The sequence below is a fragment of the Streptomyces sp. NPDC001933 genome, from assembly GCF_042890955.1.
Classification (GTDB): domain Bacteria; phylum Actinomycetota; class Actinomycetes; order Streptomycetales; family Streptomycetaceae; genus Streptomyces.
The window spans coordinates 1-115,343 of record NZ_JBIASS010000018.1 but is presented as its reverse complement, the minus strand read 5'-3'; the positions used below and the strand labels follow the sequence as shown (position 1 = coordinate 115,343).

Genomic DNA, 115,343 nt, shown 5'->3' with positions numbered 1-115,343 from the left:
TCTGCGAGAAGGGCGAGGCCGACTTCCTGAACGGGTTCGCCAAACCGGTGGTGCTCGGGACGATCAGTGACCTGGCGGGTGCCACGGAAGAGCTCGCCGGCCGGATCGGCACGTCCATGGCCGCGGTCTTCGAAGGCGGTCCCGACGCCGGGCACGCCAACCACATGCTCATGGCGGCGCTGCACGACCTCATCGAACTCAAGCGGGCCCGCCCCGGTGACGACTTCGTCACCCGGCTGATCACCCACAAAACCGAGCTCACTGATCCTGAGCTCGCCGAGCAGCTGGTGACACTGTTCGGTGCAGGTTACGAACCGCTGACGAACACCATCGCCAACACGACACTGAGGATCCAGTCCAGCGCGCACGTCATGGACGGTGTATTCAGGGGATCCCTGAGTGTCCGCGAAGCCCTGTACGAGGGACTGTTTAACGACCCGCCGATGGCGAACTACTGCCTCTCCTACCCCCCGCAGCCGGTGGTGATCGACCATCAGGTACTGCTCGCGGACCAGATGGTCATGATCAGTCTCGCCGCCTGCAACAACGACCCCGCCCTCGGCAGCCCCGAGCGCAGGCTCGGCAACCGGGCGCATCTCGCCTTCAGCGCGGGTCCCCATGCCTGCCCCGCCGCGGACATGTCCATGGTCATCGCGAAGGCCGCCCTCGATGAAGTCCTCGAAGCGCTGCCGGACATGCAACTCGCCGTCGCCCCGGACCAGGTCCGCTGGCGTCCCGGCCCCTTCCACCGGGCATTGGCCTCATTGCCCGTGTCCTTCGCACCCACAGCCCCCCTGCCCGACTGAGCACACACGGAGGAGACCCTCATGGACAGCAGCGTCTACGCACTGAACCCCCAGGCGCCCGACCGTACCGGCGAAGACCGCGCGCTCAGGGAGCGCGGCCCCATCACCCGCGTCGACGTCCTCGGCGTCGAGGCCTGGGCCGTCACCGACCCGAAGTGGCTTCGGGAACTGTTCAAAGACCCGCTGGTCTCGAAGAGCGCGCGGGAGCACTGCCGCGACTTCGAGAACATCGTGGCCACGTGGCCGCTAGCCCTGTGGGTCAGCGTTGAGAATATGTTCACGGCGTACGGCACGGACCACCGGCGCCTGCGCAAGCTCGTCCAGAAGGCCTTCACCGCCCGCCGCACGGCGGCCATGATCCCCGTCATCGAGTCGATCGCCGACGAACTCCTCGACGACATCGACGCCACACATACCCCCGGTGAACCCGTCGACCTGGTCGCCGCCTACGCCCGCCGCCTGCCCATCCTCTTCATCTGCCGGCTCATGGGCCTGCCCGAAGAGGAACACGACCGCGTCCGGCACCTCGCCGACGTGATCTTCTCGACCTCATACAGCTGGGAAGAACAAAAGGCCAGCCAGGCAGAGCTCTACGCGCTGCTGAGTGACTTCGTGGCACTCAAGCGCGAGAATCCCGGCGACGATCTGACCAGTGCCCTCGTTGCCGCCCGGGACGACGAGGACGGGACACTGAGCGAGAAGCAGCTCACCGACACACTCCTGCTGATGATCACCGCCGGATTCGAAACCACGGTCGGGCTCATCACCAACGCAGGCTTTAACCTCCTCACCCACCCCGAGGAACTCGGCCACGTCCGCGCGGGCCGCGCCACCTGGAGCGATGTCGTCGAAGAGTCACTTCGCCGTGACGCCCCCATCGCGAACCTGCCGATGCGCTACGCCATCGAGGACATCGACCTCCCCGACGGCACCGTCATCCGCGCCGGGGATCCGATCCTCCCCTGCTACAGCGCGGCCGGCCGTCACCGGGGCGAGTACGGGGCGGACGCCGACCAGTTCCTCGTGCTGCGTGTGAAGAAGGACCACCTCGCCTTCGGACACGGCGCCCACCTGTGCCTGGGGGCACCCCTGGCACGCGCCGAGGGTGCGATCGCCCTCTCCAAGTTCTTCGAGCGCTACCCCCACGCACGTCTCGCCGACAGCCACACCCGCACCCCGGTGCCCAGCTTCATCTCCAACACCCTTACGCGCCTGGACGTCGTCCTGGAGCCCCTCCCCGAAGGGGACACACAGTGAGCACGCTCACCGAGGCCGTCACGGCACGCGACCCCGCCCCTGTCACCGCACCGTCCGTCGCAAAGCTCACGCACTGGCTGCTCGGCGGCAGGCACCACCTTCGCGCAGACCGGAATCTGGGCAAGCAGGTCCTTCGCGCAGCCCCCTGGTTCGAGGACGCCGTAAAAATCAACGCCCTCCACGCACACCAGACGGTAGCGATGCTCCGCGCCTCGGGTATCAGGCAGTTCGTCGACCTGGGCAGCGGCCTGCCGACCTCCAACCCGCGCTTCCCCCACACCGCCCTGTCCGCCGGACCGGACACCACAGTCATCCACGTCGACTGCGACCCGGCCGTCATCGAACACGGACCCCAACTCCTTAACAGCCGGCGGCCCACGAACCACCGCTTCATGCACGCGGACCTGCGGAACATGCTTTACATCCTGCGTGAAATGCCGCTTCACGGCCTGGACCCGTCCCGGCCGACAGGATTCCTGTGCCACGACGTCCTGCCCTGGATCCCCGACGATGCGGACGCCCGAGCCAGCATGAAAGCGATCCTCGACTGGGCGCCGCCCGGCAGTGCCCTCTCGCTCACCCACTCCACCGCCGATCTGTGCCACGACGGAACTGCCGCAGCCGCAGCACACTGCTTCACCGCGGCGGGGCTGCCCGTACAACTGCGGACCGCCGAGGAGATACGCGATCTCACACAGGCCACCGCCCGCCCCTGGCACATCCGTTCCCCCGGCATCGTGCCGGTGAGCACGTACCACCCGGCCCGGTACCGCATGCCTGTCCCGGATCACCACAGCGGCGGCTACGCGGCCATCCTCATCCACCCGGAGCACGCACACCACTGACCACCCCGGCCAGCCGTGTCCACGAGGACAGACCCTCCTCACGGACACGGCTCCCCCAGGGGTCCTGTCCGGCCGGTACGGCCGCCGCAAGGCCTCACGGCGAAACCGGCACCGGACAGGACGGCGCAACCCCGGGGGCGGGCTCGACCCCTCGCGTAGCCCGCCCACAGCCCTGCGCCCCGGCTGCCCCCTGGAACCAGCCCCAATCCGGGGGCAGCCGGCCCCAACCCCTTACGCAGAAAAAACCTCGTGATCGAAGAACAGACTCCCCACCACCGCATGCCTGACTCGCCTGACTGGGCGTCTGTGCCCAGCAGCGCCCGGATCGCGAACCTCTTCACGGGCGGGACCAACAACTACGAAGTGGACCGCCTCCTGGCCCAGCAGCTCCGGCAAGTCGTGGCCTGGCTGCCACAGATGCTGCTCATCAACCGCCACTTCGGTCAGCGGGCGGTCGAGCACATGGCGGGCGAGCTCGGACTCACTCAGTTCCTGGACCTGGGGTGCGGGCTGCCCTTCAACCCGGACGCCAGGCCGGAGAAGCCGCTGCACACCTACGATGCGGCCAGGCGCTTCTGCGACCCGCGGGTCGCATACATCGACAGCAACCCCATGGTGCACGGGCACGCCAACGTGTGTCTGGCTGAGCATCCGGGCACGGCTCCGGTGCATGCCGACATGCGTCAGGTCGACCACCTCCTGGCCAACCCGGCCCTGCTGTCCGTGGTCAACGTGAGGCGCCCGGTCGCCGTGCTGGGCAATGATCTGTTCGCCTGGATGAGCGACGAGGACGCCGCCCGCTGCATCGCGGACCTCCATGACCGCCTCGCGCCCGGCAGCGCCCTGTCCGTGTCCCACGCCTCCACCGACACGGACCCCGACGCGATGACGGCGCTGACCGACATCTACGCCGAGCACGGCATCGTGTTCCGGCCCCGCACACGAGAGCACATCCGCCGACTCCTCGGCCCGTGGGAACCGGTATCCCCGGGCATCGTCGCGACCGCGCACTGGCCGAAGGCCCCGCAGTCGCTCCCCGGCGCAGACCAGTCGCACTCCTACGCCACCGTCGCACGCCGTACGGACGTCTCATGACCGGCCGCAGCGACTGGGAACTGCCCGACGTTCCGACCGGTCAGATCATCGCGGGCAACTACGTGCGCTACCTCCGCGACAACCTCGGACTCAGGAACGCGGACGTCTGCGGGCTGGCCGGACTCTCGCACACGTCGATGAGCTGTACCGAATCGGGCGCCAGGCCGCTGTCCCAGGAAGAGGCCGAGACGCTGCTCGCCGGCCCCTACCAGGTGCCGGAGTCCGGGCGTCGCGGGTTCGCCCGGTTCCTCTCTGAAACGGCCTTCGCCGTCAGGTTCCGCGAGGTGCTGCCCCTCGATAAGGCGGTCGACCACACCACGGGATGGCCGGACCGGCTCGCTGCACTCGAACACCGGGCCACGAAAGCATGTGTCTACGCCCCGCGGCTCGTCCCGGGGTTCCTGCGGACACCGGGCTACAGCGCGAGACTCATCGACCAGCCCGACCCCACCGATCTGCAGATCGCACGCCCCACCACCATCGGCACACACACGACGGTGGTGCTGGAAGAGTCCGTGCTGATGCGGATCCTCGGCGCCCCGCCCATGTTCGCCGAGCAGATGCAGTACCTCATCGGTGCCGCCGCCGAGCAGCTCATCACGCTGCGCGTCCTTCCGCTGGACTCAGCCGTCCACGGCGATTTCCCGGAGCAGCTTGCGGAGTTCGTGCTGCCCAGCGGGGCCAGAGTGTATGCCGCAGAGAGTGACCACGCGACGTACTACAGCGGGCTGACCGAAGAGAGACGGTTGGGCGGCTTCCTTGCCCGTGTCACCGAAGCGGCCCTGCCGCAGGACGCGTCACTGACGCGTCTCAGGCTGGCCCGGGACAAGGCGCTCGGCGGGAACCGGCTCCGCCTGCACTGACACACCCTCCCGCCCATAGTCCCTTGCCCCGACCCGCCCGCCCCGTGCCCGAAATGGATGACATGCACAGCCTCACGCCGCCGGACGGACCCGTGCCGACCGGGCCTTCACACACCACGGCACCCACGCCACCCCCCGGACCAGAACTCAGCCGCGTACGCGGCCATCGCGCTCCACCCGGAACCCGTACCCCGCTGACTCCGCACACCGTGTCTGAAAGCTCCTGCCGGCACGGCCTCCCCGGGACTCTCCGTCACGCACCGCCCGCCCACAGCCAGCGACGCAATGACGGCCAGAGCAGCCCGTCTGTCCCCCTCCCAGCCCCCCGTCTCTCCCCGGAGCTGTCCGTGACGTCGACCCGACCCGACGAAACCCTCGAAGCACTGGCCGGACTCCGCCAGTTGTTCCTGGCCTCAGGTATCTACGCTCCTCACGTGGTGGTGGACGACCACACCCCGGCCGACCAACCGTCCATGCACATGGAGGGACTGTCCGGCAACGATGCGGCCAGGCTGAGCGAACTGCTGCGCGCCGTACTGGATCTGCCCATCGCGGATGCCCGGCCAACGGAGCAGTCGAGCTCTTGGTACATGCCCTACGAGGAAACCGTCGCCGTGCGCGACGACCTCCACCAGGTGCTGGCCGTGGCCGGGATCAGTGGACTGACCCACGTCGAGACCCACCCCCGTGGCGGGCCCCCGTTCATGCACCTCAACCACCTGGCCGTCTCCGACATCGCCAGGCTGAGCTCCCTGCTCTCTGAAGCCCTGCGCGAGCACTTCGCGACGGCTGACGCCCTGCTCGCCGCCTTCCGTGCCCACAATCTCGACGCCGACCGCACCCTTCCCGTACCTGCCGTCGGAGACCTCAGTCTCTTCCTCGGCGACGTCAGCGTTCATACGGCGCTCGCACTCGGCACCCTCCTCGGCGCCCCGCCACTGTTCACGAAGCTCGCGGATTTCCCCGACTATCCCGAATCGATCGCGGTCATGGATCGCCTCCACGAAGCGGTGAAGAACACGGCTTTCGGCTTCATGGATGTCCAGCTCCACCCGAACTGCATGAAGTGCGGCCATGCCCCCAGCATCACGCTCGGAGCGCTCGAACTGGGCACGGCACAACGCTTGGTCGCGGCACTCCAGTCCGCCCGGGTCACGGCACAGAGAGATGCGACGTGACGACCGGCAGGGCCCTGCCAAGTCCCGCAACGACGCGCAGTCCCGGCCGCAGGTGGAGCTTCGCACCGGCCAGGGTGGCACCGCTGGTGGTGAGCAGACGCTGACGGCCGCCTGTCTCGGCCGCGAGCCGCTGCACCGCCTGTGACCTCACCACCCACGCCGGCATCTCCTGGCCCCGCCGGCCACTCATGCCCGTACCACAACTTCTCGAATCTGCACGTGACTTGGACTGGAATGCGTACCGATACTCTTTCAGCGACGACACGCGGCCGAAGCCTGCCGGACGGCGGCTGCGCGCCGCACCCGCTGGACGTCGGCCATGTGCCCTACATCGCCCTGACCGAGGGCGAGAAATGTCTGGCCACGCCGGACCTGGTCGTTGGCCGCGATGGGTGGATCGAGTACCGGCAGCCCGGCCCGTGGGACCGCCACCCCCGCTACGAGGTCCTGCTCGCCCGCACGGTCGGGACGCCGTCGGGGCGCCCGGACGGCAACCAACTCTCCCCGCACCGACAATTCCACTGCCAGGACGGCCTGCTCTGCCAAGGCTGCGCCGCCCCGGCCGCACGCAACCCGGCAAGCCGCCCCGCAGTGTTGTGGGTGCTGCCCGCCACAAACCCGGACGGTTCGTCGGCCGGGTTCACCGGGCACAGCGACATGCCTCCGTCCTGCGCCCGGTGCGCCCTGCACAGATGCCCGGTCCTCAAGGAGCGCGGTCGGCGGTTCCTGTGGGTGGCCGAGTGCGACGCGGTAGCGGTGTGGGCGGATCTGTACCTCCCGCCCAAGGGCACGCGGGCGCCGGAGAGGTTGGTGCCCTTGACCGACGAGCGGCGGCTCTCGGCCGCGGTGGCCACCCGGCTGGTGCGTGACCTCCGCGAGGTCACCGAGGCGGACCGGGGGCAGATCGAGGAGCTCGCCGCGGCACAGTCACCCGCCGCTGTGCGTGGCGGATCCGCGCAGATGGCGGGATGGCACTGATATGACAGCGACCCTTGAGTTCACGGCGCAGGAGCGGCATGCGGTGGAGCTGCTCGCGCAGGGCTACACCCCCGTCGAAGCGGCCCGGATCATGGGAGTTGCGTCGGTGGCAGGTCTTGTCGCCAGTGCCATGGCGAAGGTCCGGGTCCGCACGGTCAGGGCCCTGGTCTATGTGAGCCAGGCCCGGGAACGGATTGACCGCCCCGGCCCTCCCCTGCCCTGCGACGTCGATGACTTCCAGGCTCTGGTGTGGGCGGGGACGCGTCTGGACGTGCCGGATGCGCAGCTGGCCGCGACGGTCGCGGCTGCGGCCCATGTCCCCAGGGTCCGGGTCGAGATCGCACTCGCCGACCTGTGCGCACGGTTGCAGACCAACCGGTGCGGGCTGATCCGTCAGGCATTCAGGGCCGGTGTCCTGTCGGGCATAGAGGGGCACGAGCTCGGTGTGGCGCCCCTGCCCGCGGTGAAGCCGCAGTGGGCGGCCAAGGGGCGGCCGCTGGCCGTGCTGAAACTGACAGCGTCCGGGCTCGGGATCAAGGAATGCGCGGGAAGGCTGGGAATCACCGCCCCGACGGTCGTCCGGTACCTGCGCCAACTGATGAAGCGGGCCGAAGTGCTCGCCTACCGTCCACTCATCCACTCAGCGGTGCGTGCGGGGATCCTGAAGACCATGCCCCGGGTGGGCCCGCTGCTGTCCGCGGAGCTGGTGGCGGTGTGGCGCGGGCTGGTGCTGGATGTGCCGGACGGCGAGCTGATCGACGAGATCGTCCGCATGACCAGGTTCACCCGTCCCGTGGTGGCGGAAAGTCTGGCCCGGCTGCGGAACAAGGGGATTCCGGACTGCCGCCTGGTCGTGCTCGGCTGGGAGTGCGGTGTGATCACCGCGGCAACCAGGACAAACCCGGTGCACCGCGACGGGCCCCTGGCCCGCCGTCGCCTCGTAGCCGCCTCGCCCTCCCGCCGGCCCGCACGGGGGTGGACCAGTGACCCGCTCAACCTGCTCCCGGCAGGCTCCCGTCTGTCCAATGTCACGCTGGATGCCTCCCAGAACCTGACTGGTGTAGTAACCACTGGCAGGGAGTTCGACCTGGTCCGGGTCAGCCCCGCCGTGTGCCACGAGGTCCTCGATCAGACGCGCCCCGAACAGTGGGGCCCGGTGCTGGGCATCGTCTCGGCACGCACCGCCGTCCTGATCACCAAGGCCGGGGCACTCGGCCCCGCCTGGCGGGGGCGGCACGGGCGACTGTGGGTGCCCGAAGCCCAGGTGAGTCTGCCTGCCACGGACAAGACATCAGGCACGAGCAGCTCCTACTGGGCAGTCACCCGCCATGCCCGGCTGTGGGACGGGGCCGTCCTGCGCGGCCTTCTGGACCCCACCACCTGCCTGACCGGCCGTGACCGCCCGGCTGCCAGGGGGCGGGTATGACGAACCGACAACCACGCCCGGCCGCGCTGATCACGGACACAGACCAGCGTGATGCCCGCGCCCGCCGCACCGTGCCCGGTGCAAGCGTGGCAGGGCTCCGCGCGCACCGACCGTCCAGCGCCGCGGCAGCGATCAACGCCGATGACACCGGCGCGGAATCCCCTGACCCCCAGCTGCGGCGCGCCACAGCACCCAGGAGGCTGTGATGCCCCGACCCTCACGTCTCGTGCTGCTGATCCTGTTCGTCCTCCTGGTCCTGGGATCCATCATCACCGCCGCCACCACCCCCCCTCTCGGCTGAGACCGGCCCTGCCGGCCATGACGCTCCGCCGCCGTCCGGCCTTGGACATCTCGCCGATCACCCGCTCCCGTTGGAATGCGACACCGCCTCATGACCACCAACCGCACTGCCCCCGCTTCCGGGCCCGCCGAGACCGGCACCTGCCATACCAGGCAACCTCGCGCCGCCCGGCAACGCATGGCAGCCACCGCCCTCGGGCCAGGAACGAGCGGAGTTGGCCCGAAGCTCGCTGTTCAGAGCCCGCTCTCGCGGTCACACAGCGATCCCGACCCGACCGCGCAGCCGGTCCAGAGAGGGCACCTCACCGCCGGATCCTCCCCGCCACCGGCAGCCGCCCCACCCCATCCGGATCCCGCTCTCGCGCCCGAGTTCCGCAACCAGCCGTCCCGGACCACCTGGAGAGACCACCGGTGCACACCGATCCCGATGACATCAACTTCCAGTCCGAAGAGCTGGCCCAGGCACTGATCGGCCTGCCTACCTCCCGCACCCCGCGGCTCGCCGGCTCGCCGGCATCCGTCGCACGTGGGTACGAGACCGCTCGGGACATCGTTGATCCCTGGATCCCTCCGGCCCGCACGTACCGACGTTCGTCTCAGTCCCCTGCGGAGCAAACGCGATGGGACAGATTGGTCCAGTCGGTCTCGCATCCACGCGCACACCGGCCGACCCTTGAGGGACTGATCATGTTCACGGGCAACGCTCGCGACTTTCTCGGGGCGCTCGTTGAGGCGGGACACCCCGGGCCCCAGGCACACGAGATCTCCGAGCATCTCCTCATGGCGGTCAAGGACGGGACCTACAAGAAGGGCAGCGCACTCAGCGCCAAGAAGATCGCGGCCACCCTCCAAGCCCCTGTCACACGGGTCGCACTGGCGCTCGCTGACCTCGCACACGCCGGATACATCAACATCACCGCAACCGGCAGGGCGACCGTCGCCGGTAGAACCCCGCCGTCCGTAGACCGGGCTCTCCAGCATGCCAGTGAGGCCGATCCGGCGGCCATTGCCGACCTCGCGCTGCAGCAGGCGGAGCAGTAATGACCGACACCACCGTGGCTCTCCGCACAGGAGACCTCCTCGATCTGCTGGCCGCCGGTGCCACGCCGGACGAAGCCGCCCGGATGCTCGGCGTCACCGACACCGTGGTGCGGGCCCATGTCGATGGGCTGCTCTCCCACGAAAGGCTGAAGACGGTGCGGGCCCTGGTGTACGAACACGAAGCCGGACTCCGGGCGGACCAGCCCGCCCCGGGCGGCGTACTCGACCTGGACCCGGTGACCGAGGCGGCCTGGGCCGGACTGCGACTGGATGTGCCGGACCAGTTCCTCGTCCCGGAAATCGCCACCACAGCCGGCCTGGATCCGGCCGAGGTCGGCACCGCGCTTGAGCAGCTGACCGCCCACCACGCGACGACCTGGCAAGGCCTGATCCGCCTGGGCTACCGCCACGGCGTGCTGTCGGGACTGGAGGGCACCGCCCCATCCGGTGTGTGGGTCGGCCGGGGCGGCGTCGGCAACTGGTGGGAGCTGCGGCCCATCCGGCTGTGGGTCCTGGAACTGACAGCTTCAGGGTGGGGCACCGAGCGGTGCGCGCGCAGGATGGGCATCTCGCAGTCCGCAGTGTGCTCCCACATTCGCGCATGCGCCCAGAAAGCCGGTGTCGATTCCCGGGCCGCCCTCATCCAGGAGGCGCTGCGCGCGAGAGTGCTCGCTCCACCCGAGCCCCGGCCCGTACTGGGTCTGTCCGACCAGACGGCCGCGGTGTGGCAGGGCATCGTCCTCGACGTCCCGGCCGCCGATCTCGCGAGCGCCATCAGCCGGCAGACCGATCTGCCGGTCCATGAAGTCGCCGCGGAGCTGAAGCGTCTGCGGAACACGCACAAGTCCGACTGCCGCCTGGTGGTGGAGGGCTGGGCGGCCGGAGTCCTCGACGACCAGGCCACCGTGTCGGCCCCCGCGGACAGAAGGCCCCGCCCGGCCAACGCCTACCGTGGCACCCGCCACGGCACCTTGGCCGCCCCTGCGGCCCTCAAGCTCACCCGTCGTGAGCGGGATCTGCTAAACCTGGTCGTCGTCCAGGGCCACACGGTCGAGCAGGCAGGCGTGTCCATGGGCATCGGCACCTACGGTGCCAGCAGGTACCTACGCACCTGCCTCCTAGCAGCAGAGACCGACTCAGTGCGCGTGCTGGCACACAAGGCGTGCCGCGCCGCCGTGCTGTCGCCGGAGAAACCACCGACGCCTCGGGTCGTATCGGACGACGTCCTCGCAGTGTGGCGGGCCCTGGCCCTGGACACCCCCGACGTGCGCCTGGTCCGTGACATCGCGACCGTAACTGGTCTGTCCCCGCACCGTGTGGAGGAGTGCCTCACCAAGCTGCGGTCGACCGGGCTGACGGACGGCCAGCTCGTACTCGAAGGCTGGGCCCGGCACATCCTGGACGGGCAGACAAGCCTGGCACCACCACGCCCCCCGGTACGTGCCACAGCTCCGGTCCCGCGCCGTGCGTCCCGGCCCGCCCGCAGACCCGGCGACCCGTTGGGACTCGTCCCCGAAGGCCTCAACCCCGACCACGCCCCCGAACATCTGGTCGGCTGCGCCGCCCTGGAGGGCGGGCAGGTCGCCGGGGACACCTTCGACTTCATCCGGGTCACTCCCGCGCGATGCCGTGAACTGCTGCAGAACACCGTCATGGACTGGTGGGGTCCTGTCCTGGGCCTGCCTGCCGCGGGCATCGCCGTGCTGGTCACCGAAATCGGTGCCGGTGCTCCCGAAGTCCGGGGGCCCGGAGTCCGGCGGTGGGCACACGGCGGCGCGGTGCGCCTTCCCGAGTACGGCGGCCGGCCCACGGCCGACGGTGCGTACTGGGCGGTGCCCGCTGGCCGGCCGCCGTGGGCACCCGCACTGATCGCCTCGCTCTTCGGACCTCACACCGGGAGGCCCTCATGACACCCTCCCCGGAATTCTGTCCGGCAGTTCACGTGATGGGCGGTGTGCACCGCGATGGCAGCGAGCACCCGCTCAGCCTCCCCGGACAGGCGGCCGACGCGCTGGACGTGCCCGGCCCGGACCCCCGGCATTGTCCGGCCGCCCCCGGCACGACAGGAGCACCGTGATGCCCAAACGCGCCCTGGTGATCACGTACGTGGTGACCGGCTTGCTCGTGATGATCTCGATCACCTGCGCAGCCACGTTCGGCCCCTTCTGACCACCCCCTTCGCTGATCGGACCCACCATGACTTCTCTTTCCCCGCCCGGACAGCCCCTGGCCGTGCACGGCACGGCGGGCCCCGACCCTGCCGTGGCCGAGGCGGTCCGGGAACGGATCGCCGGAGGCCTCTACGTTCCCGGTTCCTGGCTCAGTCTGCCAGAGCTGACCGGCTACACCGGCTACTCGTCACCCGAACTGCGCCTCGCCCTGCAGTACTTGGCCCGCACCGGGATCGTCCACGCCAGCAACCGCCGGTGGCAGGTCCCTGGTGACCAGCCCGTCACCCGCACACGCCGCCTCCTCACCGCGCTGATCGACCATCGCGCCTACCCTCCCGGCACCGAATTCCCCGCACCCTCACGCCTCGCGCCCGTGCTCCTGGCCCGCCCGGCCACGGTCCGCGCTGCACTGGACGGCCTGACGGCAGACGGAGTCCTGCTCTCCGGCGGCCCCCGCCCCCGTCTGCCCCAACTGCCTGGCCCCGGGCCGGTGGGGGCGCTGTGGCCGGCCTCTCAGCAGGACGTGCAGGAGGCGCTGCCCGAACCGAGGGACACCCTGAACACACGCGGCTTGCAGGAACTGCACGAGATCCGGGACAGGGCCCAGCAACGATGGCGCACCGGGGTGTGTCTTCCTGCGGACGTGATGAGCGTGCAGGAGGCGCTGCAGGGCGACATTCTGCGCCGTCTGGTCCTCGCCGCCCTGCACCAGGTGAGCGACCGGCCCGGATTCGCGCAGCTGAGGGCGACCGCGGGCCGGGCCATGGCCTGCGCCTCCCTGCCCATGACCGGGCCGCCGTACGAACGGTTGTTCCGGATCGCTGTTTTGGCCGACGCGCTGGCCGCGCTGGGCGACGAGGCCGCCCGGTCCCGCCCGGTCGCCCTCAGGCCTCCTGTACCGGTGCGCAGACCGTCCCCGGCACGGGCATGGACAATGCCAACCCCGCCCACCCCGCCCCCCGTGCACGCCCGGAAGGACGGTCTGTGATGGCTGGCTCGGAGCACCCCGTCACGCTGTCCGTGGACGAGTATCTACAGGACACTCACGGGCAGCGCCCCGGCACTCTCGCCGGAGCCCCCCGGATATCCGTGGCCGTCAAAGCCAGCGACCCGCTCATCCTGTCGGGGCTCCACGAACAGTTGCGCCCCCGGCCGGAGATCCTCCTGTGCCGGGACAACACGGCGGAGCGACCGCAGGTCACGATCGTGGCCACAGACACCCTCGACGAGCAGGCGCTGGTCGACCTGCGCCACATCCAGCGCACCAGCACCTCCCGCCTCCTCATCGTCGTCAAGACCATCGACGAGCAGAGACTGGTGAGTGCTGCGGAGTGCGGTGCGGCCGGTGTGGTCAGGCGCTCCGAGGTAACTCCGGAGCATCTGGTGGAGGTCATCAGCACGGTGGCGCGGGGTGACGGCCATCTTCCGCCGGACCTCCTGGGACAGTTACTGAAGGAAGTGGGCATTCTCCAGGGCCAGGTCCTCATCCCGCGCGGCCTGCACTTCACCGGCCTCGCGGCACGTGAGGTGGATGTGCTGCGCCTGGTCGCGGAGGGGTACGACACCGCCGACATCGCGACGAAGCTGTCCTACTCCGAGCGCACCATAAAGAACGTGCTGCACTCGGTGATGACCAGACTCCAACTACGCAATCGGGCGCACGCGGTGGCGTACGTGATGCGGCAAGGACTGATCTAAGCCGGCCGGGGCACGTCGGCCGTCGGCTACGCGGTGGGACCCCCGGCCCGATGACCTGCCCGCACCCGGCCATCGTCATCCTCTCGATCGAACCACCACACCTCCAAGGATCCCCCATGTACGTGTTGCGACGTGCCTGTCAAAACGACCTCGATGCTTGCAGGAAACTGTGGGCGGACCGCTCCGGCTGGGCCGCCCGGCGCGACCTCTGCCTGCCGATCTGTCAGTTGACCGATGCGGAGTGCGCTGCGGCCGAGGTCCTCGTCCTCAGCGCGGAAGACTGTGTAGTCGCGGCCGTGGCGGTGATCGACCAGACCCCCGGAGCCGGATGGAGTTCGACGCAGACACAGCAGGAAGCCATCGGGCTGGCCCTCATGGTCACCTCCCCGTTCCAGAGGACCACCAGCCTCAGCCGGCTCCTTGTCCGCTGGGCGGCGGACCGGGCTGCCCGGACCGAACGGGAGCATGTCCGCGCAGCCGTGTCCTGTGAGGGACTCGCAGGACACTTCCAGACCCGACACGGATGGGAGCGGACGGGCACCCACACCCGCAACAGCTCCAGGACCGCGCTCCTGCAGCGCCCGGCCGCATACGACAACCAAATACGGGCCATCCTCGACGACCAAACCGCTCAGATTCCCGACCTGAACGACACTCTGACCGCGCGTGAGCTCATCGGCGCTGCCACACCACCGCACCGCCCACCCACACCAGGCTCAAAGAACCGGCCCTCCCGGGCTTCGGGCGCAGAGGGTCTCTACGTGCGCGAGGCGCCCCAGCCCACCGATCCGCCCCTTCCGCCCACTGACCAGCACACCGCGGCCGAAATGACCCCCCCGACTGTGAAGAACCTCGGCCTTCCCCGCATTCCCAGAAGCAAGAGGCTGACCGGAGCGGAGGCCGAGAAATTCGCCGACCAAGTGGTGCACGCCTACCTCGTGCGCAGGGCCCCCACCCCCCTCATCTCTCACGCCACCGGCCGGTCTGGCAGTGCCATTCGCAACGTCCTGCGCCGCCGAGACGTCACGCTGCGCTCCAACGGCTTCCCCCGCCCGGTCGTGACGCCCAAGCCCGAAGCACAGCCGCGCAAACCCCACGAATCTGCGATCCAAGCGGTCAGCTACACCGCCTGCGGCAAGAGCGTCGCATGGACCAGCGACCACCTGGGCGTGTCCGCCGATGCTGTCAGGGTGAGGCTGCGCCAAGCCTGGCGCTGGCTCGGTGGCACAGGCCCCGTCTCACGGACACGCCTGATCCGCCTCGCGGTCCAGGCCAGTCTCATCGATGCGCCCCCGGACCCAGGTGTCCGTCCGACCGACATCGGCGCGAACCACTTGGCCATTTTGCACGGAAGTGCTCGGGGCATGGACGAATCCCATATCGCAGACGCCACACAATTCACGCGAAGCCAGGTCACCAGAATGCTCGCCGCACTGCGCAAACAGTTCGGCGCCAAGAACGCGCCCCACCTCATATACCTCGCATCGTCGCTCATCGATAGCACGGCCGCCGACTACGCCGAACCCGGAATCCGATCATGAACTACTCCCCTCTACTCATTCAGCGCGATCCGGTCCAAGCAGAACAACACCGCCGCCACACGAGACCTCCACTGCAGGCTCGAACGCCTCGGCTGACGTCCCAACCTCGCACGACTAACAGCGGCCTGACTGCCCCTCCCACCCACAACCACACCGTGGGCGATGAGAGGCCAGCCGCTGGATTCGGCATGTGCGCCCAGGTTCCCGGGCCGGTGGTCGCCCATGCCGCGTAAGAACCGACCCGACAAGTGCACTTCGCCCGGGATGGAGCCCTTCATCGCGTGGCTGCGGACCTGCCGGGACACTTCCGAGGACGAGGCCCTTGCCAGTTGGGAAGCAATGGTCGTCAGGAGTCCCGAGCTGGCGGCAGAAGAGCTCCAGTGCATTCGCGCCGTCGCCGAATTGGAGCCGCCCGACCTCGTTCCCCTCATGCAGGAGCACGGCCTTGTGTACCTGCACGAATGGAAGAAGCACCATCGCTTCCAACTCCCCTACAGCGCATACCTCACATGGCTGCGGAAAAGGGTCGCCCAATTCTCGGAAATCGCAGAGAAGCACGGCTTGCCGAACCTCACACCTGTAGAGAAGGAGGCCGGAAGCTGAACACGAACCAGTCGGACGTGACCCGCCGGGTGGAATTGTCCACCTGCACAAACAACACACTGACCGGGACCAACAACGTCGGCACCAGTATTCAGGCAGGCGCGATCCACGGAGGGGTCTACTTCCACTACTCTCCGCCCGAACTGCCCCTTCCCCGTCAACTGCCACCGCTGCCCGCGGCTTGGGTGGACCGGGAAGCGGACCTCGCGCTGCTCCATGACCGCTCGGACAGCCCGCCGAACTTCGGCAGCCGGCTCATCGTGCTGAGCGGGCAGGACGGGATCGGCGCCACGACACTGGCCTCCCGGCTCCTCCACGAACAGCAGGCCAGCTTCCGGGGCGGAGCTTTCTACATCAATCTTCGGGGCTACGCACCCGAAGGCCCACTGCCCGTCGGCAGAGCACTCGGCCACCTCCTGCGCTCCGTCCAACCCGGCAAACTGCCCATGGACATCGAGGAACGTGCGGCGTGGTGGAGGTCTGCGACCGCGAGCCGGGAACCAACTTGCCTGCTGATCGACAACGCGTCCCGGGCCGCCGACGTCCGGGCCTTCCTCCCCGGGGGCAACGGTCACCTGGTCCTGGTGACCAGCCGGCACCCGCTGAGCGAGCTCGCCGGCGAAGGCGCCTTCCTCCACAGCGTGGGCCCTTTGCCACCCGACGCCGCCCGCACTTACCTCACCGAACGCGTGGGCGCCGACCGCCTGCAGGCCGAACCCGAAGCAACGGAACTGCTGATCCGACTGGCCGCCGGATACCCCGCCGCGCTGGTCCTGACCGTCGCCCAGGTGATGCTCCACCCACGACGGCCCCTGTCCACAACCGTGCAAGCGCTGATCAACAGCCGCCGCACCACCCCGTGCCCGCCCGCCCTCAACTTTCCTGGAGCAACCATGACCGCCCATCACGATGCCGCGTACGGAGGGCTGCCCACCGACGTCGCCCTCGCCTACCGACACCTCAGCCTCCTGCCCGTCCCTGACTTCGACACCTCCCTGACCGCCGCTGTCTGCGCCGCCACCCCTCAAGCGGCGACGACCACCCTCCGATCCCTGGGCGACGCACACCTGCTGGAGGACATCGGCGACCGGGAACAGCGCGGCACCGTCTACCGCTTCGGCAGCGCCGCACTCCACATGCGGGCCCGGGACATCGCGTGCGAGGACGGTGATGCCATTCAGCGCCTGTTACGCGCACTGGGCTGGGCCCTGGCCGCCACGGCTTCGGCCGACGCCCTCATCACCCCAAGCCACAGCCGCACCCTCAACCTCGACCCCGCAGACCTCCCTCACACCCCTGGGCATCCCGTCCACCACACCGACCCCGTATCCGCGCTCAGCTGGCTGAAGGACCAGGCCGAGAACCTCCTCGCCCTGGTCCGTGCCGCGCACCGAGCGGGGCACCACGCCTACGTCTGGCGCATCGTGTACAGCATGTGGCCGTGGTGGCGGTCCGAGAGCCGGCACGCCGAATGGATCGAGCTCCACACTTTGGCCCTCAAATCGCTCCGCCACGACCCGGACAGGACCGCGCTGGCCGAACTGCACCTGCTCAACACCTTCGGCCTGGCCCAGCGCGACACCGGATCCCCCCAGGCCCTCAAGACGTTCCACCGTGTACGGAGCATGGCTCTGCAGGCCAAGGACCCCGGCGCCGAAGCGCAGGCGCTGCACGACCTGGGGGCCACCCACCTTCAGATGGGCGACGTATCCCAGGCAGCCCCGTTCCTGGTCCAGGCGCGGCGTGCCCGCGAGGAACACGGCTACCGGCGCGGGGTGGCACTGACCGACATTCTCCTCGGCCAAGTAGCCCTGATCCTCGGTCACATCAGCCAAGCCCTGACCCGTTTCACGGATGCCCGAACAGCTCTGCTCGCCGAGGCGGACACCCACGATGCTGCCCAGGCACTGGCCTGGCAGGGCCGGGCCCTGACTCAGGCGGGCAACATCCCGGCGGCCGAATCAGCACTGGACACCGCCCGTCAGGAGCTCATCACCGCACAGGCCCCCCGCTTGGCCGCGCAGACCCTGGAATGGCTCGGCGCGGCCGCGGAAGCGGACGGCCGGCTCGAGGACGCCCGCGCCCGCTACACCCAGGCCATCAGCGGCTACCGGCTCGTGAGCACCGCGGACGCCGACCGTGTCCGCATTCACCTCGCCGGCGTGTCCTAGCCACGCCTGCCCGTCCGGGACATGCAGCACCCTTCTGTCCCCGACGGGCCCCTTTCCGCCAGTCACCTGACCACCTTCCGGGGGCACCTGTGCACGTAATACGCGAGATGCATCTGGCCGACCTTCCCGCCGTCGAGTCCCTGTGGGGGGCGCGTGTCCGGTGGGCCGTCGAGCGCGGCATCGGAACCATCCGCCCCTCCGGCCAACTGATGCTCAGGAGGATCGTCGCCATGTCGGGAATCGTCGGGGGCGCACCGAGCAGCGTGCGGCCGGTCCGGGACGAGGCACATTGTGCCGTGGACGTTCTTCGCGAGATCACGGATCCCGCTCCCACCGGGATCTGGCTCAGCTGGATCCTCACTTCCTCAGGGGACGGTTCGCGCTCCGCCTCAGGCCTGTGGGCGGTGGGCCGGTGAGTGCTCCGATGATGCGCCCATATCAGCGCGATGCGGTCAAGGCGATCGTGACAGGGCTGCAAGCCGGCCGTCAGGGGCAGCTGCACGCAGCATGCGGATCCGGCAAGACGGTCATGGCCCGGCGAGTGGTGGAGGAGCTCGCGCCGGGATTCGGTCTGATCGTCGTACTGATGCCGTCGCTGGCGCTGGTCGGGCAGACCTTGCGCGAGTGGCAGGCCATCAGCACGGTCGAGTTCCGCGCAATGGCGGTTTGTTCGGATGAGAATGTGGCTGATGCCCCGGTGCGCACCAAGGATCTTCCGGTGCCCGTCAGTACCGATCCGGATGCGATCACATCCTGGTTGGGCCGCGGCGGGCGCCAGGTGATCATCGGGACGTATACATCCGCCGACCGAGTCGGTGAGGCTCTACGGAGGGCCGCGGTCGAGGCCGACGTACTGGTCTGTGATGAGGGCCATCATCTGTTCGGCAAGAGGGATGCCGTGCGGCGCCGGATCATCACCGATTCGGATTTCCTGCCCCATCATCGCCGTCTGGTGATGACGGCCACCCCGGATGTGACGGCCTGGCGGTCGAGCGATGCGCTGAGCTGGCGGGACGAGGAGTTGTTCGGGCCGGTGCTGTACCGGTACTCGTTTCCCAGGGGAATCGCCGAGGGGTATCTCAAGAACTACCGACTGCTGGTGCTGGGCGTCAGCGATGCCGAGGCCCGTGCTCTGCTCGCCGACAGCGCATCCGACTACGTCGACGGCGAGGTCGCCTTGCGGACGGTTGTCGCCCAGGCCGCGCTGGCACACTCCCGCCGCATGTACGGCATCGAGCGCGCCATCACCTTCCATCCGAGAGTGCAACAGGCCGCCGATTTCGCGCGCACGCTTCCGGTCACCATTGCCCGCCTGCCCGCCGCCAAGCGGCCGTCGGGGTCTGTGTACGCAACCCACATCAGCGGAGCGATGAACGCCCGTGAACGGGAGGTCATCCTCGACCGGCTGGGCACTCCGCCCGCCGGCGGATGGACGGTCGTCTCCAACGCCCAGTGCCTGGCCGAGGGCGTTGATGTCCCGGCTGTGGACACCATCATGTTCACCCACGCGTCCCGGTCCGTCACGAAAGTGACCCAGGCCGTGGGCCGGGCACTGCGCCGAAGCAGCGGCACTGCTGACACGGCCACGATCATCGTGCCGATCGTCGTGCCGGATGCCACCACGGAAATCAGCGACCTCGATGCCGGCGAATTTGAAGTTCTCTTCGAGGTCGTCCGTGCCCTGCGGGCGCACGACGAAGGCTTCGCCGCCGAACTCGACCGGGAACGCTGGACCCAGTCACTGGGCGTCACAGGAGAACGGGATGCGGGAGCTTCTGGGCTACCGGAGAGAGTCACGTTTCATCTGCCAAAGGGCACGTCCGACCGGATTCTCGACCAGCTGCGTCTGCTGACGGTACGCAGCAGCACCTCGTCGTGGTGGGAGGGATACGCGGACGCGGTCGCCTTCTACCGCGAGCGTGGTCATCTGAACGTGCCGGAAGGGCGCAGCGGCGCCAGTGGCCGCAGGCTGGACGTGTGGGTGCGTGACTGCCGCCAGTATCGGCGCAAGGGTTGGATGTCCCAGGACCGCATTGACGCTCTGGACCGTATCGCCATGGTGTGGGATCCGTTGGAGGCACAGCGGCAGCAACTGCTCAGCGACGCCCGCGCCTACCACAGAGACAACGGCGACCTCGATGTCCCGCCCGACCATGTCACCCCCGAGGGCCGGCTGCTGGGATCGCAGTTGAAGGCGCTGCGGGTCGCCTACCGCGAAGGCCGCGTGCCCCAGCCCCTGATCGGCACACTGAATATGTTGGGGATGCGCTGGGAGCCACAAGCCGCCAAACGGCAGGAACTGCTGGACGCCTGCGACCGCTACCGTCAGCGCTTCGGACACCTCGATGTCCCGGTCAAATTCGTTGACGACAAGGGCTACCGACTCGGATCTGCCCTCTCCCACGTGCGCTCCGTCGATCAGGGAACTATCACGGACCAGGATGGAAAGCCCCGGACGCTGGACGCCGACTATCGGGCCGAGTTGGCAAGACGTGGTGTGAAGTTTGCGCTGCGGGTCACGGCCATGAACGCGGATCTGAAGCAGGCTCTGATCAAGAAGGTTCAGACAGGTGCACGGCTGAGAGACGCCTGTGAGGCACTCGGCCTCAGCCGGTCCACTGTCGAGACAGCTCGCCGAGCCGATGATCTGTTCGACGCCCGCCTGGGATCCGCTCTTCAAGCCCAATGCCGAACCCTGAACGACTCGGAAAAGCAAGCCCTTATCGAGAAAATCGCAGCCGGAACTTCACTCCGACAAGCCCTCAAAGACCTCGGCCTGTCCCGCGCGGTCATCGAGACAACACGGCGCAATGACGAACAGTTCAACGCCCGCCTGGGATCCGCTCTTCAGGCGAAATACCGAACCCTGAACTACTCGGAAAAGCAAGCCCTTATCGAGAAAATCGCAGCCGGAAGCTCACTCCGACAAGCCCTCAAAGACCTCGGCCTCCGTCGTTCAACGGTGGACACCGCACGGCGCACGGACTCCGACTTCGACAGCAAGCTGGTCAATGCGTCGGATGGCCGGATCACCAGAGCAGCGGCTCCTCGACAGCCGAGCGCGGAACCAGCACCGCGCAACGGCGGCACCCGCGCGACGAACCCCGAGGAGCGCGACCGCGCGAACTGATCTGAACCATGCCGTCGAACGGCACACCGAACCTCCGGTTCGCCCACACCCAGCCAGAAAGATCGCCCTTCATGTACGTGATACGCCGCACCCGCTGCCACCGGCCATCGTCTCTGGGCTGCTCGGTCCGCCTTGGCCCGCGGTCGCGGAGCCGATTTGCACGTCCTGCCCCTGACGGATGCGGAGTGCGCGACATCAGAGGTCTTCGTGCTCTGCGCGGATAGCCAGGTAGTAGCGGCCGTGGAATTGATCGGCCAGTTCCCCGGGCCCGGGCGGACGGACAGGGAGGGACGGCAGGGGGACTGTGGGACTCGCTGCCATGGTCACCGACGGTGCCGGGCTCGCCGGGCGGGGCCGCCCGGAACACCAGCGTTGCTGGTGAACTCTATGTTCGCGAGTCGCAGGTTGCGGAGGCCGCCGGTGCGCTGGAGGACAGCCTGCCCATCCGAGGGGACCGATGATCGATGACCGACGACAACGAACTGGGCTGGCGCATTCTCCGCGAGATCGAGGAGACCAGGAGTGGCGTGAGCAGAATCCCGCGCTCTTCTTCGCGGAGCTCTGCGAAGACATGTGGGGCACGACGCCCGACGACGAAGCCCTGGAAGTGTTCAAGATCCGGGCCAGAAACGCCGGTTGGTGGGCTTCCGATGTCGTCGACTGCGTGGAGAGGGTTGTGGCCGAGAAACCCGATTGGGCCGCCCGCACACTGGAGCACTCCGCCGACCTCTGGTTCGGCAGCCCGGCAGAGGAGACACCGAAGCCGTACCTTGATTGACTGGCCGAGCAGGCGGTCGAGCTGCGAAGCGTGTGCGAGGGACCTGCGTGACACCGCTGGAGTCGGCGAACGGGTCGCGGCCGACGGAGCGGAGAGGTATCTGGCCAGGGGCTGCGGCATGTCGTGTCTGGTGGCCGCGGCGGTGAGCGAACGGGCGAGGTGGTGGGTGAGGTTGGCCTCGTCCCAGTGGCGCGTGTAGTCGGCGATTGCCAGCATGGGCCCCATCGCGTACCCGGTCCAGCAGTGCGCGGTAGGCGGCCGGGTCCGGGTTGCGGGTGTCGGTGTCGGCTATCAGCACGATCTCGGCGGTGGCGATCTTCGGGCGTTGGGCTGCGGAAAGGAGATGCCGACGGCGCACCTGTGCCGACGAGCGTACAGAGCTCTTGTCGCGAACCCCCTATTAGGGGACAATGTCAATATCCTCTCTTTAACATCTCGAATGTGTCAGAAATGGGAACTTCGGACGTAGCTCAGTGCGATTCTGATTCGCCTGCGAATACCGAGAGCCTGCCCAGACATCTCAGCCCGAGCCAGCAGGCCCGAAACGTGCGTGCCTTCAGCGCGGTAGTAGCCAAATTCCGAGAAGCTCTCCTCGAGAGTCCAAAAGCTCTCTCATTCGCCCGCGACCTCGTCGGCGCGTTCGCCAGCAGCGAGACGTCCGGAGGGCCGACCAAGAACGAGGTGTGGACCCTGATCACGCAGAGGCATACACCGCAGTACGGGCAAGACTTTTTCGATTCCCGATGGGCAGTCTTTGAGTACTACGACGCGATCCAGCCCTATCTCGCGAAGAAGCATCAGCAGCGCTACGCCTTGCACCCAGCAGTCGGCCCAGCGACGCTCGTGCACGATCGGTTGCGCAGACACCGGGGAATCGACGAGTTGGTGGGGCTGCTCGACGAAACCCAGTCTCTCATCGGCCAGCCGACCCGTGACAGGACCAGGATCGAGTTCAACCTGCTGGACTGCCAGCAGATGCTGACCCTGTACGCCATCCACCTGGAACGCCTGGTCGCGGTGGCGAGCATCCGGGACCTGGCCGAGGAGCAGCGGGAGCACAATCACCCGGGGCTGAGCACGCGGGTGAAGCATCTCAATGAGGAGGTTTCCGGCTTCTTCCCGGGTGATCACGCGCTCGACCACCAAGCCGTGGCGCTGGTGTCAGCCGAACAGCGTTACCAGAAGGCGCTGACGGCGGCCGGTCAGCGCGTGATTGAGCAAGGCGGCCGGAGTCTGGACTTCGAGGTACTCAGCGCGGAGGAATACCTGGAAGCGGCGCGGCACGCGCCGCTGGCGCTGCTTAGCCAGTTCGGTGCTGACCTCGTCGTGGATCCTCCCTCCGTCTGGCTTGACGCCGGGGCGCTGATGGAGACGGTCGAGGACTTCGCGCCCCGTGTCAGGGTTCGAAGCCGGCCCCCGATGCCTCAGGTGGTGCAGGAGCCCGACCCCGTCAGGCGCATGGTCGAGGTGCGTGCCCGTGAGCGGAGCCGCCAGGAGCATCTTGCTGAGCGTGTACTGCTGGAAGGCGACGAGGCTGACCTCACGGATGAGCTGCGGCGTTCTCGCTGGCGCACCGCGGCCCGCCTGCTGGGCGATCTGATCGGGCTGGACGCGGATCCGTATGCGCCGTATCAGTTGCGGATCGCTATCGAGGTGATCGTCGACCGTATTGGATGGGTGACCTATCTCCACCCCGTCTACCTTTCCCGACAGGCTGGCGAACTTTATGGGCAGCCACTTCGCAGACGGGAGCACGGACATCATGACGCTGTCTGATCCTGCCTATTTTCTGACTTCGGCCCGGGCCCAGGGTTTCTGTGACCTGGCTGATGTTCCCGCGCAGACGGTCGAAGCCGCTCAACGCCTCGCGCTGGCCTGCGGTCGGCGGCTGGTCACGAGCGAGGGCCCCTTGCCGACGCCAGCCGCAGCCGAAGGCCAGCCTGGTGATCTTCGCCCTGGGCTGACACTGGGATGGTCGGTGACGCCTGTGCCTGAGGACTCCGCCTCATACCTGGTTCGGAGACTCAGCGCAACGCAATCGGTCACCTTCGCTGTCTGCCTCGGCGCCGCGTGGCCCGACGTCCGTCAGAACCCCTACCCCGGAGTGCGTTTCCGGCGCGCGGACGTCGTCGACACGCTGAGGGAGATCGGCGCAGATCCCCGAGCTGTCCATGCCGCGATCGACACAGACCTGCACCTGTTCCTGCTCATCTGTCACAAGGGCCGCTACCTGCGCTTGGGCCCTGCGGTTGCCGCCCTGCCCGACACATTCGCAGAGGCCCTGCGTCGCGTGCACGACCAGCTCCCCCGGCCACTTGAGTCCAGCGCCAAATGGTCAGAGGAGGAAGAGCCATGACCGGCGTCTTGTCAGACCGCGAGGAGACCCTTGTCCAGGCGGCGGTCGGAGCTGTGGAGATCTCAGAGGGCATCGTGCCGGGCGAGGCGTTCCCTGCCCTGTCCGACGACGCGTTGCGCGCCGTCGTCGCTCATCGCCTCAAGGACTCCGGCCGTGTTCTGCTCCCACGTGAACACCGTGGCGTTACGGGCTACACCAGCGGCTACGACGACGCCGCTGCTCACCGCATGGCCTCCAACGGCATCGGGATCCTCCCGGAGGCCGATCGTGCCGTGCTTGCCATCGCTCTGTTGCGCACCGTCGCGATTCCCAGGGCCGGTGGCCAGCATCGGTCCACGTCCTGGCTCAGCGACGGCCCAGGCACTTCAGCAGCGGAGATCCGTGCGAACACCGACGGCTACTTCACTCGCGACCATGTCAGATTCGCCGTGAGGCGACTCAAGGCGCGGCGCCTGTTGCGCTCGGGCTACCACGGACAACTCCTGCCCGGGCCCGCCCTGCTCCGCCTGACCGAGGCGCAGTCCACCAGGCTCTGGGAGGACCTGGTGCTGGTCACCCTGCCCGACTCGCTGTGGGCCGACATCATCCGCCGCCGACGTGAGCAAGCCATTCCTCCGGCATCGGAGGCCCAGCCGCCACAGGAGCCTGAACCATGACTACCATCCATGCTCCGCTCGTCGAGCCCACCAGCGAGCGAAAGATCGACCTGGGCGTGATCGGTGACCGCCAGCTGGTGTGCGTGCAGCTTTTCGACATCGCTCGCCACCCCTCGGCCGCGGTCGTCTTCGTACCCGGCTGCTTTGTCGCTGTCACCGGCAAGGGCCCCGAGGACTCCAACGAGTCCGGCAAGACGAGCTGGCTGGCCAGTGTGTCGCTCCTGCTCGGCGACCCAGAATGGCGCATGTACGGGCCCGGGCCGGCAGCCGTCGCACAGCTTCTGTTTGAACCGGACACTGCCGGTGTCCCGGCCCAGCGGTATCCTGCGGCAACCTTCGGTTTCATCGCGGGCGTCTTCGCGGACCCTGAGGATGTTCTGGCCTCCGCTCACACGGTCTGGATGCGGATCTCCTCCACCGCCCCCTACGTGCAGGTACGCCACGGTCCCGGCGTGCGCCTGGCCACTTCTCATGATGATGAGGAACGCCACCGCGCTGCACCTGGGATCTTCAAGTCGCTGCCGGGGCCGGCGCTGGGCGCCGTCCAGTACGCTGAGCGACTCTACGGTCCTGTTCCGCGGTGCCTGGCCTACCTCACATCCCGCGGTAAGCACCATGGCGGGCCCTCGCTCCTGAAACTGGAGACCGGCCAGTTCACACCGGCTGGCATCGGATCAGCGCTGATCGATCTGACGGGCCGAGCGCACCTGCTGGAGACCGACCAAGCCGTGCGCCGCGATCTGGCCCGGGAGACAGCGCAGCTCGCAGGGCTGGAGCACGAAAATGCGAACGCGCTCGCCCAGGAGGAGCAGGCTCTCCTCGCTATCGAGCAGCGAGACAAGGCGCGCCGGAACCTTTCCCAGGCACGGGACTTCTGGCGACTGCACTATGCCCGAGGTCTCCTCGATGTCCTCGACGAGCAGCACGAACTATCCGCCGCCGGCGAGAAGCTCCGGCCGATGCTCGCTGAAGCAGAGCGCGCCGTCAGCCGTGCCCGTGAGGATCTGGCCTCGCTGCAGGACACAAAGAAGGTCGACCAGGACTGGCGACATGCCGATGAGAAGTCCCAGCGCGCGGCCAATGAACTGGACGCGGCCCGCGACCGGGAGCGGCTCCTGAAGGTGGACATCGAAAGGACTCAGGAACAGATCCAAGAGGCAGAACGGGAAGCCGCCGGAGCGCACGGCAGCCTGGACGACGCCCGGCAAACCGCAGCAGAAACACGCATGGCCAGCATCGAATCCGAAGTACGGCGCACCGCAGCCGAGGACGCCCACACCAGTGCACTGCGCGACCTCGAACAGGCTGAGAAGGGCCACTACGGCCAGGCCGGACGCACCGTCGAGATACTCGCCGCAGCCGGCATCGACGCTGTCGGGCTGCTCGACGGCCTCGACATCCCGCCCAGCCAACGCTCCCGGTGGGAAGCCCGCCTCTCTCTGTATCGCGACGCGGTATGCATCGACGCGGAGCAGGCCGACCGCGCCACACACGAGCTTGCCGCATTCCCCGGCGCCGTCCTCGTCCTGCGCCACAAAGCCCCGTCAGCACGCTCCCCCGCCTTCGCACCGCCGCCCCTGCGCCCCTTCCTGCACGCCCTGGCCCAGCGCCTGCACAACACCACCGACCCATGCGCAGCGCTCGACGACGAACTCGGACTGCGCATCCTCGGCGGCTTCCCCCAACCGATCACCGGCCGTCAGGTCCTCCTCGAACACCTCCACTGCCTCGCCACCCAGGCCGAGGACACGCTGCGCACCACGGCCGAAGCCGTCCAACGAGCCCATGCAGCTCAGGCGGACGCCGACCTGAACGAAAGGCGACTCGAACACGCGCAGCGAGCCATCGAACTGCGTGCACGACGTCAAACCCTCGAAACCGAACTCACCGACATCGCGCCCCAGGTGCAGCGCCTACAGACAGCAGCCGTTGAGGCGGCACGGGTGAGAGAGGAGGCATTGGTGAAGCAGAGGATGCTGGTTCTGCAGCGCAAGGAGGCCACACGCCAGCGTGATGAAGCCAAATCTGCACAGAAAGAACTTCTCACGCGGGACGAGGAGCTGTCCCGTCAGCGTGCGGCGCTGAACATCGAGTACTGGACGGAACGGGCCGGAGGCCCCGACCAGGCTCGAGCCGCACTCCACCTGCCCTCAGACGGCCAACACCAGGCACCTGACGCACCGCAGCCCGAACGCCGAAGCGAGATCTCCCTCAGGGAGGTGGCAGGCCGCTACTTGCAGCAGGCCATAGCCGATCTGGGGATCGACCTGATCAGCGGGACAGGCGCCCCGAACCCGACCATCACACGGGCCGTGCAGGTTCGGGCAAACCAAGCCGACGAGGAAGGCAGCCGCCAGTTCGTCAGCGCCGAAGCCTTCGAACGGCCCGCCGACGCCATCCAGGACTGGCTCGACACACGGGCAGACAGCGACCGAGGCACCCGCTCCCGCGTCGCAGCCAACCGGGAGGAACGCGAAGTCGCTCTCGCCGCCGCCCAGCAGACCGTCGCCGACCTGAACCAGAGTGTGCGCGCCACGCAGGACAGCATCGCCCTCCGGCTCGACCAGGCACTCCAGGACATCGAAGACGCCCTCGACCGCCTCAACCGCGGAGCCGGCCTATACGGCGCCGAACTGCGGCGCACCCTCACTCCGCCTGCCACAGTCTCCGACATCTGGCGCTGCGAGATCACACCCCACTGGCGTCGCACACCCACCGGGCACATGCTCCCGTACAACAACATTACCAACGCCGCCCAGGAGAAACTGTTCTCCGTTCACCTCGTCCTCGCAGCGCTGCTCGCCTCACCCCACGCTCGTGGAAGAGTCCTCATCCTCGACGAACTCGGCGACGCCCTCGGCTACCACCACCGCCGTGAGGTGCTCGACGCGATCGCCGGTACCTCCGAGGAGTACGGCATCAGCGTGCTGGGGACCTGCCAGGATGCCCTTACCGACGACGCCGCCGACTTCTACGGTGGCCTGCTGTATTTCCACTATCCAAGCCACACCGAGGCGCTCAACACCGCTACCCGGACGTTCGGCTACGACGAGAACAACGAACGTGTCGAACTCACTCTCGACGCTCTTCTTGCAGGACGGACCCTGTGGTGATGGCCGCAGTCCTTCAGCCCCACCACGGGCCGGTGATGCATCTGGCAGGAACTCCAACTGGCCTGCTCGCCCGCACCGTTCAACGCACCCGGCGCGACAGCTCCGGAACCCGGCACATCGTCCTCCAGCGAGGCAGATTCCTCCGTGACAGGCACGTAGATCTCCTGGCCAGCACACCCTTCAACCCAGCCGCCCTAGAAGCCGCCCTGAGCGAGGGCCGCAGAGGAGACCGCAGTTTCATTCTCGGCGCCTCCACGCGGACATGGAGCGCTGTCAAAGCACGCTTCGCCGAAAGCGCCTGGCCCCGGGCCATCGACCTCGCACGCGCCGGCGCCATCACTGTGCGCTGCGAGGTCACCGACGACCTCGCCCTCGGTGCCCCCATCCGCTGGCACCTCACGACCGCAGGACATGGTCAGGCACGTCTGTACCGCGAGGGTCGCACAGCCAACCGCCAGCACAGCACCACCACACTGCAGCGTGCCCGCTACAAAATCAAAGACCTCGACGAGCTCCCCGACGGCATAGACGCCGACGACCTCCGACGACTTGACGAGGCCCTCATACGGGAGCTGGACCGGGCCGTCCCCGCACCGAAACGCAGCGCCATCCTCGCCGCACTGGCCCATGACATCGGAGCCGGACAACGTCATACCAGCCCTCGGGCCTTCTCGCTCGCGCACACACGCAGCACCAAAACATGGGATGACGCGATCCGGATCCTCCGTGAATCAGGCGTTCCCAGTGCCCTGGCCTGGGCGGTCGGTCTACGCGGCCAAAGCCGCCTGGGACTTGCGGGTCCCATCACGGCCCTCGCCGGCGGTCACCACAGACCCCTCGACGGCCTCGGAGTCGTTCTTCTGCCAGCGGCCACCGCTGACCTTCGGCTCGACCTGCACAGCAGAAACCTGATCTTCGTCGAGAATCTGCAAGCCGCGGAGGCCCTGAACGAGGTGCTCTCCCCGAGCGGCCAACCACCCGCAATCCTGTATCACGCCGGGATGCCGAGCCATGACATCCTCAAGCACATCACCGCCCTCGCCGACCAAGCAGAAGGTGTAGCCATCGCCCCAGACGCAGACCTCGGCGGAACCCGGATCGCCACCGCTATCTGGAACTCGCTCACCAAAAGCGCTCAGAAACGAACCGCAATCTGCGACATCGGGATGACCCCGACGCACACGCCGCAAGAACCCTGGCCCCCCGACAGCCCCATATGGGCAGACCTCCGAACAATGCTGTCCAGCCCAGCCGCGGCTCTCGCCAAAGGCTGCCTCACCCGCGGGTACCCAGTCGAGCAAGAAGGGTGCATCGTCGAAGCCATGATCGCCTATCTCGCCACGGAACCTGCGGCCCAGGACTGAACATCAGCCCGCTTCCGACGATTCAGAAGTCTGCAGAACACTGTCGGCCGGGGGCGGCACCGCGCGCGGGCACTGCTTCACGCTCGCATTGGCCCGCGCCTATGCCAGGGCCGGTCGGGCGAGCGGCCTGCGCTGCTACACCTCGTCGTCCGCGGCCGTAACACCCGCCCCGGTCAGGCGCACCAGGTCCTCCACGAACGCGGGGTAGCTGGTGGCCACGGAGTCCCTCCCGGTGATGAGCGTTTCGCCCTCGGTGGCCGCTGCCGCAACGGCGGCCGCCATCGCGAGCCGGTGGTCTCCGTGACCCCCGACGTCCGAGGCCGTCGTCTCCGAGGCCGCGTAGGCCGATGGCGCGTCAGCGCTGAAGGCCAGCGCCGCAGCGAAGACCGCAGACAGAAGTGATGCGCGCACAGGACTTTTTGAAGATGGAGGAGCAACTGACAGCCGAGATCCTGCTGATCATTTACAGCCATTCAGGGAGTATCCTTCCCGTTCGGTCAGATCACCCGGTCGGCGCGGAAGGCCTGGCCCGCTGACGCCCAGCCAGGAGGGCGTGCTGCGGCCGTGAGTTGATGCAGGTCTACCAACCCCCGGCATCAGTGAGATCACTGGCCTGCGTCTCCTCGCCGTTGTCACGACGTCACGTACATGCCCTTCGGCGACAGCGAGGTGGGCAACGCCCGGCGTTCGCCCGTGCCCCGGTCGCCGGCTACGACCGGGACATCTGGGAGGGCGCGGTCTGCACCGCCAGGAGCGCAGGCATGGATGAGTCCGTTAGCGTGCATGCTTAGCGAACGCTTCATGGAGATTAAGCACATAGACGAGTACGCAGCCGCGTTCGAGGAGCCATGGCCGGGGCGGAACGGCTTGGAGGTTGTGACCGCGGCCTACCCCTCGATCACCGTCGACGGTTGGGGCCAAGAGGGGTGGGTCTATTTCCTTCCCGGAGGTCAGGACGGTCCCCTCTATGAGGTCGGAGGGATCGTAGTGGTGGGCGCAAGCGGGTCGCTTCCCGGTACGCGTGTGCAGGGACGGGGTGACCCGCGCGGAGTGGAACGTCATCCAGGAGCCATTCACGTATGGCCAGCAGATGGACTTCGACCAGTTCATGCGCCTCGTCAACGAGAACTGATCGAGCGGGTGCCTGGCCACTGCGGACTTCCCGCTGGTCAGGACAACCTGCGCGCAGCGCTGCTCACCTTCGTCCCGTTCGGACGGTTCGATGAGGTGATCCGAACCGAGGCGATCGTCGCCACCAGGCCATAACCCGGCGTGCTCGTCAACGAAGCCGTCGCGAACTCATGGGGACCAAGCCGCGTCACCGGCATCGTGGCGGGCATGCAGGCATACGTGGAAGGACGTCCCTATCGCGGGTCTCAGAACTGTCAGCCGGAATTCCTCAGGAAGCAAGGGCGCCTGTGCGTACTGCGAACTCCCGCAACCCGGGCAGGCTGCCTGGTGTGTACAGGAGGTCTGCGGTGAGCGTGCGGAGTGCGGGGCGCCGGACTTCTTCGGGTGCGGTGCGTTCGATGGCTCGCAGTGCGCTGAAAGTGCGGCGCCCGTCGCCGAGCTGGTGCCACATGCGGGCGGTATCGGTGAGGTAACGCGCGACTCTCTCGGTGTTGGCTAGCTGTGCCGGTACGACACGCTGTGCGTAGGGAACGGCGTCGTCGGGCGTTCCGAGGGCTGTCAGGCTGCTGATCCGGTACATCGCGACCTCGGCGGGGCTGGCCGAGATGGTGAACAGGCCGGCTGGCTTCCCGTTTTGAGTTCCGGGAATGCGGTTGGCGGTCTCTTCCGCTTCCTGGAGCAGGGCGAGCGCGGTGCTGCGTTGGCCTCCGGAGGCCGCGGTGTAGGCGGCTGTCATGAGGAGGCAGACACGGGCGGCGAGCGTGTCCGTCTGCGGTTGTCCCTTCTCTGCGGTCAGCGAGGTTGCGGTCCTGGCGAGGAAGTCGACGGCGGCGGAGGTGCGTCCGGCGCGGCGCATGGTGATGGCCAGGACGCGTGCGGCGTCGCTGAGGGGGCATGGGTCGCCGCTGTCCCGGGCGGCGGAGAGTGCGCGGTCAGCGGTTGCCCAGGCGGCCTCGGAGTGTTGCTTGACGGCGAGTTCGGTGGCCAGGACGTAGGAGCGGGCGACAGCGGCCTGTGCGCGTTCCCGGGCTCGGCCGGTGGCTGCGTCCCGGGTCGCTTCCGCAGTAGCGATGAGGTGGGGCAGGGCGCTACCCAGTGCGCTGTAGCGGGCGCCGGAGAACAGCCGGCGGGCGGTTGCGAGTCCGGTGGCGAGTTCGCTGAGGCTGGTCGGCCGTCCGGGCACCGGCTCGAACAGGGACCGCTCCATGGCTGCGGCCGGGTTGGCGGCCACCGGTGCTGCGGCAGCGGCCCCGGAACCGCTGCCCGCGATCAGGCCGGCGCCGATTCCCAGCGCACCAGCCATGAGTTCACGACGTCGCACATCGGCCTCCTGCTCCCGCTCGGATGCAGCCACTGTATCGGCCGTGGGCGTGGCGGCGAGCGCATGGTGGCGCGTGGGGCTGTCGGCGTCGGCTGCGTCGTTACCCAGGCCCAGGCGGGCGAGCGGGATGCCCAGGCCCTCGGCGATCCGCGTCAGGACTTCGACGCTCTGTACCTGTCGCACGCCGCGCTCGATCGCGCTGATGTCGGACTGGGCGAGCCCGACGAGGGCGCCCACAGCGGTCTGGCTGGCGCCTGTGTACTGCCGGAAATGCTTGATCACGGCTGAAAGATCGCGTTGAGCGAGGGCGCGGTGAACGTTCTTGCGATCCCACAGATCGGCCGGAACAGCTAACGGGGAACGGATGCGCACGGTGGTCTCCCCCTCATATTGGGGCTGCGGCATGAGGTTTCCTCAGCGTAGAGGCACCATGCCCCCTTGTCAGGGCTTTGGCGCGGGCGCCAGAGGACCGTCCTATAGGGCCGTTGGCTGGGTTTCACGGTCACTTCCTTTCAGTCTGTGAGTGCACAGCGAGTCCCGCGGCGGCCGATGACCGTCCGGGTTCGGAGCTCTCGGCACCAAACCGTGCGTCCCATCCCGGGGTTAGTGCCCGGGAGCACCTCCAACACCGCGGCACGGCCATCGGGCTCCTCCCTGTACGCACACCCCAGGTCCAGATAATCCACTGCCCCGGACACGGTTCGGGGGACCTCGGAAGGGCACACCCATGCCTTCTACTGCCTTACCGCGTCACGCGGTGCTCATCTTCTCCGGCGGCTTGGACAGCGCCGTGACGGCCTACGAGCTCCGCGACGAGGGCGTCAGCATGAGCCTGATCTCCTTCAACTACGGGCAGCGTCACGTCAAGGAACTGGTCCACGCCGCCAACCTGGCCGATCAGCTCGACGCGGCCCACGACATCGTGGACTTGACGTCGCTGGGCCGGATTCTGAGCGGATCCGCCCTGACCGACCCGGCCGTCCCGGTGCCGCACGGGCACTACCGCGCCGAGACCATGCGCAGCACGGTCGTCCCGAATCGCAACGCGATCATGCTGGAGATCGCGGCCGGCTCGGCAGTCGCCCGCGGGGCCGATGCTGTTGCCTTCGGCGCGCACTCCGGGGACCACGCGATCTACCCGGACTGCCGACCGGAGTTCTTCACCCTCCTCCAGGCATCCATCAGGGCCGGGAACGAAGGACACATCGCCCCCGGCTTCCGGCTCGTCGCCCCGTTCCTGGATCACACCAAGACCGACATCGTGCGCGAGGGCGCACGCCTCGGTGTGCCGTTCGAGCTGACCTGGTCGTGCTACGAGGGCGGCGATGTGCACTGCGGTGCCTGTGGAACTTGCGTCGAGCGCCGGGAGGCGTTCGACGAGGCCGGGGTGGCCGACCCCACCGTCTACGCGTCGACGCCGAAGGGAACAGTCCAGTGACCCGCTCCCAGCCTCTCTTCCGGATCGGGAAGAGATTCCGCTTCGAGGCCACGCGTCAGCTGACCGACGGCGACTTCGACGGCCACTCGTTCACCGTGGAAGCAGTGCTGTCCTCCTCGGTGCTCAGCCCGGTGGGCTTCGTCGCCGACTTCGGCGACCTGGCCCCCCTCGACAAGTACGTCAATAGGGCTCTGGATCACCAGCTCATCAACGACTCGGTCAAGGACGTCTCCGACGAGGGGATCGCCGAACACCTCGTTGTCTGGGCACGCGAGAACCTGCCGCCCGACGTCGCGTCTGTCCTGGAATCGGTCCGCGTGCAGACCGGGAGGCCGCAGGCCCCACCGTCGGACGCGTCCATCGCCTTCGGGGCGTCGCACCAGCTGCACGGACTGCGCAAAGGTCACCCGTGCGGGAATCTGCACGGCCACTCCTACGTGCTGAGTGTGCCCGCCTCCGACGTCCCCCGGCTCGGGGACGTCCTTGTGCTGCTGCGCAATCACCTGCACAGCGCCGTGAACGGCAGGGTTCTGAACGAGGTGATCCCCGGGTTGAACCCGACCTCGGAAAATCTCGCCCGGCACTTCTCGCAGTGGCTTGCGGACAGGGCGCCAGAAGGCGGCGTGCGCGCGCGGGTCTCGGAGACGGAAACCAGCTGGGCCGAGTACGCGGACGGGTCCGCGTGAGCACGCTGCCGCGCACCGGTTCACGGATCCGGGTGTCCGAGAAGTTCGGCAGCACGGTCCAGGGTGAGGGCTCCAGCACCGGGGTGCCCGCCTGTTTCATCCGGCTCGCGCTGTGCAACCTCGCCTGTCCCGCGTGCGACACCCCTTACACGTGGGACACCACCCGGTACGACCTACGTGCAGAGGCTCATTACGAAAGTGTCGAGGAGCTCCTGGCGTGGGCTCTGGACCAGCCCGAGGATCTCGTGGTTGTCACCGGCGGCGAGCCGCTCATCCAGATGGCCGGCCTGACCGCACTGGTCCAGGGACTGCGGGCGGCCGGGCGGATGGTGGAGATCGAGACCAACGGCACCATCGCCCCGTCCCAGGACCTGGTGGCAGCCGGACCGTACTTCAACGTGTCGCCCAAGCTGCCCCGGTTCGGCCAGGGCATGCCGGAGACCCGACGGCTCGTCCCCGACGCCCTGCGTGCCTTCGTCGCCACCGGAAGGGCGCGCTTCAAGTTCGTCGTCTCCGAGCCCGGCGAGGTGGCGGAGGTCGCCGCGCTGGAAGCGGCCTACGCACTGACCGACATCTCGGTGATGCCGGAGGGCACGGACCTCGAGACCATCCTCGCGGGGATGCGTGCCCTGGAAGAGGCTGTGCGGACACGGGGCTACCGGCTCGGCACCCGCCTGCATGTGCTGCTGTGGGGTGACGAGCGTGGCCGCTGAACAAGCTGCTGGCAACGGGCTCGTGGTTGTGGCGTGCTGCAAGGAGAAGCGCGTCACCTCCAGCCCCGTTCCCGCGCTCGACCTGTACGAAGGGTGGGTCGTCCCGCTGGTCCGGGACCGGGTTGCCGCAGGCAGCACCGAGCGGAACCGGGTTCTGGTGCTGTCGGCCCGGTACGGGCTCGTCACCGCCGATACCCCCGTCTCCACGTACGAGCAGCCCATGACCGAGGAGCGGGCAAGCGCCCTGAGCTGGACTGCGCCAGGGGTACTGCGCCGGCATCTGGCGCGGTTCCCCTCCACCGAGGCCCTGTTGCTGATGGAACCGCGGTACGCCCGAGTACTGGGCCCGGTGCCGGTAGCGCGGGCTCGCCTGATCACCGATCCGATGGGCCGCCACGGCGATATCCAAGCCGTTCTCGACTCCTGGAGCTGGCCATGACCGAGCGTGTCTTCGAGAACTGCCGTATCTGGCGGCTCACTCACGACAGTTTCCTCTCCGCTGCGTGCCTGATCGCCGACAAGGAAGCCGTGGACGCACCAGCGGCCGTTGTCGGGATCGCCCGCGGCGGGGTCCGTCTCGCTGAGATCGTCGCCGAGCAGCTCGGCGTCCCTGCCGTCGTCGTACGTGCCCGGCACAACGTGAGCGAGGGAATCCAGCAGGCTGCCACCGGCCGGGTTCTCCTCGATGACGACCGCAACAGTGAGGCGGTCGCCGTGCTGGCCGCCGGAGCCCCGCTGCTGGTCGTCGATGACATCTGCGGCTCGGGGGCGACTCTGCGCGCGGTCAAGGACATGCTCACCCTCGCGGTGCGCCCGGCCAGGATCCGCGCCGCCGTGCTCTGCCGCAACAAGGGCTCCGACTTCCCGCTCGACAGCTGGGGTTGGGATGTCGCCGACTGGGTGCACTTCCCCTGGGAGCCCGAGCCGGAATCCGGCCGATTCTGCGAACTCCTGCCCCCGCTCACCAGCTTGCGGGGCCCTTCGATGCCCTTCCCGCCCCGCGTCTGAACAGTCCTCACGCCCGTTCCCCTTCTTCGGATCAAGAGGAGGCAGGCCATGTTCGGCCTGAACCCCGGCGACCGCGTCCTGGCCGTCGCCCCGCACCCCGACGACGAGACCCTCGGAGCCGGAGGCACCATCGCCCGGCTGACCGCCGCAGGGCTCGACGTACACGTCCTGGCCGTGGCGTGTCTGACCCAGCCCCGCTGGGGAACCTCCACCGACAGCCGGCTGCGGTACGAGGAGTTCCACGCGGCCTGCGACGTTCTCGGCGTCAGCGGCCGCACCATCGTCTGGAGCGACGACAGCCGCGCCACCAACCTCGCCGGACACAGCGCGGATCTGGTCCGCCTCATCGAGGCCGGACGGGACCTGTCCCTGACGGCGCTGAAGCCGGCCGCGCTCCTCATCCCGGCGGCCGGATCCGTGCACCAGGACCACCAGGTCGTCCACCAGGCCGCCTACGCGGCGGCCCGGCCCAGTGGCTCCCTGCGGCACTGGCCGCGGATGGTCCTCGGCTTCCACGGCCCGGAGGACCACGCCTGGAGCCCGGCACCGCCACGCGCCACCGTCTGGGTGGATGTCACCAGCACCGCGGCCGTGAAAGACAAAGCCTTGGCCTGCTACGCCCGAGAGCTGCGCGATCACGACCACCCTCGGTCCCTGGAGCGGATCCGGGCGATCGACTCCATGACCGGTGCCGGGTGCGGCACCGAGCGGGCCGAGGCGTTCGTGGCCTACCGGATGGCCTACTGATGGACGGACACGTGCTGGTCGCCCACCAGCCGGCCTATCTTCCCTGGCCCGGCTACTTCTCCCGCCTGATCGGGGCCGGGGAACTGGTCCTGCTCGATCACGTCCAGTTCGCCGAGCGCGGCTGGCAGAACCGCAACCACATCCGCGGCAACGCTGGGCCGGTCCGGCTGACCGTGCCGGTGCGACGCCACTTCGGCCAGAGCCTCGCGAACACCCGGATTGCCGACGGCTCCTGGGCCGGGCGGCACTGGCGCAGTCTCGCCCAGACCTACGCCCGCGCCCCGTACTGGCCCGAGCTCCGCCAGACCCTCGAGGCCGTCTACCGCACGCCGTGGACCCATCTCGCAGGCCTGAACGAGGCCCTGTTGCGGGTGATGCTCGACGCGTTCGGGCTGCCCTTGCCGATGGTCCGCACCAGCGAGCTCGCCCCGGCCGGGCGGCAGACCGACATGCTGATTGACCTCTGCCGCACGCGGAGCGCGACGCGCCTGCGCGTGGGAACCGGCGCACCGGCCTACCTGGATTTCGGCCGCCTGGCCGAACACGCCATCACTGTCGAGGTCGCCACCTACTCCCACCCCGAGTACGGCATCGCACCCGGATGGCGCCCCGGCCTGAGCGCCCTGGATCTGCTCCTGCACGAGGGCCCGAATGCTCTCTCCGTTCTCCGTGCTGGCGCACGGACCGAGACGAAAGTCTTCGCCTGATGACGAGCCCGATCAATCCGTTGCTGCGCCCGCGAGTGGATGTCGAACAGGTTGCCGGCCTCTACCGGCAGCTGCTCCTGGCTGTGGGAGAGGACCCCGAGCGCGAGGGCCTCCGGGGTACCCCGGAGCGAGTTGCCCGCTGGTGGCAGGAGTTCTTCGACCACGACCCGGGCCGCACGGACACCGTCTTCCAAGAGGAACTGTCCGCAGGCACCGACCGGATCGTCATCGGGCGGGGGATCGTCGCCTGGAGCCTGTGTGAGCATCATCTGATCCCCATGAGGCTGGTGTTGACGATCGGCTACCGGCCCTGCGGGAGCGTGCTGGGCCTGTCGAAGTTCGCCCGGATCGTCTCCGCCCACACGCACCGCCTCCAGCTGCAGGAGCGGATCGTGGACGGCGTCGCCGCGGATGTTGCCAAGGCGACCGGATCCGCCGATGTCGGGGTGGTCGCCGACGGCGAGCACCTGTGCATGAGTATGCGGGGCGTGCGCCAGGACCAAGCCCGCACCCTGAACCACAACTTCAGCGGCGCGTTCGCCGACGGTGGAGCCCCTGGGCACCAGTTGCTCGCCATCGTCGCCGGGGCCGGGCTCCGGTGAGTGGCGGTCGGGCGCCCGAACAGGGCCGTCTTTCGCTGGAGGCAAGTCCGCGTGTGCTGGTGAGCGGACCGGTTCTTCCTCCGGGGAACGTGCCTGCTGCCCGGGACATCTCCACCTTAGCGGCCCGGCTCGATCCCGTGGAGTGGATCCGGATATCCGGCGGCCGGGTTCCGGACGGCGAGTGGCACCCCTCCCAGGAGGTGGCTCACTTGTGGTGGGCTGCGACACCGCTGTGCGTGGACGGGCTGCCGGTCACTGGGCTGGCACTGGTCCATGCTGCGCAGCTGGCAGACATGTTCGGCGCAAGGGTTCCGACGTCGGCCGAATGGGAGTGGATGGCTGCGGGAGGCGGCCGCCGCTTCCCCTGGGGCCGGCAGGTGCCCGGTCCCGGGCATGCCAATCTGCGGGGTTTCGGCCCGGGAAGACCCACGCAGGTTCGGGCCCACCCCGCCGGCCGCACCCCGGACGGCATCTGGGACGTGGCCGGCAACGTGTGGGAGTGGACATCAGCGCCGTGGCGCCGCGACCGTGTCGCACTGCTTCGGGGCGGTTCCTACAACTCCCTGGTCCAGTACGCCGAGTGCGCCCACGCCAACGACATCCCGCCCGACATCTCCTCACCGGGAATCGGGCTGCGGCCCGTCCGTGACACCGCCCCCACCCCGCCGACCAGTGGAGCCACCCCATGAACATCGCTCTTGTCCTGCTGACGCACAACCCGGACGAGCCCGCCGGGATCGAACGCTCCATCGCCGCGCTCGCTGCCGGCCTGCGTGAGCTCGGGCACCGCAGCCTGATCATCGCCGCTGGCCCGGCCGCCGCCGACGACGGCGAGGATCTGCTCCGCCTGCGCAGCCTGACGCTGCCCCGCCCGGCGCTGGAGGACGACCTCACCAGGCTCCTCGCCGATCCCGCACCCGTGCAGAACGAAATCCGCCGGCTCCTGGGCCGGCGCGAGGTGGACCTGGTGTGCTGGGTGGACGCGGTGTGGGGGCTGGGATACCTCAGCCCCGCGCCCGCCGGCACGGCGACCGCGCTGATGGTGCACGTCCCGCGCACCGATGCCGCCCTCTACCGGAGCCTGGACCACCAGCCGGGCCGGGTGCTGACGGTCAGTGCCTTCATGATCGAGGAACTGGCCCGCGAAGGCGTGGACACCAGCACATGGGCCGTGGTCCCCAACGCCCTCATGCACGTAGTGGCCCCGCCGTCGCCGTCCGCGCGTGAAGCGCTGCGCGTGCGCGGCCCGGTGCGGATCGTGGCCCGGGCCGAGCCGCACAAGGGCATCGCAGAACTGTTGAGGGCCCATCCGGCTGGTCTGGGCAGGCCGGTGCAGATCGTGCTGGCCGAGGCCGGGTTCGAATACTGGCCGGGCATGCAGAACGACGTGGTCACCGAATGCCGGGAGCTGGCCGCCGGCCTCCCCGGGGTCGAGATCCTCCCTGCTCTGCCCTGGCAGGAGGTTCCGGGCTTCCTCGCGGAAGCGGCCGCCACCATCGTCTCCTCGACCAGCCCGGAAACGTTCGGAAACGTCGCCGCGGAGGCCCTGTCCGTGAGTACCCCGGTCGTCGGCTACGGGCTCGGTCACCTGCCCGCGCTCACCGGCCCGGCCGGGCGAATGACCGCCCTGGAGGACGGTCCCGGTGTGCTGTGGCAGGGCCTCACGGACCTGCTCTGCAACCAAGCTGCCTATCACGCAGCCTCCCAGCACGGCCCGCACCAGGTCGCGGACCACGCCCCGGCGGCTGTGGCCAAGGCCTTCCTCGCCGCCACCACCGGAGCCTCGCAGTGACCAGCCACACGGCCGCGCACTCGCTGATGCGCCAGACCGCCGACGAACGCGCCCTCAAACGGGCCGCCCGCCAGTGCATGGGCCGCACCGGCTCCCCGGGCGCCGACGGCATGACCTGGAAGACCTTCCGCCGTGACATGCCAGCCCGCATCGCCGCACTCTCCACGGCGCTGGCCGACGGAACATGGCAGCCCGGCCCGCTACGCACCGAGGAGTTCGACGCCTGGGGCAAGCACCACACCATCACCATTCCCACCGTCACCGACCGGATCGTCCACCGGGCACTGCGCAATGCGATCGAGCCCGTCCTGGAACGGGACGCCTACCCGCCCTGGATGTTCGGCTGGCACCGGCGGGCCGGGCGTCCCCTCGCGGTCGCAGCCGCCGCCCGCCACCTGGCCGCCGGCCTCATCTGGGTCGCCGACATCGACGTCGCGGCGGCCACCAGAGGCGTCGCCCTGGAGGACGCGGTCACCTCCGTTGCCCGCTTCGTCCACGACGGCAGCGTGCTGGCGCTGCTGCGGCGCATCCTGGACGCGCTGCCGGACCCGCTCGCGCCGGGCAGCGGCCTGAGCCCGATGCTGACCAACCTCCGGATGACCCCGGTCGACCAGCAGCTGGCCGGGCAAACCGCGGTGCGGATGACGGACAACTACACGCTGTTCGCTCCCACCGAGCCCGAGGCCGAGCTCGCCTACCAGCATCTGGTCGGCCTGCTCGCCCAACACGGCATGGCACCAGCACCGGCGAAGTCGAAGATCTGGCGCCCGAACCCGGAAGACCTCTACGCAGCCGGCTGACCCTGACACCAAGGGAGACACTTCCGTGTCCACGACCAAGGCGCTGCTGTACTGCGCCGTGAACGGCATCGCGAACAACACCAACGGCATCGGCCGGCAGACCAAGACCTTCCTGGCCACCCTCGCCCGCCACCACCACCGCCTGAGCGCGCACGCGGGCGCCTTCACCCCGTACCTCGCCGTCCCCGAGCCGGGCCCGGCCACCTGGGGCTACAACGAGTCCGACCTCCGCTACGCCCGCCGCGTCGTCGAAGGGCTCGGCGGCGAGGTGATCACCCTGCCCTACAACGCCCGCCGCCCCTTCTGGCACCCGGACACCTGGCGGCACCTGTCCGGCGAAGCCGCCCGCGCCGCCGGGCACCTGACCAGCCGGCACGAGAAGGTACTGGTCATCGGCGTCGACACCCCCTTCGCAGGTCTCGCCCACCACACCGGCTCCCATCCGGGCGTGGAGGTGCTGCTGGCTCTGTTCTCCACCGCCCGCATCACCGAACGCCCTCACCCCAACCCCGTCCGCATCGCCTGGGAGGAAGAGGCCATCGCCGCCGCCGGCGTCCATCCCCGCGCCTGGGTCGCGGACATCGGCGACTTCCTCACCCGCCACCTCCAAGACCAGTACGGCCTTGATCCGGGCACGCTCCGGGCCTGGCCGTCCGGGCTCGACCTCACCGCCGCCGACCTCGCCCCGCCGACCGAAACCGAAGCCGAACGCATCGTGCGCGCCCTCGGCATCCCCGCGGGCCGCCCGGTCGTCGCCGCGATCGGCCGCACGGACCACACCAAGGGCCTCGACCTCCTCATCGAGGAACTCGCCCCTCTGCGCGAGACCGTCCACCTCGCGATGGTCGCCGTCCCCACCGATGACGAACGCGCCGCCCTGCTGGACTGCTACCGCGAGCGCAGCGCCGAGCTCGGGCTCAGCGCCACCATCATCGGCCGCTACGACCGCGACATCCCCCGCGCGCTGGCCGCCTGGCCCGACACCTGCGCCATGGCCGTACCCAGCCGCGGAGAGACCCTGGCCAACGTCGTCTTCGAAACCGCCCTGTGGGCCCAGCACTCCGGAGCCGTCGTCCTGGCCCCGAACATCGACGGCTTCCCCGAACAGATCACCGACGGCCACAACGGCCTTCTCTACGCCCCCACCCCCGGCGCCCTGACCGCCTGCCTGCACCGGGCGCTCGCCCTGACCAGCGACGAACGCGCCCGGCTACGCACCGCCGCCCACCGCAAGGTCCTCAACCAACGCAACGCCGCAGAACACCTCGCGACGCTGCTGGCCACGTTCTGGCGACCCCGTACCACCCCGGTGGCTACACTCCATGGTCATCCGGCAACGGATGCCCGTACGCCGCGGTCAAAGGCACCCACCAGCACGCACCATCCCCTGGAGGCCACGCCATGACCGCGCCCCTGCTGCTCGTCGACGGCCACTACCTCCTGCACCGCGCATGGTTCGGATTCGCGTCCCGCATCACCAGCCGCGACAAGACCACCGACCGTACCGGCGTCTTCGGCTTCGCCGCGCTCCTACGCAAAGCCCAGGTCCAGCACGCCGACGGCTTCGAGATCTTCGTGGTCTTCGACTCCGAGGATGGCTCCCAGGCCCGCGCCGGACAGGACAGCGACTACAAGGCCCAGCGCCCCGCCCCCGAACCCGGCCTGATCGCGTCCCTCTCCCTGATCAAGAAGGCCCTCGACCTCAGCGGCGTCCGGTGGATCGAACAGGACGGCTGCGAGGCGGACGACGTCATCGCCACCCTGACCACCGCCGCCCGCACCGACGGCCGCGCCGTCGACATCATGACCACCGACAAGGACTACATCCAGCTCCTGGCCGACCCCAGCGTGCGCCTGCTGAACACCGGTCTCGCCCTGGAGCGCCGCTACACTGCCGGCGAGCACATCCTTCCCCGCTACGGTGTCCTCGCCGAGCAGTGGCCCGACTTCCGCGCCCTGATGGGCGACCCGGCCGACAACATCCCCGGCATCCGCGGAATCGGCGCCAAGACCGCCGCCCGGCTCCTGACCGACGCACGCCGCCTCGAGAACATCCCCGTCGACGAACTGCGCCCCACCTGGACGCAGCAGTGGCCGCAGGCACTGCGCTGGCGCGAAATGATCAAACTCGACACGAAGGCGGGCCTCCCCGACGACCTCCTCACCGCTGCCCCTGCCGCGCCGCTGCCCAAGGCCGCGCACGTCCTGGAAGCGCTCGGCCTGTGGTGACGGGGGCCAAGACCGCGATATGGGACTTCGACGGAACGCTCGGCCACCGCCGGTACGGAACCTGGGCCGAGTGCCTCCTGGAGGTCCTGGACGTCCAAGAGCCCGGCCACCGCTGGGCCTTCCCCGCAATGTTCGAGGCTCTCGCCACCGGCTTCCCCTGGCATGCCGCCCAGAAGCCCCACCCGCACCTGAGCGTCCCCGACGCCTGGTGGGATCACATCACCGGCGTCGTCGCCGAGGCACTCACCCGCCTCGGGATCTCCCGTCCGCAGGCCGTGGCTGCCGCGACCCGCGCCGCATACACCGACCCCAGCGCCTGGAGCCTCTACCCGCAGACGCTGCGCGTCCTCGACCAGCTCACCGCGCACGGCTGGACGCACGTACTCCTGTCCAACCATGTCCCCGAACTCCCCGAGCTCCTGTCCGCCCTGGGAATCGGCACCCGGTTCCAGGCGGTGATCAACTCCGCGGCCAGCGGATACGAGAAACCCCACCCCCAGGCATTCCGTCTCGCCCAGGCAGCCGCAGGCCCCGCACACCGGCTCGTCATGATCGGCGACAACCCCCAGGCCGATGCCGCCGGGGCGCGCCGCGCGGGCATCGACGCCATCTGGGTGCGGCGCAACCAGCACACCGACATACCCGATCTGGATGCCGCCGCCCGCATCCTCCTGGCCCCCGAACCTGTCCGGAACGGGCGGCGTCCGGCTCTGCACGAGGTCCCCCCGTTGCAGCCAACCGCCCCCGGGGCGCTCCCCATCCGGTAACCTCGCCGACGTCCGCACCGCGGAAGCCCGGCAGCGCCCCGGTCCATGGCGCACCGGAGCCACCGTGCACGACACCATCCCGGCCCCCGCGCAGGCCGACTGCCTCACCGCCTTCGGAGCCCTTCGCGACGGCGCCGACCCGGACACCGAGACGACGATCGAGCTCGGGGAGGGCTGCAACCGCTTCCCGCCCTCCCCGGACCTCGCCCGCTACCTCTCCACCCTGCTCGACCGCTTCATCCGCGACGGAACGCTCTCCGCGTACGCCGGCCGGAGCCAGGCGGGCGCCCGGGCGGCGATGGCCGAACTCCTCGGCAGCCACCTGAACATGAGGCTGGACCCGCCCGACATCTTCTTTACCCGCGGCGGCACGGAGGCCATCAGCCTGACCATTGCGCATCTCGCCGAGACCGGTCACGCTCTCGTTCTGCCGCTGCCGAACTACTACGCATTCGATGCGTGCGCCGTGCGCTGGGGAGCCCCGGTGACCGGCTACTACCGGCACGATGGCACCCTCCATCTCACCGGCGCATCCCGGGCCCAGCGCACCTGCCTCGTCGAAGTCCTCCCCAACGGAGTTACCGGCGCCCGCCACACCCTGCCCGGTCAGTCCGAACCGGACTTCACGCTCGTCGATGTCCCCTTCCAGATCGGATCCGAAGGGCCGCAGCCCGCCGCGATACTCCGCGACCGCATCCACGGCACCGACCTGAACAGGGCCGCCCTGATCCTCACCGCCTCCAAGGACCTCTCCCTGCCCGGGCTCCGCGCGGCAGTCGTCATCACCAGGAACAGGGCGCTGCTGCGGCATCTGGCCCGCGACCGATTCGAGCGGATGGCCATGAGCGGCGATCCCGTCGGCGAGTTCGTCATGCTCTTCTACGCCTCCCTCCTCACCGTGGTGGAGGCACCCTTCGAGCAGACGCCCAAGCTCGTCCAGATCGCCCAGGACAGCGTGCACCGAGCGGGTCTGCCCGCACTCCCCGGGGAGGAGACGTACCGCCGCGTCCGCGACCACCTGACCGTCATGGCCGAACGCTTCCGCCGCAACGCCCACACACTCGACGGCCCGAGATCTCCCTTGCGACGTGTCCCAGGTCCGGAGCCCGCCGCGGGATACTCCGCCTTCGCCGAACTCCGCACCCCGCAGGAAGGCTTCCTGCCCTGGGTAGTGCAGTGCGGGAGGGCGGGGCTGCGGCTCAACCCGACCGTCGTCCACGGTGGTACCTCCGCGGCCTGGGACGCGCTGTATCCAGGCGGCCAACTCCTGCGGGTCAACCTCTCGGAGAACCCGGTCATCTTCCAGCAGGGCCTGGACATGGTCAGTCACCACGCACCGCGCCCCGCTCCTGCCCAAGGTCTGCGAAAGGACCGCGCAAGCCCCTGATCGGGTGCCGCACGACGTCAACCACTCGAACGTGTGAGTTCAAAAGTGACCAAGCAGGCGTCTCTTGCCCCAGACGCAGATCCGCATTCACGTTCGGGATATTCGCCCGCCCGGGGCCGTAACGGCCCCGGATCCGGCGCGTTCTTAGAGCACCAGTGCCAACCGGCCGCTCAGACGGAGGACACCATGAACACCGGGCCCACGCCCACCCATCGCCGCGAATTCGAACAGCGGCGGCGGTCCTCGCTCGCCTTCCAGCCCTGCGGGAAGCAGCAGCCCGACGTCTACGCGCGCCGCTCAGCACGACTGGATACGAGGTGGGGGGCATGAGCACCGGTGGTGACGCAGACGGCATCCGCCAGGGTGCGGTGCCCGCCCCGCGCAGTGCAGAACTTCCGCTGCCGCCCGCCGCCGTGCCGGCCGGGCCGCATGAGGGTGACATCGCCGACGGCCTGGCGGAGGCGTACTGGTCCGTGTACGACGGCGCCGCGTCCAAGGCCACGGTGGGACAGATCCTCGCGCGGCTGCCACGGATCGTGCGCCAGATCGGCCAACTGGCCTGGAACGCGGACCGGGCCGCGACCATCGCGGTCGCAGTCCTGCAGCTTGCGTCGGCCGCGATGACGGCGTTCGGGCTCATGGCCTCGGTGGCAGTGCTGCGGGAGCTGTTCGCCGAGGGGCCGACCCCTGACCGGGTGCGCGCGGCCATCCCCCAACTCCTGGTCGTGGTCGGCTTCCTGACCGCCCGGGCGCTCCTTGAGGCGGGCGTCGCCGTCGCGCAGGCCAGGGTGACACCGAAGATCCGCACCGCGCTGGAGTGCGAGTTCCTCACCCTGACCGCCCATGTGCGACTGGAGGTTGTCGACGACGCGGACTGGCACGACGAGGCCTACCGGGCCAACGACCGCGGACTGTTCTACGCCCGGCAGATCGTCGGCCAGATCGTCTCCCTGGCCGCAGCACTGCTCGGGCTCGTGGGCACCGCCGGCGTTCTGGGCGTCCTCCACCCGGCCTTGCTGCCGCTGCTCCTGCTGTCCGTGCTGCCGGTCGGCGCGGCAGCCGTTCGTAACGCCCGGGCGCGCTTCCACTCCTTCAAACGGTGGAACACCTTGCAGCGCAGGGTGCGGGTCTTCTCCTGGCTGCTGCTGGAGAGGGACGCTGCCGCCGAGCTCCGCTCGGACACCGCCCAGGGCGCGCTCCTGGAGGAGCACCGCAGGCTGACGACACAGATCGCCGAGGAGGACACCCGCCTGGGCGTGAGCTCGGCCGCGCTGACCCTGGCGGGCCGGACCGTCGGCGGGATCGGCACCGGCATCACCTACACGGCACTCGCCGCCATGCTGATCGCAGGCTGGCTGCCCCTGGCCGCCGGGGCGGGCGCGGTCCTCGCCATCCAGGCCGCCCAGTCCTCGCTCACCCGGCTCGTCGACGTCTCCCACCTGGTCTACGAGCACGCCATGTGGGTGGACTTTACCGACCACGTCTTGAGTGTCCGTGTCCCTCGTTTGGGCGGTCTGTGGGGCCGTGGCGTTCTCATTTACCGCACGTGGCAAGCCTCTCCGTCTCGTAGCCGATGGGGACAGGAGGCCATGTGCGCCGCGTGATGGTCCTTGATGACATCCGAGTTCAGCCGATGCCGCGGGCTGGTGGCGGGGTGACGTACACGATTCTGTGGGCCGATGCTTCGGTCCACGAGGACTCGGACAGCTTCCTGCGCACCTACGAAGGGCGGGGGAGCCAGAAGACGTTCGCGTACTACCTCGTCGATCACATCAGGTGGCTGGTCCGCGAGGGGCTCACCACCGAGACGGTCACGCTGATGGATCTGCAGCGGTACATGGGGGCGGTCGGTGCGGAGGTGCCGATGCCGTGGGGCGAGCCGTGGAGGGTGCCGCCCAAGCGTCCGTACGGCGCGTCGGCCCTAGACGTCGCGGCCGCCTGTCTTAAAGGCTTCTACCTGCACAACTGCACCCGCAAGAACGTGAACGCGGACCTGCGGGACGCCTTGGCGGTGCAGCGTCTGCCCACGAAGGTGGACCGCAGCCGGGCTTTCTTGGGACACACCAAATCCTCGATGCCGGCGAACCCGCTGACGACTGCCCGCCGTGGCAGCGGCCGCAGCCGTCGCCGGCATCCGAAGATGCTGCCGGACGGGGCACGACCCGAGCTGCGGCAGGTCGTGAACACGGCCAGGGACGAGATGGTCGTGGTCTGGCTGTCCGACAGCAGCCTTCGCATCGGCGGCCTGACCGGGCTCCACCTGGTCGACCTGCATCTGCGCGAGAACGCGGCCTGCGGTGAGTGCAAGAGCCCGCACGTGCACGTCTGCCATCGGTGGGGCAATCCGAACCGGGCCGCGGCAAAGATCAAGCCGGACTGGAAGACCGAGGACGGAGTGATCACCGGCGGTGAGATCTACCGCGCCAGCCCGGCCATGGTCAGCACCTACTTCAAGTACATGACGACCGAGTACGCGGGGCACGCGGCCGGACACGGCATGCTCCTGATCCAGCTGGCCGGACCGCGCCGTGGTGAGCCATGGACCGCGGACGCGGCCCGGGGCATGCTCCGCCGGGCCGGCCGCCGGGCGGAACTGCCGGGCCGGATCAAGCCCCAGGCCTTCCGCCACCAGATCACCAACGACGTCATGGACGCCACCGACGGCGACCCGTTCGTCGCCAAGGCCGTCGGGAACTGGGCCTCGGCCAAGATGGTCGACGAGGTCTACGGACACCCTGACCAGCACTCGCCGCAGTTCGTCGCCGCGCTGAAGGCTGTCTGGGGTGAAGACCAGTGACACAGGCCGTTGCCCCGCTGCCCCTGGTGTCCGTGGGACCGTCCCGCGAGGTCCGAGACCGGCTGGAACTGCTCCACGCCCTCATCCAGGCACCGACGTTCGCCCCGGTCTTCCGCAGCGACATCATCCAGGTCCCCCGCGACCATCAGGTCTACGGCTGGGGATGCCACGTCCCGGAGTGCGAACGAACCGCGGAACCCGACCGGGTCCTGTGTCACAACCACCAGCGGGAATGGCAGGCGGCCCGCACCGCCGGCGGGACCAGCTACCCCGAATTCCTCCGCACCGCGGAGCCGCTCAAGATCCGCGCCCGGATCGACGGCGCCTTCTGCATGATCTGCCAGGAGATCCCCGCCTGGAGCGGATACGGCTTGTGCTATCTGCACTCGCTGAGATGGCAGGCACACCGCAGATTCCACCGCAGCCAAGGCCACCAGGACCCGGAACTGCTCACCTGGGTCGCAGGCCAGGACCCCTTTCCCGGATTCGGCCGCTGCGGGGGCGCCGGCTGCCCCTATGGGGCACAGCACCCGCTCGGTCTCTGCCAACGCCACTTCCAGAACTACAGCCGGGAAGGAAGGCCTGGAGGCGCCGCCCTGCCTGCGAACTGGGGCAGGAAGACCTGGGACGGAACCACCAACATCACCTACACCGACCAAAAGCGCTTCCAGCAGTGGCTGCGGGAGAGCGCCCCGATCCACCGCATGGACGGCCACGTCTCGCTCCTGGGCTTGCGGCCCCTGGCCAAGGCCGAGATCCAGTGGGGCATGTTCCACCACACCCAGGTCCCCGTCGAAGGAGCGGTCTGGAACCTGCTCCACATCCGCCAGCTGGCCAAGACCTGCCGAGACCAGAAGGTGAACTCCCTGGCCGACCTTGAGCTCAATGACATCCCAGTACGCGCCCAGAAGGTCGCCCGGCAGATGCTCAAGTACCTGCGGCTGATCTACTTCGTCCGCGAGGACACCAAGGACGCGGGATTCATCGAGACCGAGCACTTCGGAGTCCGTTTCCGCGGAAGCACCGGCCACATCGACCTCACGCAGATCACCCAGCGGTGGCTTCGCGACATCCTCTGGGACCACTTGGTGCATCGGCTTCACACGAGCCCGCCACGGACGCGAGGCCCCTTCGACTCCCTCCGCCGCGGATGCGCCGAACTCTCAGCCTTCCTCGAAGCGCAGGCGCCTGCGGGCGGGCACGACCCCGCCGCTCTCACAGACCAGCTCATGATCGACTTTGTGGCTGACCAGCGGCACCGAGCCCAGCACGGTCTCGCCTTCCTGCGCGGCCCGGTCCCAGGCGCGAAGGGCAAGAAGACGACGAAGGCGTCGAAGGGCTCGGTTTCCAGGCACTTCAACGACGCGCGGGCGGTCCTGCGCAGGGCCCTGGAGCTGGGTGAGGCCGACCGCATCAACCTGTCGCGGGGCTTCATCCTCGCGCTGCCGGCCGGAGGCAACTTCGGAGGGCGCCGACGGCCGTTCCCCGACGATGTCGCGCGCGAGCTGGCCAAGGACTCCAACCTCACCCGACTGGACGAGGCCGACATCGAAAGCCGCGGACTCCGCGACATCTGGGAGGCCCTGGTCGTCACAGGCCGGCGCTGCAGCGAGGTCCTCAACGTCCGGCTGGAGTGCATCGGCCGCATCAACAAGCTGCCCATGTTCTGGCACGACCAGACGAAGGTCGGCAACCTCGATGACGCGATCCGGATCTCCGAACGCCTCTACACCCGCCTCGAAGAACGGCAGGGCATCACGGTCGCCCGCTTCTTCGAGCGCCGTGGACGAGTCCCCACCCCGCAGGAGCGACGCGAGCTTGCGCTGTTTCCCCGGCGCACGTCCAACCGCGAAATGATCAAGGGCGTCAGCTACAGCTGGTTCCACGGCGCCTTCCGCGACTGGGTGGACACCCTCGACATCGGCCACTGCGTCCCCCACCAGGCCCGCCACACCCTGGCCACCAACCTGCTCAAGAACGGTGCCAACCTCGTCCAGGTCAAGCGTTACCTCGGGCAAGTCTCCGACTCCATGGCCGAGCACTACATCCACCTCGCCAATACCGACCCCAAACTCGAAGCAGCCTTGCAGGCCGTCTGGTCCATCTGGGTCGCCGGACCCGGCTCCACGGAGCCCGGAATTCTGCTGACCAGCGGCGAAGCCATGACGCAGGCCGAGGCCGAGGCCATGCTCGTCGACCTCACCCGGCAGTCGACACCGGCGGAGGGAGGCTTCTGCACCTTCCAGCCCGTCGTCAACGGCGACGCCTGCCCCTGGAACATGGACTGCCATAACTGCGACAAGTTCGTCATGTCCGGGGCCGACCTCGTCTACTGGCACCGCAAGCGCGAACAGTGGCGCACGCAGGCCGAACGGGCCCCGGACGGCGCGACCGCCGACTACCTGCACAGCCTCTTCGAGCCGACCGCCCGCGCGATCGACGGCCTGGAGAAGGCCCTGGCCGCCGTCGGTTTGCTTGAGGACGCACTTGCCCTCGACCTGCGCCGCCCCCAGGACTACTTCGGGCGCGTCTGGGCCACCACATTCCGGTCCCAGGAACTCGCCCGGCACGAAGAAGCCGGTGATGCGGCATGAAGCCTTCCCCCACCGCCGCGGCCGTCGCCGCACGACACCAGCAGACACGGACCAAGCTGTCCCAGGTCGAGGCCGCCATCGCCCAGCTCCGCCGCGAACGCGGACGGCTCACCGTCCAGGCCATCGCCCGGCGAGCCGACGTCTCCACCACGTTCCTCTACGACAACACCGAAGCCCGCGCTCTCGTCAGGAACGCGATCGACGACACCCGCAGCCGACACGACCGCGACACCCAGAACGAACACGACCGCATCGAGGCCACCTGGCGCGAACGGGCGCTGAACGCCGAGGAAGAACTCAAACGGACACAGGCAGAGGTCCTCTCCCAGCGCCAGGCGATCGGCGAACTCATGGGCCAGGTCCGGGACTTCGGCCAGATGGTCCCGGGAGAGTCCGTCCAAACCCTCGCCACCGAGAACACCACGCTCAAGAACCGCGTCAACCGGCTCACCCGAGAACACCGGCAACTCCAGGAACGGCTGGAAGGCGCCCGGTCCAACCTCCGCTTCGCCGACAAACGCATCGCCGACCTCGAAGCGCAGCTTCTCGAACAGGACCCCTCATGCCCCTCGACCCCGAACCCGCCCCCGCCACTCTCGACCGTCAGCAGGCCCAGGCGCTCGCCGGAGTCTTGAGGGCCTACAGCGCGATCTTCAAGCCTCCAAGCTGGCGCACTCGAATCGGCCCTGGCAACGTCACGGACACATCCGCAAGGCATCACCCCAGGTCAGAGCCAACCCGGGCAGATCCATGGTCGGTAAACTGGACGACCTGCTGGCCTTCCAGGAACGCTGCCGCGACCTCCAGCCGCGCCGCAGTGAGCTGCCCGCCCCCGAGACAGTCAAGACCATCACGCTGGACGACGTGTCCTTCACCTATCCGGGCAAGGTCACCCCAGCGCTCAACGGCATCTCCATGACGCTGCGCGCCGGTCAGACGGTGGCGTTCGTCGGTGTCAACGGCTCCGGCAAGTCCACGTGCGCACGGCTGCTCGCCGGGCTGTACGAACCCCAGGACGGGGGCACGGTCTGCTGGGATGGTGTGAACGTGCTGGACATGGACGCCGAGTCGTTGCAGGCCCGCGTAGGCTGCGTTCTCCAGGACCCCGTCCGGTTCCCGTTCAGCGCACTGGCCAACCTGACGGTCTCCCGAGGCACCCTCACCGAGGCCGACCCGCAGCGGGCACTGGACGCTGCGCGGGCCTCCGGCGCCGAGCAGGTCATCGCCGGACTGCCCGGCCACTGGGAGGCGCTGCTGTCCAAGCGGTTCCGCGGCGGTCAGGAACTGTCCGCCGGCCAGTGGGCGAAGGTCGCCGTCGCCCGCGGCCTGTACAAGAACGCCCCCGTCCTGCTGCTGGACGAACCGACCGCCAGCATGGACCCCCGCGCCGAGCACGCCGTGTACGAGGCGGTACTGCGGGACACGCCACGCCCCGATCAGATCACAGTGCTGATCTCCCACCGCTTGGCGAGCGTCGTCGCCTGCGACCGCATCTTCGTCTTCGACGGCGGCCGCATCACCGAGAGCGGCACCCACCAAGAGCTGATGGACCTCGGCGGCGAGTACGCCGCCATGTTCACCCTCCAGGCCGCCGGGTACCGCGCCGAGGCGGGGGAGGCGGCGTAATGCCCGACCACGCGCAGTCCCGTCCTGTGCCTGCGCCGTCCGGCGCCTGGCCGGAGAACTTCACCGGCCACCGACGGGGTACCAACTGCCCGATGTGCGCGAACGACTCCGCCGCCGACGACATCGGCTGGGGCCTCCTTGTCCGGCGCGGGGAGGTCAGCAACGCCTACCTGTGGCGCAGCGGTCAGGTCCGCGGGTACGCCGTCGTGATCTACACCGGGCGTCATGTCGCCGAGCCCACCGAGCTGGACGAGAGGGAGGCGGCCGCGTTCTGGTGCGACGTCCTCGCCCTGGGCCGCGCTGTGGAGGCGCTCTACGAACCGCTGAAGATGAACTACCTGCTGCTGGGGAACCAGATCCCACACGCCCACTGGCACTGCGTTCCGCGACGCGAAGCCGGAACGGACTCGGCTCCGGGTGGGCCGCTGCCCTTCGAGGTGCTCGATCTCGGGCGCCAGGACGAGGAGCAAGTGCAGGCGGATGCCCGAGCACTGCGTCAGCTGCTGGCCGACGCGGGCGGCCGGTCGGGTGTGCGGCGATGAGCGGCGCCGAGTCGGACGTGATGGTCGTGGCGGGGATCCTGCCACTGTTCTACCGGATCACCCCCACCGCGGTCGACGAAGGTCCCGCGGGGACCGTGACCCGCAACTACGTGGCCCAGGACAGCGACGGCGGCCGGTGGTTCGTGAAGGCATACCCGGATGACACCGATCTGGACGCAGAGCGCCAGGCGCTGGAGCTCAGCCAGTTCGCGCGACTCGGCGGCATCCCGGTGCCGGCGGTGCGGCAGACCCTGGACAGTAGCCTCATCGCGGCCGCCGGCGGCATGGCGGTGTCGGTCGCGGCGTACGTCGAGAACACGGAGACAGCAGAGGGCGGCCTGTCCGGCGACCGGTGGGCCGCAGTAGGCGAGACGGTCGGCCGTCTGCACCGAACCCTGGCCCGGCATCCGGCCGGGCCTCCGCGCCGCGTCCCCGCCCGGGAGGTCTGCGATGTGAAACGGGCCCGGCAGCGCCTTGACCGGCTGCTCGCCCTCCTCGCCAAGAGGCCACCCGCCTCAGGGTTTCCCGCCTGGGCACAGGAGACCGCCGCCCAACGACTCGACGCTCTGCCCGCCGTGGCCGCCATGGTCAAACGGCTGCCAACGTCCTTGACGGTGCAGACCGTCCACGGCGACCTGGCCTCGCCCAACCTGCTCCTGCGCGGACAGCAGGTCGCAGCATTGATCGACTTCCGGCCGCCCGGTCACCGCAGCCCCGCCTGGGAGCTCGGGCGGATCGTCCTCGACCCGCGGACCGTACTGGCAGAGCCGAACTGGCCCACCGTCGCCGCCTACCGGGCAGCCAACCCGGCACTGCCGGACGAAGAACTCCTCGCCGTACCCCGCCTCGCCGCCGGCTATCTCGCGTGCTCGGTGTATCCCCTGTCCGAAGCCGTCGACGACCCGGCCGCCGTCACCCCCGAGCTTGAGGCGTACGGCCGGAACCGGCAGGAGGCCATGGCCGAGCTGTGCGAGCGCCTGGCGGAAGCCGAGGCGGTGCTCCGTGACCTCCTCGGCTGACCCCTTTCCCTCTCCCGGCGTCCGGCCGTCGCAGTGGCGGCACCGAGACTTCCGCCACTACCTGACCGGGCAGGCAGCCAGCGTGACCGGCAGCTCGATCAGCACCATGGTGATCCCCATGCTGGCGGTGCTCGAACTGGACGCCACCACCGCCGAGGTCGCCTGGGCGCTACATGGAAGCCAAGAGCGGTGGTTCGAGAAGGTCACGGGGAGCGGAGGCGCGCCGGGTAGGGGCTACGTCGGATGCGAGGGGCCTGCTGCCGGGTTTCGGTCATCGCCGAAGTCTCCGGTCGAGCGCCCATCCGACGGGCCTTCCGAACATCCACATTGCGCTCTCCAGGGCCGATGTGCCTCGGTGTATCGAGTCCACGACGGTTTCCCGGAGCGTGTCGTGCTCCTCGGCATCCACGCGAGCCAGCAGACTGAGTGCGGTGCCTAGCCGTACGCCAGCAGCGGGATCGGCCAGCCTGAGCCTCAGCCACTTCCCGACGGACGGTCTCATTGCCTCATCGCTGCGGGGCCCGATCCCCAGATTGGCGACCGCTTCGATGACATCGATCTTCAGCGGCTCCTCCCCCACTTGGCCATAGAGCTCCTGAAGTACGGGAACCAGGTCCTTTCCCTGATCGACCGCCCCGCCCAGAAGAAGAACACAGGCCCCACGGAGCCTGATGTCTCCGACCAGGCGCGCCAGCGTCAGAACCCGAGGCAGCGCATCTTCGAAACTGGCGGAAACAGATTCCTCCCAGGCAACCTTCTCGTCATATACATGTCTTCTTTCGGCGTCGTCCTCATCTCGCACTCTGCGCCAGGTCCACACCGCGGATCGATACGATTCTCCCAAATACCGCATCAGATCGGCCTGAATCACGGTCCTTTCTCCCAGGGCCAGTTCGAGCATCACGGGAATGCACGCGGGTGAATCCCTCTCGAAGACGAGTCCCTGCGGGGTGAGCACCACCTCAAGCCCCTCCAGCGCCCTCCATGCTTCTTCCTCATCAGAACCACTCAACCCCTCGATCAATAGTCTGAGTTCGGCCTTCATTTCCACTCTCCTGCATGCATAAATAAGCAATCATCAGTTCGTCGTGGTCACCTTGAGACCCTGCAGCATAAGGCCACAACTCGGACAGGCCGGATACGCCTTCCCATACCAGCCCCTCTCCCCCTGCTCGTACCTGTCGGCGTGCACCATCTCTATGCCAGTGTTCTCGACGGGCAACTTGTTGGTCTTTTCCCGGTACTCCGCCCGGTACGCCTGACTGATGCAGTGAACTTCGGCGCACCCCAGAGCATGACCGGGTGAATGAGTATGTATGTCCTTCACCGCGCGTGAGTCGAGATCACTGGCAGACCGGCCGGAACTCCACCCCTCGTACTCCCGCGAGTCGACTTTGAGGATGGCGACACAGTTCTTGCCCCGGTGTTTGTCCGCCAGTTTGCGCAGCCTCTCCGAACTGACCCGGTCCCTCGCCTTGGGCCGCTTCACCGGCTCACGGGAACCCGCCCCCTGCTCCTCCAGATCTGGTTCAATGTCGCTTCTTTCGAACCTCTCGCCGTACTTCTCGCAGAGATCAGTGAATTCCCTCATCCTTCTCTCCGCCGCGTCACCACGGGCATTCATCACGCTCAACGCCTTCGCCTGAATCTCTGAAAGCAGAGCAATCTGCGCAGAGTCAGTGACTACCTCCATGGTCTTGTAGACCTTGTCAAGGACTTCCTTCGGATTCAGCGAGGCCATCATCAGCCGACGGGATGGCGTGAGCGTCAGCCGATGAGGCTCGCCCCGCATCGTGAAGTCGACCGTGACCGGCTTCCGCTGCTGCTCCTCTCCCCCTTTCGGGCGGCCGGGTGAGTTCTTGCCGTCGCGTGATGAGGGTTTCTTCGTCGCGCCGTCGTTCTTTTTCTTGAGGTTGTTCCAGAGGGCTTTGCCCTTCTTGACGATGAAGCCCACGATTTTGTCAATGACGCGGTTGACGGGTTTGGCGACGGCGTGGAAGACGGATTTGACCTTGTTGGCCAGGCTGCCGATGCCGAGGAGTGAGGCGAGGAAGCCGATGAGGAGGGGGACGCTGGCGGCGAGGGCGGCCTCGACCATCTTCGGGACGCCGGCCGAGCCGCCGTTGGCGATGGCGATGACGGCGTCGAGGACGGCGTTGACGAACTCCACGATCTGGGCGCCCTGGTTCACGATGAACGTGACGATGTCGATGATTCCCTTGACCGCGCGGACGAAGGCGGAGGCGGGGTTGAGGAGGGAGATGATCCAGGTGATCCCGGCGATGATGACGGTGGGGATCAGGTAGCTGGTGAGTTTTTCGAGGATGGTGGCCTTGAGGTCGCCGGCCTCGGACTCGATTTCCTTGACGGCGCCTGCGGGGCCTTCCGCCGCGAGTTTCTTTGCGACGGGGACGGAGGACTCGACGGCGGTCATGGCCTGGTCGGGGATGCCCTTGCGGGTGATGCGGGCGCGGATGTTGTCCCAGGTCAGGCCGAGGAGGGAGGCGATGAGCTGGATGATGCCCTTGAGGTCGAACTTCTGCGGGAGTTCCAGGCCGGCCTTGACCGCGGTGCCCAGCAGCCAGGAGACGACGCCGGTCTTAAGGTGTTCGGCGATGTTGGTGACGAAGAGCTGAAGCCCGGCGCCGACTGCCTTGACCAGGTTGCCGAGGAACCCGATGGGGTCCTTGATGATCTTCATGATCGCGGAGGCGGCCTTGGCGAGGATGCCGAGCAGGAGGTTCTTCAGCTCGTTGATCGTCTTGATGACGCCGACGATCGCGTCCTTCGCCTTGTCGACCAGGCCCTTGTTGGCCTCCTGGAGCTTCTTGATCTCCTCGTCGACCTTGTTCAGGGCGGCGGTGTACTTCTGGGCGAGGTCCTGAACCAGTTGCTCGGACTTCTCGTTGACCGTGGCTTCGAGGTCGTCGAACTTGCCCGCGAAGTCGGTGGCGGCCTCTCGGCCGAACTCGCGCAGGTCTGCGGGGAGTCTGTCGACCTCGGCCTTCAACTCGGTGCGGCCCTTGGCTATGCGGGCCTTGGCCTTGCCCAGTTCGGTGCCGATGATGTCGGCGACGGACGAGATGACCGTCTGCATCTGGGCCACGTAGAGCTTGCGGGCTTCCTGGAAGAGGTCGTTGGCCTCCTTCGGCATGCCCATCAGCTTGTCCTTGGCCCACTTCGCGCCGCCGAACATGCCTGAGTAGCGCTTGTCCTTGTACTTCTTCATGCGGCGCTTGTGGTCGGCGGTGAACGCGTCGCGGGCCGCCTTCTCGCCCGAGGTGAATGCCTCGTCGACCTTCTTGTCGAGGCCGGACAGGGTCTCCTCGACGTCCTTCTTCGTTCCGTCGTAGACCTTCTGGAGCTTGGCGGTCACCTCGGCGCGCTTCTTCTCGTCCTTGGACTTCGTTTCGCCCTTGCCGCCGTCCACCTGTTTGCCCGCCGAGGCCCTGGTCGCGGTGAGGGCGTTCAGGGCCTGGGCGCCGGAGGCCGCCGCTCCGGCCTTGGCGGTGCTCAGTTGCTGGGCCTCGGCGGCCTTGCCCTTGGCGGGGGCCTTCGCGGAGTCTGCTTCCGCGGTCTTCTTCGTGGACAGGGCCTGGTCGAATTCGGGCTCGTTGCCCTTGGCGAGCTGGTCCTCGGTGACCTCGGCGTCGGCCATCGCCTGGTCGTTGGCGGCCGGGCCCTGGGAGAAGTCGGTCACGGCGGCGGGCTGTTGGGCGGGGATGGCGTCTGCGGCGGAGGGGGCGCCGGGGTTGGCGGGGGGCTGGTCGGGGGTCATCGGGGTGACGGGTTTGTCCTTGGCCGCCGAGGTGTCCGGTGGGGTCTTGGTGGCCGTGTCGATGTCCTTGGCGGAGGAGTCCTTGCCGTCCTTGACCTTGCCGTCGACCTCGTCCTTGATCTGGTCGGCCTTGCCGGACTTGGAGAACTTGTCGGCCTGGTCGAGGTTCTTCGGGGCCTGGGCGTCGATGGCCTTGTTCACCGCGTCGATGAACGCCTGCTTGTTGAACTCGCCGGGCTTCGCGGCGTTCATCTTCTCGGCGTTGGCCGCCTTGCCCTGGGCCTCCTTGTCGTCGGGGGGTGCGACGGCCGCGTCCTGTGCTGACTTGGACTCGGTGGCGGCGGGGGCGTGTGCGGCCAGGCGGACCTTCTTGGCCGCCACGTCGGACTTGACCTTGCGGAATCCGGGGGCCTGGGCGGGGGACGGTTTCACCGGGGCCGTGTAGCGCTGCGCGACCAAACGGGAGACAGCCGCGTTGCCCGCCGCGCGTTGCAGGCACTGCAACGACCGCACACCGGGAGCAGGGGCGGAAGGACGGGGTGCGCCAGCGCGGGTGGACTCGGCAGGAGCCTTGTCCGGAACCGACTTCATCGGCCACCCCTCCGCCTGCCGCCGATCATCCCGAATGCCAGCTGTCAGGGTTCCGCGCAGCGCCGACGTCGGTGAAGGGTGAGAAAGCCATGCCCGGGGCATCGCTGGTGGGTCGTACGGATCTGAGCCGTTGCCTCTCAGGGCAAGCCTCGGTGCGCGAAGGGGCGGCCGAGTGTCCGTTCCCGGTGATCCTGGAAGAGACGAGTTTCGCTGGCGCTCGGTTCGGAGAGTCTGCCTTCGAGCTGGATCCAGATGCGAATCTCTGCCCCACTGAGCACGGAGTGGGCGATGCAGACACCGCCGCTTGTAGTCTCCGCCATCTGCCGCACACAAGGCGCAAGGCCGGTTAGCTCCTACTCACAGGCTCTGGGAAGCCCTGCTCAAGTCCTTCCCCGGGTACGGGGATACCAAGACGGCGCAGGTGAGAAGCGGCGTCTGCTGCTCCGGTGAAGAGCTGTGCCTGCAGTCCGGCGGCCTCGGCGCCACGGACGAATGTGGGTTCGTCATCGAAGTAGGCGAGGGAGGTGGCGGGCATGCCCATGCGTTCTGCGGCGAGACGGAAGGCGTGCGGAGACGGTTTGTCCACTCCGAGCCGCGCGGACGAGCAGTCGTAGTCGAACGTGATGCCGTGGTGTTCGAGGTCGCGGTTGAGCGCATCGGTGCAGTTGGACAGGACGCCGGCGGGTACGTGTCGGCGTACCTCGATCAGGAGTTTGATCATTGCGGGCACGGGGGCGCCTCGGTCCTGTCGCCAGGGGATCAGTGCCTCGCGCATGTCGTTGAGGGGCTGGTGGTAGTCGCGTGCGAGCCGCTGGGTGACGTCGTCGGCCCATGCTGTGTCGGTCAGGATGCCGACGCGTGCCGCGCGGTAGGCGGGGTGGTCGTAGGCGTAACGAGCGATGGTGCCCGGGGGCAGGTGGGCCAGCTTCTCGCTCTGGGTGGCGCCGGTGTTTTCCCAGATGCGGAACAGGCCGTTCATGTCGAAGAGGACGCCGGTGACCGGTGTCATGGTGGGTGCCTTTCTGTGGTGGGTGCTGAGGATCAGCGGTGTGTGCGGGCCCGGTCGTAGAGGTTGACGTAGTGGTCCGTGGTGTGGGCCCAGCTGTAGGTGGACTGGGTGTGTGTGCGGCCGTTGCTGCTGCGCCGGGCGAGTTCGGCAGGGTCGGACAGCGCTGTGGTGAGGGTGCTGGCGAGGTCTTCGGAGTCGTCGGGACGGACGAGCCAGCCTGTTGCTGTTGGGCCGGAGGGGATGATGGTGCGCAGCGGTCCGCCGGTGGCGGTGGCGACGGGTGGCGTGCCGCTGGCCATGGCTTCCACGTAGACCATGCCGAAGGGTTCGTTGACGGCGGGGGCGACGAAGAGATCGGCGCAGTTCAGCCCTGTGGGGAGTTCTTCGTGTCCGCGCCATCCGGCGAAGTAGACGTCCTCCTGGATGCCCAGGCGGGCGGCGAGGTCGGCGGGATGGGTCCCTTCGTATTCGCCGGGGTATCCGCCCCACATCAGCAGGGCGGGGGCGGGGTCCATGCGGGTGCGCAGGGCTGCGAATGCCTCCAGCAGGACGGGGACGCGTTTGAAGTCGAGGAAGCGGCCGACCCACAGGAGCAGGGGGCGGAGGCGTCCTTGGGAGTCGCGGAGGCGTTCCAGGTCCTGGTCGGTGTAGCGGATGGTGCCGGGGGTCTGTCCGGGGCCCCAGCCCTGGGGGTCGGTGACGAGCCAGCGGCGGAGGTGTCGCATGCGTGCGTCAGGGGTGAGGTTGGACGGCCGGAAGCTGGTGGTGTCGACGCCGTTGGGGATGACCGGCGGTGGTCCGCTGAGGTGGAGCAGGCGTTGGGCGAGATCTTGGTCCTGGTCGGAGACGACCGCGAGGTGGCCGGCGTGCTGTGCGGCTTCGCGGAGCTGGGCCAGCCAGTACTCGCAGTGGACCCATTTCGGCCAGTCGGTGGTGGTGAGGAGGGTTGTGTCGGCTTCGTCGAGGGTTGCGTGGCGGGCTAGTTCGAGCGCCTGATCGGGGCCGGGGAGGTGGGCGAGTTCCTTGAGGGAGAGGCCGATGCTTCGGGCGAGGCGGAGGCGGCGGTTCATGCCGTCTATGAGCTTGAGTTCGGTGCCGTGGAGGGTGGTGACGCGGGGGGTGCCGGGGTAGGCGGTGCGGGCGCTGGTCTGCAGGGGGCTGAGGTGGTGGAGGTGGAGCACGGTGGGGGTCTTGCTGCGGTGGCGGGTGAGGTGCTCGGTCCAGGCGTCGGTGATGCGGTCGGCGTCTTCTGGGGGGATGGCGGGGAAGAGGGGGTCGGGGCAGTGCCCGCGGTCTTCGTAGGAGGGGTGGAAGGGCCGGGGCCCTTGTTGCGGGTTGAGGTTGCGGGTGAATCGCTTCTGGGCGTCGTTGTAGTCGTACGGCCGGAGGTTCAGGCCGTGGTAGAAGGTCTCGCCGTGGGACGGCTCTCCGGGCCGGCCGAGGGAGCCGGCGTGGAGAGTGGTGTTCCAGCCGCGGGTCTCCAGTTCGCGCAGGTGGTAACGAATGACCTGTGCGCTGCCGCCACGCGGCCAGAACAGGACTCCAGTGTCCAGGGCCGGCGGGTGTGTCACGGGTGCCATGAAGTGTCCTGTCTGTCGTCGTGCATGGTTCAGCTGGGGTCGACGATGAGGGGGGAGCCTCCGGCCCGGCTGCCGGACCAGTACCGCTCACCGGGTACTTGAGGGGCGCGGACGGTCAGACGGAGGACCTGGGCGAGGTTGTGCTGGTCGCTCAGGGGTACTGCTTCGTGCAGCACGAGGGTGCGGGTCTGCCCGTCGTAGGTGTGCGGAAGATTGTTGTGCCCGATGACGCTGAGCCGTTCGCGGATCTGGTCGGGTGTCACCGGTGCCTGGAGCGGGAGAAGTGTGGCGCACCGTTCGCGTTGCGCGGGCGGGCAGTGGTTGGCGTTCAGGCACGTGGGTGTGTTCCAGATGCAGCTGTGGTCGGCTTCGCCGAGTACGTAGGCCAGGGCGCAGCAGTTGGTCTGGTAGACGGGGTGGGTGTCGTAGCGGCTGGGGCGTTCTTGCAGCCAGTTCCATGTGGCCCGGGGCCAGACGGAGTCGGCTGCCTGGGGGTCGAGTGCGGGGTTGGTGAGCTCGGGCCACAGGGCGTCGATCTGCTCTTTCGCTGTCGGTTTGACCTTGGTGCCGACGGCGACCGAGCAAGCCGCGTACTGGGAGGCGAGGTCCATGACCGATTCGATGACGGCCGGTGTGCTGTTCTGCGGAAGCGCGGGCCGCCAGTAGTGGATGACGGGAATGCCGACGGTATGGAGGCGGGGGAAGTTGCCGCGGAGTGCCTCGTGGTCGATGCCGCGCTCGATGTCCGGTCCCAGCCCCGAGTAGGAGAGGTAGACGATCACGCGCAGGCCCTTGGCCTGGTTGCGGGTGATGGCGGCGACAATGTCGTCGGTGACCGTGCACTTGGTGATGAGACAGATGGGGTTGCGGGCCGGGGAGTCGCCGAGCACGTCAAGAAGTTCGCTGAGGTGGGCGCGTGTGCGGGGGGTGGCGAGTGCGTCGGTGCAGGTGTAGAGGGCCAGCACCAGGGCGGGGTGGTAGTACCGGCTGGCGAGGAGTTGGGCGAGCGTCTGGGCCGGCGTTGCCAGCTCGGTGGGTTTGGCGAGGGTGAGGCCGAGGTCCTGCAGGTAGCAGTACGCGCAGTCCTTGGGGCAGCCCTGGACCGGGTTGACGGCGAGCCAGGTGTCGTGCTGGTCGATGACGGGTTCGTAGGCGGGTGCCACGAGGGGCTCCTTCGGGGCCGGCTGCGCTCCTGGCGGGCCGGCCCGGAAGGAGTGCGGATCAGTTGGGGGTGTCCAGGCTCCGCGCGAGTTCACGCAGGCGCGGGCCGTATTCGGGGTGCCGCAGGGCGGTCGCGAATTGCGCTTCGAGGTATGCCGCGGGGTTTCCGGTGTCGAACCAGCGGCCTTGGATGACCTGTCCGTAGGCTGCGCGGGTGGATGCGTAGGCGTTGATCGCGTCGGTGAGGTACACCTCCACGGTCGTGTCTCCGACGTCGTGCCAGCGCCTGGTCTGTTCGCGCAGCTCATCCACGATGCCGGGGGTGACGACGTATCCGCCGATGGCGGCGTACTCGGACGGTGCCTCGTCCGGCTTCGGCTTTTCGACCAGTCCGGTGATGCGCAGCATCCCGTCCCCGAGGTCTTCCTTGACGACGGGGACGCCGTAGCGGTAGGAGTCGGCACGGTCCATGGGCATGAGCGCCAGTACGGGGCAGCTCGTCGCTTCGTACGCTCGGATCAGCTGTTGGGCGCGGGGGACCTCGGACACGAACACGTCGTCGGGCCACAGCACGAGCATCGGTTCGTCACGGAAGTTGTGGGACGCATTGAGGACGGGCGTGCCGTTGCCGTACGGGCCGTGCTGGTCGAGGTAGGTGATGTGGCCGCGGCGCGACAGCTCGGCGACCTCGTCCACCGCGTCGGCGAAGTGGTCTTTGCCGTCGGCCCTGAGCTGTTCCGCCAGCGCGGGGGACGGCCGGAAATGATCCTGGATGAGGCCCTTTCCTTGGGAGACGACGATGGTGATGTCGGTGATCCCGGAGGCGACGAGCTCGCACACGGTGTGCTCGATGACCGGCTTGTCCCCCACCGGCAGCATCTCTTTGGGAATGGCCTTGGTCAGGGGCAGCAGGCGCGAGCCGATGCCTGCTGCGGGGATGACGGCCCGGCGGATCGTGGTGGGCATCGTGGCCCTCTCTGTGGGTCGGGTGCCACGCCGGCAGGCACGGCACGGGGACGCTACCAATCTGAGGAAGCGGCCGTGCCGGATCCGGCGTGACGCCCGATCCTTTGAGTCACCGGTTGCCGGGCACGTTCAACGGCAGAGGAAACTGCCGGTGAACTTGGTCACGGCGAAGTAGCCGTTGGCGTCGATCCGCCGCTTCACTTCCTTCTCCACCAGTGCGCGCAGGTTCTCGTAGAAACTTTCGTCGAGACGGGGGTCGGGCACCGACGAGGCACAGCAATGGTTGTGCCCGGTCGCGTAGAACTCCATGAATGGCAGGGGGTCGGTGAACCTCAGCTGGTCCTGCCAGGTGACCTTCTTCACGCGGTCGAAGTGCCGCTTCAGCTGGGCGGCGCCCGTCTCCAGTGACAGGCGGCCCTTCGGCGTGGCCTTGAACAGGTCGGCGGGCGCATCCAGGGCACGGAGCGCGGCGAAGTGGACGTCGTACATTTCGACCATGCTGTCGGGCCGGTCCGTGGTCAGCTGGAAGATGCCGCCCGGGCGCATGACGCGGCGTACTCCGGCGAAGCACCTCTCGAGGTCCGGCACGTAGTGGATCATGTAGTTGGCCATGACCCGGTCGAAGGAGTCGTCATCGAGCATGGTCAGGTCGTCAGCACTGGATTCGATCCACGTGCACGGGGTGGCGGTGCCGTGGAGGCGGCGGCGGGCCGCGTCCAGGACGGCCGGGGCGTTGTCCAGCCCGGTGATGGTGCCGTCGGCGAGATGGGGCCGCAGGTGCTCCAGGATGAATCCGTTGCCGCAGCCGAGGTCGAGCAGATCCTCCGTCCCGGTGAGCTCCAGGTTGCTGATCATGTGGTCGACCATGGACCGGGGGTTGGTCCGGAAGGCGTTGTGGACGAGCTGCTTGACGTCGAGCATCCGGGTGTCGGCGAAGAACCGGTCGCGGGCGGTCTCGGTCGGGAACTCGAAGTGCTCCTGGGGGATGATGCGCTGGGCCAGATCGTCGAGTTCCGGGGTGCGGAAGTCGGGCTGGGTCATGATTCCTCCTTGGTCAGACATGGGTGGGAAGGACGGGGGCCGGCCACTTCGTGCCGACGTACTTCGCCGGAAGGAGCTGTGTCAGGGGCAGGATTCGAACCGTTCCGTCCGTAGGCACGCACACCTGGAGGTCCGGGGCGTGGTCGAGCAGGAGCTCGCGGCACAGCCCGCAGGGCGGGACGATGCGGGCCCCGCTCGTCTCCGACGGTTTGGGGTAGCGGACAGCGGCGACCATCACCAGGGGTGCGCTGGTGGCTAGGCGGGCGGCGGACAGAGCACCGGCCTCCGCGCACACCGCGGCTCTGCCGACCATCGCGTCGAGGTGGAGACCGGAATGGACAGCACCTTCCGCGTCGAGCAGGGCCGCGGCGATCTGGTGCCGGTTCTCCACGTAACGGCGGCTGATGGTCTCGAACGCGTGGGCGACCAGGGCCGCGGCCTGCGGATCGGTGATGCCTGCGGACGGGTCCGCGACCGCGGGTGTCACGCCACCACACCCTTGCCGTCCAGATGGCCCCTGGACGCCTGCGGGCCCACCGAGCCCTGATACTTCCCCCGGTAGAGCATCCGCTCTCCCTGGACGCGCATGAACGTGACCTGGCCCAGTACGTCGCCGGCGTGAACGATCAGCGGCTCGACGGCGTGCAGCTGGAATGTCAGCTGGCCGCGGGATCCGACATCGATCAGGTCGGCTGTGACGTGGCAGAACAGGCCCAGGCGGGCGGCCCCGGACCGGGCGTGCAGCATGGGCACGTAGTGGTCACTGCCGACCACCTCGACCGTCGCGCCCAAGTAGATCCGGTCCGGCCGCAGCTCCAGCCCCTGCGACGGGATGGCAAGCTCCGCGGTGGGGTTTTCCGCACGTACGTCGAGGGGGGAGCTCGTGTACACCAGCAGCGTCGGACCCAGCGCAACGTCGTAGCTGTTGGGCTGCACCCGCGCCGGATCGAACGGCTCCAGGCACAGGCGCCCCTCCTGGCGCTCTTGGGTGATTTCGGGTCCGGTCAGGATCACGTGGTGCTCCTCTCCAGCATGGATGTGTCGGACAGCCGGCCCGGCAGAGGGGTCAGGGCCTGGCTGATGTGGCCGAAGAAGCCGGTGTAGGAACAGGCTGTGCCCTCAGTGGCCACGAACATCACCTGGCCCACCGTCATGCCTGCGTAGACGCGGAGCGGCTGGACCACCTTGATCTCCAAGGTCCACCGGTGGCACGAGCCCTGGTTCCCCAGAGCGGCACTGAACTGCAGGAACATACCCAGGCGCCCGAGCGAGGACCGGCCGATCAGCCACGGGACGAACTCGTCACTGCCGATCTCCTCAGCCGTCGTCCCCAAGTACGTCCGCCCGGGCTGCAACTCCACGCCCTCCGGCGGGATCACGAACTCGGACAGGCTGTGGCCGCTCGTCGCCCGGGTGTCGAGCACCGCCGAACGATGCACCCGCAGCGTGTCCCCCAGCCGGTAGTTGACCGAGACCGGGTTCAGCAGTTCCGGGGCGAACGGGTTGATCGTGAGCGCTCCACGCTGGCGTTGCCGCTCGATCTCGGGGCCCGTGAGAATCACCGGATCACCTCCGCGACAAGCATCCGCGCCTGCTCTCTCAGCGCATCCATGTCCCGGTCGTTGTCCACGCACCGCCAAGGCGACGCCGTGAGGGGCTCCTCCGTCGAGTGGGTCTCGTCCCCCGCAGAGAGGTCTCCACGCTGTGCCTTGCGGGCACGCCGGACCTCATCTGGTGCCTTGACCATCACCAACTGGAATCCGAGCCCGACCACGCTGTCGGCGTCCGGAGCCCGCAGGTCGTCGCAGACCAGCACAGCGTCCGGGCAGAGCTGCTCCGCCTGCCGCACACGCTGGGCGAACACGTCGGTCAGGGACGTCGGGTTGATCCGTCGCATCTCCGCGCCGAGCAGGTTCAGTAACCGGCCGTCCTGCTCGTTCCCGCTCACCAGCGGCCGGCCCGCGGCCGCACGTATCAGCGCCTGGAACTCGTACAGCGGGGCTCCCACCCTGAGCCGTCTCGACGGCACACCCTCCGCGCACAGTGCCTCCAGAAGCAAGCCAGCGAATGTGCTCTTCCCGGCGCCCGGTCTCCCGTACAAGGCCAGCCTGGGCATAGCGGTACCCCCTTGAGTAAGTTCCTGAGAGTGAGTTCCCTGCCCGTCCGGCGGACCTCGGCCGGACGGCGGTGGCTTCGTGGCACTCACTATGCCGACCGGTGGACCGCGCAGGAAGGCTCGTCAGGTCGCAGGGCGTCCGCAGTTTTGCGGACACCCTGCGCCGCAGGTCACCGGGGGTAAGGGTTGTCCGCAGTTTTGCGGACACGGCAATATTTCGTGAACGGATGGTGTCTGCTGGGACATCCCACGGGCCCGATGGTCCCTGTTGGTCCCCTCGTCTGGTTGCAGCCATCCCAAGGAGCACTCCATGCCCGACCCGACGTCGTTCTGCGGCCTGATGGCCGCTCTGCGAGCACAGCAGACCCTGACCTTCAGGGCACTCGCCGCAAAGGCCAAGGTCAGCAAGAGCCTGCTCTCCGATCTGGAGACGGGCCGTCGCACGCCTACCGTCACGACCGCTGCGGCAGTGGACAGGGCCCTTGGTGCGAAGGGCACACTGGAAGCAATGGCGGACGCCGAACGCAGAGCTGCGTTATGGGCAGAAGCCGGTGGGCGACGCGGGGAAGAGGATCCGATGCGACGACGCACGTTACTCAAGCAGGGTGGGGGGCTACTGGCTCTGGGGGCAGTAGATGCGCTCAGCAGCAGGCTGTCGGCCAGCGAGAGTGAGCGCATCGGGGCCCATCGCGCCATTCGCGCCGCACACGGACAGATGGACAACCTCGCCGGGGCAGGGTCCATCTACGCCCAGGCACTTGATCACCACCGGTCCATCACCGGCTGGCTGACCTCTGCCACAAGCGCCGACGAGCGAGCACGCATCGCAGCGCTCGCCTCCGACACCGGAGGCTTCGTCGGCTTCCTGACCTACGACCTCGGCAATCCGGAGTTGGCTGCCCACCACTACCGGACCGCCGCATCCCACGCGCGCCTGGCCAACGACCGCTCCCACGCGGTCAACCTCATGGGGCAGCAGAGCCGGATATCCGCCGACCAGGGCCGCCTCGATGAGGCCTTGACGCTCACGGACCGGGCCCTTGAGATCGCCGGGACGCGAGCCCATCCAGCCGTCCGGTCGTGGCTCCACGCAGTACGGGCCCATCACCACGCGTTGCTGTCCCAGGCCGGCGCCAACGACCAGAGCCACGCGAAGCAGGCGGACGTGGACCTCCACTCCGCCTGGACGCTTCTCGACGTGGCACACGACGGCGAGGTACCCCCCTACATCGGGTACCTCAGCACCGCCGAACTCCAGAAATGGACCGGCCACACCATGCTCCGGCTCGGCGACAAGAACGCGCTCAAGCGAGGCCGGACAGCTCTCGATGAAGCCCACACCATCTGGCCGTCGGAGTCTGTACGCGGAGCCGCCGAGATGCTCACCTCATCCGCCTCCATCCACCTCGCCTCCGGAGACCACGAAGCCGCCGACGCCGTCATCACCACCGCGGTGTCCATCGCGACGGCCACCGGCTCAGCCCGAAACCTACGAGCCGCACTCGCCGTGCAAACCCGTCTGGCCACCACGTGACGCGCCCGCCCGGCCCCCTCCTGCCCGTGCCAGGACCGCCTGCCTGATCAGCCGGCCGAGCCGCTGCTCGTCGGGCGCCGTCTGACGGAGCACACCGTGCTCGGCCATAAGCGCATAGAACTGCTGCTCGTTGTAAGGAACATCCGGGGGCAGCCCCGCCACATGCCAGTGAATGTGAGCATTGCCCTGCTGACTTCCCAGCGACAGCAGGTAGGTCCGCTCAGGCGCAACGACATCCTCAACAGCCAGCGCCACCAGCCGCACAACACCCATCAGGCGATGAAACTCCGCATCGTCGAGATCTCGAACCACCTGTTCCACGTGAGCCTTGGGCGCCACCAAAGCCTTCGCCGGAACAGTGGGCCACCTGTCCAGGAACGCAATGTGGTGCTCGTCCTCATACACCACCTCGTGCCGGTAGTCCGGCTTCCCCGCAACAATCGCACAGACGAAACACGGACCCCTGCGGGCTCGAGACTCATAGACACCCAGATCAACGGGTTCCCTCCGATACCCGGCCATCATCCGTGTACCTCAGTCTGCTGCCGCTGCAGATCAGATCCGATCTGAGTTTCCAGATCAGACATCGTTTGTGTGAACGCCTGCTCAAGATCGACGCCATACAGGCGGGCCAGCACTAGGACCGACCACAAGCAGTCAGCGAGTTCGTGGGCGAGAGCGCCGTCCAGCGAAACAGCAGGATACGACCGCGCTCCTTCAATGGCCATCACGATCTTGGTCAGATCGCCGACATCCCCAACGAAGCCGAGCATGAATTCTTCCCGGCTCCATGTACGCCCCCGAGCAGACAGATTGAATTCGTCGTACAAAGCGTGGATCTGCATCGCACGCTTTGTGAAGGACTCCATTTGGCCGACTTCCTGATCCAAGTTCCGCTCCTGGTGCCGCGAAAATGAATATCCAAACCTTCGACAAGGTTGCGTCAATCTCATATGCGCTGACGAGGCTACTGGACTCACAGACCGTTACCCTCGTCCGGCCCGACTAAAGCGTGTTGCAGAGGCAGTGCGGATCCGCGCCGCGTTCCCCGATGTCTTCGCCTTCCCGAAGGGCCTGATCCGTGAACTCGTGGCGCTCGCCCAGTTACTTCAGGGCACCGAACGCGGCGACCACCTGGCCCGGCATGGTGAACAGCTCACCGGCATCCCCGTCCCCCTGCCATCCCCGGCAGCCTGATGAACCCACCGGAGACAGTCCCCTTCCCACCGCGTCCGCTGCCATCTGCGGCAGCAAGAACTCAGCAGAAGGAGACCTCTTTGAGCACCGCACGTGCGCTGCCCGCCCCGCTCACCAAGGGCGACGGATCGGCATCATCACCTCGTCCGCACCCGAACCGGCGCAGCACCCCGATCAGTTCAACCGCGGGCTGGATGCCCTGCGCCCCTGACCACCAAGTCGGACATCGCCGAGACCTGGGCGATCTACGGCTCCGACCAAGTTGCCCGGGAACTGCAGTTGCCGGAGCTGGACCGGTGGGACTGGGGAATCCGGGGCACCGGCCCCGGCACCACGCCACTCGGCGAGGTGGCAGGGCTTCGCGTCCTCGACCTCGGCAGCGGAGCGGCTGGCACGATCTCCCGGCAGCGGGGCGGCCGGAGTGGCTCGGCGGCGTTGGGCCATCGATGTGGACCGGCCGGAAGCGCAGACGTCCGTAGCGGCGGGCGACGAGCTCGGCTCTTGGCCCACCCCGTTCATCTGACTCCGCGGCCTCGCCGCCAGCGAGTTCATGCGGGATGGGGCTGCCGGACCGCTCAGGGCTCAACGCGGTCGTCCGGCCCGGCAGCCTCGGCGGGCCGGGCAGGCACCGAGGCCGCCGGCCGGTGCAGTGGTGCCGGGCGCAGGAGAGCTTTTACGGTGCTGGCTCCGCCGGTGGTTACTGGAGGCCGGAGGACTCCTCCAGAAGGTGCTGGACCCGTAGGGCCTGCTGCTGGCCCTGTGCGGCGAGCGCGTCGAGGAGGCGACGGGCTCGCTCAGCATCGGGCCCGTCCGGTGAATGTCGTTGAACAGGACCCGGGGGAGGAACGGCACACTCTTGTGGGACGACACGGCGACAGTACGCGCGGTCGCCCAGGACGTCGAGTGCGAGAGCCACCTCTTGGCCGTCGAACAGACTGTGGGCATCGAGAACCTCCAGGAGGCGGTCGGCCAGGTGCGTCCGTGCCGCGTGGAGGGGAGCCCACGCGCGGTTGAGACTGCGCGCCTGCGCAGGCTCCCAGAGCGCGCCGGGCGCCGGCAACGGCTGCAGCGCCTGCCCGAGCGCTGTGCTGCCCCGAGCGGGCGGGGGTGGCCGGGGGCCAGTGGTCCGTGTCCGGTGCCGGACACGGACGGGTCAGGTGGGTTGGCAGGCAGCGAGGCCGGCTTCCGCCCGTGCGTACTCGAAGGTGTGTGCTTCGGCGCCGGGGACAGTGAGGGCAGCCCGGAACTGCTCGCGTGCCTCACCTAGGCGGCCCGCGGTGGCGTATGTCTGGCCGAGCCGGCAGCGAATGTCCATCTCCAGGCGGTTGTATTGCGGTTCCTTGAGCGGGTCGAGCAGTTCGTGCGCGGCAAGTGCTTCGTGGTGGAGGGACAGGGCGTTGTCCAGATCGCCGATGCCCTCCTGGGCGGTGCCGAGACGGGCCAGCAGGAGCGCCTGCTCCGCGGTGTCTGCGCTCTGATCTGCGCTCTGTGTGACTAGGTCGAGGGCGCGGCGGAACATGCCTCTCGCCTCGCGGTGGCGGCCCAGGCTGAGGTGGACGTCTCCGATGCAGTACAGGGCCCGGCTCAGCAGGCTGGGCCTGCCACTGGTCTCGGCGTAGGTGTAGGCGAGGCCGAAGCAGTCCAGTGCGGCTTCGGTACGTCCGTGGAGTTGGTGCGCCCGGCCGAGCAGGCTGAGCGACATTCCGGCGAGCCACCTGTCGCCGGCCCTCTCGGCAAAGCTCAGGGTTGTGGTCAGCTGGGGGATGGCTTCCTCGCCCCGGCCCGAGATCAGTGCGACGGCTCCCAGCCCGGCCAGGGCGCGGCCTTCCTCGCGTTCGTCTTCGTTCTGGCGGCTGATCGCGCCGCGCTGGAGGCGTGGGAGCCGTCCGGTTGTTTCGAGGAGACGAGTCAGGCCCACCTCCTGCTGGGGCGCCGGCCAGTGGACTGCGGCCGAGAGGAACAGTCATAAGCAGTCGCGACTGAGAACACCTGCCGCTACCCGTGCGTGCTGCTGTACAGAGCAGCCTTGGACGCGTCACGTCCACCACGAACGCCTCGACTGGCATGAACTCCACGGTGGCCTGCACCCTGGACACGGACAGCGGGCCCGTCTTCCTCAAAGCCGCCGAGCAGGGCCACCCCTGGGCGGCGCAAGCGACGGATGCCGCGATCAACCCCAACGTCACCGCCCTCTCGCCACGCCTGCTGCTGCGCGTCGAGAGCAGCGGGTGGGACGCCCTGGTCTTCGAGTTCGCGCCCGGCCGGTCCGCTGATCTCCGCCCCAACTCGTCGGACCTGGGCCTGGTTGCCGACGTCATGACCGCCTTGGGGGAACTTCGGCGACCGAGCTTCGACCTACCCGTCGCCCAGAAGCACTTCGCCAAGGATGCCGAAACAGAGGATCTGGAACACCTCGCCGGCCAGGACCTGCTGCACCTGGACCTCAACCCCGACAACATCCGTGTGGCGGAGAAAGCCCTGGTCGTGGACTGGGCCTCGCCGACCGTCGGAGCCGCCTGGGTTGATGTAGCCGGGCTGATCGTGCGCCTGATCGACGCTGGGCACACGCCCGAAAGCGCTGACCGGTGGGCGCGCGGGCTGCCGGCCTGGCGTTGCGCACCCGCGTCAGGCATCACCATGCAAGCATCGGTGAACGCCCGCTCGTGGGCCCGGATCGCGCGTCAGACTTCGTTTCCGTGGGCACTGCAGCTGGCGGACTCGGCCAAGCGGTGGCTGAACTACCGCCGCCGAGTCGAACCCAGCGTCGCTCCCGGAGAAGCCCGGTGGTGAAAGTGCATTTACCAGAGAGGGGTTCCAGGGCTGAAGCAGCGACCGCCGTTCCCGACTCAACCAGTGGGGGCGGAACCGTGTCCTCAACGTCCGGGCCACCCTCGCCCTCGGCACACTCCTCCAGATCGTGCCCGTCCTCCTCCTGCTGACCTCCCCCTATCCACCATCCGTGCTCTGCGGGAGATCCCCGTCCGCGCGGCCGTGCCGCCCGTAAAGGAGCTTCATGACCACCGCGTCCACCGCGGCTGTGACCTACTGGGAGCGGCTCTGGGCCAAGGGCCGCCGCTACCGGCAGTTCGACGACACCGAGAACCGGCTGCTGGAGGAACATCTTGGCCCCGGCCGCGCCCGCCCAGCCCTCGACCTCGGCTGCGGCGACGGCGCTCTTGCCCGACGCCTCGCCCAGCTCAACTACCGCACGACCGGCGTCGACTGCTCCCCCAGCGCCGTCGCGCTCGCCGCCGCCCAGAGCACCGGGCCCGGCCATGAACCGGTGTGGCGGTGCATGGACATCACCACCGACGACATCAGCACCCTGCCAGAGCCGGCGTACGCGGTCGTCACCTGCCGCCTGGTCTACCGGTGGATCGAGGACAAAGCAGGCCTCCTCGACCGCGTCCGCCACCTCCTCGCCCCGAGCGGGACCTTCTGGGTGGTCACCGAGATCGCCGGGCGCCGCGCCGTCACCGACCCCCTGCAGGACCTCGGAATCACCCCCGCCCAGGCCGAGATACTCACATCGGGCTGGTCCGTCGTCCACACCGCCGACCTCGACGTCCTGCGCTGCTACGCCCTGCGCCCCTGACCCTCACCCGCCCCGGCTACCCGATGGAGAACCCTGATGACCACCGAGTCGGACACCGCCGAGACCTGGAAGATCTACGGCGCCCACCAAATTGCCCGGGAACTGCAGATGCCGGAGCTGGACCGGTGGGACTGGGGAATCCCGGGCACCGGCCCCGGCACCACGCCACTCGGCGAGGTGGCAGGGCTTCGCGTCCTTGACCTCGGCAGCGGGCTCGGCCGGCACGCCGCCCACCTCGCCGCCCTGGGTGCCGACGTCACCGCCGTGGACGCCTCCCCCACCCAGCACCAGCGCGCCCTCGCCCGCTACCCGCACACCCCCGGCCTGCGCCTGGTGTGCGCAGACGCCGTGGCCCACTTGCGCGACGCCAACCCGTACGACCTCATCTACTCCGTCGGCTCCATGCCGTACCTGGACCCCGACCGCCTTCTGCCCGCCCTGGCCAACGGCCTCAAACAGGGCGGACGCCTGGTCTTCTCCGCGCTGCACACCAACTCGAACGGCACCGGGCCGTCAGCCGATGTGGCTCCGCGGCCCGAGATCCTGCGGCAGCCCGGCACCACCGAAGACCATCCCGTGAACATGTGGGTCCTCACGCCCCGGCTGTGGAAGGACCTCCTGGCCCAGCACGGCCTCACTATGGAGGCGGTCACCGCGATCAACTCCCCGAAGCCGGACAACGCCGTCTCCTACCGGCTGTATGCCGCCCGCCGCCCGCCGCGTGTACCGAGTCGCCCCCGCACCAGCGCTCCGCCTCCACCGAATACCGCGCTGGGGGTCGGTGTGATCGTGCACGGCCCGGACGGAGTCCTGCTCGGACGGCACCGACGCCGTACGTGGGAGCTCGCCGGCGGAACCGTCGAGCCGGGCGAGACCTTCGCCCAGGCCGCCGTCCGCGAACTCCGCGAAGAATCCAGCCTCGTGGCCGAGCCCAGCGACGTTCGGGTGCTGGGCACGCTCCTGGACCAAGTGGGCGACGTCGTCCGCCTGACAGTGCCTGTCATCGTCACCCAGTGGTTCGGCCACCCTCAGCAGCGCGAGCAAGCCATCGGCTCCTGGCGGTTCTGGCCCTTGGACGCACTGCCCAGCCCGCTGTTCGTACCAAGCGCCCAGTGCCTCACCGCCTGGAACCCGGACCTGCCGCTCGACCACCCGCCCGCCGACTTCCAGGCCTATCATGTCCCCGGCCGCGCCTAGCCCAGCGACTACGCCCCACCGCGTTCGACAGGAAGGCGCTGTCACCGTGACTCCACCCGCCCCTACTGGGCGTCTACGCGCATCCAGACAACGAAGCCCTCCTGGCCGGCGGCATCCTCGTGCAGCACGCCGCCGCGGCGTTCTTGGCCGGCTCGCTCATGCCCTGGCGGCGTTGTACTCGGACCGGATCTTCTCCAGGGTGCCGATCTTCTCGACGTAGATGCATACGCACTCGGCTTCCTTGAACGTGCGGACCTGTCCGGCGAGGTCCTGGCCCTTGCTGGAGACACGGGTGGATTCGTTCACTTCCAGTGGCTCTGGCACAACTTCCGTGCAGCGGAAACGGTGAGTGATAGGTGGCCTTGTCCAAGTCCGAGCCGAGCACGGTCTCGTCCGGCCGCGGTGCGGCGCGCTCGGGCTGTGGCTGGAACGCGACGGCAAGATCGAGCTGAAGTCCGACAACGCGATCGAGACGACGGGCGGCAACACGTCGACCTTCACCCGTGTCACGTTCCCCACCCCGTTCCCGCCCGGTTCCAGCGTCGTTGTTCTCCCCCTGACCCAGACCTTCAACGGTCCGGAGACGCCCGGTATCCGCATCCACGACGTCACCACCAGCGGCTTCCTGATCCGCATGAACGAGGTGTACGCCGGCGCCACCAAGAGCGACGGGAAGCACACCACCGAGACCATCGGCTGGCTCGCCGCAAGCGTCTGAGGTACTCCCGTCGGCCGGTAACCCCGGCCGACGGGGCCGCGGTCGGCCAAAGACCGTATGGGTGACGAAGACCCGCATGCCTGCAAAGTTGAGGGAACCGGCCGTCGCGGGTGGCGGGCGCTGACGATACGACGCATAGGGCGGACACCCAGCTTCATTGGTAGTTCCTTCCCACACGGCCCGATGGTGCAGCCCAGGGAAGTCCTTTACGGCGCATCCCGGTCAGCGACACCGGGTTTCAGTCAGTCACAGCCGGCGTGCGCTTCACAGCAGCTGACAAGCACGGCGGCTGCCCGCCGGCTGTCGACGGCGACATGCTCGCCATCGCACTGCGCTGCCGCGACGCGGAGGAGTCCGTCACCGCCATCGCCGCGCACCTCGGCGTCGGGTATGGCCGAGATACGGGTCAGCTGATCACGGGTTTCTGGAGGCGTCCGGGCTCATTCGCTGCCCTCGGCGAGGATGCGGTAAACGGTTGCGACCGAGGGATGTTTGCCCTGGCTCTTGTCCTAGGTAATGACCAGTGACGACACGCTCTCTCGGAACTGCTCATTTCTCCGAAGTGCTCGGGGCTGTCCCTCCCAGAGTCAGATGGGCGAAGGAGACATCTCTGACGGCCGATACGGCGTCCGGAGCGATGTGAGCCAGGGTGGCGAGTGCGTGATGCCAGCCGTCGCCTGCGAGTGCTGCTCTCAGGAAGCGGTGGGACTGGCCAAGATCCGGGCCGGTGCCAGGGGCCTGAATCAAGGCCAGCGCGTGCACTACTCGCCTGAACGAGTCGGAATCGGGCGGAGTGATCGCACTGAACAAGTCGGCGGGGACTCTGGCAAGGCAGGCGGCCACAGACGCCAGCGCCTCGGTGCGTACGGTCGGGACAGCATGCCCCTGCGCAGCACACCAGGCTGCTGTGACGTCGCCGAGCACAGCATGGGCGACTGCACAGCCGACCGCTGCTTCGGGGTACTGATAGGGATTCACCTCCGATTCCAGCCGCCTCAGCTTCCGACGGGCCGAGTCAGGGTGCCTCCGGGCAGCGAGAATGACGATCACCACTTCATCCTCTGGCGACCGAGCTTGCGGAGGGCGGGAGAGTGCCTCTCGAAGAGCCTGCCTCAGCCAGTGGCGGCACGTTCGGTCTGTGGTGCCTGCGGCAACCAGAAGCTCAGCATGCTCAGTTACGAGGCCGCTCCACGCAGACTCGGCCAGCCGCTGCTGCACGGTGGGCGAGGCATCGGAGCGGTCGAGACGGCGAGCGCGATCTTCGTGAGCGGCGAGAAGGTCATCTCGTGCCTCCTGCAACAGTCGTGCCGTCCTGTTGGGGGCATGCATTCGCAGCCCGGCAGCGAGAGCCAGCCGAGCACGCCCGAACGCCGATCTGGCCCCCTTCTCAGCCTTCTCAGCCTCCCCGATGAGAGAGGAGGCTCGGCCGATCTCACCGACGGATGCCAGAGCATGGGCAACAGCGGTCTTCACGGCATCCACGTAGAGGCCGGGGACTCCGTTGAGTATCGAGTAGTCATCGGCGCCCTCCAGGGCCGCGGCCAGGTCAGCTCCCTCGTGCGCGAGCCGCCGCGCCTCGGCACTATGGCCTGCTGTGGCACATGCCGTGGCAACGACGGCAAGTGCCTCCCCTCTGGTCCCGGGGGCACTGATGCTGCGGGCGAGCCGCTCGCCGGAAGCAGGATCGCCGATGGCCGCGAGTGCTCCGGCTAGGGGGATTAACCAGGGCCGCCTCATGCTGACACCCTCGGGAGACTGCGCGAACGACTCCATTGCTTCGTGCAACCGACGCTTCGCCTCGTCCGGCCTGCCCTCTTCCGCGAGTCGACACGCCTGCTGCGCCAGCACCTCCGCAGGCGCTTCCCTCGTCGCCCCGCGAGGGACACCGTCGATCACGGAACGGGCTCCGGCGGGGATGTCCTCGCCGAGGAGGCCCGTCCGCATCGAATCCGGCACGGATGCCACAAGCTCGCGGGCATCATGCGTCGACCCGGTGTCCACCAGGGCTTGCGCGACGCTCGTCAGCATGGAGCCGAGATTCATGAGCCAATCGACGGACTGCGACGTTTCCGAAGCGCGCAGCACGACCCCCAGGTGTCGTCTTGCCCGCTGTGCCAGGGCGGCCGCTTCGTCGGGGAGGTGTCCGACCAACGTCGAGGCGGCGGTGGCGAGGACGGCGGCGGATTGAACGCCGGATGGGCCGGTGTTGGCGTACTCGCTGATCCGTCCGTAGAGCCTGGCCCTCCGCTCAGGGCCGACGGCCCCAGCGATGGCTGACCACGCTGCGATAGGCGAGGTCGGATCCTCGTGAAAGCCGGAAACTATCTCGTCGACGTGGCTCTCGGCCAGGTCCAGCAATTCCTCAGCCAGCGCGGCATTGTGCGGGCCCACGGCAAGAGACGCCTCCACGGTCATCTCGCACCGGAACGTGCCATCGCCGTACGTGTCGGGGCGCAACGAGCCAAGCAATTCGCACCCCTGTTCGTCCTCGCCGGCCGCGATCAGTGCCACTGCGGCTTCGCCCGCTGCGACCTCAGCATTGTGATCGTCTGGCGACCACGATTCTAGGCGGGCACGCCCGGCCCACTGGGCGGCCTCCTTGGCCGCCTGCTGTGCCGCCTGGGTGGCGTGTTCGTGGTCGGTGCCCATCAGCACACGGGCCACTTGTGCCAGCCTGATGGCTTTGCCTGCCGAGTCTGGAGAGGTGAGAGCGAGATCCATGGCGCGCTGTGAGTGGCCCAGCCTGGCGAATGCCACCGGGATACTCGGCGGCATCGCCGCGGCGAGTGCAGCGAGTACTTCTCGTGAAACTGCGAGCGCTGCTAGCGTGCCGAGATCGCCCGGAGTCTCACGCTCGACCTTCTGACGCGTCAGCTCGACCTCGGACACCGCGGTATCAACCAATCCACGGTCCAGCAGGGCTCTCTGACGACGTGGGTCTAGGACGAAGGCAGCCAGTCTCTTGGCGTCACCCTTGCTGCGGAGCATGCCCGTGTAGTCGCAGAGCAGGTAGGACGGGGTGTCCGCAGGCCAACCCTGAGCCCGGTAGTCATCCGCCCAGCTGTGCAGTCGCGCCTCGTACTCTGCCGCGACAGCGTTGCCCAGGCCGTCCAGGGCCGCCTTGAGCAGCTCTGAGTGGCCCAGGACATAAGCACGAGAGCCTGCCTTCGCATGCTGCTCCCCCACGATGTGGCCGCGGTCCTCGGCGACGAAGCTGCGGCCAGTGATCCCCCGCAGCAGCTCGCGGATCTCGTGCGGCTGCACGGCGACCAGGTTGGCCAGGTCCGTGCTAGTCAGTCCGCCCCTGGCCACCGCAAGCAGACCGAGGAGGTGGTTGCCGACGGGCCGGTCCTTCAGCAGCCGCTGCAGCTCCTTCTCGGCTCTGTCCCGGATTACGCGGGCCTCAGGTGCGGTGGTGAGCTGCCGGACAATGCCCGGGTTGCGCAGGGGATGGTCCTCATGAACGTCTTGCGGTACGGGCGGGTTGGGGCGCCCTGTGATCACCACACGCATGCCGGAGGGCAGCTTCCTCGGCAGCAATGCAGCGATGCTGAGCCCGTCGGGACCGGCTCCGCGGTCCTCGTCCAGTCCGTCCACTAGTAGTACCAGCCGCCGACCACGCCTGAGACAAGCCGCCGCAGCGGCCTGGCAGAGCTCTGGGAAGTCTTCCGGCCGAACGCCAGAGGGCAAGGCATCCCGGTCAGCGACAGCGGCAAGCTGCCGAGCCACCTCTTCGAGAAACGAGTCACGCTCGTTGTTCCCGAAGCGATCAACGATGAAGTAGCTCGCAACCTCCACATTCGGTGGGCGGCGTCGGACCACAAACTCCGCCATCAGGGCCGATTTCCCCGCCCACGGCTCAGCCTGCCACCACGCGTACGCAGACCGGCCCTCGGCGTCCGCAGCCGTACAGAACTCCTCCAGCTCCCGCAGCTCCTCCTCCCGGTCCAGCAGCTGGTCGGGGCGGATCTCTTCGATCCATGTCCAATGACGGCGGAACACGCGCTCTCGACGTTGGAGTGCCGGGTTCGTCCCCGACTCCGGGATACGGCGTGGGCGCGGGGGCTGGGCCTTCTCCACAAGACCACCCCAGTACCGCTGGTCCGGTTCCTTCTCATCCGCCCAGGCACTCCACAGGCGCACGAGCGGCCACACCGCGTCGGCATCGCTCGGGATCCTCGCCTTCGATGCGTCTTCCGGCACCCACTCGCTGATGAACTTCCCCCGGAAACCCACGATCGAGTAGGGCGCCGCCTTCAGCGCCTTCTCTACCTCTTTCTGCGAAGAGCGCAGCCCGGCAACTCGCCTGGCCTCGTCGGCCCGCTTCTTGAGCGCGTGCAGCTCGCTATGCAACCGTCGGGCGCCCTCCGTACTGATGACTGCCTCCCCCCGTACTGCCCGGCTCCTCAAGCACCCGCAGCAGGCTCCTGCGGGCAAGGCGGTGACCAGCAGCTTAGAGCGAACTTGCCCACTCTGCCCGCCCGTTCGGACACGGCCCCGCTTGCCGCTGCAACCTTGCGTCACCCGGCCGACCGAAGCCGGTATCTGAGGAGGGGTAGGCGACATGTACGTTGACGCAGTGGTGATCGGGGCAGTGATCACGGGAGCCGCGATGCTGGGGGCGGCAGTGGTGACGGGAACGGCGGCAATCGTGGCGGCAGTGGTTTCAAGCCGGGGCCGCCGCGGCGGCTCATGATGCCGAGTCAACCGGGTGTAACGCTTCTCTCGGCGAGAGGAGCGTTACACGTCTCGCCCATGGCCTATATGACGCCGGCCCGCCCGCTTTGACGACCAACAACACTGAGCCGAACGGGTGGCGGGGCGAGGGTGCGCTGAGGTCCTCGAGATCAATTCATTGCCCCTTTGACCCGCGTCAACGGCGGCGGCATCCACGGGCACCCCATGTCGCGGGTTCGGCTCCGGAGTGGCTTCGCGTAAGGGACCGACGAATGAGAGCGGCCAGCGAGGCGATGTCCATCGACAAGGGGCACTGCCGAACTAGGGTGGCGGCGGATTCGGTGACGGTGTGGGAGCTGGTCCTCGACCGTGGCTGGTGCCCGAGGTCAGGCTTGCGATCCTGGGTCGGGGTGGAGGGTGAGGAGGAAGCTGCGGGTGGCGCTGGTGCGGGGCAGCTTTTGGATGTCGAGGCCTCGTTGGCGTAGGGCCGGCGCGAGGGATTCAGGCGGGCGGAGAGGAGGGCGGTGGTCTTTGGCCAGGTGTCTGGAAGGGGGCCGGGTGGTCGCAGGGCGCCGTCGATCTGGGTGGTGGTGGCCTTCCACTCGGAGGTGTCAGCTGTGGAGGCTCAGCGGGTGAGCGCGGTGGCGACCGGGTCGGCGTCGATCACGTCGTTGGTGATCGCGTCCTGGGAGCCGGTGTAGGTGTTGAGGGTGTCCCAGCCGGTGGCCTGGTCCAGTGCCCACAGCAGCTCGGCCCAGTCGGCCATCCGCGGCCGGCGGTCGAGCTCGTCAACCGCATCGGGCAGTTTCGCCCACACTTCGGCGGCCAGGTCTAGTACCGCCGAGGATCCGGCCGTGCGCGGCGCGGTAGCGGCGCCACAGGTTGCGCTCGCTGCGCCTGGCCTTGGGGCTGATGGAGCGGTTGAGGAGTTGACGCAGGCTCCCGGTGCCGCCGAAGCCGCCCTTGGCGCGCAGCGGACATGCGATCGGCGGGCCGTCGGCCGGGATAGCGTACGCGGTCTGGTTGTGGAGTACCAGACAGTACTGCTCCATGCCCAGGTGCAGCGCATCGGCCTGTGACGGCTTCGGGTCCCGCTCGGCGGCCGGCAGCTTGTCCGGCGGTGCCGAGGACTCGTCCCGCCCGCCGGCGTCGACCGGCCCGGCGAGGTCGGCCGGTTGGGGTTCCCGGGATGGGAAGGGCAGCGGCGCGCGGGAGGTGAGGGGGTGGTTCATGACCGTGTTCCGGTGCTCGGGACGGTGCGCGGCGAGCGCCTGCCCGCCAGAAGTGCGCGGCGGATGGTGAATTGGGCTTTGGCCTCGCCGGGGTCGATCCCGGCCTCCTTGGCGGCGTCAGTGAGTGCTTGGTGGACCTGGTCGTGCTCCAGTAGCCCGGCCCCGACCAGCTGACCGAGCCGGAGCCCGGCATGGTTGAGGTGGTGGTTGCGGCCGGCGCGGGCCGATGCCACGGCGTCGAGTTCGCCGCGCAGCACTGCGGCGGCGTACGCGGAGGCATCTTACGGTCCGCGTTCCCGGGTAAGGCGGGGTAGCCGGAGTCGGCGGGCGGGCCGGTGAGCGTGTCGCGGTGGCGCAGTCCAGCGCGGTCCAGTTCCAGCGCGACCCAGCACGGCAGCCGTGCCGGACACCCTTGGTACCCGACCGTGCGGTGCTGACCGGCCGTGGTGACGGTGCCGGGCGCGATCGCAGTGGACCAGCTGGCCCGCACGTCGACCTGCCACCCGAGCCGGCCTGCGCCCTGCACGTGTCGGGCCGTGTCCTCGGCCCGGTACCAAAGGTGCACCCCGCCGCTGGGGTCTGCACGGTCAGCGTCGCCGGTGTTTCCAGCAGGCTGCCTGCCCGCCGCACTTGGCACAGCAATTCAAGCACGTCCACCCCGGTCCACATTCCCTCCAGATCCGGGCGCTGCGTCAGGTCGATGCCTGGCAGCAACAGCTCCTGCTCTGGTGGCGGGCGGTCGTGGTCGTCCAGGTCGAGCACCACGAGGTCGGACGGCCCCGTGGCCACGCCGACACCGAAGTCCCGTCCGCGCGACCAACGGTGGATCAGCTCCCGTTCCAGCGTCGCAGCCCGAACCCCGTGGTAGTACCGCCCAGACTCCAGGCACGCGCACTCGGCCGCATCACGGCCGGGAAAGCCGCAAGCGGCGCGCGTTCCGGGCGTCGACGGCCAGAACGGGTGGCAGTTGCTCGCCGGATGCTTGGACCCGGGCAGCAGCGGATGCACCCACCATCCCTGCTCAGTGCACCGCAGCGCGAACTCGTGTCCCCGGTTCACGCCGCGCTCACCGCCTTCCGGCCCCGACCGCCGCAAGTTGCGGCGCGCGGGTCTCACCGTCGAGCGGGCACACCGCCAGGGCAGCCACTCGCTCCCGCCAGCCGATGGCACGCTCAGGAGCAGGCGGCGCGATCGCAGCACGGACCTGGTTGAGCCGCTGGTCGAGAAGAAGCGCGGCGCAGCGCTGCCGCGCTTGCTCGGCTGCCGCACGAGCCTGCTGTTCAGTGCCTCGTCGGGCCCACTCGACGGCGAGGACCCGTTCGGCTTCCGCCTGGGCTTCCGCTGAGCCCAGCAGACCGTCCAGCGCTCGGACACGCTCCTCGTGCAGCAGATGCTCAGCCAGGGTCCGCGCCTCCCACGCCACCCCGGCCTCCGGCATCCCCTCTCGCCGCAACCGCTCCCCCGCCCGGCCGACCTCGCCCTCCAACCTGAGCCGAGACGCCCCCAGCCGGCCCGCCACCACGCCCGGGTCCTGCAACGGCCCGCTCACCGCGGCCGCGAACTGTGCCGCCTTCTCCAGAACCTTTTCAGTTGTACGGATCTGTGAGCACACCAGGCACAGACCTCCCGCCTCCGGCACCCCGCACCCTTCGCAGGGCCGCGCCGCCAACTCCGCCTTCACCACGGCCAGTTCCCGACTCCGCTGCGCGCATGCCGCTTCGCGCCGCGCCCTCTCTGCCGCGGCGCGCTCTCGCCGGACGCCGTCCTGTGCAGCCCGCAGCGCGATTTCCCGGCTCAGCCGACGCTCAACCTCCGCCCGGGCCTCAAGCGGAGCCAGGCAGGGCAACTCGGCGGCAACGATCTGCGCTACCTGGTGTCGCAACGCCCGCCGGTCCTCGATCAGCAGTTGGCAGCTCGGACATACCATCCCGGTGTCCATCCGTACCTGGTCGTCACAGGCCGTGGCGTAGCACTCAGCCCGCTGGGGCAATCCCCTCGACAGCAACCAGCCGACCGGCTCGCGCACGGGCTCACCGTGCTGAGCTGCCAGCCGCCGCTCCAGCCGCTCGGCCAGCACCACCGGAGCCTTCTCCGACCCCACGATCCCGGCCAGTCGCCGCAACTCGGCCTTGAGCGCCATGCCCACCCGGGTGCGCCCCCCGGTATGCCCGATACGGGCCCACTCCGACCGAACCGGGGCCAACACCCGCTCAAGACCTCGCGGCACAGACCACCGCAACGCTGCTGGCTTCGCAACTGCTGCCTCAGGGTGCTTCTGACCTTCCCCCCCGCTATTCGGCTGCTGTTCCCCGCGAAGCGGGCCTCCGGGCTTGACGACAGCGTCTACGGAGCCTGGCCTGGACCCAACCTCGCGCCCGTTCGCGCGCTCCGGCAACGGCGAGTACTCCGATGCGGCTTCGCCGGAAAAGCAAGATGAAACTGCACCAGAACCACTTTGAGAAACCACTGGAGCGTGGTTGGTGTGAAGTAGTGCACCATCAGCCACCTTCCCGGCTGCTGCGTCGCCTCCCTCACCCGCGTATTCCTCGAGGTCACAAGCACTTTCCAGTGCACCTCTGGACTCGTCGGCAGGCTCCTGACCCCTGAGTGCACCATCGTCGCCGTCTCCCACACCACCAACGAGGACCTCGAAGAACCCCTCTTGGACCCAGCCCTCCCCCGCCTCTGCCGACCCAGCCTCGTCCAACGTCGAAGCGCAGTACGCGCAGACCGGCTCCTTCTCAGAAACATCCGGTGCCCGCTCGTCTTCGACCGGACTCTCCTGGGGCACGATCCGCAGCTCCGTCCCGGAACTCCGCCCGTGCGCGGCTGCAACAGCCGGCACCACCATCCGGATCCGTGCGCCAGGCACTCCCCGGCCCCGCACCTCCAACTCCCCCTGCCGAACCAGCCCGTCCACCACGCGGGCCGCCTCCAGCACCGAACACCTCAGCAGCCGGGCAACCGTCGCGTCCGCCCGGTCGAACCCGGCCGACACCGCACCGCCCACAAGCCGCACACGGCCATCCGGCCGGGCAGCCAGCACCAACCGCAGCAGCCCCAGCCGCTCCGCCGCCGCCCCTCGGCCCCGCCGAGCACCGAGCAGCCCCGCAGGCGTCTCCCGCTTGCCCACCGGCGCCCACCCCGGCGCGAACAAGGCCTCGCACAGCGCCAACAGAACCGCCAGCTCACGCTTCTCGAGCACCAGATCGTGCGGGCGGCACCCGGCCTGGGCAGCCGTCAGCGGAAGAAGCTCCAAGCGAAGACCGTCAACCCGCCGCACGCCTTCCACGGTCTTCGTCACGACCTCCGTCGCCACCGCGCCAGAGCCACGCAACCCTGGCAGCACCCGGTGATCGACGTAGGACTTCGACACCCCCAGCCACCGCGCCAACTCCCCCGCACGCAACTCCAATTGCGATTCCCCGGCCGGTGACTTCGCAAGAAGGACCACGGCCGACAAGACCTCAGCCAGCGGGTGGCCATGAAGCGACCGATCTGCGAGCAGAAGATCTAGCGCGGGAGAAAGTCGTTCGCGGAGCTTTGGGCTCAGGGCCAGCGGATTGAGGAGCCCGGCGGCTGGGCCCGATGGTGCTGAGTGCGGGGTATCGGAGCCCCAAGGGGCAGAGCCGCGAAGCACCTCCGCTCGGGTGGATGGATTTGTGATCTTTGTTGTTACTTGGGCATAGTCCGGTGGCGACGCGAGGGAGCCGATTTTCGGCAATGACGAACTAGCCCTATGGCTGGCGGCTATGATCTGCTCCAGAACTACATAGGGATGAGGGCAAAACTCAACTGACCGCTTGACCCGTTGGCGGATATTGCCTGGTCAGCGGAGGTATGAGCGTGATTCGAGTTAGGTCAGGTGAGCGTTGAGCTTCCTCCCAGCGCCGTGGACGTGGTTGGCGCCACGATCCGCGGCATGACGAGCCGACAGAGTCGGCTGGCTGCGGTAGTACATGCGAATGCTCGGGGTGGCTCCCCGAGCGACGAACGGGCAGTTTGGCTGTGCTGCCCGAAAGGCGACCTTTGAGGTCGCCTTTTTGTTTTCCTGGCTGATAGCCCGCACCGCGACCGCCCAAGCGGAATGGCGGTGGAGCTGAGAAGGGCTGGCTGTCCCTTCGAGATCAGCCAGAGGGAGTGTGGGGCCAGTGCTGCGCTGCATGGTGACACGACCATGGACGTCGTGGCCCGCTGGGCCACAACGTCGACGTGCATCACACCAAACCTCACATGCGTAAGACTATCCTTAAACGGAATGCATTGAGGTTGAAGTTTGGGAGCGTGTCTGGTGGCCAAGTTTTCTGAGCAGCGGTGGCAGTCTCAGCCTGACGCCAGCGCGACGTGGGCAGCGAGCTTGCCTGGAAACTTCCGTGCCTACGTGCCGGATGAACTTCGTGGTCGCGCGGTCCGCCTGTCTGCGGCGGTGACTGAGCAGGCTGCTGAAGTCGACGCGGCGGTGCGTTCCCTAGGAGACTCGACTCCTACTAGCCCGCATCTGGAGTCACTTTCACGGTTCCTGCTGCGCTCCGAGGCCATTGCTTCATCGCGAATCGAGGGAGTCGTCGCTTCAGCCCGAGCTGTTGCTGAACTGGAGCTGATGTTGGGGATGAGAGCAGGCGAGGAGCCAAAGGCCGCGAGAGGGATCGACGCCAGTGCTCGAGAGGTGGTCAACAACGTGTTGGCACTTCGCCAGGCCGTTGCGAAGCTGAACTCGACTTCTGCCGTCACCCCGGAAGACATCGACTCTCTCCAGAAGGCGTTGATGGTCGGCACTGACCAAGCCGAAGGTTCCGGGGCAGTTCGGCAGGTGCAGAACTGGGTCGGTGGCAGCGGCCTCAGCCCTCACAGTGCAGAGTTTGTCCCGCCTCCCCCGGGCGAGGTGCCGGCGCTCATGGCAGATCTGGCGGAGTTCATTTCGGAGCCGCACCCTTCGCCGCTCGTCCAGGCCGCCCTTGTACACGCGCAGTTCGAGACTATCCACCCGTACACGGATGGAAACGGTCGTGCTGGCCGGGCTTTGATTCACACCGTGTTGGCAAGGCAAGGTCTTGCTGTGGGCCATGTCGTTCCGATCTCCATGTCCCTGCTGGCTCATGCGCGTGAGTACATCGCGGGTCTCAACGCCTACCGCTACGAAGGGGATGCGGGTAGTCCTGCCGCCGTAGCGGGAGTAGAGAAGTGGATCCGCGTCTTCCTTGCTGCGACGAGTGACGCAGTTGCCGAGTCACGCCGCTTCTCCCTGGAGTTGGCTGAGATGCGCACCGTTTGGAACGCGCGACTGGCTAGGTTCAGGGAGAGCATGAAGCGGCGGAGTCTACCGCGGAGGGACTCGGCCGTTGTTCGGCTCATGGAGCAACTTCCCGGCGTTCCCGTCGTCACAGCAAGGGCGGCGCAGTCACTCCTGGAAGTCTCCTTTGTGTCGGCCAAATCGGCGCTGGAGGAACTTGCCAGCTCAGGGATCGTGCAAGTGAAGGAAGTCGAGCGAGGCGCGCGTGCGTTCTTGGCGACCGACGTCCTGGACCTCATTAACAGGTCGGAGCGCCGGCTCACCTATAACCAGTGGGACTTCGGTGACCGCGAGGGGTTGTTCTAGCCCCGGAGAGCCTGGCCGGTCGCGGATGTCGGAGACAGTTCCTTTAACGGCTCCGTTCAGCCGTCAAAGGTAAATGTAACTGTAGGTGATGTTCTTCGCACTCGGAGTGCCGCGCTGGTTTGAGTTGGCCCGCGACTGGGGTGCTGCGCGTAACGAGGGCGGCACGAGTGGTGCCTGCCGCGTGCTGCCCTAGATCCTTGAAACCGCCTGCGTCGGCTGTGCTACCTCTGCTCGCGCGGTGCGGTACTTCACTTTCGTAACCTGCTGAGCCCTGTGGCCCCGCGCCTGTGGGTCCTAGCAGGGACGGGTCGCATTCCGTTCCGTTTCGTGGCGTGTGGGAGCTGCGCCGTGCGGCGCAGCGGACCAGCCGGCAGGTCCTGCTGCAGCGATTCTCAGCGGGCGCCCCGGTTCTGGAAGCCAGCGACTGCTCCGACCCAGCTTGGGATGCATGCGAGGGAGCATGCCTGAAGTGACTGTCCATGTGTAACCGGGAGGCAGTCGAAACTTTGAGATCGGCGGGTACGGCAGCCAGTCTCCTGCGAGAGGGGCAGCGGGCACTCGGGGGCGATCCGAGAGAACCAACGCAGGAGAGCTGCTGCCGATGCACACACCCGCATCTCTCTCCGGACTTGATGGATATCCGGGATCCGGAGTCACCGAGATGGTGAGCCCGGGCCCGAGTGCCAGTTCAGCGCGATCGCTTAGTTGGGTAAGCGGTCATCGTGGCGAAGTGGCGGCAAGTCAGAGGCCGCTGGATTTGGGCGCAGCTGCATCAAGGTCTGGCGGGTATCCGTGGGCTCGCAGCCACGAGTCGAGCGCTGCGGCAACCAGGTTTCCGGCTCCAGGGTTCCCGTGCTCAACGTTGTAGGTGTTGACTCGCGTCTTGAGGTCGAGATCGGAAGGTACGGAGTAGTTGAGTTGTTCGCGACCCACGCCCCGCCTTTCGAGCAACTGCCGGGTCTCAGGATGCGGGGAAAGCCAGGCACTGTCGTCCGATGAGTACTCCTCCAGCGCCTCGACGGCGCGGGCAAGCTCCCGCAGTCGCTCGGCGACCTTTGCCTTGGATGACATCCATCTTCCTTTCTACGATGCTACGGATAGTCTAACGGCTAGGCTACTAGTCGTAGCAACGTACGGCAGCGTGTCTATGGAAATATTGCCGGAGATGCAGAAGCCCTCGATGCAACACCTGGACACTGTTACTCAACTCGGCTCCCGCTTCGACTCGTCGAGTGTCCGGCCGACGAGGCGAAGCGCCGCGAAGTGCTGATGTGGGCACGCTGCCACGAAGCCTGGATGAGGTGGGTATCGATTTGGGCGAAAGTTAAGGGCATCGTCGGTGTGTGGGTGTTGGGGAGTGATCCTGACTAAGGACTGTCCCTGAGTGCCGGCAGGTGTCGTCGATGCGCCGTTGACGAACAGGATCGATGACATCGTGTTGCCACCGGTCGATGATTGAGCTGCCGACACTCTTCACTACTGCTGATCCTGGGCACGCGTCAAGCAAGGAGGAACAGTGGTGAACTTGCTGTAGGACCACGAGATGTCCGGGCTGTTCACGTCGTCAACTCCGGGGAGGAGTACGAGCCCCTCGAACTGTGCCAACCACGCCCTGCCCCTCGCTGAGATGCACGGCTTCAGCGGAGACCGCCCGTGGAGCAGTGTTTCCACCACGCTGGCGCCGCTCCTCGATCACCCGGACGACGACGGGCCCGAGCCTCCAGGTGGGGATGCATAGCGACGCAAGGAGCTGAAATGACCTGCCGGGCATGACTGGTGTGCTTGCGGCGTCGGATCCCTCCTGGATAGCCCCCTTCACTGGCCTGGGGTCCGCGCACGTTCGCCCAGGGTGACTCCACTGCGCCACGAAGACAAGAATCAGGCGCGCAAGGGCCGGCCGTGGAAGCTTTCGCTGGAAGACCGAGTTCTGCTGGTCGCCACCTACTGGCGAACCAACCTGACACAACGCCAACCGGCCTCCTGTTCGAGGTGCCGAGATCAGTCGCCGACCGGGCGATCTCCTACCTGAGCCCAGGCTCGCGCTCAAGCCGTGCAGGCGGTTCGCTAAAGAGGCGGCACTGATCATGGACGGCGCGCTGGAGACCACTCGCGACCAAAAGGCCGCCGAGTAGTCGAAGAACTACCGCTACACCACCAACCACCAGGCCGTGATCGACGCCGGCACGTGCCTTATCGTCGCGGTCGGCCGCACGCTGCCAGGCAACCGCAACGACGGTTGTGCCTGGTCCGAGTCCGGTGCCGGGGCCGCCGTCGGCAATACCACCACGATCGCCGACGGCGGCTACCGCGGTACCGTCTGGTCGTCCCGCACCGCCGCCGCACCAAAGACGAGGAAGTCCCCGCCGGGAAGTAGGCCGGCAACAAGAGCCACAAGCAAGTAAGAGCCCGCGTCGAGTACACCTTCGCGCGGATGAAGGGCTGGAAGATCCTGCGCGAGTGCCGCCTACGCGGCAACGCCGTCCACCGTGCGATGAACGGCATCGCCCGGATGCATAGCCTCATGCCTGCCGAATAGGCGACGGGCCGACCTGACCGCCGCCCGCCCCTGAACCAGGCTGTAGTTCACTGGGCGGCAGTGGCGTGTCCAGTGTCAACTCAGTGTTCCTCGGGCAGGGAGTCCCGTTCTGAGGGCAGCATGGACGGTCTGTCCTATCGTCCCGTCGGGGCAAGGGCGCCGGTGCTGGCCACGTTCGTTCATTCGTCCTACATCGCATCGCGCTTGACGCTGCGAGTCCCTCAATGTCAAGCGGTGACCAGCCACTTCGCGCTCGCACGGCGGTCCCACGGGGCCCGTCGACTCATCTTGCCCTCAACCATGTTGGAGTGGTGCATCCGGATCTGCCGCAGAATCTCTACGGGTTCCGCGTCCTGCAACCCGGCTGGCCTGGGCACGGCAACGAACCACTGCATCCCATCTACGCGGCTCAGCCGATCGACCTCGCCCGCTTGGCGCGGGCCTTGGGGAAGCTTGCGAGGCCGACGACACCCATGTCACCCGCCCAGTCGCTGCTGGAACTTCACACGATCAGCTGGGGTGGATCGAAATCAATCCACCCGTACGAAGACGTCGGCTCCCAAGACCAAAACCGCGTCTTGGGAGCCGACGTCACGAACGGGCTCGAATCAACAACAGCGTCCAGCACCGGCGTCGGACACCTTGGTTGAGGCTCCTGAAATCAGAAGCCCATCAGCCGTAGCCATCGGTCCATGGCTACGGCCACGATGTCAGCCACGGGAACTCTCCTGAGCCCCCTGTTGTTGACCTTGTACATGGCCAGGCGGTGAGGGAGCTGCAACTCTTCCGGAACGGACGCCTTGAGCTGCTCGCGTGCGATAAAGCGTTGCCGCAGCACGTCCTCGGCTCGCGGGATCTCGGTCGGCGTACCCGGGCCACGGTACTGATTCCAAGGGGCAGCGATGTCGTCTACGTCGTTACCTCCTCCACGAAGAAACCAGTCAAGGCCGAGGGCAACCAGGTCCGCCGGGGGGATACGCTCTATACGCGAAACCACCCTCAACTTTCCTAGACGCAGCCCGATTTCGAGGGCCATGGGTACGGAAGCATTCAGGGGCACGCGGTCAAAGTAGCGCTGAGACAGCACCTCTTCTGCCCGCACCAGATCTCCTGGTTCATCCGGAATGATGTAGGCGTCCCAATCAGAAGCCATCTGAGCCCCTGATCCACCGCTAACCAGCCTGCCTGTGCCGGTGGTCCGTCGCTCCAAGCCGCCAGCCGATGGAGCCGTCGATTGCGCAGAAGGAGCAGAGGCCTGCGAACGGGCGTCGTTGGTCTCCGTAGGGCGGGAACTCTCTGAGCTGACTCTCGCTGAAGGAGGCGCCTGGCTGGTGGTCGTGGTGTTGTCCAGGGACGAACCAACGGCAGGTGCGTCTGCTTCCGGAGTCGGCTCGTCTACAGGGGAGGCCCCTGGTGTCGAGTGCAGCGTGGAAGACTCAACAGACGCCACCGTCGTTTGAGGGGCTCCGGTCGGTGCGTAATCCGGTGCAGTCTCCTCGGCTGACCCGGCTGGGACGGGGCTGATTGTCTGAGGCGCCTCCATCTTGGACGTCTCAGGTGAGCGCGTCGCAGTACCGGTAGTCGCTGTGTCCTTCCGGCGCCGCGGCGGCGGAGGCCCTGTGCGTTTGCGCCCGGCTTTGAGCCCTCGGAGTTGGGATACGCCGCTGGCGGAGCCCTCTACTGGCGTCTCATCGGCCATAGTTCATCGCCGCCTTCGCGACCTCGCGGATCTGCTCGACGAAGGCCTCTTCCTTCTTGAAGATGGGCTCTGAGCAGATGGCAACCCTCTTCCGGCGGGTTCCGATCCACTTGTAGTAGCTCACCATCGGCCCCACGGCTACCTCGTACTTCTTGGCCATGCTCTCCAGCTCGTTGATCAACTGCTCGGATGGACTTCCGTCCACCATGTAGGGGATCAACAAGAGCGGGTAGTCGCTCGCTTCTTCAAGCAGCTGCTCAAGCGAACGCATCTCTCGAACCCTGAGTACCACGGGCGTCAGAACGACGTCCGCAGCAGCCATGGCACCGTAGGTAGACCGGCAGGCGTCGGGGTGAGTATCGACGACCAATCGCCGCTTCAACTCCTTCGCCCACCGAAGGAGATCGTCAGCGACCTTCTCTGCTGCCGGCTCATTCTCACCGAAGGTGGTGTGCCCCGGGATCAGATCCGGCTTCCGGTCTCCTCCGCGCAGCGGCGTCGGCACCTTGCCAGACTCGAAGGCCTCAAGGAGCGGTGCTCCTTGGCGCTCCTCCTCTCGGTATCCCCACCCCGCGGTCAGGCCACCCTTAGACCAATCGAAGTCGGCGGCAACGGCATCGAGTACCTGAGCGACTTCCTCAGCAAGGGTGGTCTTGCCGATGCCTCCCTTGTAACCGAGGGAAGCGATGATGCGCGCCTCCTGCTCGGGGAACGGCTTGATCTGGCGTCCGATCACGTCGGACGCCGTCTGCACGAGTACTTCGCTGGTCACGTGCGGACCTCCAAGAGATCGGTATTCTGGTACTTCACGGCGTCTCTGCATTCCTTGGTCTTGTAGGGAGTCGTTTGTTTGCCGGGATCCGCCGGGGCCGCCCCCCGGCGGATCGCTGCGTCGTAGGGCTTCATAGGCCGGCACTTGATGGCTTGGCAGGTTGCGAGTGGCTGTTGCCGACTTAGAGCCAGGCCTTCAAGCCTCCGTCCACGCCTTGATGGCGGAGTGGACATCCTCAACGCTGGCTTGCCCGTCCGCTACCCGAACAGCAAGCTCGGCCCAGTCCGATGGCCTGGCCTCACAGTCGGTGCTGTGGTATTGCAGCAGGTCTATCGTGGCCGCAATGGCGAAGGGAGCGTTGGAGAACTCCAGCATTGGCAGCCGAAGGAGCGTATGGAATAGGGATGCTGCCTGACCGACCGGCCCCGCGTAGACGGGAGACTCGGCCACGATCGCCTCGCACCGCGCGATGGAAGCGGCAGCGACTCCCCAGTCGGCGATGGCGGGATGCCCTGGCATCTGCTGAGCCACTGCAGAAAGATGTCCCACAGTCAACCGATCGTTCATGCGGCTGCTTCCGGACCTGGCCTGGAGCGGCGGTCGATCTTCGCGCTCAAGGGGCCCAGGATCTCGACCGCATCGGTGTCGGACGCTAGCCACTCCAACACCCTGCTGGTCGGGGCCGCAAAGCGATCAACATCACGATTCACCTCTGCCATAACCGTTCGGTGAAGGTACGAGTTAACCGACAGCCCAAGGTCAGCGGCACGCCTGCTGATGCGCGTCGCATCCTCATCTGGGACGCGCAAGGTCATGCTCTTCATGACTGCAATGCTATCAATGCAGTCACTCGGGATCGCACACCCCCTACAGCGGCGGGCGTTCGGCGTGTCTCTACGCCAGTGACGTTCAGTCACTGGGGGCTGGGCCAGGAGCAATGGGTCGCGGATGCGATGGGGTTCGTGTTCACGCAAGGAAGGTCCCCGGGTTCGTCGGCATAGGGGAGTAGGTGGCGGGGTCGAGTGCGAGGAAGGCGTCGTTGATCGCCGAGCACGGGCCGGAGGGGACGAGGCTGGAGTTCTACAGCAGCGCGACCTTGTCGTGCGGGGCGCGTGCGGAGCCGACCGTGTCGAGCACCTCCTGGTCGTCGGTGTCGTCGCACACCTTGGATGAGCTTCGGCGAGCAGCCTCCGCCGGGCGGCCGGCCACACCTCAGTGCCCCATGGTGGGGCCTTGGGCCGGGGTTCCGGGCTCTGTGGAGTTTGGTAATGAAGAGAGCGGCGTGATTCGGGCCGGGGCTCGCCTTCGATCATTTCGTGGACTACCTGTGGTCCAACTGGGGGGAAGGGCGTGTGAACTCCTTCGTCTGTCCGGCATCGTGCTCTCCGGCCGGCAACTTTCGGAACATTGGGGGCACTTGTGTCAGGTGGTGACCAGCGGCTCATCGGCCGACCGCTCGGCGAGGACAGCGCGGCCCAGGTCCGTGATCCGCCAGACGGCTGCGTCGTAGCCACTGCTGCCGCCTCCCACGCGACACCATCGGCAGGAGAACTCGCCAACGTGGCATGGATTCCCGGATGCGGCCAAAGCCCCCTCCTCACACTGCCTGGAGCGGGCGCAGACCCGGCAAGGTGCATCTCACTCAGCGACATAGTTAATCCCTAAAACATTTCAGACAGTTGCTTCGGCTTTTTCAGGTGTGGCCAAGGGGTCCTCCTGATGCCAGATCCACTGGCCATCGGCCGCCACGTACAGACCGTTGATCACGTCACCCGTTCTCGGGTCCATGACGCAGCCGTCGCCGCGGACGAAGTCGAGTTGTGCCACGGAAGGGTGGGGACTGAGGCTTGCTGTACGCGCTCTGCGGCGGTTCTCGGCCAGGCGAGCTTGCTCCCGCAGCCAGTGCGCCCGCTGTGCCTGGTGACGCTGTCGCCGACGCTCGCCCACTCCGTGCGTACCGAGGCGTCGGGCCGCGTCGTCCCAGCTGATGATGGGGTTCTCGCATCCATCTGTTCGCAGGCCAATGCCTTCAAGGGCGGTGGGGGAGAGGTGGTAGAGCTCCCCTTCCTTCGCGACCAGGCCGAGACTCTTGAGCTTGTCGATCTGCCTGTATGCGGTCGGGCGAGCCACTGAGGCAGTGGCCTGAAGCTGCTCGATGGTCTGGCCGTCGAGCTCGGCCAGAGCCGCAAGGATGGCAAGCCCGCTGCTCCCGAGTCCGCGGTGCGCGAAGGCGTCCTGGTGCATCACTTGGGCTGCGGCCAGCGTGTCGATGCTGGCTTCTTCGTCTGGCTGTCTCGCCGTTGGGCCACTCATGACCCCCCCAGCCTTCGGCCCTTTGTGGGTGGACCAATCGTGAGACGTTGCGTGTGGGGTCTGTCGTACGAGCATCCACCGGGCGCCGTCGGTGGGGGAGCCGCTGTCAAGCCGGCGGAGCAGCCTGGCTTCGAGGAGGCGCTGGCTTGAGTTGTGTGCGGTGGTCCGACTGCATCCCATCCGCTCGGCCAGGTCGCGTTCTGACACGGAGTGCTCCCAGCTGCCCCTGTGTGTGCAGATCTCCATACGGGCGATCAGGTTGCGCAAGTCGGTCTTGCCGGCAGTGCCTTTCCAGGCAGTGCGCTCGATGCTGGTGCGGAATGCGGCCAGGTCGGCGTGGAAGTCCTGGCGGGTGGTGATGAGGTCGGTGCTCTGTACATGCAGGCGTGCTCCTTCCCAGGCGCGGGTGACCCATGCGACTGCGCAGTCGTAGCCGCGGCGGTGCTGGAGTGTGCGAGCGTGGTGGCCGGCCTTGTACGGGCCGTCGAGGAGGACCTGCGCGAAGGCAGAGCGGTCCCATCCGGCCCGGACCGCGTCTGCGGCGAGGGCGCGGGTGATGGCCCAGGCGTGGTCGGAAGAGGGGGTGTTCTTCCCGCCGCGCTGTCGATTGCCGGCGGTGTAGGCACCGTGTGTGTCTCCTCCTATGAGGAGTTTGTGCATGCGTGTCGACAAAGGGGGGAGCGTGGCGAGAAGGCCAGTGCGGTGGCGTGGCGGGGTGCCGGTCCGCGGCGTAGCTCGTGTGTATCCCTGCTGTGGTCCCGTCCCTGGCTGACCGTCGCGGAGGAATATGTGGGCGTCCACACCTATACCCCCCTGAGACGGTGTCGAGTTGATGCGCAGTCGGTGCCGCGCGGGAGACAGCGACTCCTTCTTGGAGTGTGTTCTGGAGCTGTGGCAAGGGGGGTGGGTGGGCGCAGAGCATGGGAATTGACTACGGGCGAGTGACAATCGGCAGCAGGTTGCTGCATCATGAATCTGTTCCGTTTTCGTTGTGGAGGGTGCCTCAGTCTGCTGGTGGTGTGCCAGCTTTCCGGGAGGGTGTGCTCTGATCGGTGCTGGCTTTTGGGATCCGGCTCCATTTCTTGCTTCTCGGGATTTCCTGGGGCGTCACCTAGTACGCGCATCTGTATAGCTCTGGGATGGGTTCTGGGCGGTGTCTTTCTGCGTGGAAGCAGCAGGGGCTACGAGGCTTCCGCGGTTGCAGAGGTGGGGATGCAGGAGGCGAGAGTGCTCGTCTCGACCGCTTCGCGGATTGCGTTGCGTAGAAGTCGTCCGTAGGCGACGAGGTCGGATCCGTTCGGCAGCTCTGGGGTCAGGAGGCTTACAGCGCCCACCACTTGTGGCTCTGCCCCAGGAGTGGTGGGAATGCCGGGCAGACGCCTGATGGGCGCGGAGACCAGATTCCATCCGATGATTGGCGATTGTGTTCGGGCAACTTGGTTGTGGCGTATCTGGCGTAGATCCTCTCGGAGAGGTGCGTCGCGTCTTGCCAGGTTGGCCAGGATGGCCAGGCCGGGCGCATCGGAGTCCAGAGGTGCTTGACGCAGCCGTTCGATTGCCTTGGGGAAGAGCAGAGCATGGCGGCGGAACCGGATGTCGCTGGTTCCTGCGGCTGCGACACACAGCCGTTCGGCCCGCAGTGGGTGATATGTGTGGAGCAGGGTGACCAGGTTGGTTCGCTGATGCAGCTGGTCGAGCAGCTTGCCCACGTTGAACAGGGGAGTGCTGCCGAGGGGCACCACCAGGCCGGGGGCGTCGACCGGCACTGAGTCCGCAGGCTGGAGTTCGTAGTACCCATAGCTGGTGCGGTGGCACAGATCCGCATCGACGAGCATCCTCAGCCGGCGTTGGATGCAGGACTTGGTCATCTTGCTCTGGGCCGCGATCTCGCGGAATTTGTGGGGTCCAGGTCCTAGGCGGAGCAGAATATTGAGCACGGCGAAAGTCTTGTCGAGGTCTTCTCGATCGCGCGTATTGTGAGCCTCTTTCACTTTTCTTCACTTTCTCAGCAGGTGAACGTGCGGTGAGTCCGCATCAGTCCCTGGTGCTGCCGGGGACGTGTGCAGGTGCGTATGCGAAATCCTGGGGTGCGACGGGAGAGTGGGGGACTCTGGATTTCCCTCGTGATTCTGCGTGTTGGGTTTCTAGGGGTACATTCGGCGGTGTGTGCTCAGTGCCCATGGATCGCCGGCGCTAACGATTTCGATGATTTCGAGGCAGTGAGCGTGATAAGCGCGTTCTTGCGCGGGGTCGAGCGAGATGTCTCCGCTGGCGGGTCTGGTGGTGGGGTCCACCGGCAGCGCTTTGAGCAGGAGTCCGTCTGGCTCGAGTTGAAGTACCCTGAGCGAGCGCTCGAAGTCCTCAATGAGCCGGTCTGAGGTGCCCATGACACCCGGGAGGGGTTCGACGACCTCTTCCAGTACTTCTGCCAGCTCCCTGTTGTCGCCACTCTGCGCATTTCTGAAAGAGGCGAGCACCGCGGAGAGGGCGTCGATGTCCTGACTTCTGATGTCTACTGCGTGCAACTCTACGAGGGCTCTTCCGTCATGTCCGCAAAGCCTGTACTGGCCGTTTTCATCGTGCCGCGGTGGCATTTGATGGTGGGGGGACAGTGCGTAGTCGCGAAGTGGCCCGGGAAATCGGAGGAATATGCGGGCCCAGCTTTGGTAGGCGTGGTCTACCACGGAGGCGGCGGGCTCGGGCAGTGACCCGAATGTGTAGAGGGAATAGAGGAGCGGCTCTTCCATCGCCATGAACTTCTTGAGCCAGATCGGGTCTGCCGGCAGCAGTCTGTGAGGCACGTTGTTCCCCCGGATTAGGTCGGTGATGGAAAGCACGTGGTACTGGCTTGGAAGCGCGCAGGTGCTCGGCACTGCGCGGGACTGTTGCTCAATCAGGCGGCGCGGTCGAAGAGGATGGTGACCAGGCTGGTCGGGGTGCCGTCCGGATGTGCGGTGGTGAACCGCGCGGTGCCCAGGCCTTGTCCGGCGTGGTAGAACGGGCGAGCGACGTGGTCCAGGCCGCGCGTTGCTGGTTCGATTCGGGCTGACCGTGTGTCGGTTCTGAGCGCATCCCGGATGGAGTGCAGCACGGGGTCCTCGGGGCTGCGGGCGAGGGCTAGCCGGAACTCTGTCAGCAGGAACGGTGCCCACTCGTCGTCCCAGCGGACGAGGGTCTCGTCGCGAGCGTCTGGTGCGAGCAGGAGCCAGTGCCACATGTTGGACGGGGCCCGCCCGGACGGATGGATCCGGGCGAACTGGGCGTTGCTGGCAGCTACTTCGCCCGATGCCCACGCCAGGAACGCTGCTTCCTTCTGGCCCTTTATGACCCGTTCCCAGCAGGGCGCGGCAGCCTCCTGGTCGAGGGCAGGCTCCGTTCCGAAGAGGTCCATATGGGCGATGCGGTAGTCAATAGGGCTGATGCGGAGAAGCGTCGCTATTCGCTGGAAGTGTTCGCGTGAAGGGAGCAGTGTTCCTGACTCCACCTTCTGGTAGACGCCGGTGCCGCCGCCGAGTGCCTCGTCGAGATCCGTCTGCCGAAGAGGGGATGCTGCCGGCCGCCCTCGCATGCGCCGGGGCGGGAGGCCAAGGTCCGCCCGCGTGAGCTCGAGCCGGTAGCGCTTCAATATGCGCTGGTACTCACGCCCGATGTGCTCGTCTTTCATTGCTTATCCCCCTTGATGCCGTTATGGGCACCTTGCGTCCGCAGTGGTCGTGTGCACACCCCGCCGACGTTGATCTCCCCTCGGGCGGGATGAATCATGGCGGTGATGAAACCATGCGGCCGCTTGGTTTTACTAGGGGGTAAGTCATGCCAACTGACCGGAAGTTGCGTAGCGCTCGCTCCAGCCCATCCATGCCCCCGGAGCCGGAAGAGCGCTTCGCTCGGCCTCCAGAGGGTCCGAATCCTCGCAGTATGTCAAGCATGGGCTCTTTGGGTGATGGAGGTCGCCGCTTGTCTCCCTGCCTCTCTACCGCGAGGGTCCAGCCGGCTCACTTTCCCAGGTCAAAGGCACGGAACATGCCTTCAGCCCCCCCTCTTCCCCGGAGCCACAGTGCCCACTTCACACACTTCTGCGCCCACGTAAGGGGTATGAATCATGGAAACAAAGAGCACTGTCCCGCAGGGATCGTGTCCGTTCCGGTTGGGCGGCGACGGTCGGAGCAACGCTGAGGAAGCAGCCCTGCTGAGAGACGTCGGCCCTGCCTCCGAGGTGGAACTGCCGGGAGGAATGCGTGCCCGGGCGGTCGTCGACTATCCGCTGGCGCAACGCCTGCTCCGTAGCGGTGCCGTGAGCAGGAGCGCATATCTGCACTGTCCCGGCTTCGCGGACGGCACACGGCAGGTGGACGGCGTCACGCGGAACTGGATCGGCACCCGCAACGCGCTCAACTCCTACGGAGCCGCGCACACCCGGCTCCGAGCTCCGATCGCGGCAGCACTCAACAGGCGCCGGATTGAGAGTATGGTGCCCGCCATCGAGGCCCTTGCCGACGCACTCCTGAGCAAAATAGCCGCAGACAGTGCATGCATCGTCGACGCGAGATCTGACTACGCCCAGCCGCTTCCCGCCCAGGTCAACGCGAACCTGCTTGGAATCCCCGCCGACCTGCAGGACCCGTTCTTCCTGGCTTCCGCGGGCCTCTTCGACACTTCGGCATCCCCCGTGGACGCCGCGGCCCACATGGCGGCCGTGGTCGAGCTCCTGGACCAACTTGTCGAGGAGAAGCGGGCCCATCCTGCGGACGACCTCACGAGCGACCTCATCCGGATCTGCGACGAATCGGCCTCAGCGTTCTCCGACGTCGAACTGCGGGATCAGCTGATGCTGCTCGTATCGGCGGGTACGGAGACCACCGTGAACTCCATCGGAAACCTCCTTGTGGGTCTGATGGCCAATCCCGAACAGCTCCACCTGGTCCAGACCGGCAAGGTCGGCCTGGAGGAGGCCCTCGAAGAGAGCCTGCGTCATCAATCTCCGATCGCCAACGTTCCGCTGAGATTCGCCGTAGAACGCATTCAGGACGCTCCCACCGGCGAAGAGTTCACCGAAGGGCAGCCGATCCTTGTGAACTTCGCCGCTGCCGGCCGCGATCCGGCAGTTCACGGTCCCGACGCCGACTCCTTCGACATAACCCGCGCCACCTCACGCCAGCACCTGGCCTTCGGTCACGGAACTCACTTCTGCCCCGGTGCCCCACTGGCACGCCGAGAAACTCTCATTGCGGTCCGCAAGTGGCTCGAGCGCTTTCCCAGCAGCAGCCTTGCCACCCCTGAGCCGGAGGTACAGCGCCTGCGCTCGATCATCTCGAACGGCTACGCGGTCATCCCCATACGACGCGGCCCGCGGCACACTTGGACCCTATGAGTGCGCCATCGCCTTGTTCCGCACGGGGCCCGTGCGGAACAAGACGGGAACAGTGGATCAGCGGGTGTTCTCCTCGTGAACCGCCGCAGCCTGAACAACACGGGCACCGCGATCTGCCGCTACGTCCAGGATCATCAAGGTCTCAGGGGTGGCGATACCGCGGAGGAACATCCTGTTCATGTCCGCGATCTCCGCTTCCAGGAGGTGAGGCTCCCGGCGTTGCATCAGATCGACACCCACGTAGGCCGACACCCAGATCTTCCCCGCCAACTCCGGCTCGACGCCGGGCAGCAGTTCACCACGCTCCGCAGCTTGCGAGAGCAGCTGGATGACCCGGGGCATATAGGCCTTCCAGAGGCGACCGAAGTACTCAGCTTTCGACTGGTCGGTAGCCAACCGTGCCGCGGCCCTCAGAATGGGATCCAGCGGCGTCTGATGGGCCAGCGCCATAGCCGCGTCCACGATGCCCTGGAGTCTCGGGACGGGGTCGTCGCCGACCGTCATCGTGAAGCCCTCGGTCACGATGGCCAGGGCTATATCATCCTTCGTTGGAAAATGGTAATAGAGTGCACCAATCTTCACATCGGCTGCGCGCAAAATATCGCGCACGCTGGTGGCGTCGAAACCATGTTCCGCGATGAGCTTCGCGGCGCCGACCAGGATGTCCATCCTGGTCTTCACGGCTCGTTCTTGCCGCTGCGTAGACACACCCGACTCCTGCTGGGCTTGAGAATCCTGTACCTACGGGACTGCCGGAGGCGCCCCGTGGCCTGCCAGTACGGGCTGCCAGGACGGGCGGCCGCGCGGTGGCGTGAGCAATTGATCTCCGGGAACGCTCGGACGCCGGGGCCGTCCGCACCGGTGCTGCGCCCACAGTATCGACGTTGATTTCCTTCCCGGGAGGATGAACCATAGACCTAGTAGAAACCAATCGTATGGTCAGTTTCTCTCGCGTGGTAGAGCGACTGCGGCCCCTGTGACAGATCCTCGCGGCGGAGCCCTGGCTGACAGGAGAAGACCTCGGCGGCGACGTGCGTTGGGAAGGGGGCGGTTGGTGCGCTTTGGGTCAATGACGACCGGAAGCGGGCATGCGCCGCCGAGTCGCACCGTGACGGAACGCTCCTGTTCGAGGGTGCCTTGAGATGGGCCGGCACCTGCTCGTCCGCGGGGCACCGCCCGCCGTTGCCCCGGCAGCCGCGACAGGCTGCCAACCTTTGTGAGGCGACATCCCCACGGGGAGCCGCGGGCGCTCTGACGTCAGAAGTTTGCAATTGCAGAGTGAATTCCGGTTGCCGACCACCTCTACTGCCAATATGCCTCTCCCGGGCAAGCAAAGGATGTACTTTGCGATGATGAACAAGGTGCTGGAACGGCGTCCGCAGGCACAGCTACCCCCAGAGCCCCATGACCCGCCACCCCGCCTTAAGACGCGGAGCGGCAAACGGCAACGCCGAGACGTAGCCACGAAACCGGACAACAGGGACAAGGGTGCTGAGGTCGAGCGCGCCAGGCAGCTACGGGACTTCATCAAGGGCAGGCGCGAGCACCTTGGCCTGAGCCAGCGAGAAGTCGCATCCTCTCTGGGGATAACCTGCCGCTCGTACGGCAACTGGGAGAACGGGCGTGTGTCCGTGTGGACCGACCAGAAGCTCTACAGCCTGGCCCGGTCCCTGAGGATGACCGATTTCCAGACCACAAGGCTGTTCTGGCTCGCGGTTGACCGCGACCCGCAACCGGACCCGCGCCGGCTGCAGCGCCCCCTTCATTCCCGGGGCCCGGACGCCACAGCGTTTCTGGCCGACTACAGCGTCATGATGAACGCTCTCTCACTTCCCACCTTCCTGATGGATCACCGATGGGAGGTAAGACTGGCTAACACCGCCTACCGCGAGCTGTTTCGCGCCGTACGGCACCACCCGACGGCGATGCCTGACAAGAGCTTCCTGCGCTTCGGTCTCTTCCACCCCGGCGCACCTCAGATCCTGACCGATCACCGCAACTGGAGACTCTCCCTTCTTGCTCAGCTCGCAGCCAGCCTGGACCGGCACAGCCAGGACCCCGCTCTCCAGGCGATCTACCGCGATGTGCACAGCCACCCCACATTGCGCACCATCTACCTCCGCGACATGCCGGACTGGGTCCTGGGCGCCGGAGCCGGTCTTGTTGGCCCCGAAGGATCAGTACGCGAACTGCGCCACCCCGACCCCGGGGTCGGGCTTCAGGCCTGCCGCATCGTTGAGGAAACTCCACGATCACTTCAGACGCTGGGGCTCACACGCATCACGTTTGTCCTGACTGAACATGATGATGTCCTGGTCGCAGAGCAGGGCCGCCCTTCCGACTGCCACAGACCCAGTTCGACGTGCCCGGCCAGGAACTGAACCCAGTGACGGATGCCAGGCAGACCTCAGCGCGAGCAGCGGTGAAAGGCCGAGCTGTGCCGCGGGGGTCCCCATTCAATGCCCGCACGGTGACGACCACCAACGGCAACCGGGGCAGACCCTCTCTTCGCCTATGCAGCGCCGTTACGCGCACGGCGCTGCACAGGAATCACCGAACCGACGCACAGTCACCGACGGGCAGGACCTTCCGTTCCAGCCGGCTGCACACGCGTTTCCACCCTCGTGACCTGTGTGGTGTCACCGCGTGATCAGGTGGCGGACTTCCGTGTCAGAGGGAAGTTCTGTCCAGGGCGGCCTGTCGCCCTGGATGCCTTCAGGATGATTGATGGGGTGGTCGAGAAGAACGTCCTCCACGGCAGCGAACCCGCTCGTGAGGGTCAAGGCTTCGGGCGCGAGTTCTGTGATGACGCTCTCGACTGCGTCGGGAAGCTGCCGTACCTGAGCGCTGGTCAGGTAGCCCTCCGCAAGCAGGTCTCCACTGTGCGCCGCTACACGGCGCAGGGCGAACAGACGGTGCAGTAGGCCCAGCTGGCGCTGCGCTTCAGGGTGAGGCGCCCGGGAGGCAGCGTCCAGAACGGCTTGGGCAGCCTGGCGGTGCGCGTAGGCATCGACCAGTTCCAGAGCCGACGAGACGGTGTTGTTCCACCTGTTGAGTGGGTTGCCGGCCGTTCTGCTGCGCAGGCGCGTACGTGCACGCTCGTGCCAGATGCGCTCGATATCCGCCAGCAGGTCCTGAAGGAAAGCCGGATCGTCGAGGCTGTGAGCCTCGGGCTGGGATTCACTGGGCCTTGCCGGTGTGAAATGCCCAAGCAGCATCTCGCCGGCGGCCTTTACCCAGATGACGAGGTTGTCACCCTCCGCCGTGATGGTCCCCTCATTGGCCGCCAGCTGCCCGGCGATTCCGTTCGCGAGGAACAAACCCTGCGCACCGCAGCGCTCGCGGCACTCTGTCATGACGGCGCGGGCCCGCCAGGTGATCCACCCCTTGGCTATGGCTGCGAACCGCTCGCCGTCCTCCCTCTCCGGCCCCGTTGCCTGTGCCCACTGCCGTACCGCGGCGCGGTGCAGGAGAGTCGCGGCGTAGGTAGTGGCGATGGCATCGACGAGCGGAGCGTGGTGGCTACGATGAGCGATCAACGGAACGCTACCGCCAGCTGTCACACCCGAAGTCTGTCTGTTGTGGGCGTGCCGTACGGCAACAGCAAGCGCGTGGCGCGTCACCCCAAGGCTGTAGGCGCTCATACAGAGCTTGCCGGCGGTCACGCGGCCGATGGAGTGAAGGAAACGCTTCCGGGGGCTGCCGACCGAACTCGTAAAGACACCTTCCGGCGTGAGGCGTCCATGGTCGGACTGCAGAAGCGCTTCATACGGCAGACGGACCTGGTCGAAGGACGTAATGCAGTGATCGACGGGGGCGGTGGCGGTCTGAGGCAGCCGGTGTATCTCCACTCCCGGCATCGCGTGCCCAGCCTCGTCACTGAGGGGGGTAAGGAACAGGAAGACGCCCTGGTCCTTGCCGTCCACGATAAGACGGGCGGCGACCACAGCGGTTTTGGGACCGCCGGTGGAGCTGGTGTTCGGCATGAACTTGCGGGCGGCCGCACTGGGAGTGTTCAACACGAACACGCGGGCGGCTGGGTCGTACGTGGCCGTGGTCTCAAGTTGCGAGGCGGAGTTGCCGTGCCCGGCCTCCGTGCACAGAAACGTTCCTGTGCGCCGCAGCTCGACGAACTCCCGCAGATCGCGGTTCGGACCCGAGTTGTGCTCGAGGAGGCTGCCGAGGAAGAGGTTGTAGTGGATACTTGCCACTGTCCCCAAACCTGCGTCGACTGGGCCGACCCATTCGTGAAGCGCCGTGAGCCGTTCCACGTCCGTCACGAAGTCCTCGGGGCTGTCGAGTGTGTCGTTGATCAGACGCAAACGCTCGTAGGACAGGGCGGCACGCTCATCGGGTGACAGCCCTTCTCTGAAGCTGAATGGCACCGTACTGAACAACTTGCGCCAGGGCTCGTGCAGTTGTTCTCCATGTTCGCCGAAAAGTACCTGCGTCAACGCTGCAACGGTTGAAGATGCCTGGTCAGAGAGGAGTGGTGAGGAGGAAGTCACGCTTCGGAACGCTAGCTCATACGTTCAGTCAGCTCAGCGTGATCATCAACACGATTGGGATCATGAAAATGGCGGTATCTGCTCGTCCCGAGGCATGGCTAACCCTGCTCAGGCCAGGGAATGCGTGAGGACGCCCGTCTCCTCTGCGCTACAACAGCCAACTGCGCTGCCTGGAGCCGGTGTTGGGCTTCCTGCGCGGTGTCAGGTGTCGTCATATCCCTGCGGTGCGAGCCCCCTGACCACGACCTCCGGTGCCGGCTTTGCCCACAGAGCTCGTCCTTCTGGGGCTGCACGGCGTGGCGGACCAACTGAGGCAGCGAGCTGAATCAACCGAACTGCTGTGCCTCGGGCCTCGGGCTGGAGGCGTCTTGGCCCAGGGCAAGAATGCCTGCCAGGGTATGAGGCGGGTGGCACTGTGCTAGAAAAAGGCCGGCTGCCGCGGTCGCCGAGTAGTGCTCGGGACCGCACCCACCTCAATGGGTGGGTCTGTTCCTCGTCCCGCCCAGTGGCGGAGAGGGGGCGCCAGCCTTGGTGCTTCGCCACTGGCGAAGTGGCTCCAGTGTAGGAGCCGGCGAAGGATTCGCAAGCCGCCCAGGTCAGGCACGTGCTCTCGACATTACTCATGCCTGACGATGTCCTGGCCTGAACCTCCGACCAGTGGGCACGCCCGCGGACGGCGAGACGTTGCAATCCCGCCCGGCGGGAGCACCGACTCCGAGTCTCCCGCCTGGCGGGAATGTGACAGGTACAGCAGCACTCGCAGTGGATGAGAAGCCTGAGCCGGAGCAGCTTGAAGCTCATACACGTCTTCTGGTGCGATGGGGGAGCTCGATGACGGGGCGGTGGACTGAGGGGTATCGCGCGAGGATTGCAGATCTCACAGCATCAGTTGAGAACCGACTGAATGCTGCGCCTGTTGGTCCGGACATCATGGAACTGGCTCTCACCTCCGGCGAGGCCACGCCCATGGGGGACTTCCCCTCAGCGCCTGTACGGTTTCGAGGCATTTGGTGGGTCCGCACCGGAATGCTCTGGCGGGCAGTGGATGACCACGCGCAGGCCCAGTTCGACGAGGACGCCGACCGCTACCAGTTGGCCATCGCCTCAGTGGACGGGCTTACGGCGATGGCTCTCGCGCACCCGGTGTCGCAGCAGAGACTGCTCGAGTTCGTACGGCAGGTCACAGTGGAGAACCTGCCCGAACGGGTGCAGAAGCCGAAAGGAGCGGCTGCGCTGTGGACAAGGCTTGACGCACCAGCCGGATGCGGCGCATGGGTGGTGGCATGGCCACCAGGAGCCACGTCGGACTGGCACCACCACGGTGAGGCGATCGGAGCCTTCTCTGTTCTTGACGGTGGCCTTGAGTTCGCGGAGCGAACCATACCCACGGAGCGCGAGCCGACTGAGCACGCGGACCTCCCTGAAGTGGTTCGCAGCGTGCACGCCGGCCAGGCACGTGGAATTGCGGTAGGGCAGGGCCACTTGCTGCGCAATCCGGCAGACCGGCGAACGGGCCGATGGACCCTGTCAGCCCACGCCGGATGGCTGGTGCACCCCCTGTCCTGTCACAGCTACGTGCCGGGGGCGATCAGGGCCGAGAGCGTCGCACCCAGGTCGGCCGCGTGAGGGCCGGCCGCGGCATCATGCCCGCGAAACGTCACGGCCTGACAACCGCACGCTGTCGCCAAACGCGCCTCCGCCACTCACCAAACCCGGCGGCACACACACGAATGGAACAACGTCCCTTCACCGAAGTGGGTCCGCACTCGGTACACCGGCCACGCCTCGGACTGCAACTGGCGCGGGCCGGTGCGGAAGGAGGACTCCATGCCCGCAGTCAGTGAGGCCAGGCTGCGCTCGGAGCAGGCCCTGGTCAGCGTGCTGATCCAGGATCCCGGTGGTGCAGGCCCCCTCGCCTACGCCTCATCCGTTCGAACTCAGGACTTCGGCAACGCGTGGTTCCAGCAGATGTACGGCGCGCTCGTCGAGGACAGCTTGTGGAATCACCCCTACGTCACCCACGCAGCGCCCTCGGAACGCACACGCATCTTGTGCAACATGCTCTACCAGAGGCTGCAGACACGGATGCAGGGCTTGGCCGATGACGCGCGAGCCCAGGCCAACGCGGCGGCCCGGCAGGCGGAACTTGCCATGCGCACAGCAGAGTTCGCCCACAGACAGGCCGAAGAAGCCCGCGCAGACACGCTGTGGTGGCTTACCCACGCGCCGGACCACCCACTGGCTGCCGAGGCCCAGACGTGGGAAGCACAGGCGTCGGCAAGAGAGTCGATCAGTGTCGACAACGCCGAACGCGCATCGAAGACCAGCAATGCGACCGCTCGCCGTGCAGCAACTCTGGAAAAGACGGTCGCCTCCGAAGAAGCATGGACAGCCGCACGGGAATCCATGTGGAAGCTCTCCTCTCCGCAGCACGGCGCCGCGCCGCACTATGCCGGCTACTACGCCCGCCAGGTCCTGGAGCACGGGATTGCACACAGGGTGCATCGGATCGGCGAGGATCTGATGGCCAAGGTCCACGCCCCTGGGGCCAACGTCGTGCAGCAGATCGCCGAAATCCGGGACGCAATGGATCAGCTCGCTGGCGAACAGATACGAACCGGGAGCGTGGAACCGATCCTGCCGGTACCCGCCGTCGCCAACCTCCGGAATCCCGAGCGATGGGAAGCCCTCCGGACCGAGGGCCAGGTCCTGATCTCGATCGTGGCGTATCCAGAGCAGCTCACCCAGAGCGATGCGGCAAGCCTCCAGCCGCGAGACATGAGCCGGCCCGAGCACGCATACCTGCTTGCTGCAGTGATCGAGCAGCAGAGCCTCGGCCTTGAGATGGACGCCTACCAGCTGACACACCGCGCGTGGGCCGCGGCAGAGCGCGACGGTGTCGCCTTGGACTCCGGCTACGTCTACGACATGACGATGACCGCACGGCATCGCGAACTCTCCACCTACGGCCCAAGCCCAGAGCAACTGGCCCGCGCGGCCCACGAACAGGCACCAGCCCTGATCGCACTGAGTGTGCAGCGCCAGACCGCCACCGTCGTCGCACAGATGAACGAGCAGCTCAGTCGAGGTGTCGCTCCGCTCGACGTCGTGTCATCCATGCGCAACGGCCTGGCCCACGCCGAACAGCAGGCGACGCGACACCCACAGGCCTTCGCCGAACAGGGCACGCCCTATAGGGGCGCAGCACGGTGAACCGCGGGCAGACAACCAAGAGCGGGAAATGGGGCACCCGTGACCGACGCTGAACAGGCAAGGCGATACACGGACCTGCTGCGCCTGCTACGGGAGTTCGCACAGCGCTGTGCCTGGGCGGCTATGGTGCGCGACGCCGAAGCCGACGTCGCTGAGCCGGGAAGGGCAGGGCGGCTGAGGAGCGAGGCGGAAGCCGCATGGCAGGCGGCAGGCCAAGCACGTGCCGCCGCCGAAGCCGCCGCACACCAGTTCACCCTGCACGGCGAGCTTCCCCCCGACGTCGCCGCGGTCTACGGCGCAGTCCTGGATCTGCCGGCCACAGACACTGAGTTGGCTAACGTCCTGGCCCACGTCGAGACAATGGTGACTCTCGCCAGGGGGAAGACATCCCCTGAGACGGCAGGGGTAGCCGATCCCCTGCCCGCAGTCCACGCCGGCGCCACACCAGAGGAAGTCGCAGCCCTGACCTGGGCCATGATGGCGCTGCGCGACAATCCGTCGAACCCGGAGGTTCTCGCGGCGCTGTACATCGAGGCCATCGCAGCACTACGGCAGGGGCGCCAGACGGCGGCGGTCAACAGGGACGAACAGCATGAGCAGAAGCTGCGTCTAGCCGCGCTGGCCGTGGCAATGGCTGTTGCACGAGCCCAGCGGTTCCGGACGCTGCCTCCGGCTCGGCCCGCCGTTGCCCGGCAACCCATGGGACTCCACCCGATCGAAGAAGCTCAGCGGGAGTCACTGGGCCAGCACCGGACTCCACTGGATGGGCACGAAGGGCAGGAGCAGTAGGGGATCTGGACGCCATCAGTCGCATCCGGTCCATGACCGTCCCCATAGAGGACGCAGGCAGTCGATTTCCGCCAGGCGGACTGCCGGACAGCCCGTGCCGCGGGAGGAGACAACACCCCCTTCGGCGGCTTCGTGGTCACCCCTCGGCGACCGGTCGAGACTCAGCAGGCCGGCCTTATGCGACCTGAGGAATTACGTCGTCGCTCTCCTCCATGCAGTGCGCGTGAACACGTACAGCAGCAGATTCTCGAACCCGAACAGAAGGCAGACGTGTCGGCCCCGATCGTCAGAGAACGCGGTTGGCCGCACCCCTGGCATCGAGCGGGAACCGCAAGCGGAGCCCGAACGCCTTTCGCGCTCGTTCATACATGCCGATGCAGCAGCTTGCCGCACGGGCGTGCAGGGCACGGGCGCGAGTCCAAGACGCGTTCTGCACCCCGTTTCGGGCAAGGTGTCGGACCAATCCCCGCCTGGCTCAGCGGACCGAACCAGTCAGGTGCGCCACCGGGAACCTCCGCCTGACCTACGAGCACCGCCTGCGAGGTACACCCACCCCAGCTGGGTAAAGTCCCAGGTCAGAAGCCCATACCTAGCGGCTCCTGGCGACTATCTTCTTCTGCATCGCAGCCCGGACCGGCTCACCAATCCATAGGCGGTGCGCCGATCGCCACAGTCCCAAGATGCGCACCCGCTGGCCAGTCCGGGCGCAACCATTCCGCAGGAGGACTTCGCCATGCCCGCCCATGCCCACAACGGCCGCGGCCGCCAGGACACCGCCCCTCAGATACGCCCTGAAGTAATACGGGAGATCCCCTATCCCATCGCGGACGACTACGTACAGGACTGGACCGCTGAGCGAGCCCTGGTCGAACTCATCGCGAACGCGTTGGATGAAGACCCGCACGCGACGGTGACCTGGAATGACGGCATCCTGACCATCGAAGACCAGGGACCCGGCATCCCCGCCACGGGGCTCCTTCTGGGGGCATCCCGCAAAAGCACCCAGCAGATCGGACAGTTCGGCGAGGGTAAGAAACTGGCCGCGCTCGTCCTGGCACGCGATGCGAACATCGGCCCTGTCCAGTTCGACACCGTCGGCTACAGCTTCACACCCCTCCTCAAAGCCAGTACCTACCTCGCAGAAGTTCCCGCGGCCGACAACGCTGCACAGACCCTCACCCTCCACTACCAGTACTGGCTCACCAACCGTGCACGAGGAACCCTCATCAGCGTGCACTGCCCCCAGGCCGTAGCGGACGAAGCCATCAGCCGTGTCCGCTACCTCTCCACTCCCAACTACCGGCCGCCACAGACCCAGGCGGAGATCCTGCTGAACGCAGAGCCCGGACGCATCTTTGTCGGCGGCATCCTGGTCTCGCGCGACAAGCGTTTTGCTGCCAGCTACGACCTGCCCCTCACCACGGCCAAGGGGGAGCAGAACCGAGACCGGACGATCGTCGACGGCGCCGCACTCGAAGCACATATCCGCAGCGCCCTCGCGGCGAGCGCCGACCCCGAGGTGATAGCACGATTCGTCGACCGTGCTCTGAACGGGCCGCGTCTGTCCGCAGCCGAAACGTATTTCGGCGACGTCAAGGACTTCTCCGTCCGGCGCGCCTTCCGCGCACACGCGAGCAAACTGTGGAGAGATGACGACGTCTACCACAACGGGGCGAGTGCGGCGGTCGAGGACGAACTCCATCTTCAGGGCCGTGGCGTCACATGCGTAACCAGCAAACTCGCGCCGCACATGCACCGCAGCCTGATGGATCTGCTCGGAGTCAACCCAGTACGCCAGGCCATCGACCACCACGACCGTCAGTACCCCAAGACGCAGTGGCTCAAGCTCGGGGACGTGTCTGTCGCTCGCCGTCGTACGCTCGATCTCGCCTGCGCTTGCGTTCGCAGCGTCTTCGGGCTCGATGCGCTCGGCGAAGTCAAGGTCTACCGAGAAGACGAAGGAGCGACGCGATACTGCACCAGCGGCGTTTACCACACGAGCAGCGATGTGACAGGGTTCAAGGAGAGCACCCTGGACGATCTGAATCAGACTCTGCGTGTGGCATTCCACGAAGGCGGCCACCGGCGCGCAGCCAGAACAGGCAACCTCAGCTCCGCAGACCGCACTGAAGGATTCGAGTTCGCCATGGACGACATGGGCGGCCAACTCCTCCAGCTGCTGCTCTCCCCGGGCCCGCGCCGTCTCCCTCTGCTGGACGCGCAGGCATGGCAGGACGCAGTGCTGCCCGACGGTTGCTACCTCGCTGACCCTGCGGAACTGACGCGAAGGCGGCACAACCAGCCGACCGTCACACAAGTCCGCAAGGCCAAGCGCCGACAGGCAGCCCCCGAGCCGCGTCGCCTGCTGGCCGAGGTCGCCGAACACCGCATGGCCCTCGTTCTTGAGGAACGCGGCATGCGCAGTGCTGACAAAGCCGTCCGATCCGTGGCCCTGAACGCAGCGATCTGGCGCCTGATCGCCAACCCGAACCCCACCGGATATCGCCGGGCCCAAGGCGCCTCCTGCATCCCCGACTACCGAAAGGCGACCGCACTCGCCGAACTCCTCGGAATGCACGCCCCGGTCCTCTACCTCGGACACATCGCAGTCGAAGGCCCCACCTACAACGCCCGACGCGGTACCCAGCCCTCCGCAAACCGACCGTGGAACAAGCCCCTGAGCACCCACATGCCACAGGTCCATAAAGACCTACGCGCACTGGGCGGCTCCTACGCCGCCGAGGCGGACGCCATTGAAGCCATGTCCCAGGGACGCACCCCCTATGACACCGACGGCCGATGGCTCCAGCCGGTGATCAACCTGCTCCTCGTTGAAAAGGATCGGCTCATCGGCTGAGCGCATATCAACGAGACACGTTGGGCGGTCCGCAAGCGCGGCCCGCCCAACGTTCTGCGCGAACCGAACCTGCCGCCTCGGACCGGGTTCACCAGGGGGGACCTCCTCAGCCCAGAAGCCACAAGACCGACTTCTGTTCACCTGGCGCCCGGGCGCGGTCCAGCGCCTCCAGCGAAGGCCGCAACCGCGGCAGGGATAGGGCCCTCGCGCCAGCACCTGCGTGAGCACACGGCGATCTCACCTGAGGACACCCCAGAACGCACCCCTGACCGTCGAGGCACCACGAACGCCGCCTGCCGGCCGGACACACCACACGATCGGTGCGGCTTGGGCACCCCAGAAACCACCAGCGGGGGAACAGGCCCGTCACCGGATAGCCAGCAGCCTGCCCCCCCGGCGACCCGGGGATACGAACACGACCTCGCTACCTCATCGGCCAACCCAGCACGACTCAAGACCGACAACCAACTCAGTTCCTACCAGCCGCGAAGAGCTCAACCACACCCAAGAAGGCCCGCCGGACCCCGAAGTCCGACTATCGACCGGGGCGTGCGCCGCTCCACCACTGCACCAAATGCTGTACCTGCGGCGTCGAGCGGACAGGGCTCACGCCGGGGCACGCGGGAGGTTTTGCACCCGCCGCAACCCGCTTGTCGGAGAAGACGCAGGTCAAGGGGGCCCCGGAATCGGGCCATGGTGGATAGCTTCCTCACTCATGAAGCCGAGGGAGTACTGATCACCGCCTCACGCTCCTCGGACTGACAATGCGAAGGAGGGGCCCGCCATCATGACAGCCCACATCGAGCCAGAAGCACCGGCTGCCAGCAGACCAGCCCACCGCACTCCGTCTGTCGAAGTCCTCCTGGCGCTCCATCAAAGGCCCGGTGCCGGCGATGCGCCCCGCCCCCGACCGTACGACGAGATCGTCTTGACCACTGAGACATCCGGCGGGGACACCGCAGGCGGTGAAAGGCAGACCCACTGACGACACGCCCCTATCCCGCCGACTCGTAGTCCGCGCCCAGGGGTGCCAGACCAATCAATCTGTGACATTGCCAAGTCCGCGGTCCTTCCTGCTCTGCCTGGCGTCTGGCCACAACACCGAAGGCGCCCAGAAGTCTCGCAGACTCGCAGTGCTCGCAGACTCTTTCCGAGGGACGACATGAATCTCGACGCCCTGAACGAACAACTCCGCTCTGCTGTACTTTCCCGGCTGCCTGCCGAGGCACAGGCCAGCTACACAAGGTCAGCCAAGCGCTACCCGGTTTCAACCGTCTCCTGGACCCACCCACCCACAGGTACGGCAGGCCGATGGATAGCCACGAAGCCCTCCGGGACGGGTTACAGGCAGCAGCACCTTGAGCTGTACCAGCTCCCGCTTGTGGGTGCCGTCCGAGTGCTGAATGCCGTGCTGCCCGGAGCGATTCCGGAACAGACCTCCTTCAACGGGATGGGCGCGACTGCCCCTCTCGGCGCCGCCGCTCAGTATCTGGTTCATAGGGTCCACCGCTCGCTGTACCCCGCAGGGGAGAGAGGCGACGCCGGCGCTGAGTGGACGTCCGGCCTGTGCGCGGACTGGTTCGGCCCGACAACAGTGACCATCACCCTCACAGGCGTTGGGCTGAACGCGACCGCCGCCCTGCGGATCCACACCAGCTCATACCTGCTCGAACTCGCCGTGGAGGCATACGCCGAGGCGCTGCCCTGCGCAGAGGCGTACGCAGCGATGACCAGCCGCGCAGACTCCACCTGACCGCACGCGATCTCCTCGATGCGGGCAGCTGCAATCGGGGCCGAACCCGATCAGGCTCATGACGGCTCAGTAGACGCGTAGGCGGCCTTCGTCCGATCCCGGGCGCCATCACCAGACGCATGGGAACCGCGCGAAGGCCGTCGCCGTCAGTTTGATGCGTCAGCGGAGCCAGCACACACATGCGGAGGTGCCACGGCTGCCGCACTACCGCACGGGGCGACTCGCCCTGGCCGCGGCGGAGACCGGCCGCACTTTCACGGTCAGCGGTGCTGGACCGGTCCGCCTTCAGCCACTCCGCGAGACTCCGCGGTAGCCCTGTCCAGATCTGCGAATCCGTCGAGCGGCTCGTCAACACCAGCCCACAGGTACAACAGGCTCGGCCAGCTGCCATCCGACCACATCATGCGTGTCCGACACCGCTGCGGAACCGCTACTTCAGCACGGGCGATCTTACGATCGCGGCGACAGTTTCTGTCTCCGTCGCACTGCCCCCAGCGACATCACCCCGGACGCGACGGGAGTGAGCAGAGCCAGCTGGCACACCGCGCCCGGTCGGCTCAGAAACCGCGCTGCCGTCACCTCAACCCCGAACGATCCATAAACGGGCCCTGCCCGCCGCTCCCTACCAGCAGGGAAGCCGTCGAAGGATGCAGGGCGGTCCGCGTCACGACCAGAACAGAGAAGGCCCCCACAGCAGCCAGCAAGGGCACTATGTAATTCCCGCCGGCCATACCACCCAGTGCCGATCCCGTGGCAACACCTGCGTTGACGGATGCGATGAGCCAACCGAACGCTTCCGTCCCCGTCCCTGGTGGAGCGGCCGCATTCATCAACAAGAAGCCGCCGCACAGCATCGTGGTGAAACAGACACCCGGAAGAACTACGAGGAACGCCGACGGCATGGGCCCTGGCGCGCCGAGCATCGGAAGCCAGGCAACGGCGAACCCGAAAGCAAGCAGCGTCATGTGCTGGAGATACGAACCCGGCCACGCCCGGCACCCATAGATCAGCCCCCCGACGAGCCCTCCCAGCGAGACCAGGGCGGGAAGACCACCCTTCAACCACATGGCCCCGCTCTCCTGAGCCGATGCAACAGCACAGACCCGCAGGGCGCCCACAGCTGCACCCGCACAGAACATGGTGACCAACAGCGCCCGCACCGCACTGGACTTGAGCGGGCCCAGCCAGTGCCGCATCTCGCCGGCAGGGTTCCACGCACGGGCCGGCCGTGACGCACCAACCGAGAACGCACCACCCAGGCCAAGGACGGCGGTAACCAGCAAGGCAGTCTGCGGTGATACCGCGACCAGTGCCCCTGCGAGCAGCGGACCGACCACATGAACGGCTTCCTGCGTACCGTTGTCCAAGGCATAGGCTGTCCGCAGATAGGAAGCGCGCACCACGTCAGTCCCTGGAAGGACCCCCGGCCACAGACTACGCAACCCAGCCTCCAACGGTGGGTTGAACAGACCAGCGACGCTGGTCAGGGCCAGTGCGAGCAGGATCTGACCGGTACCGACCAACGCCAGGACGCCGAGTGCCCCAGCCGCAATCGCGGACCCGAACAAAAGCGGGATCACCAGTCCGATCCTGTCCGCGAGCCGACCGAGCATCGGCTGACCACACGCGAAAGCCACCAAGTACCCGGCAGCGAGCAGTCCGCCACCAGCGAGCGAACCAGCCTCTTGCTCTGCCGCCAGGAGCACGGCAGTTGGGGCCATGGCATTCGGCAGACGTCCGATCAACGTCCCAGCCATCAACCGAGCGGCATACGGAAGACACAACAACTCCCGGTATGCCACCCTCCCGTTCGGACGAGGCGCCGGTGGCCGGGACTGGACAGAAGCGACGGCCACAGTGGACTCCTTCTGGATAAGGCAGAGCGCGGCACAGCGGGGCCAGCGACTCACTGGCCCACCAGGCGTCGACGGTCCAATTGCCGCAGGCAGACCGACAAGAACACACAGGGCCGTGCGCCGACACCTCCCGCGGACCGGGAAGGAACCACGGGCCTTCCCGCCACGAGGACTTCGCGGACTCGCGTACAGGCATGCCGCACACAGAAATCGGCCAGGGGAGAAGCAGGGCATACGAAGGCCCGACAGGCAGATCACGACCGATCACCGAGGCCGCGAACGTGGCAGCAAGGGCCACCCGGCAGACTGCCCGCAATCGAAACACGCCATACCGGGAAGGGGACGACCCCGAGCTCATGCGAACGTACGCAGCATCGCAGACACACGTTGAACAGCAAGAACTACTCAGATCGTCACCACTGCGGCATCAGAACTGTGATGCCGGACAGTGAGTATCAGCCGACACTCAACCCGGCAGATCCGGGCGACAACCCCACAGTGCACTGGGGACGCTTCCTCCGCCAGGCACCGCGGACCCCTGGCCGAGTAGCTGGACGCGAGCGGAAGATACCCCAACCGTCCCGATCGGTAGAGTGACGATCATGCGAATACGGATCGCGACAGTCGCCATAGCCAGTGCCCTGGCCCTGATGACCGCTGGATGCGCAGGCGAAGAATCTGGCTCACACGACAGCGCCGCCAAGCCGGCGCCAGCCCGTCCAGTTCTTCCACAGAAGGTACCCAAGCCGCCGGCGCTGCCAGAGGAAGAACTGCAGCCGTCTCCGGACAGCGACGCCCCGCTCAGCACAAATCTGGTGTACGAGCTGCGCCGTAGGACTATCAACATGGCCAGGGCAAGTGGAAAGACCGCCGGCGAGTGCCCGAGAGACCTAAAACCGAAGGCCGGTACGAAGGCGACCTGCACCATCACCTACGAGGGCCTTGAGGTGGTGTGGGATGTGACCATCGGCGAGGAGCCCGGCATGTGGGACAACCTCGTGCAATACCAAGCGGTCCCGCGCAAGGGTGTCCTGACCCGAGACGGCGCAGCCGGCCTGCTCTACGGAAACTACGACCCCGAACTCGTACGCTGCAACAACATTCCCAAGGCAGTGCTCGTACCTCTGAACGCGGCAACCACATACACCTGTCAAACCGTGGACAAGGGCGAGCCCGGCCTGGTCGAATCGGTGAGGGTCACCGAAGCCGGACCACGCTTCTTCTGACCACGACACTCGCGGGCAGGGCGCGCACGTCGACCACGGCAATGTAGAACCGCTCCCGCAGCCCGCGGGCATCACCGAGGAACCCAGCAAGCTGATCGGACGTAACCGGCGGCGGCAAGGTGACGACCCCGGACCGCGGCTGCGATGTCGCGCGGCGATGCTCTCTCACAGGCTTCCGATCCTGCCAGTCCAGCCCCCAAAGGGCGGGTTACAGGGACTCGAGATAGCGCAGGATCCCAAACCGCTCGCGCCCGGGCGCTCACGGCGCCCCTCGCCGCGCAGCACGTCACCCAGAAGCCGATCTCGGCCACGATCCCCGCTGGAAGTCCCCCGGCGAGGCGCCCAACAGCTTCAGCGCGAGTGCGCAGGAGTTCCTCGCCCCCAACAGGTCCAGCATTCACACCGCCGGAACAGACAGCAGCAACATTCGCTTCCACCCCGCTGCGCAACATCCACGTCGCCCCGTGCCCATGACGCAACGGCCGTGTTGAACGACCATTCTCCGCCTTCGATCAGTCGAGCCAGCCCGCCACCACAGACTCACACCCGATGGCCCGGTGGTACATCTTCAAGACCGGCCACGCAATGTGCCCGTGCTCATCGATCGGCGGACCTACTCCACGGCGGGAATGACCCATCGCAGTAAAGATGCAGGTCACCGGCTCCAAGTCGGGCACAACAGGACCGTAGCGTGACGGGTGTCCCAGACCGAGACCCGAAGGGATGACATGACCACCATGACGACCCGAAACACCGCCCCGGACGTCCCCGTCGCCAACCGATGCCTTCCGCCCGGCACCGAGGGCTGGAGCTGCCATGTATGGAACTCCGGACGCAAGATCATCAACCGTGTTCTGAACCAACCGCAAGGTGACCTCGCCAGGGACGAGCAGCAGCGGGCAGTACGCGCCATCAAGGCCCTGCACGACCAACACCAGGACCCGGCGCTGCTGCTCGTCGCCCTCTACATCACGGCCCATGAGCTCCGTGATCCGCTCAGCGAGTCGCTCGCCGACGCAGTGTCAGAACTCGCCGCGATCACAGAGGAAGGAGCCCTGACTGGCTTCCGCATCCGATTCCCCGCCCAAGACCAGACCGGATTCAACCGGTCGTTGCAACACCAGCTTGTTGAAGCAACTGTAGCTGCTCGTTGAACGCCTCGGCGGGCGTCTTCCAACCGAGCGTCTTG

Annotated in this window: 98 protein-coding genes and 3 pseudogenes (1 of these 101 running past the window's edge); 64 read left to right on the top strand and 37 right to left on the bottom strand. The window is 67.4% G+C overall.

Annotated elements, in window-relative coordinates; all coding sequences use genetic code 11:
• The 24 genes from ACFYY7_RS34040 to ACFYY7_RS33925 all read left to right on the top strand — a co-directional run.
• On the top strand, positions 1 to 806 hold the 3' portion of the coding sequence (locus ACFYY7_RS34040) for a cytochrome P450 (RefSeq protein ID WP_388667691.1). Its footprint begins 412 nt before the window's first position; 806 of the gene's 1,218 nt are visible here — the last part of the coding sequence; the start codon falls outside the window, past its left edge; it ends in the stop codon at positions 804 to 806.
• Positions 807 to 827: 21 nt separating this feature from the next.
• Positions 828 to 2,063 (top strand): cytochrome P450, encoded by a 1,236-nt coding sequence (locus ACFYY7_RS34035; RefSeq protein WP_388667690.1) that lies wholly within the window; start codon positions 828 to 830, stop codon positions 2,061 to 2,063.
• The gene (locus ACFYY7_RS34030) at positions 2,060 to 2,908 is read left to right on the top strand and encodes an SAM-dependent methyltransferase (protein ID WP_388667689.1); all 849 of its coding nucleotides are present in this window, start codon (positions 2,060 to 2,062) and stop codon (positions 2,906 to 2,908) included. Before ACFYY7_RS34035 ends, ACFYY7_RS34030 begins: the two co-directional genes overlap by 4 nt.
• A gap of 279 nt (positions 2,909 to 3,187) precedes the next feature.
• Complete coding sequence (locus ACFYY7_RS34025; RefSeq protein WP_388667688.1) at positions 3,188 to 4,003, top strand: SAM-dependent methyltransferase; 816 nt, start codon at positions 3,188 to 3,190, stop codon at positions 4,001 to 4,003.
• Complete coding sequence (locus tag ACFYY7_RS34020) at positions 4,000 to 4,866, top strand: Scr1 family TA system antitoxin-like transcriptional regulator (RefSeq protein WP_388667687.1); 867 nt, start codon at positions 4,000 to 4,002, stop codon at positions 4,864 to 4,866. The genes ACFYY7_RS34025 and ACFYY7_RS34020 overlap by 4 nt, the downstream gene beginning before the upstream one ends.
• A gap of 347 nt (positions 4,867 to 5,213) precedes the next feature.
• On the top strand, positions 5,214 to 6,044 hold the full coding sequence (locus ACFYY7_RS34015) for a hypothetical protein (protein WP_388667686.1): 831 nt from the start codon (positions 5,214 to 5,216) through the stop codon (positions 6,042 to 6,044).
• Positions 6,034 to 6,189, top strand: a complete 156-nt coding sequence (locus tag ACFYY7_RS34010; protein ID WP_388667685.1) for a hypothetical protein — start codon at positions 6,034 to 6,036, stop codon at positions 6,187 to 6,189. The genes ACFYY7_RS34015 and ACFYY7_RS34010 overlap by 11 nt, the downstream gene beginning before the upstream one ends.
• Before the next feature lie 74 nt (positions 6,190 to 6,263).
• Entirely contained in the window at positions 6,264 to 7,022 is a 759-nt protein-coding gene (locus ACFYY7_RS34005; RefSeq protein WP_388667684.1) for a hypothetical protein, read from the top strand.
• Between the two features lies 1 nt (position 7,023).
• Positions 7,024 to 8,448 (top strand): hypothetical protein, encoded by a 1,425-nt coding sequence (locus ACFYY7_RS34000; RefSeq protein WP_388667683.1) that lies wholly within the window; start codon positions 7,024 to 7,026, stop codon positions 8,446 to 8,448.
• 987 nt (positions 8,449 to 9,435) lie between these two features.
• Positions 9,436 to 9,789, top strand: a complete 354-nt coding sequence (locus ACFYY7_RS33995; protein WP_388667682.1) for a hypothetical protein — start codon at positions 9,436 to 9,438, stop codon at positions 9,787 to 9,789.
• Positions 9,789 to 11,699 (top strand): LuxR C-terminal-related transcriptional regulator, encoded by a 1,911-nt coding sequence (locus tag ACFYY7_RS33990; protein ID WP_388667681.1) that lies wholly within the window; start codon positions 9,789 to 9,791, stop codon positions 11,697 to 11,699. The genes ACFYY7_RS33995 and ACFYY7_RS33990 overlap by 1 nt, the downstream gene beginning before the upstream one ends.
• A gap of 286 nt (positions 11,700 to 11,985) precedes the next feature.
• Entirely contained in the window at positions 11,986 to 12,948 is a 963-nt protein-coding gene (locus ACFYY7_RS33985; protein WP_388667680.1) for a hypothetical protein, read from the top strand.
• Positions 12,948 to 13,658 carry a LuxR C-terminal-related transcriptional regulator gene (locus tag ACFYY7_RS33980; RefSeq protein WP_388667679.1) on the top strand — a complete coding sequence of 237 codons (711 nt, stop codon included), beginning with the start codon at positions 12,948 to 12,950 and terminating at the stop codon, positions 13,656 to 13,658. The genes ACFYY7_RS33985 and ACFYY7_RS33980 overlap by 1 nt, the downstream gene beginning before the upstream one ends.
• Positions 13,659 to 13,774: 116 nt before the next feature.
• The gene (locus ACFYY7_RS33975; RefSeq protein WP_388667678.1) at positions 13,775 to 15,199 is read left to right on the top strand and encodes a hypothetical protein; all 1,425 of its coding nucleotides are present in this window, start codon (positions 13,775 to 13,777) and stop codon (positions 15,197 to 15,199) included.
• Between the two features lie 264 nt (positions 15,200 to 15,463).
• Positions 15,464 to 15,802 (top strand): hypothetical protein, encoded by a 339-nt coding sequence (locus tag ACFYY7_RS33970; RefSeq protein ID WP_388667677.1) that lies wholly within the window; start codon positions 15,464 to 15,466, stop codon positions 15,800 to 15,802.
• Between the two features lie 35 nt (positions 15,803 to 15,837).
• Positions 15,838 to 17,973, top strand: coding sequence for a hypothetical protein (locus ACFYY7_RS33965; RefSeq protein ID WP_388667676.1), 2,136 nt, complete (start codon positions 15,838 to 15,840; stop codon positions 17,971 to 17,973).
• Positions 17,974 to 18,080: 107 nt separating this feature from the next.
• Entirely contained in the window at positions 18,081 to 18,389 is a 309-nt protein-coding gene (locus ACFYY7_RS33960; protein WP_388667675.1) for a hypothetical protein, read from the top strand.
• Entirely contained in the window at positions 18,386 to 21,103 is a 2,718-nt protein-coding gene (locus ACFYY7_RS33955) for a Helicase associated domain protein (RefSeq protein WP_388667674.1), read from the top strand. The genes ACFYY7_RS33960 and ACFYY7_RS33955 overlap by 4 nt, the downstream gene beginning before the upstream one ends.
• Positions 21,104 to 21,560: 457 nt before the next feature.
• Positions 21,561 to 21,881 carry a hypothetical protein gene (locus tag ACFYY7_RS33950; protein WP_388667673.1) on the top strand — a complete coding sequence of 107 codons (321 nt, stop codon included), beginning with the start codon at positions 21,561 to 21,563 and terminating at the stop codon, positions 21,879 to 21,881.
• A gap of 546 nt (positions 21,882 to 22,427) precedes the next feature.
• Positions 22,428 to 23,657 (top strand): hypothetical protein, encoded by a 1,230-nt coding sequence (locus ACFYY7_RS33945; RefSeq protein ID WP_388667672.1) that lies wholly within the window; start codon positions 22,428 to 22,430, stop codon positions 23,655 to 23,657.
• On the top strand, positions 23,644 to 24,237 hold the full coding sequence (locus ACFYY7_RS33940) for a hypothetical protein (RefSeq protein ID WP_388667671.1): 594 nt from the start codon (positions 23,644 to 23,646) through the stop codon (positions 24,235 to 24,237). Before ACFYY7_RS33945 ends, ACFYY7_RS33940 begins: the two co-directional genes overlap by 14 nt.
• Positions 24,234 to 24,893: a hypothetical protein gene (locus ACFYY7_RS33935; protein ID WP_388667670.1), complete on the top strand. Its 660-nt coding sequence runs from the start codon at positions 24,234 to 24,236 to the stop codon at positions 24,891 to 24,893. Before ACFYY7_RS33940 ends, ACFYY7_RS33935 begins: the two co-directional genes overlap by 4 nt.
• A 56-nt stretch (positions 24,894 to 24,949) precedes the next feature.
• The gene (locus ACFYY7_RS33930) at positions 24,950 to 28,006 is read left to right on the top strand and encodes a hypothetical protein (protein WP_388667669.1); all 3,057 of its coding nucleotides are present in this window, start codon (positions 24,950 to 24,952) and stop codon (positions 28,004 to 28,006) included.
• Positions 28,006 to 29,370, top strand: coding sequence for a hypothetical protein (locus tag ACFYY7_RS33925; RefSeq protein ID WP_388667668.1), 1,365 nt, complete (start codon positions 28,006 to 28,008; stop codon positions 29,368 to 29,370). The genes ACFYY7_RS33930 and ACFYY7_RS33925 overlap by 1 nt, the downstream gene beginning before the upstream one ends.
• A gap of 135 nt (positions 29,371 to 29,505) precedes the next feature.
• Here the strand turns inward: ACFYY7_RS33925 and ACFYY7_RS33920 are convergent, their stop codons facing one another.
• A complete protein-coding gene (locus tag ACFYY7_RS33920) occupies positions 29,506 to 29,781 on the bottom strand; it encodes a hypothetical protein (protein WP_388667667.1) in 276 nt (91 codons plus the stop codon).
• A 988-nt stretch (positions 29,782 to 30,769) separates the two neighbouring features.
• The gene (locus tag ACFYY7_RS33915) at positions 30,770 to 32,104 is read right to left on the bottom strand and encodes a helix-turn-helix domain-containing protein (RefSeq protein WP_388667666.1); all 1,335 of its coding nucleotides are present in this window, start codon (positions 32,102 to 32,104) and stop codon (positions 30,770 to 30,772) included.
• A gap of 475 nt (positions 32,105 to 32,579) precedes the next feature.
• On the opposite strand from ACFYY7_RS33915, the gene queC reads away from it, so the two are divergent.
• From queC to ACFYY7_RS33805, 22 genes are all read left to right on the top strand, one after another.
• Complete coding sequence (gene queC, locus ACFYY7_RS33910; RefSeq protein ID WP_388667665.1) at positions 32,580 to 33,260, top strand: 7-cyano-7-deazaguanine synthase QueC; 681 nt, start codon at positions 32,580 to 32,582, stop codon at positions 33,258 to 33,260.
• Positions 33,257 to 33,946, top strand: coding sequence for a 6-pyruvoyl tetrahydropterin synthase family protein (locus tag ACFYY7_RS33905; protein WP_388667664.1), 690 nt, complete (start codon positions 33,257 to 33,259; stop codon positions 33,944 to 33,946). Before queC ends, ACFYY7_RS33905 begins: the two co-directional genes overlap by 4 nt.
• Entirely contained in the window at positions 33,943 to 34,659 is a 717-nt protein-coding gene (locus ACFYY7_RS33900) for a 7-carboxy-7-deazaguanine synthase QueE (protein ID WP_388667663.1), read from the top strand. The genes ACFYY7_RS33905 and ACFYY7_RS33900 overlap by 4 nt, the downstream gene beginning before the upstream one ends.
• Positions 34,649 to 35,098, top strand: coding sequence for a DUF6884 domain-containing protein (locus ACFYY7_RS33895; RefSeq protein ID WP_388667662.1), 450 nt, complete (start codon positions 34,649 to 34,651; stop codon positions 35,096 to 35,098). The genes ACFYY7_RS33900 and ACFYY7_RS33895 overlap by 11 nt, the downstream gene beginning before the upstream one ends.
• Entirely contained in the window at positions 35,095 to 35,667 is a 573-nt protein-coding gene (locus ACFYY7_RS33890) for a phosphoribosyltransferase (protein WP_388667661.1), read from the top strand. Before ACFYY7_RS33895 ends, ACFYY7_RS33890 begins: the two co-directional genes overlap by 4 nt.
• Before the next feature lie 48 nt (positions 35,668 to 35,715).
• On the top strand, positions 35,716 to 36,414 hold the full coding sequence (locus tag ACFYY7_RS33885) for a PIG-L deacetylase family protein (protein ID WP_388667660.1): 699 nt from the start codon (positions 35,716 to 35,718) through the stop codon (positions 36,412 to 36,414).
• Positions 36,414 to 37,121 carry a WbqC family protein gene (locus ACFYY7_RS33880; protein WP_388667659.1) on the top strand — a complete coding sequence of 236 codons (708 nt, stop codon included), beginning with the start codon at positions 36,414 to 36,416 and terminating at the stop codon, positions 37,119 to 37,121. The genes ACFYY7_RS33885 and ACFYY7_RS33880 overlap by 1 nt, the downstream gene beginning before the upstream one ends.
• Positions 37,121 to 37,723, top strand: a complete 603-nt coding sequence (folE, locus tag ACFYY7_RS33875) for a GTP cyclohydrolase I (RefSeq protein WP_388667658.1) — start codon at positions 37,121 to 37,123, stop codon at positions 37,721 to 37,723. The genes ACFYY7_RS33880 and folE overlap by 1 nt, the downstream gene beginning before the upstream one ends.
• Positions 37,720 to 38,412, top strand: a complete 693-nt coding sequence (locus tag ACFYY7_RS33870) for a formylglycine-generating enzyme family protein (protein ID WP_388667657.1) — start codon at positions 37,720 to 37,722, stop codon at positions 38,410 to 38,412. Before folE ends, ACFYY7_RS33870 begins: the two co-directional genes overlap by 4 nt.
• Positions 38,409 to 39,515: a glycosyltransferase family 4 protein gene (locus tag ACFYY7_RS33865; protein WP_388667656.1), complete on the top strand. Its 1,107-nt coding sequence runs from the start codon at positions 38,409 to 38,411 to the stop codon at positions 39,513 to 39,515. Before ACFYY7_RS33870 ends, ACFYY7_RS33865 begins: the two co-directional genes overlap by 4 nt.
• Entirely contained in the window at positions 39,512 to 40,315 is an 804-nt protein-coding gene (locus ACFYY7_RS33860) for a reverse transcriptase domain-containing protein (RefSeq protein ID WP_388667655.1), read from the top strand. Before ACFYY7_RS33865 ends, ACFYY7_RS33860 begins: the two co-directional genes overlap by 4 nt.
• 25 nt (positions 40,316 to 40,340) lie before the next feature.
• The gene (locus tag ACFYY7_RS33855) at positions 40,341 to 41,720 is read left to right on the top strand and encodes a glycosyltransferase family 4 protein (RefSeq protein ID WP_388667654.1); all 1,380 of its coding nucleotides are present in this window, start codon (positions 40,341 to 40,343) and stop codon (positions 41,718 to 41,720) included.
• Complete coding sequence (locus tag ACFYY7_RS33850; protein WP_388667653.1) at positions 41,717 to 42,544, top strand: 5'-3' exonuclease H3TH domain-containing protein; 828 nt, start codon at positions 41,717 to 41,719, stop codon at positions 42,542 to 42,544. The genes ACFYY7_RS33855 and ACFYY7_RS33850 overlap by 4 nt, the downstream gene beginning before the upstream one ends.
• The gene (locus ACFYY7_RS33845; protein WP_388667652.1) at positions 42,541 to 43,311 is read left to right on the top strand and encodes an HAD family hydrolase; all 771 of its coding nucleotides are present in this window, start codon (positions 42,541 to 42,543) and stop codon (positions 43,309 to 43,311) included. Before ACFYY7_RS33850 ends, ACFYY7_RS33845 begins: the two co-directional genes overlap by 4 nt.
• A gap of 64 nt (positions 43,312 to 43,375) precedes the next feature.
• A complete protein-coding gene (locus ACFYY7_RS33840) occupies positions 43,376 to 44,698 on the top strand; it encodes an aminotransferase class I/II-fold pyridoxal phosphate-dependent enzyme (RefSeq protein WP_388667651.1) in 1,323 nt (440 codons plus the stop codon).
• 326 nt (positions 44,699 to 45,024) lie between these two features.
• On the top strand, positions 45,025 to 46,302 hold the full coding sequence (locus ACFYY7_RS33835; protein ID WP_388667650.1) for a hypothetical protein: 1,278 nt from the start codon (positions 45,025 to 45,027) through the stop codon (positions 46,300 to 46,302).
• 50 nt (positions 46,303 to 46,352) lie between these two features.
• The gene (locus ACFYY7_RS33830) at positions 46,353 to 47,495 is read left to right on the top strand and encodes an integrase (protein WP_388667649.1); all 1,143 of its coding nucleotides are present in this window, start codon (positions 46,353 to 46,355) and stop codon (positions 47,493 to 47,495) included.
• Positions 47,492 to 50,089, top strand: a complete 2,598-nt coding sequence (locus ACFYY7_RS33825) for a tyrosine-type recombinase/integrase (RefSeq protein WP_388667648.1) — start codon at positions 47,492 to 47,494, stop codon at positions 50,087 to 50,089. Before ACFYY7_RS33830 ends, ACFYY7_RS33825 begins: the two co-directional genes overlap by 4 nt.
• On the top strand, positions 50,086 to 50,724 hold the full coding sequence (locus tag ACFYY7_RS33820; protein WP_388667647.1) for a DUF6262 family protein: 639 nt from the start codon (positions 50,086 to 50,088) through the stop codon (positions 50,722 to 50,724). The genes ACFYY7_RS33825 and ACFYY7_RS33820 overlap by 4 nt, the downstream gene beginning before the upstream one ends.
• A 115-nt stretch (positions 50,725 to 50,839) precedes the next feature.
• Positions 50,840 to 51,715, top strand: a complete 876-nt coding sequence (locus tag ACFYY7_RS33815) for an ATP-binding cassette domain-containing protein (protein ID WP_388667646.1) — start codon at positions 50,840 to 50,842, stop codon at positions 51,713 to 51,715.
• Between the two features lie 92 nt (positions 51,716 to 51,807).
• Positions 51,808 to 52,257 carry an HIT family protein gene (locus ACFYY7_RS33810; protein ID WP_388667645.1) on the top strand — a complete coding sequence of 150 codons (450 nt, stop codon included), beginning with the start codon at positions 51,808 to 51,810 and terminating at the stop codon, positions 52,255 to 52,257.
• A complete protein-coding gene (locus ACFYY7_RS33805; RefSeq protein ID WP_388667644.1) occupies positions 52,254 to 53,276 on the top strand; it encodes a phosphotransferase enzyme family protein in 1,023 nt (340 codons plus the stop codon). Before ACFYY7_RS33810 ends, ACFYY7_RS33805 begins: the two co-directional genes overlap by 4 nt.
• Before the next feature lie 271 nt (positions 53,277 to 53,547).
• On the opposite strand, the gene ACFYY7_RS33800 is transcribed toward ACFYY7_RS33805, so the two are convergent.
• From ACFYY7_RS33800 to ACFYY7_RS33750, 11 genes are all read right to left on the bottom strand, one after another.
• Positions 53,548 to 54,321 (bottom strand): hypothetical protein, encoded by a 774-nt coding sequence (locus tag ACFYY7_RS33800; RefSeq protein WP_388667643.1) that lies wholly within the window; start codon positions 54,319 to 54,321, stop codon positions 53,548 to 53,550.
• Between the two features lie 33 nt (positions 54,322 to 54,354).
• Positions 54,355 to 57,486, bottom strand: a complete 3,132-nt coding sequence (locus ACFYY7_RS33795; RefSeq protein ID WP_388667642.1) for a hypothetical protein — start codon at positions 57,484 to 57,486, stop codon at positions 54,355 to 54,357.
• Positions 57,487 to 57,991: 505 nt separating this feature from the next.
• On the bottom strand, positions 57,992 to 58,654 hold the full coding sequence (locus tag ACFYY7_RS33790) for an HAD family hydrolase (RefSeq protein WP_388667641.1): 663 nt from the start codon (positions 58,652 to 58,654) through the stop codon (positions 57,992 to 57,994).
• 32 nt (positions 58,655 to 58,686) lie between these two features.
• A complete protein-coding gene (locus ACFYY7_RS33785) occupies positions 58,687 to 60,234 on the bottom strand; it encodes a glycosyltransferase family 4 protein (protein ID WP_388667640.1) in 1,548 nt (515 codons plus the stop codon).
• A gap of 29 nt (positions 60,235 to 60,263) precedes the next feature.
• Entirely contained in the window at positions 60,264 to 61,397 is a 1,134-nt protein-coding gene (locus tag ACFYY7_RS33780; protein WP_388667639.1) for a hypothetical protein, read from the bottom strand.
• 58 nt (positions 61,398 to 61,455) lie between these two features.
• On the bottom strand, positions 61,456 to 62,361 hold the full coding sequence (locus tag ACFYY7_RS33775) for a UTP--glucose-1-phosphate uridylyltransferase (protein WP_351259536.1): 906 nt from the start codon (positions 62,359 to 62,361) through the stop codon (positions 61,456 to 61,458).
• A gap of 129 nt (positions 62,362 to 62,490) precedes the next feature.
• Positions 62,491 to 63,402, bottom strand: coding sequence for a class I SAM-dependent methyltransferase (locus ACFYY7_RS33770; protein WP_388667638.1), 912 nt, complete (start codon positions 63,400 to 63,402; stop codon positions 62,491 to 62,493).
• Between the two features lie 13 nt (positions 63,403 to 63,415).
• A complete protein-coding gene (locus ACFYY7_RS33765) occupies positions 63,416 to 63,889 on the bottom strand; it encodes a hypothetical protein (protein ID WP_388667637.1) in 474 nt (157 codons plus the stop codon).
• Positions 63,886 to 64,416 (bottom strand): dCTP deaminase, encoded by a 531-nt coding sequence (locus ACFYY7_RS33760; protein WP_388667636.1) that lies wholly within the window; start codon positions 64,414 to 64,416, stop codon positions 63,886 to 63,888. Before ACFYY7_RS33760 ends, ACFYY7_RS33765 begins: the two co-directional genes overlap by 4 nt.
• Positions 64,413 to 64,964, bottom strand: coding sequence for a deoxycytidine deaminase (locus tag ACFYY7_RS33755; RefSeq protein WP_388667635.1), 552 nt, complete (start codon positions 64,962 to 64,964; stop codon positions 64,413 to 64,415). The genes ACFYY7_RS33760 and ACFYY7_RS33755 overlap by 4 nt, the downstream gene beginning before the upstream one ends.
• On the bottom strand, positions 64,961 to 65,461 hold the full coding sequence (locus tag ACFYY7_RS33750) for a hypothetical protein (RefSeq protein ID WP_388667634.1): 501 nt from the start codon (positions 65,459 to 65,461) through the stop codon (positions 64,961 to 64,963). Before ACFYY7_RS33750 ends, ACFYY7_RS33755 begins: the two co-directional genes overlap by 4 nt.
• A 367-nt stretch (positions 65,462 to 65,828) precedes the next feature.
• Between ACFYY7_RS33750 and ACFYY7_RS33745 the strand changes: the two genes are divergently transcribed.
• Positions 65,829 to 67,052, top strand: coding sequence for a helix-turn-helix domain-containing protein (locus tag ACFYY7_RS33745; RefSeq protein ID WP_388667633.1), 1,224 nt, complete (start codon positions 65,829 to 65,831; stop codon positions 67,050 to 67,052).
• Here the strand turns inward: ACFYY7_RS33745 and ACFYY7_RS33740 are convergent.
• Entirely contained in the window at positions 67,008 to 67,574 is a 567-nt protein-coding gene (locus ACFYY7_RS33740; RefSeq protein WP_388667753.1) for an HIT family protein, read from the bottom strand. The genes ACFYY7_RS33745 and ACFYY7_RS33740 overlap by 45 nt on opposite strands.
• Positions 67,574 to 67,942: a MazG nucleotide pyrophosphohydrolase domain-containing protein gene (locus ACFYY7_RS33735; RefSeq protein WP_388667632.1), complete on the bottom strand. Its 369-nt coding sequence runs from the start codon at positions 67,940 to 67,942 to the stop codon at positions 67,574 to 67,576. Before ACFYY7_RS33735 ends, ACFYY7_RS33740 begins: the two co-directional genes overlap by 1 nt.
• Before the next feature lie 136 nt (positions 67,943 to 68,078).
• Here ACFYY7_RS33735 and ACFYY7_RS33730 point away from each other — a divergent pair, with 136 nt between their 5' ends.
• Positions 68,079 to 68,249, top strand: a complete 171-nt coding sequence (locus ACFYY7_RS33730) for a hypothetical protein (RefSeq protein ID WP_388667631.1) — start codon at positions 68,079 to 68,081, stop codon at positions 68,247 to 68,249.
• Between the two features lie 1,153 nt (positions 68,250 to 69,402).
• Here the strand turns inward: ACFYY7_RS33730 and ACFYY7_RS33725 are convergent.
• Positions 69,403 to 70,167 (bottom strand): tetratricopeptide repeat protein, encoded by a 765-nt coding sequence (locus ACFYY7_RS33725; RefSeq protein ID WP_388667630.1) that lies wholly within the window; start codon positions 70,165 to 70,167, stop codon positions 69,403 to 69,405.
• 146 nt (positions 70,168 to 70,313) lie between these two features.
• On the opposite strand from ACFYY7_RS33725, the gene ACFYY7_RS33720 reads away from it, so the two are divergent.
• From ACFYY7_RS33720 to ACFYY7_RS33710, 3 genes are all read left to right on the top strand, one after another.
• Entirely contained in the window at positions 70,314 to 71,039 is a 726-nt protein-coding gene (locus ACFYY7_RS33720) for a phosphotransferase (RefSeq protein WP_388667629.1), read from the top strand.
• A 223-nt stretch (positions 71,040 to 71,262) separates the two neighbouring features.
• Positions 71,263 to 71,844 (top strand): class I SAM-dependent methyltransferase, encoded by a 582-nt coding sequence (locus tag ACFYY7_RS33715; protein WP_388667628.1) that lies wholly within the window; start codon positions 71,263 to 71,265, stop codon positions 71,842 to 71,844.
• A 36-nt stretch (positions 71,845 to 71,880) separates the two neighbouring features.
• The gene (locus tag ACFYY7_RS33710; protein WP_388667627.1) at positions 71,881 to 73,041 is read left to right on the top strand and encodes an NUDIX domain-containing protein; all 1,161 of its coding nucleotides are present in this window, start codon (positions 71,881 to 71,883) and stop codon (positions 73,039 to 73,041) included.
• 156 nt (positions 73,042 to 73,197) lie between these two features.
• Here ACFYY7_RS33710 and ACFYY7_RS33705 read toward each other — a convergent pair whose 3' ends face one another.
• Positions 73,198 to 73,347 carry a hypothetical protein gene (locus ACFYY7_RS33705; protein ID WP_388667626.1) on the bottom strand — a complete coding sequence of 50 codons (150 nt, stop codon included), beginning with the start codon at positions 73,345 to 73,347 and terminating at the stop codon, positions 73,198 to 73,200.
• A 43-nt stretch (positions 73,348 to 73,390) separates the two neighbouring features.
• Between ACFYY7_RS33705 and ACFYY7_RS33700 the strand changes: the two genes are divergently transcribed.
• Positions 73,391 to 73,759: a hypothetical protein gene (locus tag ACFYY7_RS33700; RefSeq protein WP_388667625.1), complete on the top strand. Its 369-nt coding sequence runs from the start codon at positions 73,391 to 73,393 to the stop codon at positions 73,757 to 73,759.
• Between the two features lie 549 nt (positions 73,760 to 74,308).
• Here the strand turns inward: ACFYY7_RS33700 and ACFYY7_RS33695 are convergent.
• The 7 genes and pseudogenes from ACFYY7_RS33695 to ACFYY7_RS33665 form a co-directional block, all read right to left on the bottom strand.
• Complete coding sequence (locus tag ACFYY7_RS33695) at positions 74,309 to 78,112, bottom strand: hypothetical protein (protein ID WP_388667624.1); 3,804 nt, start codon at positions 78,110 to 78,112, stop codon at positions 74,309 to 74,311.
• 949 nt (positions 78,113 to 79,061) lie between these two features.
• A complete protein-coding gene (locus ACFYY7_RS33690) occupies positions 79,062 to 79,202 on the bottom strand; it encodes a hypothetical protein (protein WP_388667623.1) in 141 nt (46 codons plus the stop codon).
• 22 nt (positions 79,203 to 79,224) lie between these two features.
• Complete coding sequence (locus ACFYY7_RS33685) at positions 79,225 to 79,668, bottom strand: hypothetical protein (protein ID WP_388667622.1); 444 nt, start codon at positions 79,666 to 79,668, stop codon at positions 79,225 to 79,227.
• Positions 79,665 to 79,925, bottom strand: coding sequence for a hypothetical protein (locus ACFYY7_RS33680; protein ID WP_388667755.1), 261 nt, complete (start codon positions 79,923 to 79,925; stop codon positions 79,665 to 79,667). The genes ACFYY7_RS33685 and ACFYY7_RS33680 overlap by 4 nt, the downstream gene beginning before the upstream one ends.
• Positions 79,926 to 80,113: 188 nt before the next feature.
• Positions 80,114 to 80,233, bottom strand: a pseudogene (locus ACFYY7_RS33675) (hypothetical protein); the annotation flags it as partial.
• 98 nt (positions 80,234 to 80,331) lie between these two features.
• Positions 80,332 to 80,676 (bottom strand): annotated as a pseudogene (locus ACFYY7_RS33670) (bifunctional DNA primase/polymerase); the annotation flags it as partial.
• A gap of 58 nt (positions 80,677 to 80,734) precedes the next feature.
• Positions 80,735 to 81,808 carry a hypothetical protein gene (locus ACFYY7_RS33665; RefSeq protein ID WP_388667621.1) on the bottom strand — a complete coding sequence of 358 codons (1,074 nt, stop codon included), beginning with the start codon at positions 81,806 to 81,808 and terminating at the stop codon, positions 80,735 to 80,737.
• 2,286 nt (positions 81,809 to 84,094) lie between these two features.
• Between ACFYY7_RS33665 and ACFYY7_RS33660 the strand changes: the two genes are divergently transcribed.
• The gene (locus ACFYY7_RS33660; protein ID WP_388667620.1) at positions 84,095 to 85,264 is read left to right on the top strand and encodes a Fic family protein; all 1,170 of its coding nucleotides are present in this window, start codon (positions 84,095 to 84,097) and stop codon (positions 85,262 to 85,264) included.
• A gap of 741 nt (positions 85,265 to 86,005) precedes the next feature.
• Here the strand turns inward: ACFYY7_RS33660 and ACFYY7_RS33655 are convergent.
• Positions 86,006 to 86,335 carry a hypothetical protein gene (locus ACFYY7_RS33655; RefSeq protein WP_388667619.1) on the bottom strand — a complete coding sequence of 110 codons (330 nt, stop codon included), beginning with the start codon at positions 86,333 to 86,335 and terminating at the stop codon, positions 86,006 to 86,008.
• Positions 86,336 to 87,033: 698 nt separating this feature from the next.
• Here ACFYY7_RS33655 and ACFYY7_RS33650 point away from each other — a divergent pair.
• Positions 87,034 to 87,800, top strand: a pseudogene (locus ACFYY7_RS33650) (transposase).
• 308 nt (positions 87,801 to 88,108) lie between these two features.
• On the top strand, positions 88,109 to 88,450 hold the full coding sequence (locus ACFYY7_RS33645; protein ID WP_388667618.1) for a hypothetical protein: 342 nt from the start codon (positions 88,109 to 88,111) through the stop codon (positions 88,448 to 88,450).
• Positions 88,451 to 88,461: 11 nt separating this feature from the next.
• Here the strand turns inward: ACFYY7_RS33645 and ACFYY7_RS33640 are convergent, their stop codons facing one another.
• The 9 genes from ACFYY7_RS33640 to ACFYY7_RS33600 form a co-directional block, all read right to left on the bottom strand.
• The gene (locus ACFYY7_RS33640; RefSeq protein ID WP_388667617.1) at positions 88,462 to 88,953 is read right to left on the bottom strand and encodes a hypothetical protein; all 492 of its coding nucleotides are present in this window, start codon (positions 88,951 to 88,953) and stop codon (positions 88,462 to 88,464) included.
• A 535-nt stretch (positions 88,954 to 89,488) separates the two neighbouring features.
• Complete coding sequence (locus ACFYY7_RS33635; protein WP_388667616.1) at positions 89,489 to 90,271, bottom strand: ParA family protein; 783 nt, start codon at positions 90,269 to 90,271, stop codon at positions 89,489 to 89,491.
• A 195-nt stretch (positions 90,272 to 90,466) separates the two neighbouring features.
• On the bottom strand, positions 90,467 to 90,838 hold the full coding sequence (locus tag ACFYY7_RS33630; RefSeq protein WP_388667615.1) for a hypothetical protein: 372 nt from the start codon (positions 90,836 to 90,838) through the stop codon (positions 90,467 to 90,469).
• Positions 90,835 to 91,095 (bottom strand): hypothetical protein, encoded by a 261-nt coding sequence (locus tag ACFYY7_RS33625; RefSeq protein ID WP_388667614.1) that lies wholly within the window; start codon positions 91,093 to 91,095, stop codon positions 90,835 to 90,837. The genes ACFYY7_RS33630 and ACFYY7_RS33625 overlap by 4 nt, the downstream gene beginning before the upstream one ends.
• A gap of 256 nt (positions 91,096 to 91,351) precedes the next feature.
• Positions 91,352 to 91,480 (bottom strand): hypothetical protein, encoded by a 129-nt coding sequence (locus tag ACFYY7_RS33620; RefSeq protein WP_388667613.1) that lies wholly within the window; start codon positions 91,478 to 91,480, stop codon positions 91,352 to 91,354.
• Between the two features lie 462 nt (positions 91,481 to 91,942).
• The gene (locus ACFYY7_RS33615) at positions 91,943 to 93,256 is read right to left on the bottom strand and encodes a helix-turn-helix domain-containing protein (RefSeq protein ID WP_388667612.1); all 1,314 of its coding nucleotides are present in this window, start codon (positions 93,254 to 93,256) and stop codon (positions 91,943 to 91,945) included.
• A gap of 509 nt (positions 93,257 to 93,765) precedes the next feature.
• A complete protein-coding gene (locus ACFYY7_RS33610; protein WP_388667611.1) occupies positions 93,766 to 94,575 on the bottom strand; it encodes a hypothetical protein in 810 nt (269 codons plus the stop codon).
• A 153-nt stretch (positions 94,576 to 94,728) separates the two neighbouring features.
• On the bottom strand, positions 94,729 to 95,421 hold the full coding sequence (locus ACFYY7_RS33605) for a hypothetical protein (RefSeq protein WP_388667610.1): 693 nt from the start codon (positions 95,419 to 95,421) through the stop codon (positions 94,729 to 94,731).
• A 56-nt stretch (positions 95,422 to 95,477) separates the two neighbouring features.
• Positions 95,478 to 96,248, bottom strand: a complete 771-nt coding sequence (locus ACFYY7_RS33600; RefSeq protein ID WP_388667609.1) for a sulfotransferase — start codon at positions 96,246 to 96,248, stop codon at positions 95,478 to 95,480.
• Positions 96,249 to 96,683: 435 nt separating this feature from the next.
• Between ACFYY7_RS33600 and ACFYY7_RS33595 the strand changes: the two genes are divergently transcribed.
• Positions 96,684 to 97,952, top strand: coding sequence for a cytochrome P450 (locus tag ACFYY7_RS33595; protein ID WP_388667608.1), 1,269 nt, complete (start codon positions 96,684 to 96,686; stop codon positions 97,950 to 97,952).
• A gap of 57 nt (positions 97,953 to 98,009) precedes the next feature.
• Here ACFYY7_RS33595 and ACFYY7_RS33590 read toward each other — a convergent pair whose 3' ends face one another.
• Positions 98,010 to 98,621 (bottom strand): TetR family transcriptional regulator, encoded by a 612-nt coding sequence (locus ACFYY7_RS33590; RefSeq protein WP_388667607.1) that lies wholly within the window; start codon positions 98,619 to 98,621, stop codon positions 98,010 to 98,012.
• 680 nt (positions 98,622 to 99,301) lie between these two features.
• Here ACFYY7_RS33590 and ACFYY7_RS33585 point away from each other — a divergent pair.
• Complete coding sequence (locus ACFYY7_RS33585; RefSeq protein WP_388667606.1) at positions 99,302 to 100,333, top strand: helix-turn-helix domain-containing protein; 1,032 nt, start codon at positions 99,302 to 99,304, stop codon at positions 100,331 to 100,333.
• Between the two features lie 258 nt (positions 100,334 to 100,591).
• Here ACFYY7_RS33585 and ACFYY7_RS33580 read toward each other — a convergent pair whose 3' ends face one another.
• Positions 100,592 to 102,406: an acyl-CoA dehydrogenase gene (locus ACFYY7_RS33580; RefSeq protein WP_388667605.1), complete on the bottom strand. Its 1,815-nt coding sequence runs from the start codon at positions 102,404 to 102,406 to the stop codon at positions 100,592 to 100,594.
• 1,095 nt (positions 102,407 to 103,501) lie between these two features.
• Here ACFYY7_RS33580 and ACFYY7_RS33575 point away from each other — a divergent pair.
• The 5 genes from ACFYY7_RS33575 (at position 103,502) to ACFYY7_RS33555 (ending at position 111,072) form a co-directional block, all read left to right on the top strand.
• Positions 103,502 to 104,086, top strand: a complete 585-nt coding sequence (locus ACFYY7_RS33575) for a hypothetical protein (RefSeq protein ID WP_388667604.1) — start codon at positions 103,502 to 103,504, stop codon at positions 104,084 to 104,086.
• Between the two features lie 201 nt (positions 104,087 to 104,287).
• A complete protein-coding gene (locus ACFYY7_RS33570; RefSeq protein ID WP_388667603.1) occupies positions 104,288 to 105,673 on the top strand; it encodes a hypothetical protein in 1,386 nt (461 codons plus the stop codon).
• A gap of 39 nt (positions 105,674 to 105,712) precedes the next feature.
• Positions 105,713 to 106,462, top strand: a complete 750-nt coding sequence (locus ACFYY7_RS33565; RefSeq protein WP_388667602.1) for a hypothetical protein — start codon at positions 105,713 to 105,715, stop codon at positions 106,460 to 106,462.
• 733 nt (positions 106,463 to 107,195) lie between these two features.
• Complete coding sequence (locus ACFYY7_RS33560) at positions 107,196 to 109,319, top strand: hypothetical protein (RefSeq protein WP_388667601.1); 2,124 nt, start codon at positions 107,196 to 107,198, stop codon at positions 109,317 to 109,319.
• A gap of 1,162 nt (positions 109,320 to 110,481) precedes the next feature.
• A complete protein-coding gene (locus ACFYY7_RS33555; protein WP_388667600.1) occupies positions 110,482 to 111,072 on the top strand; it encodes a hypothetical protein in 591 nt (196 codons plus the stop codon).
• A gap of 575 nt (positions 111,073 to 111,647) precedes the next feature.
• On the opposite strand, the gene ACFYY7_RS33550 is transcribed toward ACFYY7_RS33555, so the two are convergent.
• Positions 111,648 to 112,874 (bottom strand): transporter, encoded by a 1,227-nt coding sequence (locus tag ACFYY7_RS33550; RefSeq protein WP_388667599.1) that lies wholly within the window; start codon positions 112,872 to 112,874, stop codon positions 111,648 to 111,650.
• A 656-nt stretch (positions 112,875 to 113,530) separates the two neighbouring features.
• Here ACFYY7_RS33550 and ACFYY7_RS33545 point away from each other — a divergent pair.
• Complete coding sequence (locus ACFYY7_RS33545; RefSeq protein WP_388667598.1) at positions 113,531 to 114,154, top strand: hypothetical protein; 624 nt, start codon at positions 113,531 to 113,533, stop codon at positions 114,152 to 114,154.
• Positions 114,155 to 114,882: 728 nt separating this feature from the next.
• Complete coding sequence (locus ACFYY7_RS33540; RefSeq protein ID WP_388667597.1) at positions 114,883 to 115,308, top strand: hypothetical protein; 426 nt, start codon at positions 114,883 to 114,885, stop codon at positions 115,306 to 115,308.
• Positions 115,309 to 115,343 lie beyond the last annotated feature (35 nt).

What these genes read in the sequence shown, in the direction of transcription:
- ACFYY7_RS34035 (WP_388667690.1), top strand. Translation starts at nt 828, where the DNA reads ATGGACAGCAGCGTCTACGCACTGAACCCCCAGGCGCCCGACCGTACC.
- ACFYY7_RS34025 (WP_388667688.1), top strand. Translation starts at nt 3,188, where the DNA reads ATGCCTGACTCGCCTGACTGGGCGTCTGTGCCCAGCAGCGCCCGGATC.
- ACFYY7_RS34020 (WP_388667687.1), top strand. Translation starts at nt 4,000, where the DNA reads ATGACCGGCCGCAGCGACTGGGAACTGCCCGACGTTCCGACCGGTCAG.
- ACFYY7_RS34010 (WP_388667685.1), top strand. Translation starts at nt 6,034, where the DNA reads ATGCGACGTGACGACCGGCAGGGCCCTGCCAAGTCCCGCAACGACGCG.
- ACFYY7_RS34000 (WP_388667683.1), top strand. Translation starts at nt 7,024, where the DNA reads ATGACAGCGACCCTTGAGTTCACGGCGCAGGAGCGGCATGCGGTGGAG.
- ACFYY7_RS33995 (WP_388667682.1), top strand. Translation starts at nt 9,436, where the DNA reads ATGTTCACGGGCAACGCTCGCGACTTTCTCGGGGCGCTCGTTGAGGCG.
- ACFYY7_RS33990 (WP_388667681.1), top strand. Translation starts at nt 9,789, where the DNA reads ATGACCGACACCACCGTGGCTCTCCGCACAGGAGACCTCCTCGATCTG.
- ACFYY7_RS33985 (WP_388667680.1), top strand. Translation starts at nt 11,986, where the DNA reads ATGACTTCTCTTTCCCCGCCCGGACAGCCCCTGGCCGTGCACGGCACG.
- ACFYY7_RS33980 (WP_388667679.1), top strand. Translation starts at nt 12,948, where the DNA reads ATGGCTGGCTCGGAGCACCCCGTCACGCTGTCCGTGGACGAGTATCTA.
- ACFYY7_RS33975 (WP_388667678.1), top strand. Translation starts at nt 13,775, where the DNA reads ATGTACGTGTTGCGACGTGCCTGTCAAAACGACCTCGATGCTTGCAGG.
- ACFYY7_RS33970 (WP_388667677.1), top strand. Translation starts at nt 15,464, where the DNA reads ATGGAGCCCTTCATCGCGTGGCTGCGGACCTGCCGGGACACTTCCGAG.
- ACFYY7_RS33960 (WP_388667675.1), top strand. Translation starts at nt 18,081, where the DNA reads ATGCATCTGGCCGACCTTCCCGCCGTCGAGTCCCTGTGGGGGGCGCGT.
- ACFYY7_RS33950 (WP_388667673.1), top strand. Translation starts at nt 21,561, where the DNA reads ATGATCGATGACCGACGACAACGAACTGGGCTGGCGCATTCTCCGCGA.
- ACFYY7_RS33940 (WP_388667671.1), top strand. Translation starts at nt 23,644, where the DNA reads ATGACGCTGTCTGATCCTGCCTATTTTCTGACTTCGGCCCGGGCCCAG.
- ACFYY7_RS33935 (WP_388667670.1), top strand. Translation starts at nt 24,234, where the DNA reads ATGACCGGCGTCTTGTCAGACCGCGAGGAGACCCTTGTCCAGGCGGCG.
- ACFYY7_RS33925 (WP_388667668.1), top strand. Translation starts at nt 28,006, where the DNA reads ATGGCCGCAGTCCTTCAGCCCCACCACGGGCCGGTGATGCATCTGGCA.
- ACFYY7_RS33890 (WP_388667661.1), top strand. Translation starts at nt 35,095, where the DNA reads ATGACCGAGCGTGTCTTCGAGAACTGCCGTATCTGGCGGCTCACTCAC.
- ACFYY7_RS33885 (WP_388667660.1), top strand. Translation starts at nt 35,716, where the DNA reads ATGTTCGGCCTGAACCCCGGCGACCGCGTCCTGGCCGTCGCCCCGCAC.
- ACFYY7_RS33880 (WP_388667659.1), top strand. Translation starts at nt 36,414, where the DNA reads ATGGACGGACACGTGCTGGTCGCCCACCAGCCGGCCTATCTTCCCTGG.
- folE (WP_388667658.1), top strand. Translation starts at nt 37,121, where the DNA reads ATGACGAGCCCGATCAATCCGTTGCTGCGCCCGCGAGTGGATGTCGAA.
- ACFYY7_RS33865 (WP_388667656.1), top strand. Translation starts at nt 38,409, where the DNA reads ATGAACATCGCTCTTGTCCTGCTGACGCACAACCCGGACGAGCCCGCC.
- ACFYY7_RS33850 (WP_388667653.1), top strand. Translation starts at nt 41,717, where the DNA reads ATGACCGCGCCCCTGCTGCTCGTCGACGGCCACTACCTCCTGCACCGC.
- ACFYY7_RS33835 (WP_388667650.1), top strand. Translation starts at nt 45,025, where the DNA reads ATGAGCACCGGTGGTGACGCAGACGGCATCCGCCAGGGTGCGGTGCCC.
- ACFYY7_RS33820 (WP_388667647.1), top strand. Translation starts at nt 50,086, where the DNA reads ATGAAGCCTTCCCCCACCGCCGCGGCCGTCGCCGCACGACACCAGCAG.
- ACFYY7_RS33815 (WP_388667646.1), top strand. Translation starts at nt 50,840, where the DNA reads ATGGTCGGTAAACTGGACGACCTGCTGGCCTTCCAGGAACGCTGCCGC.
- ACFYY7_RS33810 (WP_388667645.1), top strand. Translation starts at nt 51,808, where the DNA reads ATGTGCGCGAACGACTCCGCCGCCGACGACATCGGCTGGGGCCTCCTT.
- ACFYY7_RS33805 (WP_388667644.1), top strand. Translation starts at nt 52,254, where the DNA reads ATGAGCGGCGCCGAGTCGGACGTGATGGTCGTGGCGGGGATCCTGCCA.
- ACFYY7_RS33800 (WP_388667643.1), bottom strand. Translation starts at nt 54,321, where the DNA reads ATGAAGGCCGAACTCAGACTATTGATCGAGGGGTTGAGTGGTTCTGAT.
- ACFYY7_RS33790 (WP_388667641.1), bottom strand. Translation starts at nt 58,654, where the DNA reads ATGACACCGGTCACCGGCGTCCTCTTCGACATGAACGGCCTGTTCCGC.
- ACFYY7_RS33785 (WP_388667640.1), bottom strand. Translation starts at nt 60,234, where the DNA reads ATGGCACCCGTGACACACCCGCCGGCCCTGGACACTGGAGTCCTGTTC.
- ACFYY7_RS33775 (WP_351259536.1), bottom strand. Translation starts at nt 62,361, where the DNA reads ATGCCCACCACGATCCGCCGGGCCGTCATCCCCGCAGCAGGCATCGGC.
- ACFYY7_RS33770 (WP_388667638.1), bottom strand. Translation starts at nt 63,402, where the DNA reads ATGACCCAGCCCGACTTCCGCACCCCGGAACTCGACGATCTGGCCCAG.
- ACFYY7_RS33745 (WP_388667633.1), top strand. Translation starts at nt 65,829, where the DNA reads ATGCCCGACCCGACGTCGTTCTGCGGCCTGATGGCCGCTCTGCGAGCA.
- ACFYY7_RS33740 (WP_388667753.1), bottom strand. Translation starts at nt 67,574, where the DNA reads ATGGCCGGGTATCGGAGGGAACCCGTTGATCTGGGTGTCTATGAGTCT.
- ACFYY7_RS33720 (WP_388667629.1), top strand. Translation starts at nt 70,314, where the DNA reads ATGAACTCCACGGTGGCCTGCACCCTGGACACGGACAGCGGGCCCGTC.
- ACFYY7_RS33715 (WP_388667628.1), top strand. Translation starts at nt 71,263, where the DNA reads ATGACCACCGCGTCCACCGCGGCTGTGACCTACTGGGAGCGGCTCTGG.
- ACFYY7_RS33710 (WP_388667627.1), top strand. Translation starts at nt 71,881, where the DNA reads ATGACCACCGAGTCGGACACCGCCGAGACCTGGAAGATCTACGGCGCC.
- ACFYY7_RS33690 (WP_388667623.1), bottom strand. Translation starts at nt 79,202, where the DNA reads ATGGCCGACTGGGCCGAGCTGCTGTGGGCACTGGACCAGGCCACCGGC.
- ACFYY7_RS33685 (WP_388667622.1), bottom strand. Translation starts at nt 79,668, where the DNA reads ATGAACCACCCCCTCACCTCCCGCGCGCCGCTGCCCTTCCCATCCCGG.
- ACFYY7_RS33665 (WP_388667621.1), bottom strand. Translation starts at nt 81,808, where the DNA reads ATGGCGCTCAAGGCCGAGTTGCGGCGACTGGCCGGGATCGTGGGGTCG.
- ACFYY7_RS33655 (WP_388667619.1), bottom strand. Translation starts at nt 86,335, where the DNA reads ATGTCATCCAAGGCAAAGGTCGCCGAGCGACTGCGGGAGCTTGCCCGC.
- ACFYY7_RS33640 (WP_388667617.1), bottom strand. Translation starts at nt 88,953, where the DNA reads ATGGCTTCTGATTGGGACGCCTACATCATTCCGGATGAACCAGGAGAT.
- ACFYY7_RS33630 (WP_388667615.1), bottom strand. Translation starts at nt 90,838, where the DNA reads ATGAACGATCGGTTGACTGTGGGACATCTTTCTGCAGTGGCTCAGCAG.
- ACFYY7_RS33625 (WP_388667614.1), bottom strand. Translation starts at nt 91,095, where the DNA reads ATGAAGAGCATGACCTTGCGCGTCCCAGATGAGGATGCGACGCGCATC.
- ACFYY7_RS33600 (WP_388667609.1), bottom strand. Translation starts at nt 96,248, where the DNA reads ATGAAAGACGAGCACATCGGGCGTGAGTACCAGCGCATATTGAAGCGC.
- ACFYY7_RS33595 (WP_388667608.1), top strand. Translation starts at nt 96,684, where the DNA reads ATGGAAACAAAGAGCACTGTCCCGCAGGGATCGTGTCCGTTCCGGTTG.
- ACFYY7_RS33590 (WP_388667607.1), bottom strand. Translation starts at nt 98,621, where the DNA reads ATGGACATCCTGGTCGGCGCCGCGAAGCTCATCGCGGAACATGGTTTC.
- ACFYY7_RS33585 (WP_388667606.1), top strand. Translation starts at nt 99,302, where the DNA reads ATGATGAACAAGGTGCTGGAACGGCGTCCGCAGGCACAGCTACCCCCA.
- ACFYY7_RS33570 (WP_388667603.1), top strand. Translation starts at nt 104,288, where the DNA reads ATGCCCGCAGTCAGTGAGGCCAGGCTGCGCTCGGAGCAGGCCCTGGTC.
- ACFYY7_RS33560 (WP_388667601.1), top strand. Translation starts at nt 107,196, where the DNA reads ATGCCCGCCCATGCCCACAACGGCCGCGGCCGCCAGGACACCGCCCCT.
- ACFYY7_RS33555 (WP_388667600.1), top strand. Translation starts at nt 110,482, where the DNA reads ATGAATCTCGACGCCCTGAACGAACAACTCCGCTCTGCTGTACTTTCC.
- ACFYY7_RS33545 (WP_388667598.1), top strand. Translation starts at nt 113,531, where the DNA reads ATGCGAATACGGATCGCGACAGTCGCCATAGCCAGTGCCCTGGCCCTG.
- ACFYY7_RS33540 (WP_388667597.1), top strand. Translation starts at nt 114,883, where the DNA reads ATGACCACCATGACGACCCGAAACACCGCCCCGGACGTCCCCGTCGCC.